This is a genomic window from Alteribacter salitolerans (assembly GCF_016901055.1).
Classification (GTDB): domain Bacteria; phylum Bacillota; class Bacilli; order Bacillales; family Salisediminibacteriaceae; genus Alteribacter; species Alteribacter keqinensis.
In genome coordinates, this window is record NZ_JAFEUX010000004.1 from 341,556 (window position 1) to 445,161 (window position 103,606).

At 45.9% G+C, this 103,606-nt stretch carries 90 protein-coding genes, 2 pseudogenes and 1 other annotated feature (1 of these 93 running past the window's edge); of the genes and pseudogenes, 27 read left to right on the top strand and 65 right to left on the bottom strand.

What is annotated here, in order from left to right; all coding sequences use genetic code 11:
- The 5 genes from JSY36_RS10375 to JSY36_RS10395 form a co-directional block, all read right to left on the bottom strand.
- On the bottom strand, positions 1–341 hold the 5' portion of the coding sequence (locus JSY36_RS10375) for a response regulator (protein WP_205166339.1). The gene continues 283 nt to the left of window position 1, outside the view; the window shows 341 of its 624 coding nt (coding positions 1–341); its start codon is at positions 339–341; the stop codon falls past the left edge of the window.
- Positions 307–1,464, bottom strand: coding sequence for a sensor histidine kinase (locus tag JSY36_RS10380; RefSeq protein WP_205166340.1), 1,158 nt, complete (start codon positions 1,462–1,464; stop codon positions 307–309). Before JSY36_RS10380 ends, JSY36_RS10375 begins: the two co-directional genes overlap by 35 nt.
- Positions 1,457–2,455, bottom strand: a complete 999-nt coding sequence (liaF, locus tag JSY36_RS10385; RefSeq protein WP_205166341.1) for a cell wall-active antibiotics response protein LiaF — start codon at positions 2,453–2,455, stop codon at positions 1,457–1,459. Before liaF ends, JSY36_RS10380 begins: the two co-directional genes overlap by 8 nt.
- A gap of 100 nt (positions 2,456–2,555) precedes the next feature.
- Positions 2,556–3,344 carry an ABC transporter permease gene (locus JSY36_RS10390; RefSeq protein ID WP_205166342.1) on the bottom strand — a complete coding sequence of 263 codons (789 nt, stop codon included), beginning with the start codon at positions 3,342–3,344 and terminating at the stop codon, positions 2,556–2,558.
- On the bottom strand, positions 3,325–4,314 hold the full coding sequence (locus JSY36_RS10395) for an ABC transporter ATP-binding protein (protein WP_205166343.1): 990 nt from the start codon (positions 4,312–4,314) through the stop codon (positions 3,325–3,327). Before JSY36_RS10395 ends, JSY36_RS10390 begins: the two co-directional genes overlap by 20 nt.
- Positions 4,315–4,508: 194 nt before the next feature.
- Here JSY36_RS10395 and JSY36_RS10400 point away from each other — a divergent pair, with 194 nt between their 5' ends.
- A complete protein-coding gene (locus JSY36_RS10400; protein WP_205166436.1) occupies positions 4,509–5,276 on the top strand; it encodes a GNAT family N-acetyltransferase in 768 nt (255 codons plus the stop codon).
- Between the two features lie 295 nt (positions 5,277–5,571).
- Here the strand turns inward: JSY36_RS10400 and JSY36_RS10405 are convergent, their stop codons facing one another.
- Both JSY36_RS10405 and htpX read right to left on the bottom strand, forming a co-directional pair.
- Positions 5,572–6,420: a VOC family protein gene (locus JSY36_RS10405; protein WP_205166344.1), complete on the bottom strand. Its 849-nt coding sequence runs from the start codon at positions 6,418–6,420 to the stop codon at positions 5,572–5,574.
- Positions 6,421–6,644: 224 nt separating this feature from the next.
- Entirely contained in the window at positions 6,645–7,559 is a 915-nt protein-coding gene (gene htpX / locus JSY36_RS10410) for a protease HtpX (RefSeq protein ID WP_205166345.1), read from the bottom strand.
- Positions 7,560–7,673: 114 nt separating this feature from the next.
- On the opposite strand from htpX, the gene JSY36_RS10415 reads away from it, so the two are divergent.
- Together JSY36_RS10415 and JSY36_RS10420 are read left to right on the top strand one after the other, a co-directional pair.
- Entirely contained in the window at positions 7,674–9,050 is a 1,377-nt protein-coding gene (locus JSY36_RS10415; protein ID WP_205166346.1) for a hypothetical protein, read from the top strand.
- Positions 9,051–9,064: 14 nt separating this feature from the next.
- Entirely contained in the window at positions 9,065–9,454 is a 390-nt protein-coding gene (locus JSY36_RS10420; RefSeq protein WP_205166347.1) for a hypothetical protein, read from the top strand.
- A 174-nt stretch (positions 9,455–9,628) separates the two neighbouring features.
- Here JSY36_RS10420 and JSY36_RS10425 read toward each other — a convergent pair whose 3' ends face one another.
- The gene (locus JSY36_RS10425) at positions 9,629–10,543 is read right to left on the bottom strand and encodes a ribonuclease H family protein (RefSeq protein WP_205166348.1); all 915 of its coding nucleotides are present in this window, start codon (positions 10,541–10,543) and stop codon (positions 9,629–9,631) included.
- Between the two features lie 366 nt (positions 10,544–10,909).
- Between JSY36_RS10425 and JSY36_RS10430 the strand changes: the two genes are divergently transcribed.
- Positions 10,910–12,163, top strand: coding sequence for an L-lactate MFS transporter (locus tag JSY36_RS10430; RefSeq protein WP_205166349.1), 1,254 nt, complete (start codon positions 10,910–10,912; stop codon positions 12,161–12,163).
- Between the two features lie 279 nt (positions 12,164–12,442).
- On the opposite strand, the gene JSY36_RS10435 is transcribed toward JSY36_RS10430, so the two are convergent.
- The 4 genes from JSY36_RS10435 to JSY36_RS10450 form a co-directional block, all read right to left on the bottom strand.
- Entirely contained in the window at positions 12,443–13,765 is a 1,323-nt protein-coding gene (locus tag JSY36_RS10435) for a S8 family serine peptidase (RefSeq protein ID WP_205166350.1), read from the bottom strand.
- A gap of 63 nt (positions 13,766–13,828) precedes the next feature.
- Positions 13,829–15,322, bottom strand: coding sequence for a S8 family serine peptidase (locus JSY36_RS10440; RefSeq protein WP_205166351.1), 1,494 nt, complete (start codon positions 15,320–15,322; stop codon positions 13,829–13,831).
- A 245-nt stretch (positions 15,323–15,567) separates the two neighbouring features.
- Positions 15,568–18,762, bottom strand: coding sequence for a M14 family metallopeptidase (locus JSY36_RS10445; protein WP_205166352.1), 3,195 nt, complete (start codon positions 18,760–18,762; stop codon positions 15,568–15,570).
- Between the two features lie 340 nt (positions 18,763–19,102).
- Positions 19,103–20,515, bottom strand: a complete 1,413-nt coding sequence (locus JSY36_RS10450) for an alanine/glycine:cation symporter family protein (protein WP_183163774.1) — start codon at positions 20,513–20,515, stop codon at positions 19,103–19,105.
- 500 nt (positions 20,516–21,015) lie between these two features.
- Between JSY36_RS10450 and JSY36_RS10455 the strand changes: the two genes are divergently transcribed.
- From JSY36_RS10455 to alr, 3 genes are all read left to right on the top strand, one after another.
- The gene (locus tag JSY36_RS10455; RefSeq protein WP_205166353.1) at positions 21,016–22,269 is read left to right on the top strand and encodes a PucR family transcriptional regulator; all 1,254 of its coding nucleotides are present in this window, start codon (positions 21,016–21,018) and stop codon (positions 22,267–22,269) included.
- Between the two features lie 112 nt (positions 22,270–22,381).
- Positions 22,382–23,512 carry an alanine dehydrogenase gene (gene ald, locus JSY36_RS10460; RefSeq protein ID WP_205166354.1) on the top strand — a complete coding sequence of 377 codons (1,131 nt, stop codon included), beginning with the start codon at positions 22,382–22,384 and terminating at the stop codon, positions 23,510–23,512.
- A 105-nt stretch (positions 23,513–23,617) separates the two neighbouring features.
- A complete protein-coding gene (gene alr / locus JSY36_RS10465) occupies positions 23,618–24,802 on the top strand; it encodes an alanine racemase (protein WP_205166355.1) in 1,185 nt (394 codons plus the stop codon).
- Between the two features lie 526 nt (positions 24,803–25,328).
- Here the strand turns inward: alr and JSY36_RS10470 are convergent.
- Together JSY36_RS10470 and JSY36_RS10475 are read right to left on the bottom strand one after the other, a co-directional pair.
- Positions 25,329–26,447 carry a M20 peptidase aminoacylase family protein gene (locus JSY36_RS10470; protein ID WP_205166356.1) on the bottom strand — a complete coding sequence of 373 codons (1,119 nt, stop codon included), beginning with the start codon at positions 26,445–26,447 and terminating at the stop codon, positions 25,329–25,331.
- A gap of 126 nt (positions 26,448–26,573) precedes the next feature.
- The gene (locus JSY36_RS10475; protein ID WP_122897501.1) at positions 26,574–27,875 is read right to left on the bottom strand and encodes a lysine N(6)-hydroxylase/L-ornithine N(5)-oxygenase family protein; all 1,302 of its coding nucleotides are present in this window, start codon (positions 27,873–27,875) and stop codon (positions 26,574–26,576) included.
- A gap of 672 nt (positions 27,876–28,547) precedes the next feature.
- On the opposite strand from JSY36_RS10475, the gene JSY36_RS10480 reads away from it, so the two are divergent.
- Positions 28,548–29,705: a M14 family zinc carboxypeptidase gene (locus JSY36_RS10480; RefSeq protein WP_205166357.1), complete on the top strand. Its 1,158-nt coding sequence runs from the start codon at positions 28,548–28,550 to the stop codon at positions 29,703–29,705.
- Positions 29,706–29,795: 90 nt separating this feature from the next.
- Here the strand turns inward: JSY36_RS10480 and JSY36_RS10485 are convergent, their stop codons facing one another.
- From JSY36_RS10485 to JSY36_RS10505, 5 genes are all read right to left on the bottom strand, one after another.
- The gene (locus JSY36_RS10485; protein WP_205166358.1) at positions 29,796–30,650 is read right to left on the bottom strand and encodes a GDSL-type esterase/lipase family protein; all 855 of its coding nucleotides are present in this window, start codon (positions 30,648–30,650) and stop codon (positions 29,796–29,798) included.
- Positions 30,651–30,773: 123 nt separating this feature from the next.
- Positions 30,774–32,936 carry a type IA DNA topoisomerase gene (locus JSY36_RS10490; protein ID WP_205166359.1) on the bottom strand — a complete coding sequence of 721 codons (2,163 nt, stop codon included), beginning with the start codon at positions 32,934–32,936 and terminating at the stop codon, positions 30,774–30,776.
- A gap of 180 nt (positions 32,937–33,116) precedes the next feature.
- On the bottom strand, positions 33,117–33,944 hold the full coding sequence (locus JSY36_RS10495; protein ID WP_419466038.1) for a cytochrome c oxidase assembly protein: 828 nt from the start codon (positions 33,942–33,944) through the stop codon (positions 33,117–33,119).
- Positions 33,941–34,441 carry a DUF2243 domain-containing protein gene (locus JSY36_RS10500; protein ID WP_205166360.1) on the bottom strand — a complete coding sequence of 167 codons (501 nt, stop codon included), beginning with the start codon at positions 34,439–34,441 and terminating at the stop codon, positions 33,941–33,943. The genes JSY36_RS10495 and JSY36_RS10500 overlap by 4 nt, the downstream gene beginning before the upstream one ends.
- 318 nt (positions 34,442–34,759) lie before the next feature.
- Complete coding sequence (locus JSY36_RS10505; protein WP_205166361.1) at positions 34,760–36,121, bottom strand: MATE family efflux transporter; 1,362 nt, start codon at positions 36,119–36,121, stop codon at positions 34,760–34,762.
- 353 nt (positions 36,122–36,474) lie between these two features.
- Here JSY36_RS10505 and JSY36_RS10510 point away from each other — a divergent pair, with 353 nt between their 5' ends.
- The 3 genes from JSY36_RS10510 (at position 36,475) to JSY36_RS10520 (ending at position 38,374) form a co-directional block, all read left to right on the top strand.
- Positions 36,475–36,846 (top strand): cyclic-phosphate processing receiver domain-containing protein, encoded by a 372-nt coding sequence (locus JSY36_RS10510; RefSeq protein ID WP_205166362.1) that lies wholly within the window; start codon positions 36,475–36,477, stop codon positions 36,844–36,846.
- 369 nt (positions 36,847–37,215) lie between these two features.
- Positions 37,216–37,908 (top strand): Na-translocating system protein MpsC family protein, encoded by a 693-nt coding sequence (locus JSY36_RS20845; RefSeq protein ID WP_205166363.1) that lies wholly within the window; start codon positions 37,216–37,218, stop codon positions 37,906–37,908.
- Positions 37,909–38,209: 301 nt separating this feature from the next.
- Positions 38,210–38,374, top strand: coding sequence for a hypothetical protein (locus JSY36_RS10520; protein WP_205166364.1), 165 nt, complete (start codon positions 38,210–38,212; stop codon positions 38,372–38,374).
- 105 nt (positions 38,375–38,479) lie between these two features.
- Here JSY36_RS10520 and JSY36_RS10525 read toward each other — a convergent pair whose 3' ends face one another.
- The gene (locus tag JSY36_RS10525) at positions 38,480–39,028 is read right to left on the bottom strand and encodes a flavodoxin family protein (protein WP_205166365.1); all 549 of its coding nucleotides are present in this window, start codon (positions 39,026–39,028) and stop codon (positions 38,480–38,482) included.
- Between the two features lie 136 nt (positions 39,029–39,164).
- On the opposite strand from JSY36_RS10525, the gene JSY36_RS10530 reads away from it, so the two are divergent.
- A complete protein-coding gene (locus JSY36_RS10530; protein ID WP_205166438.1) occupies positions 39,165–39,458 on the top strand; it encodes a winged helix-turn-helix transcriptional regulator in 294 nt (97 codons plus the stop codon).
- A gap of 41 nt (positions 39,459–39,499) precedes the next feature.
- Here the strand turns inward: JSY36_RS10530 and JSY36_RS10535 are convergent, their stop codons facing one another.
- Entirely contained in the window at positions 39,500–39,736 is a 237-nt protein-coding gene (locus tag JSY36_RS10535; RefSeq protein ID WP_205166366.1) for a hypothetical protein, read from the bottom strand.
- Entirely contained in the window at positions 39,714–39,821 is a 108-nt protein-coding gene (locus JSY36_RS20475) for a hypothetical protein (protein WP_336511472.1), read from the bottom strand. The genes JSY36_RS10535 and JSY36_RS20475 overlap by 23 nt, the downstream gene beginning before the upstream one ends.
- 226 nt (positions 39,822–40,047) lie before the next feature.
- Here JSY36_RS20475 and JSY36_RS10545 point away from each other — a divergent pair.
- Positions 40,048–40,427: pseudogene (locus tag JSY36_RS10545) on the top strand (transposase); the annotation flags it as partial.
- A gap of 500 nt (positions 40,428–40,927) precedes the next feature.
- On the opposite strand, the gene tyrS reads toward JSY36_RS10545, so the two are convergent.
- From tyrS to JSY36_RS10565, 4 genes are all read right to left on the bottom strand, one after another.
- The gene (tyrS, locus tag JSY36_RS10550) at positions 40,928–42,172 is read right to left on the bottom strand and encodes a tyrosine--tRNA ligase (protein WP_205166367.1); all 1,245 of its coding nucleotides are present in this window, start codon (positions 42,170–42,172) and stop codon (positions 40,928–40,930) included.
- 178 nt (positions 42,173–42,350) lie between these two features.
- Positions 42,351–42,574, bottom strand: a binding site (T-box leader).
- A gap of 52 nt (positions 42,575–42,626) precedes the next feature.
- Positions 42,627–44,090 (bottom strand): flavin monoamine oxidase family protein, encoded by a 1,464-nt coding sequence (locus JSY36_RS10555; protein WP_336511473.1) that lies wholly within the window; start codon positions 44,088–44,090, stop codon positions 42,627–42,629.
- Positions 44,091–44,253: 163 nt separating this feature from the next.
- Positions 44,254–45,177, bottom strand: coding sequence for a hypothetical protein (locus JSY36_RS10560; RefSeq protein WP_205166368.1), 924 nt, complete (start codon positions 45,175–45,177; stop codon positions 44,254–44,256).
- Between the two features lie 36 nt (positions 45,178–45,213).
- Entirely contained in the window at positions 45,214–45,558 is a 345-nt protein-coding gene (locus JSY36_RS10565; protein WP_205166369.1) for a DUF4064 domain-containing protein, read from the bottom strand.
- 579 nt (positions 45,559–46,137) lie between these two features.
- Between JSY36_RS10565 and guaC the strand changes: the two genes are divergently transcribed.
- Positions 46,138–47,121, top strand: a complete 984-nt coding sequence (gene guaC, locus JSY36_RS10570) for a GMP reductase (protein ID WP_205166370.1) — start codon at positions 46,138–46,140, stop codon at positions 47,119–47,121.
- 146 nt (positions 47,122–47,267) lie between these two features.
- Here guaC and JSY36_RS10575 read toward each other — a convergent pair whose 3' ends face one another.
- Positions 47,268–48,014 carry a class I SAM-dependent methyltransferase gene (locus JSY36_RS10575; RefSeq protein WP_205166371.1) on the bottom strand — a complete coding sequence of 249 codons (747 nt, stop codon included), beginning with the start codon at positions 48,012–48,014 and terminating at the stop codon, positions 47,268–47,270.
- A gap of 133 nt (positions 48,015–48,147) precedes the next feature.
- Here JSY36_RS10575 and shc point away from each other — a divergent pair, with 133 nt between their 5' ends.
- Positions 48,148–50,025 (top strand): squalene--hopene cyclase, encoded by a 1,878-nt coding sequence (gene shc, locus JSY36_RS10580; RefSeq protein ID WP_236784712.1) that lies wholly within the window; start codon positions 48,148–48,150, stop codon positions 50,023–50,025.
- Positions 50,026–50,092: 67 nt separating this feature from the next.
- Positions 50,093–50,446 carry a small nuclear ribonucleoprotein gene (locus JSY36_RS10585; RefSeq protein WP_205166373.1) on the top strand — a complete coding sequence of 118 codons (354 nt, stop codon included), beginning with the start codon at positions 50,093–50,095 and terminating at the stop codon, positions 50,444–50,446.
- A gap of 277 nt (positions 50,447–50,723) precedes the next feature.
- Here JSY36_RS10585 and JSY36_RS10590 read toward each other — a convergent pair whose 3' ends face one another.
- Together JSY36_RS10590 and JSY36_RS10595 are read right to left on the bottom strand one after the other, a co-directional pair.
- On the bottom strand, positions 50,724–52,325 hold the full coding sequence (locus tag JSY36_RS10590) for an ABC transporter permease (RefSeq protein WP_205166374.1): 1,602 nt from the start codon (positions 52,323–52,325) through the stop codon (positions 50,724–50,726).
- Positions 52,325–53,212, bottom strand: a complete 888-nt coding sequence (locus JSY36_RS10595) for an ABC transporter ATP-binding protein (protein WP_205166375.1) — start codon at positions 53,210–53,212, stop codon at positions 52,325–52,327. The genes JSY36_RS10590 and JSY36_RS10595 overlap by 1 nt, the downstream gene beginning before the upstream one ends.
- A 270-nt stretch (positions 53,213–53,482) precedes the next feature.
- On the opposite strand from JSY36_RS10595, the gene JSY36_RS10600 reads away from it, so the two are divergent.
- Positions 53,483–54,073: a TetR/AcrR family transcriptional regulator gene (locus JSY36_RS10600; protein ID WP_205166376.1), complete on the top strand. Its 591-nt coding sequence runs from the start codon at positions 53,483–53,485 to the stop codon at positions 54,071–54,073.
- A 49-nt stretch (positions 54,074–54,122) separates the two neighbouring features.
- Here JSY36_RS10600 and thiW read toward each other — a convergent pair whose 3' ends face one another.
- The 11 genes from thiW to gabT all read right to left on the bottom strand — a co-directional run bounded on the left by thiW (position 54,123) and on the right by gabT (position 67,339).
- A complete protein-coding gene (gene thiW / locus JSY36_RS10605; RefSeq protein ID WP_205166377.1) occupies positions 54,123–54,614 on the bottom strand; it encodes an energy coupling factor transporter S component ThiW in 492 nt (163 codons plus the stop codon).
- A gap of 124 nt (positions 54,615–54,738) precedes the next feature.
- Positions 54,739–55,485 (bottom strand): phosphotransferase family protein, encoded by a 747-nt coding sequence (locus JSY36_RS10610; protein WP_205166378.1) that lies wholly within the window; start codon positions 55,483–55,485, stop codon positions 54,739–54,741.
- A 47-nt stretch (positions 55,486–55,532) separates the two neighbouring features.
- On the bottom strand, positions 55,533–56,033 hold the full coding sequence (locus tag JSY36_RS10615) for a GNAT family N-acetyltransferase (protein WP_205166379.1): 501 nt from the start codon (positions 56,031–56,033) through the stop codon (positions 55,533–55,535).
- A gap of 99 nt (positions 56,034–56,132) precedes the next feature.
- Complete coding sequence (locus tag JSY36_RS10620; RefSeq protein ID WP_205166380.1) at positions 56,133–57,473, bottom strand: cell wall-binding repeat-containing protein; 1,341 nt, start codon at positions 57,471–57,473, stop codon at positions 56,133–56,135.
- Between the two features lie 13 nt (positions 57,474–57,486).
- Entirely contained in the window at positions 57,487–58,113 is a 627-nt protein-coding gene (locus tag JSY36_RS10625; RefSeq protein ID WP_205166381.1) for an NAD(P)/FAD-dependent oxidoreductase, read from the bottom strand.
- Positions 58,114–59,312: 1,199 nt separating this feature from the next.
- Positions 59,313–60,347 carry a hypothetical protein gene (locus tag JSY36_RS10630; RefSeq protein WP_205166382.1) on the bottom strand — a complete coding sequence of 345 codons (1,035 nt, stop codon included), beginning with the start codon at positions 60,345–60,347 and terminating at the stop codon, positions 59,313–59,315.
- A gap of 344 nt (positions 60,348–60,691) precedes the next feature.
- Entirely contained in the window at positions 60,692–61,669 is a 978-nt protein-coding gene (locus JSY36_RS10635) for a bile acid:sodium symporter family protein (RefSeq protein WP_205166383.1), read from the bottom strand.
- Positions 61,666–63,060, bottom strand: a complete 1,395-nt coding sequence (locus JSY36_RS10640) for an FAD-binding oxidoreductase (protein WP_205166384.1) — start codon at positions 63,058–63,060, stop codon at positions 61,666–61,668. The genes JSY36_RS10635 and JSY36_RS10640 overlap by 4 nt, the downstream gene beginning before the upstream one ends.
- Positions 63,061–63,211: 151 nt before the next feature.
- Positions 63,212–64,606 carry an APC family permease gene (locus JSY36_RS10645; protein ID WP_205166385.1) on the bottom strand — a complete coding sequence of 465 codons (1,395 nt, stop codon included), beginning with the start codon at positions 64,604–64,606 and terminating at the stop codon, positions 63,212–63,214.
- A gap of 39 nt (positions 64,607–64,645) precedes the next feature.
- Entirely contained in the window at positions 64,646–66,031 is a 1,386-nt protein-coding gene (locus JSY36_RS10650; protein WP_205166386.1) for an NAD-dependent succinate-semialdehyde dehydrogenase, read from the bottom strand.
- A 15-nt stretch (positions 66,032–66,046) separates the two neighbouring features.
- On the bottom strand, positions 66,047–67,339 hold the full coding sequence (gene gabT, locus JSY36_RS10655; protein WP_205166387.1) for a 4-aminobutyrate--2-oxoglutarate transaminase: 1,293 nt from the start codon (positions 67,337–67,339) through the stop codon (positions 66,047–66,049).
- 106 nt (positions 67,340–67,445) lie between these two features.
- On the opposite strand from gabT, the gene gabR reads away from it, so the two are divergent.
- Entirely contained in the window at positions 67,446–68,858 is a 1,413-nt protein-coding gene (gabR, locus tag JSY36_RS10660) for a MocR-like transcriptional regulator GabR (RefSeq protein ID WP_205166388.1), read from the top strand.
- A gap of 58 nt (positions 68,859–68,916) precedes the next feature.
- Here the strand turns inward: gabR and JSY36_RS10665 are convergent, their stop codons facing one another.
- From JSY36_RS10665 to JSY36_RS10685, 5 genes are all read right to left on the bottom strand, one after another.
- Positions 68,917–69,453: a dihydrofolate reductase family protein gene (locus JSY36_RS10665; RefSeq protein WP_205166389.1), complete on the bottom strand. Its 537-nt coding sequence runs from the start codon at positions 69,451–69,453 to the stop codon at positions 68,917–68,919.
- Positions 69,454–69,524: 71 nt separating this feature from the next.
- Positions 69,525–70,112, bottom strand: a complete 588-nt coding sequence (locus tag JSY36_RS10670) for a hypothetical protein (protein ID WP_205166390.1) — start codon at positions 70,110–70,112, stop codon at positions 69,525–69,527.
- Between the two features lie 139 nt (positions 70,113–70,251).
- Entirely contained in the window at positions 70,252–71,232 is a 981-nt protein-coding gene (locus tag JSY36_RS10675; RefSeq protein WP_205166391.1) for a hypothetical protein, read from the bottom strand.
- 110 nt (positions 71,233–71,342) lie between these two features.
- Positions 71,343–72,749, bottom strand: a complete 1,407-nt coding sequence (locus tag JSY36_RS10680; RefSeq protein ID WP_205166392.1) for a Na+/H+ antiporter NhaC family protein — start codon at positions 72,747–72,749, stop codon at positions 71,343–71,345.
- A gap of 259 nt (positions 72,750–73,008) precedes the next feature.
- On the bottom strand, positions 73,009–73,686 hold the full coding sequence (locus JSY36_RS10685) for a DUF6946 family protein (RefSeq protein WP_205166393.1): 678 nt from the start codon (positions 73,684–73,686) through the stop codon (positions 73,009–73,011).
- 221 nt (positions 73,687–73,907) lie between these two features.
- Between JSY36_RS10685 and JSY36_RS10690 the strand changes: the two genes are divergently transcribed.
- From JSY36_RS10690 to glpK, 3 genes are all read left to right on the top strand, one after another.
- Entirely contained in the window at positions 73,908–75,335 is a 1,428-nt protein-coding gene (locus JSY36_RS10690; RefSeq protein WP_205166394.1) for an SLC13 family permease, read from the top strand.
- Between the two features lie 601 nt (positions 75,336–75,936).
- On the top strand, positions 75,937–76,794 hold the full coding sequence (locus JSY36_RS10695) for an MIP/aquaporin family protein (RefSeq protein WP_205166395.1): 858 nt from the start codon (positions 75,937–75,939) through the stop codon (positions 76,792–76,794).
- A gap of 4 nt (positions 76,795–76,798) precedes the next feature.
- Complete coding sequence (gene glpK / locus JSY36_RS10700; RefSeq protein ID WP_205166396.1) at positions 76,799–78,295, top strand: glycerol kinase GlpK; 1,497 nt, start codon at positions 76,799–76,801, stop codon at positions 78,293–78,295.
- Positions 78,296–78,442: 147 nt separating this feature from the next.
- Here the strand turns inward: glpK and JSY36_RS10705 are convergent, their stop codons facing one another.
- Both JSY36_RS10705 and JSY36_RS10710 read right to left on the bottom strand, forming a co-directional pair.
- Entirely contained in the window at positions 78,443–79,918 is a 1,476-nt protein-coding gene (locus JSY36_RS10705; RefSeq protein WP_205166397.1) for a DUF2357 domain-containing protein, read from the bottom strand.
- Complete coding sequence (locus tag JSY36_RS10710) at positions 79,893–82,136, bottom strand: McrB family protein (RefSeq protein WP_205166398.1); 2,244 nt, start codon at positions 82,134–82,136, stop codon at positions 79,893–79,895. Before JSY36_RS10710 ends, JSY36_RS10705 begins: the two co-directional genes overlap by 26 nt.
- Positions 82,137–82,305: 169 nt before the next feature.
- Between JSY36_RS10710 and JSY36_RS10715 the strand changes: the two genes are divergently transcribed.
- Positions 82,306–82,728, top strand: coding sequence for a very short patch repair endonuclease (locus tag JSY36_RS10715; RefSeq protein ID WP_205166399.1), 423 nt, complete (start codon positions 82,306–82,308; stop codon positions 82,726–82,728).
- Between the two features lie 56 nt (positions 82,729–82,784).
- On the opposite strand, the gene JSY36_RS10720 is transcribed toward JSY36_RS10715, so the two are convergent.
- The 3 genes from JSY36_RS10720 to JSY36_RS10730 all read right to left on the bottom strand — a co-directional run bounded on the left by JSY36_RS10720 (position 82,785) and on the right by JSY36_RS10730 (position 85,596).
- Entirely contained in the window at positions 82,785–83,714 is a 930-nt protein-coding gene (locus JSY36_RS10720) for a LysM peptidoglycan-binding domain-containing protein (protein ID WP_205166400.1), read from the bottom strand.
- A 253-nt stretch (positions 83,715–83,967) separates the two neighbouring features.
- The gene (locus tag JSY36_RS10725) at positions 83,968–84,174 is read right to left on the bottom strand and encodes a hypothetical protein (RefSeq protein WP_205166401.1); all 207 of its coding nucleotides are present in this window, start codon (positions 84,172–84,174) and stop codon (positions 83,968–83,970) included.
- Positions 84,175–84,186: 12 nt separating this feature from the next.
- Positions 84,187–85,596: an MDR family MFS transporter gene (locus JSY36_RS10730; protein ID WP_205166402.1), complete on the bottom strand. Its 1,410-nt coding sequence runs from the start codon at positions 85,594–85,596 to the stop codon at positions 84,187–84,189.
- 145 nt (positions 85,597–85,741) lie between these two features.
- Here JSY36_RS10730 and JSY36_RS10735 point away from each other — a divergent pair, with 145 nt between their 5' ends.
- Complete coding sequence (locus JSY36_RS10735) at positions 85,742–86,755, top strand: NERD domain-containing protein (RefSeq protein WP_205166403.1); 1,014 nt, start codon at positions 85,742–85,744, stop codon at positions 86,753–86,755.
- A 424-nt stretch (positions 86,756–87,179) separates the two neighbouring features.
- On the opposite strand, the gene JSY36_RS10740 is transcribed toward JSY36_RS10735, so the two are convergent.
- Entirely contained in the window at positions 87,180–88,214 is a 1,035-nt protein-coding gene (locus JSY36_RS10740) for a zinc-binding dehydrogenase (protein ID WP_205166404.1), read from the bottom strand.
- Between the two features lie 206 nt (positions 88,215–88,420).
- Between JSY36_RS10740 and JSY36_RS10745 the strand changes: the two genes are divergently transcribed.
- Both JSY36_RS10745 and JSY36_RS10750 read left to right on the top strand, forming a co-directional pair.
- On the top strand, positions 88,421–88,657 hold the full coding sequence (locus JSY36_RS10745) for a hypothetical protein (protein WP_205166405.1): 237 nt from the start codon (positions 88,421–88,423) through the stop codon (positions 88,655–88,657).
- A gap of 149 nt (positions 88,658–88,806) precedes the next feature.
- On the top strand, positions 88,807–89,010 hold the full coding sequence (locus JSY36_RS10750; RefSeq protein ID WP_205166406.1) for a hypothetical protein: 204 nt from the start codon (positions 88,807–88,809) through the stop codon (positions 89,008–89,010).
- A 46-nt stretch (positions 89,011–89,056) separates the two neighbouring features.
- Here the strand turns inward: JSY36_RS10750 and JSY36_RS10755 are convergent, their stop codons facing one another.
- A complete protein-coding gene (locus tag JSY36_RS10755) occupies positions 89,057–89,536 on the bottom strand; it encodes a GNAT family N-acetyltransferase (RefSeq protein ID WP_205166440.1) in 480 nt (159 codons plus the stop codon).
- A gap of 157 nt (positions 89,537–89,693) precedes the next feature.
- On the opposite strand from JSY36_RS10755, the gene JSY36_RS10760 reads away from it, so the two are divergent.
- On the top strand, positions 89,694–90,164 hold the full coding sequence (locus JSY36_RS10760) for a DinB family protein (RefSeq protein ID WP_205166407.1): 471 nt from the start codon (positions 89,694–89,696) through the stop codon (positions 90,162–90,164).
- A gap of 43 nt (positions 90,165–90,207) precedes the next feature.
- Here the strand turns inward: JSY36_RS10760 and abc-f are convergent, their stop codons facing one another.
- The 5 genes from abc-f to JSY36_RS10780 all read right to left on the bottom strand — a co-directional run bounded on the left by abc-f (position 90,208) and on the right by JSY36_RS10780 (position 95,476).
- Positions 90,208–92,088, bottom strand: coding sequence for a ribosomal protection-like ABC-F family protein (abc-f, locus tag JSY36_RS10765; protein ID WP_205166408.1), 1,881 nt, complete (start codon positions 92,086–92,088; stop codon positions 90,208–90,210).
- Positions 92,089–92,190: 102 nt separating this feature from the next.
- A complete protein-coding gene (locus JSY36_RS20935) occupies positions 92,191–92,343 on the bottom strand; it encodes an RAxF-45 family protein (protein ID WP_419466039.1) in 153 nt (50 codons plus the stop codon).
- Between the two features lie 381 nt (positions 92,344–92,724).
- Positions 92,725–92,925 carry a cold-shock protein gene (locus tag JSY36_RS10770; protein ID WP_026690263.1) on the bottom strand — a complete coding sequence of 67 codons (201 nt, stop codon included), beginning with the start codon at positions 92,923–92,925 and terminating at the stop codon, positions 92,725–92,727.
- A 338-nt stretch (positions 92,926–93,263) separates the two neighbouring features.
- Complete coding sequence (gene fabF, locus JSY36_RS10775) at positions 93,264–94,505, bottom strand: beta-ketoacyl-ACP synthase II (protein WP_205166409.1); 1,242 nt, start codon at positions 94,503–94,505, stop codon at positions 93,264–93,266.
- Positions 94,506–94,543: 38 nt separating this feature from the next.
- The gene (locus tag JSY36_RS10780) at positions 94,544–95,476 is read right to left on the bottom strand and encodes a beta-ketoacyl-ACP synthase III (protein ID WP_205166410.1); all 933 of its coding nucleotides are present in this window, start codon (positions 95,474–95,476) and stop codon (positions 94,544–94,546) included.
- 225 nt (positions 95,477–95,701) lie between these two features.
- Between JSY36_RS10780 and JSY36_RS10785 the strand changes: the two genes are divergently transcribed.
- Positions 95,702–95,965 (top strand): hypothetical protein, encoded by a 264-nt coding sequence (locus JSY36_RS10785; protein ID WP_205166411.1) that lies wholly within the window; start codon positions 95,702–95,704, stop codon positions 95,963–95,965.
- A 198-nt stretch (positions 95,966–96,163) separates the two neighbouring features.
- Here the strand turns inward: JSY36_RS10785 and JSY36_RS10790 are convergent.
- The 8 genes and pseudogenes from JSY36_RS10790 to JSY36_RS10825 all read right to left on the bottom strand — a co-directional run.
- Positions 96,164–96,424: pseudogene (locus tag JSY36_RS10790) on the bottom strand (hypothetical protein); the annotation flags it as partial.
- 218 nt (positions 96,425–96,642) lie between these two features.
- Positions 96,643–97,911 carry a hemolysin family protein gene (locus JSY36_RS10795; protein ID WP_205166412.1) on the bottom strand — a complete coding sequence of 423 codons (1,269 nt, stop codon included), beginning with the start codon at positions 97,909–97,911 and terminating at the stop codon, positions 96,643–96,645.
- Between the two features lie 140 nt (positions 97,912–98,051).
- Positions 98,052–99,482, bottom strand: a complete 1,431-nt coding sequence (locus JSY36_RS10800; RefSeq protein WP_205166413.1) for a phospholipase D-like domain-containing protein — start codon at positions 99,480–99,482, stop codon at positions 98,052–98,054.
- A 349-nt stretch (positions 99,483–99,831) separates the two neighbouring features.
- The gene (locus tag JSY36_RS10805; RefSeq protein WP_122897554.1) at positions 99,832–100,161 is read right to left on the bottom strand and encodes a hypothetical protein; all 330 of its coding nucleotides are present in this window, start codon (positions 100,159–100,161) and stop codon (positions 99,832–99,834) included.
- Between the two features lie 203 nt (positions 100,162–100,364).
- Positions 100,365–100,919: a DinB family protein gene (locus JSY36_RS10810; RefSeq protein WP_122897555.1), complete on the bottom strand. Its 555-nt coding sequence runs from the start codon at positions 100,917–100,919 to the stop codon at positions 100,365–100,367.
- 119 nt (positions 100,920–101,038) lie between these two features.
- A complete protein-coding gene (locus JSY36_RS10815) occupies positions 101,039–102,007 on the bottom strand; it encodes a BMP family ABC transporter substrate-binding protein (protein ID WP_205166414.1) in 969 nt (322 codons plus the stop codon).
- 136 nt (positions 102,008–102,143) lie between these two features.
- The gene (locus JSY36_RS10820) at positions 102,144–102,311 is read right to left on the bottom strand and encodes a hypothetical protein (RefSeq protein WP_205166415.1); all 168 of its coding nucleotides are present in this window, start codon (positions 102,309–102,311) and stop codon (positions 102,144–102,146) included.
- A gap of 103 nt (positions 102,312–102,414) precedes the next feature.
- Positions 102,415–103,119 (bottom strand): hypothetical protein, encoded by a 705-nt coding sequence (locus tag JSY36_RS10825; RefSeq protein ID WP_205166416.1) that lies wholly within the window; start codon positions 103,117–103,119, stop codon positions 102,415–102,417.
- Positions 103,120–103,606: the final 487 nt, after the last annotated feature.

A 103,606-nucleotide genomic window follows, 5' to 3' on the forward strand; every position in this document is an offset into this window, starting at 1 on the left:
TTGGCTATGTCAATGGCGCTGGACGTTTTCAGGATATAACTGAAGGCTCCGGCTTCCATAACGGGAAAGAGCATTTCGTCATCCAGGTAGCTTGTGAGAACGATGATTTTTGCCTGGTGGTCTTCCAGCTCTTTTGTGGCTTCCACTCCGTTCATTTCGTCCATTAATAAATCCATTAAAATGACATCGGGGTTCAGTTCTTTGGCTATGGAAATGGCTTCCCGTCCGTTTTTGCCTTCCCCGACCACATCGATATCAGGCTCTGTCTGCAGGTATGTACTCAGGCCCATCCGGACCATTTCGTGATCATCTACGATCAGCACGCGGATCTTGCTCATCATGTTCTCCTCCTTTTTGGGTCCTTAACGGGACACGGATTTTAATGGTGGTGCCTTTTCCCGGATAAGAAAGCAAGGAAAAGTGACCGCCCAATTCTTCAATTCGCTCTTCCATTGTCGTAAGTCCGTAGGAGACGTTCGCATCTTCTTTTTTCGTCTCCATGTCAAAGCCGCAACCGTCGTCACTGAGGGTAATCAAAAGTCGTTGGTCTGCCTGTTCTGCCGTAAAGCGGATCCGGGACGCCTTCGCGTGGCGAAGCGTGTTGGAAAGACCCTCCTGAACCACACGAAACAACTGATCTTCTATGCCGGGATCGAGTGCTTCGAGCTGATCGGTTTCCCAGTCGAAGGCAACTGCTTCATTTTTGGCCGAAAGTTCTGTAAATAGTGCGTCCAGCGCTTCCTTCAGCCCTTTTCCTTCGAGGGTAATGGGGCGAAGGTGCATGATCAGGGCCCGAAGCTCCTGCTGGGATGCATGGATCATCGTTTCCACCTGGGTGATCAGAGTTTTTGCCCGGTCCGGATCGGTGTCGAGAATCCGGGGGATTGCGCCGAGGCTCATGGAGACGGCGAAGAGCTGCTGGCTCACGGCGTCGTGCAGGTCCCGGGCGAGCTTGCGCCGTTCCTCAAGGCCGGCTGCCCGTTCTTTTTCGTCGATGAGGGCGGCGTTTTCGTTTAGTACCCGGTGCATGGAGCGGATCTGCTTTTCGTAGCCGTCGGTCATGTCGTTGAGTTCCCCTGCCAGGCGCTTCATTTCATCCTCCCGGTCCATCTGAATCCTGTTATCAAGAGAGCCCCGTTGAACCTGTTTGAGCTGGTAGATCAGATAGGTGATCGCTTTTTTCAGTTCGCTCGTATAGGAAAAAGAAAAAGCGAAGCTAGTAAGCAGGTAGATCGCCGAGACAATGACAAGGAGGGTCAGGGTCACTTCCACATCAGAAGCTACCGTGTATATCCTTGCGGCGAGTATCGTGCCGTCAGCCGGTCCTGTGTAAAAACGGGCGTAAAGCCAGGCAGTGAGCCAGATTGCGAGAAAAGCAATGCCGACTGTCTTTGCCTGAAGCCTGAGCCCGTCCCAGATGACGCCGTGGAGTCTTTTCTCTTTTTGTGCGGCTTGTTTAGTCAACGGCCATTACCTCCACGCTGCCGATGCTGTTGCGTACGGTCAGGATGACGCGCTGTTCGGCTTCATAAAAGTTGTCGCTCGTGTATGTGGCATTGCGTCCCGTTCCGGAGAAGTTATCATCAAACAGAGTCGCTTCCCCGATGCTTACGTCAACGTTTGCCTGAATCGCCATGTCTTTTGGGGCGGTGATTTCCACGGAGCCGATCCACATGCTGATGTCCAGATAGTTATCACCGTCTTTGAGCACAGCAGTAGTCAGATCTACTTCCACACTCCCGATGGACGTACGGATATCTGTATTTTCAAGGGTCCAGGGCCGCTTGCCGATAACCACTTCGCCGACAAACTGACGGATGTTGGCGTAGTCCCCGCCCTGCGGACGGTGGTGTTTTTTCTGGCGGTCCTTGTATTTGCCGCCCGCCTGCTGCCTGGCTTTGTTGATGCTGTCTTCTGCACTCTGGAAGCTGTTTTCGTATTTTTCTTCGTCCACGTGGGGATTGTTTTTTACCTGTTCCCGGGCTCGGGAGATGTTTTCTTCTACGTAGCTCCACGGGTCGGCGTAGTCTGCTTTCTTTTCGGCCGTATCCGGCTCCCAGTCATCTTCATCTTTACTCATGTCCACTTTGACTGTGGTCGGACGTTTGTTTCTGAGAAGCTGAAAGCCGACGAAGATTATGAGGAGCGGCCAAATCCAGCTCCACAGGTCGGCAAAAGTATAGTAAAACCAGTCTGCCTTGTTACCGGTAATAATCAGGCCCGCTGCGATGATGAACAGGCCGAAAACGGCCTTACCGAAATCCCACTTGTCACGTTTCAGCCCCTGGTAGGCTCTGAAAAGCCCGTCCAGGAGGATCTTCAGGCCGATAATGACGATGATAAGCGTCCAGTAGGTGGAGACCATCTCCCCGAAACTCGCATCGATGACACCTGTATTATTTAATAGATATAGCACTCCGACTGCGAGAATGATCATCCCGAATATTTTATTCATGATTGTATTGTCCCCTTTTGGTTGCGACATGTCTCCAGGGGCACGGGGCCCCAGTATATAGCGGCAGGGTAAAACTGCCAGTTTCTTTTATTCTATCGTGTTACCCTTCCCCGCGCCAATGGATTTTTTTCAGAATAAGAGCGTAGGAAAGGACAGTGTAGCCAAGGAGCATAAGCATGTTCATCCCCACAGTCGTTGTGTACCCCACAGCGAGCAAATCTCTCAACCCTGCTGCGGCATAGGTTGTAGGTACGAGGTACGAAAACCACTGCAGGACAACCGGAAGCTCTGAAATTTCTACAAGAACCGGCGTCATAAAGCTGATAATCATCATAAGCCCTTGAACGAGGAGGTTCGTCAGCTGCATGTTCGGTGACCAGAAACCTAGAAACACTCCAAGTCCCACAACACTCAGGACCGTCAGCGCAACGAATGGAATAAGCCAGAAACTGAAGGTAAATGTAATGCCGTACACCCACTGCCCGACGAATGCCATAATTACAAATGACGGAAAGCTTACGATCATTCCTCTTAGGAGGTTGGCAAAGATAAAGTTGATTTTTTCAATCGGCAAAGAGGCATAAAACGTGAAATGTCCCTGGTGTTTTTGAAAAGATATTTCCTGGGCCATGACGTTCATCCCCATAATGACGAGGGCAAACAGCATGTTCCCTGTGATGATCCGTACAATCATAGCCTCAGTCGGATTCACTGTGAAAAAATGGAGAAACATGAGTATGGCAAAAGGAAAGATAGATGCCAGGATAAAAATAAATGCCCACTGCTCCCGGATAATGGAAAATTGAATGCGGAACAGGATCCATACTTCAACGGCAAGCTGTTTTACGATTGAAGTTTCATATCTTGGATCAGCCGTTTGCTGCTGCATATTCGTTCACCTCTTCCTTTTTTGCATCAGGTCCACCCGCCGGAGGCTGCTCATTGTCGATATGAAAGTACACATCTTCCAGGCTTGGCGGCACGATGGAGTATGTCTGTACATCTGGTTCATTGTTTAAAAAACTCACCAGGTCCGGTGCTTGATCCTTTGCAATGAGAATGCGGGAGCGTTGGTCTGACAGGGTTGTGACCGTCCCCCATCCGGCGAGAGCTTCGTGAAGTTCGTTTCGGGCGGTGCGTTTCACTGTAATTTCACATTTAAGACGCTGGTCCACTTCTGCTTTCAGTTCTCCAACGTGATTGATGGCCAGGAGCCTCCCGTGGTTAATCACTGCCACACGGTCAACCACCTGTTCTGCTTCCAAGATGTTGTGAGTTACAAGAATCACCGTTGCCCCTTCCCGGTTCCGCTTTTGAATCATGTCCCAGACAAGGCGGCGCTTTTTCGGATCCAGTTCGTTTGTAGGCTCGTCGAAAATGTAGACACCTGCCTGACCGATGAGTGTTGTACCGATACCCGTGAGGCGTTTCTGGCCACCCGAGATGTTTTTCAGAAGTTTGTTTGCTACTTCAGTAAGTTCGAGTTCTTTTATGAGAGACTCCGTTTCTTCGTTGGCCGCTCTCCGCTTCATCCCTCTTAACCGTCCCGAAAAGTAAATGGCTTCTCTTACTTTCAGACTCGTAAGTGCATGGGGTTCCTGTGAATAGTAGGCCACTTCCCTTGCCACCTGTTTATTTTGTTTTAATACGTTGATGCCTTTGTAGGTAACTTCCCCTTCGGTTGGTTTTACATGAGCAACGATTTGCTTAATAAGCGTCGATTTGCCGGCTCCATTCGGCCCGAGAAGTCCAAGTATTTCACCTTCATTAATCGTAAAAGAAATCTCTTCATTTGCTTTCACCTTCCCTTTTTTATATGTCTTGGATACGTGTTTCACTTCAAATAACGGTGTCTTCATTGCAGTCCGCCTCCCTCTGCTTCTTTGTTCTGACTCTATCTTATCTCGTCAGAAAGGCGCACCAAACAGGCGGCAGACTGTTTCCGTCTCCGCCTCGAGGCTGATTTTTTTGTGGGTTTTTGGGTGGGGGTTTACTTTTCATGATAAAATGTAATTTGTTGCAAATATTGAATTTTTTAGAAAGAAGGAATGGAATGATTTATGAAGCAGATGTAAATGTAAGGAAGAAATTAGTACCAATGTTTAAAAATATTGATAGCACGATTGTTCTCTCGTATCTCCAGGGACATATGGGAACTGCTTGGGTAGACAACCTTGAAAATCCAACTGTTGCTCAGATAACGGTTGGAATTTTTGTTTTTTATGCCGGGAATCCGAATACAAAGGAAGCTAAAGAATTACTTTATAATCTTCCCGATTTTACTCTTGCAATTGTTGATTCTGATGATTGGAAAGAACTTATAGAGACAGTTCATCATGGGGCATTTGAGAAATTTCCCCGATTCAGTTTTCACAAGAACCCCGACCACTTAGACCAGGAACACTTCCAGTACCTGCTGTCTGCATTACCAGAAGGCTACGAAATTAAGAGAGTTGATAAAAACATTGCAAAAGAATCATCTTTCCATGAACTCTCAGAAGACTTTATTAATCAATTTGATTCTATTGATGACTTTATTAACAGAGGAGCAGGGTATGCTGTTTTAAATGATGGGCAAGTTGTTTCTGCGGCAACATCATTTAGTATATATGATGATGGAATTGAAATTGAAGTTGCTAGTCATCCTAATCATAGAAGGAAAGGTTTAGCAACAATCGTAACCTCAGCCCTCATATTAGATTGTTTGAAAAAAGAGAAATACCCCAGTTGGGATGGAGCTAATGCTGAATCTGTGGAACTAGCTAAAAAGCTCGGATACATCTTTAAGGAATCATACGATACTTATTTCATTGAAGTATAAGATAGAGCCTTATTTGTATCTTAAAAGATAGAGAGTGTCAGGTGACCAAGTAAATATGTAGTTAAAGATGGTGACTTCACAGGTCCCGGTAGAGTGGCAATGGCTCCACTCATTGCTTCGAGGTTGACCTCAAAAGTAAAAAAAGGACCTTTTGGGTCAACCTCTTTTGCAAAGCTGATTATACTGTCAATTCGGGTTATGATCGTTGTGTGATTTACCGTGTGGATCTGTCTGTGTTTTTCCGTTTTGCACCATACAAGTAACCCGTTAGAATCATCTCCCGTGGTCACAAATATTATTGTTTTTTCACGATGACAATCGCATTGCCGGACGGATCTTCAACCTGCAGCTTGTTTTCTGCACCGGATACGTTCAATGCCTCTTTTGCCGCATGGTATTCATCCTCTGTAAAAAACACGGTAAATTGTTTCATTCCGACCGCTTCTTTTGGCGGCTTAGGAAGATTTGTTCCCGTCCAAGTATTGAGTCCGATGTGATGATGGTATCCGTCTTTGGATACAAACAGCATGCGCGGATCTTTTGCTACAATATCAAATCCGAGGATGTCCACGTAGAAAGCTTCGGCTTCCTTTATGTCTGCCACCTGCAGATGCATATGGCCAAGTATAGCTTCAGCAGACATTCCCGTCCACCCATCAGCAGGTGCTTCTTTCAGCAGCCCTTCAACGTCCAACGGGTACGTGCCGCCCACGTACCAGCCGTTCTCTTCCTGTTTCCACGTTTTTGGATCTGTGTCTGCATAGATCTCTACCCCGTTCCCGTCCGGATCCGCCAGGTAAATTGCTTCACTGAACTGATGATCTGATGCCCCGTGAAGAGGGTAACCCGATGCGAGCAGATGCTTTAATGTATGAGCAAGCGTCTTCCGGTCCGGAAGCAGAACCGCCAAATGAAAAAGCCCGGTTGTCCGCCCAGGACGGTTTGCAACATTTTCATTCGTATGCACGGTAACAAGGGGTGTTCCTCCATCAGCACCGAACGTAAGCGAATCTCCTTTTATATCCAGCACCTTTAACCCGATCACCCTTTCATAAAACTCACGTACCCGGTCCAGATCCTTCACATTAAGATCTACACTCCCCAATCTATCTTTTAATTTCGGCTCATATTTAATCGTTCCCACCACCACCGCCTCCTTTTCACTTATTATAACACCAATAACTTACTTTTAGTAAGTAATTATAAAAATTTCTTTGTTTACTATTGGACAGAGGGTCAGGCACTGTGTATACCATTTCACAGAGGGCCAGGCACTGTGCTCACAGCTTCACACGGTGCCTGGCACCGAAAACAAAAAAAGCTGCTTCTGGCGTATTCATCCAGGAGCAGCTTCTTTAATAAAGTCATTTATCTTTCTTCCAGACGGGCGATTCGCTCGTCGAGATCCGGGTGGGAGGAGAAGAGTTTGGCAACTCCGCCTTTTCCGTTGATTTTCATTGTCTGCACCGCACTGTCATCTGTACGGTCGTTGACATTCGCACGGTCAACGTAGTTTTTAAGGGAACGAAGGGCATGTGCCATTTTGTCACGTCCAGCCAGATCCGCTCCGCCGCGGTCTGCGTGGAATTCACGGTAGCGCGAGAATGCCATAACGACCAGACTTCCAAGAATCGAGAACAGAATCTGGAAGATGATGATCGCCATGAAGCGCACAATCCCTTGCATTTCGGCACGCACAAGACGAGATACGAGAATCGCTGCAATCCTGGAGAAGAACACAACAAATGTGTTAATGACTCCTTGAAGAAGCGTCATTGTCACCATGTCTCCGTTCGCAACGTGGGCAACCTCGTGGGCGATAACCCCTTCAACCGCATCATCATCCATTGTCTGAAGAAGTCCGGATGAAACAGCTACAAGAGAGCGTTTCTTTGAAGGACCGGTTGCAAATGCGTTTACTTCAGGAGATTGATAGATTCCCACTTCCGGCATGTGCATTAGACCTGCCGCACGGGACAGACGATGTACTTTCTCCACCACAGTACGCTCGTGGGAGGATAACGGACCGTCCGGATCGAGCACTTTTACTTTCATCATCTTCTTAGCTACAAAACGTGACATGGCCAAGGAGATGAAGGATCCTGCGAAACCTACGAGTAAGCTGAATACACCTAGTGACACATAATCAATGCCCAGTCCGGCACCGCCTGTGTCAAATGACCAGCTGATATCGGTAAAGTGAGTTATAACCGACCAGACGATAAAGATCGTTGTCATGACAAGAATATTTGTTACGAGTAAAAATAGTAATCTTTTCCCCATTCATAAGCCTCCAATTTTCTATATCTGCCAATCTATTTTAACATGTTTTTATCCAAAAGGCAGATAAAGTATGCTAGATTTACAATAATGACACAATTCCAAAAAGTGGTGATTATGTTGAAAAAGCTCAGCTCCCTCCAAGAGTATGAATGGATTTATCAAACCTTTAGTAATGCCCATAAACAGTCTTTCGGCGAAATACCCAGGCAGACTGTGAAATGGTTCGTGCCACCCCGGTTCGAAAGCTATATAAAGATCCTTCACCCCTTAGATACCGGGGATACATACAAAAAACTGGCAGAAAAATTCGGCGAAACCTACGACAAAACCATCACACCGGGCACGTTCGAGCCTCATTTGTATGAGAAGGATATCAACCTGCACCCCGAACTTGACCGGAAAACGTACTCCAGATTAGTTGAAACGCTCGCTCCCTTTACAAAAAATCCGTGCTATTTTTATTTCACAGGCTACGACAATCCCGTGCCTGAGTCTTTATATCTCGGTCCGCTCCAAGATGCCGTGCCCCTTTTTGATAAAAACCAAGGAACCGCCCCGATATACTGGTGGCCTGAAGACCGGTCATGGATCGTTCATAATCAGGCATTTCGCTCCTATACGATTTTTGCAGGACCCCCTGCTCTTGCTGAAAAGATTCTAAGTGCCGACAATCTTGAGGCCTTTGAAATTGATGAAAACTTCAACATGTCCGGCGGTGGAGATTTTACATTTAAAAGCCACTTCAGCCATATCCCCCTTGAGCGCATTAAAGATGGGGAGCCATACGAATGGATTGACCGGGAACTTAGAGCTGTACACTTGAAAAATTACGGCAAAACCAGTTCACTCACTGTTGAAAATATCATACCGCCTGTTTACGAAGGGTATCTGAAAATCATGCAGCCGATTCACAAGGATAAAGACATCACCGATGAAACCAGTCTGTATAAAGACTGTGACCCTGATAAGATATCCCTGCATCATGGTGAAAAAATGACGTACAAAGAGGCAGCTGAAAAATACAGCCTCGTCTACAACAAGGAAATCAGCATGGGCACCTTTTTGAGGCAGTTTGAGGATGATAGTCTTCCGCGGTATCTCATCTTTCCGCAGGACGGCAGCCTTGAAAGAGACATTGTCAAAAAACTCATAGACGCACTTCACCCCCACACAAAAACGCCATGCTACTTTTACTATGATCTCTTATCCTTACCGGGTGAAGAAATGATCTTCAGAGGAAATCTCCATGACGTTCTGACCCTTTGCATGGAGGAAAATGCCGGAGCCTCACCGAAGTACTGGTGGCCGGCGGACCGTTCGTGGATCATCTATACTGATTTTGACCTTGAATATTCCTTTCTTGGGGCTTCACAAAAAATCATAAAGGAGATCGCTTCCCTAAAAGACATCGAAACCTTTGAGGTCGGTAAAGACACGGGGATCACCTATGATGCCGACGTTCATCTGAACCCCGGTAAAACCAATTATTGAACGGAGTGCTCGCCGTGACAAAGCTCATTTGGACTTTTATTATCCTTATCTTTATACTCGGGGCATGCTCCGATGCCCAGCAATGCCCTACCCGTGTGGATACCGTTACAGAGAACGGAGAAGAGCTGATTATTGATGAAAAGTCCCTCATGGTAATTTGCGATGCATTTAATAGGGCAACGTGGGATCCCACCATTGAAGCGGAAATGGAAGGAGAACCCCGCGTAACAGCTACACTCTTTTTCCAAACAGATAAGAACATGCCTGAACGCCTGTACAAGTACAGCATTTACTTTAATGACGATGATTCGGCAACAATCCTCGGCGGACGCACTTCCGAAGGATATGGCATTGTCGCTGCAGTAGATGCGGTTGGGATTAAAGAGGTTTTACTGGAAGATTAGAGTGGGAATTAACGAGCTCTGAGCATCATTATAATAGAAGAAACGTCCCCATCCTTCCTTAAGCCAGGATGGGGACGAGAGGTTAATAGAATTTAATTTTTGGCTTATGTGTTTTATTTTCTTTTTATCCGTTTTAATTGAGGGATTAAGAGATTTACATATTTTTTATCAGCTTTACCCCAGCTCCCTCCTTATGTAGTGGTTCGCCGGACCAAATCGATCCACTTCCTGCATCCCCCGTGACTCACTGGTGAACGAAAAATCCTCAAAAACCACGATCGAGAACAGCATCATCCGGGAAACAAGGGTTAAAAAGTCTTCGCTTAGCTGATCCTCCGTCTGAAGAAGGTACATGGCATGCTCATTTACAGAAATCGTCTGAGCAGACGGATTCAACTTACAAAACACCCCTGTCATAGTACTCACTAACGACGGCCCTGCATCAAGTAAACATAATGCCTCGTCAAATACGCCCCATTCGTTAAGGGAAATCCTCTGGAAGATAAACGTCTTATTATTACGAAAATCTACATCCAAAACAGTTTGTTTCCCTGCATTAGTTCTTTGAACAAACACTGTATTTTCCTCAAATACGTCATCATGGGGCCTCGCCTTTATGTTCATGCCAGCCGATACCTCGGCAACAGCTGAAAGAGATTCTGATTCTTTGATTCTCATTTCACCGGTTCGCTTATATGCCCGGCTTAACCGGTGAGACGCAGCAAAATCCAATATGTGAACCAGGTCACTCTGATGACGAAGGGTGATCTCGATCCCTGTTGACCGCAGTTCCTTAAGGTCACAAAGTGCCCGGATAACCCAGGGTGGAACCGGGCGCACCGGAATCCGTCTTCCGTAGAAAAGATCGATTATATGCTGAAAATCCGTAATGACCATCGCCCGCTTGTCGTTAAATTTCTTGATCAGTTCGGTAGCTTTATGAATGGCAAAACACTCAGCCCCCACCGACTGATGCGACCGTGTCTCCGTTATAAATGTGTAATACGTTTTACCAAACCCTTTCGTGCGGATGATCCCGGCCCCCAGCTTCCTCTCCGACGAACTCCCGTCACACACATAAAAAGCCATCGATATGCCCCTCCCGCTCCCTCTCGTTATCTTCATAACTATGCGAATAAAAGGACAACCATACCACAGAGGTTGACTCAAAAGGGTCGTGTTTTACCTTTTGAGTCAAACCTGAGGCAATGAGTGGAACTGCTGCCCTCTTTTAAGAGCCCGGCAGGAGTGGGCTTTCTCCTGCCGGGCGAGCAGTGTGCGGAGCAGTTGTCAATCTGCCGTGCCCTCATGAGCCTTCCACGCTCACTGTTTCACAACCAAGTTAGTTAATTTATTTAATTTTTGCAATCGTTTGATTTTTACTTCTTCAAACGATATTCTAGTATTTATAGTTAAAATTTTCTGACAACCAAATGCATCCAGAGGAGGCAAAAAATGAAGAACAGATGGTTTATTGCGTTATCTGCAATTGCGATTCACCTTTCGATCGGTGCGGCGTATGCCTACAGCGTGTATACGAATCCGATCCATAATGAAGTGGGATGGTCCACATCCGGCATTACGATTGCTTTTACGATTATGATGGCTCTTGCAGGGATTTCAGCCGCGTTTTTTGGCAGTTTTGTCGAGAAACAGGGACCTCGCCGCTCGGCTATTCTGGCAGCCGTCCTTTTCGGTCTTGGACAAGCCGGTTCCGGTTTAGCCATTGCCGTTGATTCTCTTATACTCTTTTTACTTACATACGGTCTTGCCAGCGGGCTCGGGCTCGGGCTTGGCTACATCGCTCCTGTGTCTACACTTGTGAAATGGTTCCCAGACCGTCGGGGACTTGCGACAGGCATGGCTGTGATGGGCTTTGGTGCAGGCGCGTTGATCACCGCTCCAGTGGCTGCTTCCATGATGGAGTCTATTGGAATTACGTCCACCTTCTACATCCTCGGAGCATGTTATTTTGTGATCATCATTCTCGGCGCATCCTACATTGCACCGCCGCCTGAAGGATGGATGCCGGCTAATATGAAAAAAGACATTGCTTCCGGTAAAAAAGTCGTGAAAAAAGACTTGTCTCAACTCACAGCAAAACAAGCTGTCCGTACTCGGCGTTTCTGGATGCTGTGGACGATGATGCTGATTAACACAAGTGCGGGAATCATGATGATCTCTGTAGCGTCCCCGATGGCACAGGAAGTCGTCGGACTTACTGCAGCAGCTGCGGCAACGATGGTAGGAATTATGGGGATTTTTAACGGAGGCGGACGCCTCGCCTGGGCAGCGATCTCTGACTATATCGGTCGTCCTACTGTGTTTATGATTTTCTTCGTTCTTCAGATCATCGCTTTTATCATGATGCCAAACATCACGAATGTACTCGTCTTCCAAGCTCTCATTTTGGTTGTAGTGAGTTGTTACGGAGGCGGATTCTCCAATCTTCCGGCTTTTATCGGCGATTTGTTTGGAACAAAACAACTGGGTGCCATTCACGGTTACCTGCTTACAACGTGGTCTCTCGGCGGTATTCTCGGTCCGTTTATTGTAACGCAAATCTATGATCGTACAGGAAGCTACATTCCGGTATTCTATGTTTTCACAGTCTTAATTGTAATCGCTTTCCTGATCTCCCTTCTTATCCGTATGGACATTAAAAATGTGGAGAAACAGTATGAGAAAGAGAAGGAGGGCGTGGCCTGATATGAAAAGAACCCGCATTAGAGCGGGTTCTCAGATTGTAGAGAAACCTACGTACTGCTTGCCAGCACCACCCCGGAAAGCGAAGGCCATGCAGGCAGCATAACCAATCTCCATCATGATCAGGTAAACGAGAAAAAATCTTTTTCAACAGCCTGAGAACCCGTATCAGAGCGGGTTCTTTTTTATGAAAGAAATTCCATGCAATGAAGCATCCCTCTCACCCATCCGTAACCTAAAAACCTCCGCAGAACAAAATGTTCTGCGGAGATTTTTCAATATTTATTTCAATGCTTCATAAGCATCCACCAGTCCGTGGCCAAAAAATTCATCGTGGCCTTTTTTACCCAGGTCGTCAGCTGTTTGCTGAAGGTGAGTAATGACGCGCGCACGGGAGAAGCTTGGATTCTCGGCTTTCACAAGGGCTGCAGCGGCTGCTACTTTCGGAGCGGCCATGCTTGTACCCATTGCCCATCCATAAGATCCCCGATTAACAGGGATGGTGCTGTAAGCACGTGATTCCGGCTCCAGCAATGATTGATCTCCGTCCTCGTTCGGCCAGTTCGGTCCATAATCGCCACCCGGTGCAGCAAGGTTTACGTTCGATGAACCGTAATTTGAATAGTAGGCAAGAGTGTCACGGTCTGTTGTTGCAGAGACACTAACAACACCAGGGATATCTGTGAACGTATCAAAAAGCGGGCCGTAGATTTTCCCTTCTCCTTTTTCTGTTTCAACAGCCTTACCTAAATCGATTCCGTTATTCCCGTTCGCTCCAACAATGATCATCCCTTTTCGGTGAGCATACTGCACAGCACGCTTGGAAGATAAGTGCAGCAGACGATCCTGTTCCTCATTAATAAAGGAGTACGTTCCCAGACTCAGGTTCGCTACATCCGCCCCATCATCTGCAGCAGTTGTAATAGCGTTTAGAATACCTGTCCAGTTCATGCGTCCCTGATTATTTGTAACCCGGTATGACGCAAGACCAAGTTCAGGTCCCACCCCCATAACGCGGCCATTGGCTGCAATGGAGCCCGCTACGTGGGTACCGTGAGTTCCTGAATCACGATAGGCATCTTCTTCAGTCGTGTCAGGGTGAAACGTTTTACCGTATAACAGGTTATCCTGAAGATCCGGGTGGGTAAAATCAACACCGGTGTCAATAACAGCTACAACAACCGAATGACTTCCTTTTGTAATGTCCCATGCCGCACCATCACCGGTTACACGTTTAATGTCCCATTGATACTGCTCAAATAAATCAGCCTCTGTATCCTCTTCACGTGGCATAACATCTTCATCTGCTTCGAGTGCCAGTTCACTCGTTTCAATTTCAATATTTTCTGCAACGTGGGCCACACCCTTGATACTTTCCATCTGTTCTTTCGTACCGCCTTTTACATACGCAAGCCCGACCTGCGGGGCTTCCTGCAGCACTTCTGCTCCCATTGCTTCCATCTCTGCCACGGCAGCTTCATTAATGTTATTGCCGTTAAATAAAACGAGAAACTCGTTCTCTTCTCCGTCACCCATAGCACTGTTTCCAAAACTCGTTACTGCAAGAGCAACAACGAGGGTCCAAATTAAAAAGTACTTCTTCACTTTGTTTCCTCCCTCTAGGAAGGCCAATGAAGTTGTATAAACTCCATTGGCCCGGTCTGATTATTATTTTGCTAACGCCTGATGCGCATCTACACGACCATGGCCGTAATATTTGCTGTAGCCGTTCGAGTCCACACTGGCCGCTGTTTGCTGAAGACGGTTCTGTACCTGACGAGGTGTCGGTTTTTTACCCGTTTCCTCGTACACCTGTGAAATATAGGCTGCCGCAGCACCAGCTACCTGAGGCGCCGCCATGGATGTTCCGCCTTTCCATCCGTAGCCGTTTTCACCGAAGTATTCTTTTCCTCGTGCAGACTGACCGTCCATATAAGTCGGTACCGTACTCAGAACAAGGAATTTAAAGTTATCTGCTGCATCATACCCCTCCGGACCAAGGTCTCCACCAGGTGCACCAAGATTAATCGCACCATTACCGTAGTTTGAGTAGAACGCCAGACGATCGTCAGTTCCGAATCCGGCGCCCATAGCCGATACCGTAATCACACCAGGGATGGATGCCGGTACAAACCAGGCAGCGCCTCTTACGTCATATTCAGGACCTGCGTTGCCTTCAATCCAGTCAGCAACCTTGGACGGATTGCTCATGTCCTGAGCTGAATTTCCTGCAGAGGAAACAACCGTTACCCCTCTTTTCACTGCGTAATCGATGGCACGCTTATAGGCTACAACATCAGCTGCCTGATTGTTTCCAAGTCTTACTCTCTCACCAGATGCAGGATCGGTATAGAACCACTGACCAACCACGCGTGTTCCACCAAGACTCATGTTGATTACATCAACACCGTCATCGGCAGCTGCGATAATCGCATCCGTAATCCAAATTTGCTGCGCTCCGCCTGTATTAAACACGCGGTAAGACTTCAATCCTACATCCGGTGCCACACCTTTCATACGGCCGTTACCGGCAATTGTTCCGGCTACGTGAGTACCGTGACTCTGGTTATCCCAGCTGTCTTCTGTTCCCGGTACGAATGTACGGGAAGCATCCGGTCCGCCGATAATGTTATCTTTAAGATCAGGGTGATCGAAATCAAATCCTGTATCAATAACCCCTACAACCACATCATGAGTACCGCTATGTACTTCGTGGCTCGCTCCTTCATTTGTCACCTGTTCAATATCCCACTGCCATCCGGACTCCCAGATGCTCTCATCCGGATCAAGGACACCAGGGTTTGTCCCCTCTGCCAGCTCACCGGCTTCCTCAAATTCAGGAAGATCAAGCTGAACCTCAATAGCAGGCGTGATGCTCAGTACCTCACGCTCACTGTTCATCGCTTTGATAAATTGAAGCGGATTGTCTGTAACAGCTTCCAAAACACCAATTTCTCCAACCTCATACGTTAATTCCCCACCAGCAGCATGGACCATTTCTTCATACCCGGCAGGCAGTTTCTCCGATTTAAACGCCACCATAAAACGCTCCAAGTCATCATTTGAAGAAACCTCGTTTGCTGGTGATGCAAAACCTAGAGATGGAACAAGAAGCAACAACACCAACCCTAACATGACAGGCAGTTTAAGCTTACTTTTCACTGGCAAAATCCCCCTTAATCTCATAATAGTTTTAAATTAACACATATTTTTACAAAATAGTTTGAATTTTATAAAAACAGTTATTTAGACATGCGAAGGGGTTTCACAATATACTATCAAAAGAACTACATACAGATTTAACCAAGTGACTCTGGAACCGGAGGTCATGACAACCGGAAAGGGACCATCTTCCCGAAAAAATCCTCATATGAAAGGGCCTGCCAGCGGGCAGGCCCTCCTTCGCTTTATTCCAAAATACGATACTGATTTAAATCCACTTCTGTTTCATCTGCTTTTGCTTTTATCTTCACTTCGGTTACATTGACAGTCTGGTCATCACGATCACGGCCGTTGTATACCTCTTCTTCTGTGCTGACTTGAATCGAAATCATAAAGGCATCCCCAAGTTGTTCCGCAGCCGATACAATATCCAATTCTGACACAGGAATCACGTAGGACCTTTCACCGTCTGTAACCTCTATTTTCGCTTTTTCGTTGTGCTTTTGAAGGTTTTCAATATCCCCGAAAGGAATTTCTACTTCCAGGAGTTCAGCCCCTCCGCGATCAGAAGTGATGGTTACACGGTCTGCACGCGTAATTGACTGAACAGCGCTCATCACTTCACCCTGTGCGACCGTCGAGGTTACCTTGCCATTGTCACGAGTTTCATCTACATGTTCTTTATTAACTGCGACTCCCTGTCCCCGGCCGTTGTTTCCTCTTCGTTCAGCCTCTTCTGTTACCGATGCATAAACAGCATTTGCAAGGAGTCTGTGGCTGTGTTCTGTATGGGCTCTGAAAGCAAGCTCGTTTGCAAACAGGGTAAAAGAGGCTTCTTCTGTATTTGTTGTAAAGGCCATGGTCTGTCCTCTGGCCCCGTCATTTCCAGGCCACCAGCCGGCACGGTAAAAATCATCGTCGCTGCTGAATTCAGCAAGAATTTCAGCACCTTCAGGAACTTCAGATATCCAGGCTCCTGTGGTGATGTAAAGCTTCTCTTCATTTTCATAGCCTGCAGTAATCGGGTGATCGGCTACCTCGGCTTTTACAAGTCCTTCATGATTGGTTCTTGTATAGTCAAAATTAAACCCTGGCAGCATGCCGCTGTTGCGAACGCCGCTTAACGCACTGACGCCAATGCCGACATAGGACTTCCCGGCAACCTGGTCCTGGTTAAAAGAACTGCTGTCACTAACAATGACATCTGCTTCTGACTGATTCACAAGCTCGAAACCGAGTTCCTCCATAGAGTACCTCAGCTGTGCAGACCCTGTTACAGCCACTTTAGGTTTACTCAGCACATCTGACGCCACATTCTGTCCATTGCCAAGAGGTTGTGAGCTGAAATAATACTCTTCCCCGTACTTACGAAGATCCTGCGTTCCGACAAGGTAATCCCCTTTTTCAACACGTCCCCTGGACTCCTTGGCTACTTCAACGGTTTTACCGTCAGACAAAAGGGCATTCACTACTCTGATCGTGTCATTGGTGTTGTTGGCAAGGACCTGTCTTGGTGAATTACCTGTAACCGAGCCAGAAGGGATCTGTACTTCAGTTAATTCAGACGTTTTTCCTTCAAACAGCCCCGTTTCACGTACGTCAAGGGTGTCAAATCCTCTTAAGTCAGGGAAGTTCACCACAATCGGATCGTACATGGCGCTCCAGTCAGACACATCATCCCCTTCGTAAAGAACGGCGTTGGCAAGGCCTCGTTTAGCCTGGTTCATCGGCACCACAAACGTTCCTTCCGGATAGGTGTTTCCATCAATCGTTACCGGCTGGGTGGTTTCTTCCACCTTCACCCCGTTACGAAGTAAATACTCAGCCATGTTATAGGCTTCGAGCACATTTTTTTGTTCTTTTTCATCTGCAGGGATTACGTAATATTCCGGGAAGAAGCTGTCATGTTCCCCGCGCACCCGTCCTATGGACTCCCCTGCCGCATTGACAAAGTACTCGTCCACAGCGGGATTGTCTTCTCCGTTTACCCCGCGCTCAAAGATCTCCAACTGTTTTTTAAATAGCTCGTCTTTATTTTCAGTAACATACAATGCAGACCCAAGCCCTACACCAACCATGGCGCGAAGGGAGTTCTGGCTGAGGGTTGGCACTTCAATCGTATGGCCGAGGGAACCGTGAAGCATGGCATACATTCCCGTGTAGGCCGGACTCATGTCATCCCATCCGCTGTCCCACTCAAGTCTTGCAATAAAGTAAGATGTTAAGTCGGATTCTCCAACTCCGGTTCTTCCCATCGTATGGGCGTGATCGATCATATTGTTGATGAGAAGGTCATATTCAAAGTTCGGATTATGCGGCGGCGTTGTAGGCTCAATTAAAAATCCGTTCACATACCCGTGCATATCCACAAAGGACAACGGTGTCCATTTTGCGATCAGTTCGTTCACCTGCTCGGTTTCCACCTGTGTCTGGTAGGCATTATCCCGGTTCAGGTCAAAGCCGTTCGCATTTCCCCTCGTATTTTCTACACGGCCGTCAGGATTACTCGTAAACATATACAGGAAGATCACATCATCCAGCACCTCGTCCACATCAAGACTTACCGGGTACTCATCGCCGTCCTCGTCAGTGGTCACAAAAGATACTTCATCTTCGAGGGCAAACTTCTTTAGAAGTTCAACTTGTGCGTCTACTCCTTCAACTTCATCTGGGTGAATGTTATTAAACCAGATCGGAACCTGGTAATCTCCCATCGTTCCTTCCTCGAGCTGTTCCAGTAAACTTGCCGGGTCTTCCAGAGCTGCCGGAAGCGTTTCATTCAAGTACTTGTCTACAGCCCCTTCGTCCCTTGCGAGAATCACAAAGTGGATATCACGTCCTTCAACAGACTCGCCTGCCTTCTGGTACTCAAGGTACCGATCATTTAGATCAGCTGCTTCATTAAAGACCTCGTCTATTGCAGGCATGAGCTCTTCATAGAACAAAAACTCATCATAAACATTCAGTGCCACCATTGTGGCAGCAGTCTCGCCACTTGCCGCATCCACCATTGCCAGCTCGTAATCTCCGATAAACTGCTGGTACTGGGTACGGATCGTTCGGTTTGAGAGATTGGTAGTGTTGTAAAGCAAGCCAAATTCCAGTGTGGCCGTAACTTCACCACTGTCACTTACTTCAGGACCTTCAATGACAGTAATAAACGGGTCCCCGTTATAGTTCGACCCGCCAGACCATTTTCTCCATTCCTCCAATGGCTTTCCGCCAAAAAGAAATTCAAGGTTCTCCACGTCGACTTCTTCACTAAGATCCGCCTTCACATTTACGGTCCTCGTTTCCGTTAAAGAAAAAAGCGTCCTGTCTGCTTCAAGCTCAGAAACCTCACCTGCGTCTTCTGCGTATGTACTCTGATGCGTTACCGGGGCTGCGAGCGTCAGTAACAGTACGAAAGCCAGCCATCCAATCGAAAGTCGTTTTAACATGAAATCCTCCTTATATATATTTATTAAATTGCATATCTATAAATATAGCAGAGCATTTCGACTCTCGTAATATATCTGTGGCAAAATAGTCCTTTCTTCTATTGGTCTTTTTTGGAAACTGGTTATTTAGTCTCTGGGTTGCTGGTCCTTTGGACTCAGGAAGTCAGGTGAAAGGATAATGAGAATCACCGTTGCTGGACAACACAAGAAGCCCATTCGTGACAATAAAAGGGCGGCTCATAAGGTATGTGCCTTATGAGCCGCCCTCTACTTGTGTGGTGAGTGTAAGCTGGAGTAAACCCGTCAAATGATAGAAAAGAACGGCTCCTCAGGTCTTGGTTCAGCTTGCTTTTTTAACCGTGTCAGCAGCTTTAAAATGATTCTCAAAATAATCGTTTGTTTCCCTTACTACTACTCGGCTCAGAAGGATAAGAGCGATTAAGTTAGGAATCATCATCAATGCGTTTGCCATATCAGCAAAGGCCCAGATCGTTGTTAAATTCGCCATTGCCCCAATCCCGCAGGCAGCGATATAAACCGTACGGTAACCGGAAATTCCTTTACGGCCCGCAAGGTATTCAAAGCACTTTTCACCATAAACATACCACCCGACAATCGTTGAAAAACCAAAGAAAATAACAGAGAAGGCAACTATGTATTCACCGACAGTACCGAGTACAGACGCAAATGCCGCACTGGTCAGTGCTCCTCCATCAAGTCCTGCCTCATGAGATACACCTGACAGCTGTCCGCCAGTCGGATCCCAGAAACCTGTAATAACAAGAACAAGACCTGTCATAGTACACACAATAATCGTTACAATAAAGGTTCCAGTCATAGCAACCAAAGCCTGCTTTACGGGATGATCGGTTTTGGCGTTCCCTGCAATTAAGGCTGCAGTACCAAGTCCTGCTTCGTTGGAAAAAATTCCCCGGGCAACACCATTACGAATCGCTTCGGCAACAACAACCCCTACAAAACCACCGGTGGCTGCAACCGGGTTAAACGCGTAATAAAAGATCGTCTGAAAGGCCGGGATAATCTGATCAAAGTTGATAGTGAGAATGAGTAAGGAACCGAAAATATAAAACACAGCCATAACCGGCACAAAGAAGCCTGCAACAGCACTGATACGCTGCAATCCGCCAAATATAATCAAAGCTGCGAGCCCGGATAACAGAATGGCGGTGACAATATTACTGACACCAAAAGACGTTTCCATTACACCGGCAATCGTATTCGACTGTACGCTGTTTCCGATCCCGAGAGCAGCAAAGGCCCCGAACACGGCAAACGCAATGGCAAGCCATTTAAACTTCCGGCCAAGCCCGCGCTCAACATAGTACATCGGCCCGCTCGAATATTCGCCGCTTTCATTTTTCACGCGGTACTTCATGGCAAGAAGGGCCTCTGCATATTTTGTGGCCATTCCCAAAAGACCCACAATCCACATCCAGAAAATAGCTCCCGGCCCCCCGAGGGTAATCGCAGTGGCAACCCCGGCAATGTTGCCGTTACCGATTGTGCCTGCAAGGGCTGTCATGAGTGCCTTAAAGTTACTCACGTCCCCTTCGTCTTTTGAACTGCTTTTACCTTCTTTCGTAAATGCCAGTTTAAATGCATATAAAAGCCGTCTGAACTGCAGCCCTCTTAACATCACTGTAAGTAGTAAACCTGTTCCGAATAATAGAATTAAGCTTGGCGTTCCCCATAATACGCCATTAATTCTGTCCAAAATTGCAAGTATGTCCAAAAAATGACCCCCTCATGATGACAGCGCTTTCAGAAGTATAGGGGTATTCTATCATCTGTAACCACCTATGTTTTTGTTAAAATACTAAAATATCATACTACATTTTTGGGTAATTAAACAAATGTCGACAGAATTCGAAAAAACCACATAATTCAGTTTCCTCTCCCTGCCGGTTTTATAGTATTTAATTTACGCTCTTTTCGTTAATATTATTGCTATTTTTCACACAAACATTGCAAATATGGATGAAGCTTACGTGCCTTCGCTTTCCGTGGCCGTGCCCTCAAGCCTCCTCGGCTGTGACCTGCGGGGTCTTGCCCGGCCCCAGTGCCACAGTAGTCTCGGGCACTTCCGCTTCCTCATTACTATTATTATGAAAGCAACAATATTTCCGAAAACAAGCTTTTTAAATATGATTCTGAATCTGCTCCCTTTCTTTCCACCATAAAAAAGAATAAAATAGAAAAAGATGATCTTGTACTAATCAGAGGAGTTTTAAAATGAGCACCAAAAGTACACACCCAAACCCTTTTAAGGGGTCTTTCGGCAGTCTGGAAAACCTTGTAGATAAAATCAGCGATGTTCTCGAATGTCCGGTTACGATAGAAGACCCAGCCCACCGTCTCCTTGCCTACAGTTCCCATGGTGAGGGAACGGATTCTGCCAGAATTGCCACCATTATGAGACGCCGTGTTCCGGAAAGAGTCATCAGCAGTCTCTGGAAAGACGGGACGATGCAGCGTCTTCATCAAAGTGAAAAACCTGTAAGAATTTCTCAAATCCAGGAAGTAGGCCTTGGGGACCGAATCGCTATGACGATACGTTCAAAAACCGAAATTATCGGTTACATATGGCTCCTGGAAGTTGACAACCAACTGGACGATGACGACTTGGAGCTTCTTTCATATGCATCTCAAGCTGCCAAAAACCAGCTTGTTCAGCTTCATGGACGTAAAAAGAAACGTGAAAAGGGGCACCAGGAGTTTTTCTGGCAGCTTTTGACCGGTCACCTGAAGAATCATGATGAGATCTCCGAGTCATTCGAAGGATTCAATATCAAGGTAACTCTTCCCGTTGCTGTATTTGTGTTTCAGTTTCCCGAGGAGATCAACGACAAAACTGAACGTAATATTTCTTATATGATTACAACTACTCAAAAAATCATTGCTCCTCTTTACGCTTTAGATGGAAACGAACTGGTTCTTCTCGGCTCCCCTTCCTCTGTGACGAATGGGATTCTTTCACCGGAAGCTTTTATTGAAGAATTCACGTCCCAAATGGCCCTTCGGTTTCATAGTGGAAACCTGATCGGAGGAAGCGGTAATGGATACACCGACTATACTAAAATAGAGACAAGCTACCAGGAAGCCCTTTCAGTCTTAAAGTTAAAAGAACAATTCTCTGATGAACTCCGAGGTACATGCACCTATAACCACCTCGGTATATACAGGTATATTGATGTTCTCTCTGCTAAAAACAAAGAAGACGGGTACGAGAACCTCTCTCTGAAAAAACTAAAAGAGTACGACCTCCTTCACAACACCCAGCTCAAGGAAACCCTCGATGTGTTTCTTATTAAAGACAGCCACGTGAATGAGGCAGCCAAAGCATTGAACGTTCACAGTAACACCCTCAATTACCGGCTGAAGCGGATCACAGAGGTGGGCGGCATTAACTTAAGAGACCCTAATGAGAAGATGACCCTCTTTCTTGATATGAAACTGGATAAGTTGAAACAGAACGGCCTTTTGTAGATTTACACAAAAGGCCGTTTTATTTTTCTCTATTCTCACCAAAGCCATATTCCATCAATGTGATTTATACTCACCTTATCAACAAGCTACCATATTGAAGGAGGCACTATCTATGATTATTGGAGTACCCAGAGAAATTAAAAACAATGAAAACCGTGTTGCCCTTACACCGGCAGGAGTCATCACGTTACGTAAAGCCGGTCATACAGTATTAATTGAAACGGCAGCCGGAGTTGGAAGCGGTTTCGAAGATGCAGATTACATAGAAGCGGGAGCAGAGATTGTCTCAACAGCGAAAGAAGCTTGGGCTGCTGAGATGGTCATGAAAGTAAAAGAACCCCTTCCCGAAGAATATGGTTTCTTCTATCACGGTCTTATCCTGTTTACCTACTTACACCTTGCAGCAGAACCCTCCCTTGCGAAGGCTCTCACGGAAAAAGGCGTAACATCCATTGCCTATGAAACAGTTGAAGTGAACCGTACTCTGCCGCTTCTCACCCCAATGAGTGAAGTCGCAGGACGTATGTCTACACAAATTGGAGCTCAGTTCCTTCAAAAATCCAACGGTGGAAAAGGAATTCTCCTTGCCGGCGTACCTGGTGTTCAAAGAGGTAACGTTACTGTGATCGGAGGCGGAGTCGTTGGAACAAACGCCGCGAAAATTGCAATGGGCCTTGGAGCCAATGTCACCATCATTGACCTGAATCCCGACCGTCTTCGTGAACTCGATGACATTTTTGGGAACGAAATTCAGACTCTGATGAGTAATCCGTTGAATATCGAGCAGGCTGTAGCTAAGTCTGACCTCGTCATCGGTGCTGTTCTAATTCCAGGAGCCAAAGCACCGAAGCTTGTGACTGAGGAAATGATCAAGCAAATGACACCGGGGTCCGTCATTGTTGACGTGGCCATTGACCAGGGTGGTATTTTCGAGACCGTTGACCGCATCACTACACACGATAACCCAACTTATGAAAAACACGGTGTTGTTCACTACGCTGTTGCAAACATGCCAGGTGCTGTTCCAAGAACATCAACGATCGCCCTGACCAACGTAACCGTTCCTTATGCTGTTCAAATTGCTTCAAAAGGTGTAAATCAAGCATTTGCTGATAATGCCAACCTTAAAAAAGGCTTAAATACAGCTGCAGGACACATCACTTACGAAACAGTTTCCCATGATCTCGGTTACGACTATGTATCACCTGATGAGGCCCTTGCCCAAATTCTTACAACTGTTTAATTTAATCAAACGCCCCTCAAGATTGTCTCCTGAGGGGCGTTCTTTGATCCGGATCTTTACACGGTTTTATAATGAGATATTTTTTACGAAAGGAGAAAGACGCAGATGACGTTCAGCTACCGCCCAACGTGGGCAGAAGTAGATCTCGATGCAATTTGTGAAAATACACAAATATTTAAAGCCCGTCTCCAGCCTCAAACAAAATTGATGGCCGTTGTAAAAGCAGACGGATATGGACGTGGGGCTGTGGAGATCGCTCGTGAAGCTTTGGATTCAGGTGCGGACTGCCTTGGTGTTGCGTTCCTGGACGAAGCTCTCGTCCTTCGGAATGCAGAAATAAACGCACCGATTCTTGTTCTTGGCTACACCACCGGGGAATCTGTGGGAACCGCTATTGAAAACGACATTACACTTACCGTATTTACAGAAGACGTGATCGACAGCATTATAAGGGAAACAAATGTACGTAAAAAGAACGTCTCCGTTCACCTCAAAGTTGATACAGGGATGAGCCGGATCGGTGTTACCTCCCCTTCATCAGCTGTTCATCTTGCCAAAAAAATCACGAACTCCACATACGTATCACTGGAAGGTATCTTTACTCATTTTTCCAGCGGTGATACAAAGGATCCTTCCTTTACAACCAGGCAGTTTGAAGCATTCCAAACAACAGTCCATACAGTGTCTGACAATGGAATCTCCATTCCCGTTAAGCATTGCTGTAACAGCGCAGCAACGATTCAGTACCCTCACATGCATCTGGACATGGTCCGGGTTGGAATAAGCTTATACGGCCTCCTTCCCTCACCAGAGGTTGCTCCGGTTCCGTTAAAAGAAGCCCTGAGCTTGAAAACAAAAATTGCTCACGTAAAGGAAACCGCTCCAGGCAGTTTTATAAGCTATGGCTGTACACATAAAACGAAAACAAAGTCCTCAATCGCCACCCTTCCCATCGGCTATGCGGACGGCTTCTCCCGTCTGTTATCCAACGGAGCGGAGGTTTTTATCCATAACACTCGGGCACCTGTGGCCGGCCGCGTCTGCATGGATCAGACGATGATTGATATTACTCACATTCCTGTTGCATGCATCGGTGATACTGTCACTCTTTTTGGACCGGAATCCGTGTCTGTTAATGAAGTCTCATACCATATGGGAACGATTAATTACGAGGTTGTCTGTCTGATCGGCAAACGCGTCCCCCGGGTCTACCTCAAGTCCGGACGGGCTATTAAACGTACCGGCATTCTCCCCGACAACAGGATCTGTTCCCAACCCTCTCCCGGATGACCACGTTATCCACACAAAAGTCCGTTGCGTCGAAATGACAGAGACACAGGAACGTGGAGTCTCTGCTCCACCAGACAGCGAGGAGCATAAAGAAACTCAACGGGGCTGGGACATAACGAACGTGTTTAGCTGAGAAAGCGAACAATGTGCAAACTTAGCGGATGAAATACACGCAGACTCCCTCCGGATTAGAAGGCACTGGAAAAGTTAAAGATCGAACTTTTTCAGTGCCTTCTGAAAAGCAAAGGTGAGACCCCAGTGACGAGCATTTGCTTCATGAGAATGCGACGAGTTGCTTCGACGCATCCAGCTTCATAAGGGTAGCTGGCAGAGGAAGAAGCAGGTAAGCTGGAGGAGGATAACCCGCTTCCCGCGGAAAGCGAAGTATATTTCAGGAGCGGTTTATCAGCGTCGCTATGATTCATTCGGATTCTCGTTGACTAGAACACTTCTGTCCCAGCCTCCCTCCATCGTTCCCAAAAAAAAGGGCCTGTTCATGGCAGACCCCGTTTTACGTTATACAGTTTTACTTTTCCAATACTTTCTCCACCGCCCGGGTGATTATATCAACAGCCTTGGGTAATGCATTCCTGTCAAACGTCATTCTTGGATGATGAAGCCCCGGGCTTAAATCGCATCCAACCGCCAGCATCGTGGCTTTAAGCTCCGGCTTTTTAATCGTATAGAAATGAAAATCATCCCCGCCGGTCGTCTCTCTAATCGGTCGAAGCGTCTCCTCTCCCGTTGTCTCTTTAATTGCCTCGGCCATCACTTCAGTCGCTTCATCATTTAATACCGCCGCTGCCATTTCCGCTATCGTCTCCGTCGTAATCGACACATGGTTGTATTCAGCAGAAAAAGCAATCGTCCTCTCCAGCCGGGCAACCATCTCTTCCATCAGCTCGTTATTCTGGGCACGGACGTCGACCGTAAAAGAGGCTCTGCCGGGAATAATGTTGGCACTTTCCCCTCCCGCCTGAAATGCCGTGACTTTCATGGAATGAGGAACGAGAGGATCAAAATGCATATTGTTGATCGCCTGAACCAGTTCCGCACCTACCTGAATCGCATTCGTATTAAGATGGGGCCGCGCCCCGTGAGCATCATCCCCTTCAATCACACCACGGATATGGCGGGTCGCTCCATGTGAAATAGCCGGTGCGTAGCTGCCGTTATCAAGCTCCTGAACCGGCCGTAGATGCATCCCGAATAAAAAGTCCGCATCGTCCACAACACCTTTATCCACAAGCTTTAACGCACCGGCTCCTTTTTCCTCTGCCGGCTGAAAAAGAAAGCGGACCGTTCCGTTAAGCTTCTCTTTCTCCATCAGTCTAAGGAATACCCCGAGAACGATCGTCATATGTGCATCATGACCACAGGAATGATTGGCACGAAATTCTCCGTCAACTTCCTGCCAGAGGGCGTCCATATCGGCCCGGACAGCCACCACCGGGCGACCTTCCCCGATCTCAGCCACCAGTCCCGTACAGTCCTCAAATGTGGTTGATTTTACTCCTCTTTTTTCAAAAAAATCCTTTATGTATGCGGTCGTATTCACTTCGTCCCAGCTGACTTCCGGGTTTTCATGAAGGTGGTTGAACACGTCCTTTAAAACAGACTGTTCCTCTTCTCCGATGACACTCATTCCCGACTCCCCCTCAAAAACGTTGTTCCCTCATTATAAACAAAATCCGGCTGCCGTTAAAAGAGGATTCTGTTTATTAAGAACTTTCATAGAAAAAGAGTACCGGGGCTCCGGCACTCTTCTGTATTAAAACTTCTCTGCGTCGAAGTTTTGGAACACATACTTATCGTAAATTGGGTATTTCTCCCTGCCCAGCAGATGATTGATAATAATTTTGTTCCGGTGAACGGCAAGTCCGAGGTTGGTCGATCCGACACCGTGAGAATGGGAAATCCCGCTCTGGACATAAATCTGATTCGGTATACTCACACGAACCCTGTAGTCATGTTCCACTTCGTATCTGCCTTTATCATCCCAGGAGATATAGTCACTCAGGTCTTTAATGAATGCAGGAACGTTTGGACGGTACCCGGTTCCCACAATAACAACATCACTTTCGTGTGTGAAATTCAGATCCTGCTCCCACTGGCGGCAGGAAATTTCATACGTATTACCCTTTTCCTTGATCCCGTTCACTTCCGTCAGGACCTGCAAATCCACATTGATTTCCTCGTTGGACACGGAATTTTCATAAAGCAGGTTGTAGATATCTGTAATCGTATGGGAGCTGATTCCTTTATAAAGGAGATCCTGTGTAGCAAAAATCTCGTCTTTCTTTTCCTGGGGAAAGCGGTAAAAGTAATTCACATAATCCGGTGAAAACTGCTCAACTGTGAGCTTTGATTCTTCCATGGAAAAGAAGCTGCGGGACCTTGTTATCCAGGTAAGCTTATAATCATATTTCATCCGGTCTTTCAAGAGCTCACGAAATGCTTCTGCGGCACTCTGTCCCGAACCGACCACCGTGACGGACTTTGCTTCACGGCACCGGTCCTGCCTGTCCAGGAATTCGGATGTGTGAAAGACATTTTCGGACGGGAAGCCTTTAAATGCTTCCGGAAGGGCCGGATTAGTTCCCGTGCCAAGTACAAGGTTTTTACACTGGTACCGGATTCTGTCTTCCGTTTCGATGTCTTCCACCGTGACGGTATAAAGCTCATCGTGTTCTAAGTATTCAAGCTCAACAACCTTTTTGCCGAAACAGCAATTGTTCAGCTCACTTTCAACCCATTTACAGTAATCGTTGTATTCACGCCTTGGAATATCCAGCCGCTGCAAAAAGTAAAAAGGATACAGGCGGTTTTTCTGGGCCAGGTAATTTAAAAAGCTGTACCGGTTCGTAGGATCGGCCAAGGTAACCAGGTCTGCCATAAACGGCACCTGGAGCCGAGTTCCTACAATTAACATGCCCGGGTGCCAGTCAAAATGGGGCTTCTGGTCAAAGAACAGGGAATTCACTTCAGGTGTATCTTCAAGTAGCGCAGCAAGACTTAAATTGAAAGGTCCGATGCCGATCCCGACCAAATCATAAACAGTATTATTATCCACTCATGTTCCTCCTCTGTATCCTACGCTTTTCTATTCATAAGGTAACCATCATACGCACAATTAAAACCCGGTGCAGATGAGAGTAGAAAACCGCGCGTTTCTCATGTTGTTACGCTCATTTATTCACTATTGCTTCATTCTAATAGTATCAACTCTTCCACCAGGGAGCAACTGAGTTCCTGCGGGCCTTCAAATACCTCAATTTTTGCTCATAACACGCCAAGTCCGATCCCCCAAAAGCAAGGACTATTGCCCCGAATCCTTCTTCCTGCAAGCTTTCACAGTAAAATTGAAACGCATCATTATTATGACTCTTGTGTCCTTTAATCCGGTTTTCTATTTTTATTTCTCATTCCGCTCACCAAATGATACCTGTGACTATTCCCTCTTTTTTAACGAAGATTCAGAACCTGATAGGAGGTTATTCCGTCGTTTTTTGATGAAAACAGGGCTCTATTTCCCTATGCCTTCCGGATTTGTTTTTTTCGACATAAAGACAGCTGAGTAAATAGTCGCACTTTTCTGACTAATTACATTTCTCCCTCCTTCAGCATTACTAAAGAATGATAGGGTTCCTTTTGAACCAGATATATAATTTAGAGTAACAAAAATTACGGGAGGTGAAATAAAAGACCGTTTTTCAACTTTACAAACTAAATGAGGAGGCAGCACATGAAAAAGACATTTCTATCTTTATTAAGTATCATGCTTTTGTTCATTATGTTTTCCCCTGAAAGTTTTGCAAGACAAAACCATCCCCCGACAAACGGTGAAACCAACATTTCGAGCATCATTACATATGATGAGATGATCAAGGAACTGGAAAGCATTGAAAAGCGAAGCAAAGATGAGCTTGAAGTCTTCACACTGGCAGACCTTGGGTATGAATACGACAAAAGTGAACAGGGACGTGACCTGTACGTGGCGAAAGTTGGGAACGGACCAAAAACAGTATGGGTTCAAAGCCGTATTCACGGCGATGAGCCATATGGAACGGAAGCCACACTTCAGCTTTTGAAGCGCTACACAAGCAATCAGTCCGCTCAGTACCAGGATGTAATGGATGAGCTGACACTTTACTTTATTCCGATGTATAACCCTGACGGCAGTGAAATGAACATCCGTCAGACCGTCCTTTATGACCAGGAAGCTGGAGAGCCGCTTCTTAACAGCAATGGCAATGAAATCAGAGTCGACCTGAACAGAGACTGGGCTGAAGGGGCTTTTCAGGCTGTGGAATCAAAAGCATGGTACAGCTACTGGACAGACGTGCAGCCGGATTACGCACTCGATATCCACCACCAGGGGTTAAAAACCGACCCTGAAACAGAAGAAGCCATTACGATGTCACTCGGTATTTCCCTTGCACCAGGCGGACCGACACTTCCTAACCTTGAAGGTGGTCTTTATGAAGACCTGACACGCCAGATGCAGGTTCATGTTTACGACGCACTAAAAGATTACGGCTATATTAACATTGACCGCTATACAGTCGGAAACGTAAACTCCGGCTTCAGTGAAATTGATATTCACGGCGGGGTCGTTTCTGCCATGATGCTCGGTTTAAACTATGAAGGGCAGAACGAGGAAGAATACAGCCACCCGGCTATTTTCTTTGAAACGTCAGGAAACACACGCGAGGGGAATCTGGGACAGCGTGCCCGCGGTCATAACATCCAGCAGAACGTAAGAGGCATTCAGTCTCTCCTCCACGGCCTTGCCACAGGTGAGGTGTATGACGCCGATCCTGAGCGATGGGATGAGATCCCCCGTCCGGACATCGATGGGTACACAACCGACCATTCCGGATTCGTGCCGGTTGGATTTTAAGATCAGGATTTGTTAATCCCGTAAGTTGATTTCCGCTCATTGCCCCGCGGGCGGTTCGGGAGATTTCTCATCGCTATGAGGCATCGGGGTTTACCCGGAACGCGCTTTTCGTGCAGGGAGTGTCTGTGCAATCAACATGTTATTTCTAGCAAATCCATAGTTAAAAAGAGGAGCAGCGCATGGACGCTGTTCCTCTTTTTGTTGCAGCTTATGCTTATCTATGGCTTCTATGCCAATTTGTGCTAATCGCTGATGGCCTGAACGTGTAGGGTGGATATCAGATTCCAGAACATAGTCACCTTCTCCGGTTTGAAATACACCAAAAGCATCAATAAGAATAACGTTATCATTATTGCATTGCTGGGTTATCATTTCCAGGTGGTTGTTGACCTCAGGTAACACATGCAACGCCACATTGTAGAGTGGATCGTCCTCCTGAAAAGGATTGTAGATATTATAAAGAAGGACCGGAGCATCAGACAACATACGAATCTCAATCAGAATTCTTTCCAGGTTATTATATAATTCCCTGTTATCAATCTCTTCGAACAGGTATTCTGAAAACCTGGATGAATCCCAAAAACTACGATAAAAAGCGTCATGTAGAGCCTGGAGTAAATCATTGCTTCCGATATTCACCGTAATGAGGTCTGCCTGCCCGATCGTATCACGAAAAACAGGATCATGTTCAACGGCTTTGAGCAGGTCATCCGTCTTCCACATCGGTACTCCCAGATTATTGACGTCTCCCTTTCCTATCATACCCATGAGAAAAGGAAAGGCTTCTTCAGCAGGGTTCGTGTTATCTTCACCAAGATTAAAACCAAAAGGAATGGAGTCACCCAGCGCTACAAAAGACGTTTTTTTCATTTGGGCCATCACGCCGGTGGTACCTACAATCAAGGCTAAAGAGCATAGTACAAACATCTTGAAAATCTTACCCATATAAAACCTCCTTTTCTGCTCCTGACAGGTTTGTCTCCTTACTCTTACACTATTATTTTTTATTCAAAGTGACACTCCAAAATCGAAAAACAGCAGCCCCCTTACCAGGACTGCTGTTGAAAGCTATTGATTTACAAAATCAAATTCCACTTTTCCGTCTTTCAATACGAGAGAGGCATCAAACGGTTTCTTTCCTTTGAAGCCTTTGATTTTATTTGTTTTTCCCTTTTCACAAAGCTGTTTAATGGCGGTTTTTGAGAGAGTTTTGCCTAAAATCCTCTTGTTGAATGTCTGCTTGCATCCGGCTTTGTACTCAGAGCAGCCGTAGAACGTCTTTCTGTCCATAATCTGCCCTTTTCCACAGGCAGGACACGAGGCAACCGGTTCTGCCGGAGCCCACTTCCCGCCTTTTCCACGGCCCTTTCCGCTCACCTGTGACTTGGCCGCTTCACTCACTTCAAGCTTTGCTACAACCTCACCTGCATCTTCTACAATTTTATGGGTAAAGGCAATGGTGTTGTCGATAAAGGCCGTCTTTTTTCCGGCACCCTGACCGATTTTCTTTAAGTATTTTTCCCACTTCGCTGTCATGGCGGGTTTGGCAAGGAGTGTGCCACTCACAGCTTCACAGAGAATCCGGCCCTTTTCGGTCACAGATACGATGTTTTTATTCACTTTAATGTATTCCTGCTTGATTAATGTTTCAATAATGCTGCTGCGGGTGGCCTCTGTACCGAGCCCCTCCACTTCCTTCAGTGTGGCACGAACTTCCTCATCTTCATCGATCATCTGGCCACATGTTTTCATCATCGTAATGAGCTGGCCCTCGGTGAATGGTTTTGGGGGCTTCGTCTCATCTTCCGTCACATTCACTTTCGCCTCGGCTGTCATGCCTTTTACCACAGGGGGCAGGAGGGTGTCGCCGTCCTTCTTTTTGCTGTCTCCTTTATAGAACAGCTCTTTCCACCCGCGATCCTTCTCGACTCTTCCCCGGGTAAAAAAATCAAGCGTCTTTACATCCGTTGTAATTGTTGTTTCCTCATACACGTAATCATGATGAAACATGGCCAGAGCGCTGTTGACGATCTCCATGTAGACATTCCGCTGGTCCTGCCGGAGCCCTTCCACCGTTCTTGCCTGGGGAATCTTTTTCGTTGGAATGATCGCATAGTGTTCCTGCACTTTCGCATCATCCACATAGCGCTTATTGGGGTTGAGAGATGCAGGCTCAAAATCAGCTCCGGCTACCTTCTGATAGGCAGAAAGGTTGTTCTTCAAATACGAAAACTCGCTGTGTGTGATGTGCTGGGTATCAGTTCTTGGGTAGGTAACAAGTTTTAACGGCTGATCATACAGACTTTGAACGATCTTCAGTACTTTTGACGGGCTGTACTTGTACTTTTTGTTCATCGCCGACTGGAGGGTTGACAGCGAGTGAAGCTTTGGTGGCTTCTGGTGCTTCACCTGTTTCTTCACGTCTTTTACCAGCCCGGTTTCCCGCTCAGAAACCCCCTTGCCGTCAAGCATCCGGCTGACTTCTTCTTTCGTTTTGTAACGGCCTTTCATTTTTCCTTTATACGTGCCTGCTTCTGTGTGAAACGTTCCTTCAATTTCAAAAAACGGTTCAGGCTTGAAGTTTTCAATTTCTTTTTGCCGCTCGTAAATAAGATTTAACGTCGGGGTCTGGACCCGCCCTACGCTGAATACGTCTTCAATTCCTTTTTGCTTCAGGAGGAGAGTATACAGTCGGCTCGTATTGATGCCCACAAGCCAGTCGCCGACCTGACGCGCCTGAGCTTCTTCGTAAAGGGGCAGATAGCGTTCCCCTTCCTTCAGGCTCGCAAAACCTTTTCGTACTTCGTCCACTTCAAGGCTGTTAATCCACAACCGTCTGGTTGGTTTACTCCATGCCCCGCTCATGGAGATGATACTGCGGGCAATGTTTTCCCCTTCGCGGTCGCAGTCTGTGGCAACGATAATTTCGTCTGCTTCCTTGAGAAGGCGCTTCACGACATTAAACTGCTTCATTGTCCGGCGGGTAGGTTTAAACTCAAAACGCTCGGGTACGATGGGAAGGGTGCCAAGTGACCAGCGCTTCCACTCGCCTTTATATTCGCTCGGATTTTTCAGTTCGACTAAATGTCCGATCCCCCACGTGAGCTTTGCCCCGCCCGGAAACTGCTGGCACGCTGGTATGGAAAGAAACCCGTCGCCTTTTTTTACATTGGAAAACGCCTCTGCATAGGCCTTTGCCTGACTTGGTTTTTCGGCTAAAATGACTGGCATTTTCACGCTCCCCCTTTACTCTTTCATATCATTAAAAATACCTTTCTCGTCTCTCGTCTATGATCAAACATAGCGGGAATTTCCCCAAATAGCAATCATTAAATTTCCAATAAAAAAAGGCCAGCTGACTCATTCTTCTTTAAAGGAAAAGAATGAGTCGGCTTGCCTTTACATACCGGTTTAGGTAGTGTCAGCTTTCCAACCGGTCCTATTTTTTTCAAATTGCGGGATTTTCGGCCGTGCGGACCGGTACCAGTGAAGGCACAAAATGAAAATGATGATGATATCCACCGCATCCCCTCCATAATACATGAGCATCCCGCCTGTTTGAGCATCGGCTGCTGCAACTCCGGACGGAGGGTTGGCATAAATGTACTTTGATAAAATACCGTGACTCGCTAAAGCAAGGACAAGAACCACACCCCGGTAAAGATAAGGATAGCCATGGGGCATCGGGTCGATGTAGATCATTGAGATGGTGAAAAGATATCCTGCGAGAAAGACGTGAAAATGAATGAGGATATGGAGCCACGTATGTTCGTGCATAGCAGGGAAAAGATTCGTTGTATAAAGGACCCAAAGACCTCCCATGTTCAATATGGAAGCAAACACGGGGTTGGTAAAAAGATGCAGTGGTTTGCTTTTTAACACCTTGGTTACCTTACGGGCAGCCGGTACGGAAAATGTCCTCAGTAAAAGGGTGACCGGTGCTGCAAGTACCATTAATAGTGGCGCGATCATGCCAAGAAGCAGGTGGCCAAGCATATGTAATGTAAAGTTCCCATGAGCCTGAACCGCTACCGGGCCGATAACAGCTGTTAACGCACACAGTATGCCCAGAGTCCAGAGGGTTGTCCGGTGAACCGGCCACGACCGTTGGTTTTTTCTTGATATCACGACACAAGTGATGTAGAACATAAAGGCCAAAACAAAAGGAAGGGCTAATAAAACCTGGGGAAGCACCCCTATTTCGTGTCCACTGGAATGAATATGCTGCACAATGATCACTGTGCCACCTCTTCTTTACGGTGCTGTCTCGTCTTATACAATAGAAAAACGCCTATGGCTATCATCATCGCTGCACCTGCATTCCACACAATGTCATAAACAATCACATTGTCAACGTAGCGAATCTGGTGAATCCTCATTATTTTATGCTGAACAATTCCGTCATAAAGCTGAAAGGTTCCCGCACCAAGAAATACCCCGCCGAGCCAGCGTTTCATCCACAAAGCCTGCCGTCTGCGCAGATCTGCAAACATAAACAAGCCTCCGATTGTCGCAAACCAGCTGAATGCGTGAAAGAGTCCATCTGAAATCAATCCAATATCCGTTGTTGAACGGTCGTAAAAATGATGCCATCTGAGCAGCTGGTGGAAAACCACTTCATCAAAGAAAGCAATGAGACCAAGACCAAACAGAATGCCGGACAACAGGTTCCGGCCGGAAAAATGAATCTGCTGAGACCGGTTAGATTCGACTCCACGTTTCTTTACCACCTTCATCTTCCTCTCTCCGTGCAGGATAAAAATAAAAAGGTCCTTTCTGAAAAAAGGATCCTTTGTTGTTGAGTTATTTGAGACTGTGTCCTCTCTTTTTAAGTATTACCCATCCTGAGAGCATAAAAACCCGTCATATATGGAATTATTACAGGTTCCCCAGGTCGGTTTCCATTTTTATGTATGCGGATCTGGTTATCTTAACATTCAGCCGTGTTATCTTAACCTAAACCCGGCATATCTTTACACAAATCACGCAAAAATACACACAAACCCACAATAAACAAACGCCGCCCGATAGCCGGGCGGCGCAACATTTCCTCTTTAGTTGTCAGCCGCAAGCTCTGCCCGTCGCTGGACAATCTGCAGTCTTACAAAAAATCCGATTGCAGCACACGTCAGCCCCAGTGTAATGCCAACCCAGAGTCCGAAAGGTCCGAGTGGAGAAAAAGCAGCCAGGCTGTAGCCCGCCGGAATTCCTATCAGCCAATAGGAGGTAAAAGCCGTAATGAACGGCACTTTTACGTCTTTGTACCCTCGAAGAACGCCCTGAAGTCCGGACTGGGCCGCATCAGAAAGCTGAAAGATAATAGCGATAATGATGAACTGTCCCGCCATGAGGACCACATCCCGGTCGGTCGTATACAAGTAGGCGATCTGCTCCCTGAAAAAGTAGAGAAACACGGCCCCGACAGCTAAAATGCCGATGCCGCCCAGCACCCCGAGACGCCCGTACTGTTTTGCGGCCTGAATCCGCCGGCCTCCGACTGAGAAACCAACGACAATCGTGAGTGCCATGGAGATACTTAACGGAATCATAAAAATAAGGGACGTGAAGCTTAACGCAATCTGGTGGGCTGCAATCGTTACGGTTGTAAACATCATCCCCATAAGAAGTGTGACAACCGCAAAAATACTCGATTCAAAAAAGATGGACAATCCGATCGGCACCCCGATGGAAAGCTGCTCTTTCCACGCCTTCCATGAAGGTCTGAACCACTTTACAAAAACCTGGTAACGCCTGAGGACCGGTACTTTAAATGTCATCGCCACACTCACAAAGAAAATGATCCAGTATGTTGCCGCAGTGGCATAGCCTGCACCGATGCCCCCTAGGGCAGGGAGGCCGAAGTTCCCGAAAATAAAACCGTAATTTAACAGCACATTAAACGGTACCGCAATGACCGTGATAATCATCGTAATCCGGGTAAATCCCTGCCCGTCGAAAAAGTTCCGCAGAACGCTAGCAAGAAACAAAGGCACGATGCCAAAAGAAAGACCGATTAAATAATGAAAAGAGATATGGGTCACTTCCGGCGTTAAATTCATAAATGTCATGATATGATCAAGAGCAAAAAACCCCAGGGCAACAACAATGACTGCCAGCACCATCGCCAGGTATACCGACTGGGTGACAGCTTCTGATATCCTGTCTTTACGCCCACTCCCCATAAGCTGGGCCACTATTGTTGTAACGGCAAGAAGAATTCCGTTAATTCCAGTAAATACAGGCATCCACAGGCTTGAACCGATGGCGACACCGGCCAGGTCATCAGTGCCGACTCTTCCTGACATCAATGTATCTACCATGTTCATAGCGTAGAGGCTTACCTGTGTAACCATGATCGGCCATAAAATTCGTAAAAACAGCTGTACTTTATCTTTCTGTGATTCAACGTGTTCCATGTTTTCACCTGATTTTCTCATTATATATCTGTCTATCTTACAATACTTTTATCTGAAATGGGGAGAGAAGCCTTCCTTACACTGTACTTTTAACAGACGAGAACAGTAGATTTTTTCTCAAAAAGGCAATTTGTCGAAAAAAATTAGCAATTTTTTTGGGCAATCGACGATCTTTTTTTAGTGTTGTGACAAACTTCCCGTTTCTTTTCTCAAAAAGTATGGTTTACTGGTAGTAAGACTAAGTTTAGAAGGAAATGGAAATAAAATGGGACAGGATCCTCATCCCCTTTCGTTTATGTTTGTATCATGTTAAGGTTGCATGAACCCTTTATTTAAGAGAGGAGGAATAAAACGTGGAAACGATAAACGTATTTCTCGATGATTACCGAGCAGCACCAGAAGGGTATGTCCTCGTCGAAACCATTGATGAGTGTAAAGCACTGCTTCAAAATTTCAACATTGAGCATCTCTCTCTCGATCACGATTTAGTAAGCAAGCAAAGAAACGGACTTATGCTGGTCCATATGATGGTGAAAGAAAATCTTTTTGCCAAACGGATTACCATTCATTCTGCCAATGCCCCCGCCGGCCGTGCCATGTATCATTCATTAATACAAGCCCAGAAAGATACATCAATGCCTCAATCTGTCAGCCTTTCCCTCCGACCCCTTCCTTTGCGTAATTACTCACGTATAGCCCTTCAATATTACGATGACAACAAATAATTCCTCCTGACTTTGTGCCCGATAATAATTGCATAGTGTATATGAATAACCAGGCACATTATAACTGCCTGGTTAGTTTGTGCTTTCCCAAAAAAGAGCCGCCACCCCTGATTTAAAACAAACTCCTCAGTAGTCTGTACCAGTCACTTGGACTTACTTTGGGCATTGAAACATGTCAGGAAGTGTTTAATCAGGTTAGACATGCCATCGAACCGTTTAGCAGCTCGCATACACTTTTAGCGGGGTTTCCCCTCCCTTTTCCCCCTGAAAAAAAGCAGGGCACCAACACATCCTCCTCCAGATGGTTTACAATCACGCGTTTTAAGGAAAGGTAAACGAAGAAAACAAAATAAAGGAGTCGAAAAATAAGTGGAAAAAACTGCAGATTACGCTGAACTCGCCAGTTTCACCGGAAAACTCCTGCGGGACAATTTCGGAAAAGGTCCCTCATCTGTTTATGTATCGATTGAGCATCCGTTTATTACCATCTATCTTCAGGACTTCCTGGCCCCGATGGAAAAGGTATTGGCCAGGCAGAACAGGGAAATCAAGATTGAAGAAACAAGGGATATGTTAATGGAGGAACTGATTCCAGAATTTAAAGGCCAGATTCGCGGCATGTTAAATGTAGGGATAAGCAACGTATATTATGACTGGGATATGCAAAATCAGTCAGGCTTCATTATTGGAATTATTGATGAAGAATGTGTGGATGATACTCCCCTCCCTTTTCCATACTATAAAGAAAAGGAACGCATTCATGATCATATTATAAAAGTGTGTGAAATTGCACAAAAAGGCCCCGAACATATTGATTCCTATTTTTTAAATGACCGCACACTCGTCATAGAACGTCACGGCATCATGGTTGAGATTGAAAAGGAAATGATCAGCACCGGATTCTCCGATCAGCTCAGACTTGCAAAGAGAAAGCTCGAAAAGCGCCTTCTCGATCCGAAGTTGGTTGAAAGCCTCCTCAATGTCCACGTACAGGATAAATTCGTTGTCTGGGACTTTAAACGTGACACGAGTTATATCACCTTTATCTTAAAACCTAAATGACAAAAAGGTTACAATTCGCTTTCCTGCCTTGAATTGGAACCTTGAACACGTTATACTAAAAATTGATTGGTGATGACCATACAATTTTATTTAAAGTCCCGTGGAAATAAGTAGACAATAGCGCTACATTATAAGCTGGGAAAGTCAGTGGGTGACCTCTGTTCTTTTCCGGCTATTTTTGTGTCTCCACCATCCAAGTCCATTTGCTGCCTCCTACCGGAAAGTAAATCACCCAATGGTGAGATAAGCTTATTGTCGTTTGGTCACTCAGGATCCAAACAAAAATTGAGGTGATTGAATCATGAGTAATCAAAAACAAAACAAAACCGATCAACAATCTGAAAGAGCCAACAATAAGAATACCGTGAATCAACAACCTGCCAAGACTACACCACAGGAACAGAATATGAAGTTCTTTGAGGAAATCGATAAAAGAAGATCCTCCGGGAATTACAGCATTAAGTAATATACAATCAAATCCCCCTGCCTGTGGGAGTAGGAGGGGGATAGATTTTTCTTTATCAAGGTATCTTAGCCGCTGTGAATGATCTTACATCTACTAAGGTGATTTTCACTTCATACAGCCCTGGCTCTTCAATTCTCCGTTCAAACTCGCAGCCTCATTCTTCGCCAGTTGATCTTTTGCAATGTCTCCAGGCTTATTACCGTTACCGATTACATACCCTTCAAATTGGGCTCCGAAAAAGGCGAATATATGTTGAAACTGCAGAATCAGAGGTAGCGCCTTTTGTTTAGGGTCGTCCCCTCCGGAAACAACCACATACATCCGTTTCCCCTTCATTTTTTCTCTGAAATTCATTCGTTCATCCCGTAAGCTTTCACTCCACCTGTCAATGAACCGTTTCATCGTTCCGCTCATGCCGTACCAGTATAACGGAGTAACAAACATAATCGTTTCATGGGTAAGCATCCGGCCCAAAACATCATAATAATCATCACACATCCGCTCAAAACCATCAGAGCCATGCCGCCTGTCAACAATATCCAAAACCCTTTTCTCCCGGAGCACGACCTCCTCCGTTTCCAGACCTTTCGTTATTTCTTTCGCCAATCGTTCGGAATTTCCGCCTGCACGGGTGCTCCCATATATCACAAACATCCTGATCTCCCCTTCTTTACATGCTATAGTTAATAGTATAAACAGTAGCGGTGGAAGTAAGAAGTACGCACTTTTTTGTGCGGTAGGCACCAAAAAGTACCTGTAAAGGAGATGAACGCTGGTGAGTCAATATCTGATGCCTGTTGAGGCGACTTTAAAAGTGATCGGCGGAAAATGGAAAGTCATCATTTTATGCCATTTGGAAACTGGTAAAAAAAGAACGAGCGAGCTGAAAAAGCTGATGCCTCAAGTTACCCAGAAAATGCTTACACAACAGCTGAGGGAACTGGAGTCCGACGGTGTTATTACAAGAACCGTTTATAACCAGGTACCCCCAAAAGTAGAATATGCCCTCAGCGATTACGGGCAGAGCCTCAGGCCGATCCTCGATTCCATGTGTAAATGGGGAAACGGCCATCTCAAGCAGTAAAAAAGTCAGTCCTGATTTTTCCGACCTATTCTCTGAGAGCACTAATTCATAATTAGTAAGAACAAGCCTGCCTGCAGCAGCATACATACAGCACCGGTTATCATAGGGACGAGGACCACAACTCCGCCACGATCCACAACCGGTTCAAAAGGGTTTGCTGCCGGGCTGGCTCTTGAGTGTCTCATGGGAAATTCAGGAACCTCAATTTGGTCAGTTTTCACGTGGTACTTTACAAATTCCTCAGCTTCTTTTCGATCATCCCCGTTTTCTTTCTTCATTTTCTTCTCCCTCCAGTGTGCACTTGAGTGATTGAACAGCCGTATAAATCCGTGATTTAACTGTGCCCTCGGGAATGGACAGCACGTCCGCTATGTCTTTGTGGGCAAGATCATGATAATAGTAAGAACAACAGCCGCCCTTTGTTTTTCCGGAAGGGTAAGTATGGCTTCCCGGATCGTCAAACGGTCAATAAGCATCACCGGAGCCTCCATGTCAGGTACAAGAAACGGTAGAAGCTGATTCCACTCTTTTCGCCTGTTTATTTTATTAATCATCAGGTTGTAGCCAATTTGAAAAAGGTAGGTTTTAATACTCCCTCTACCCGGATAGCTTCGATCAAAAGTATCAAGCGTTAAAATATACTCGTCCGAAGGAATGTATAGATTGCCACTGGCTGAAGACTCCTTATGCCAAAAGGTCTTCAAGATAAAAATAGCATCTGATTTACGGTGTTATAGTGCACCTGCACGTGGCTCCATTGCCTGGAAAGAGCGATTCAAGGAACGGAGCTCCGTTGAACGGGTTATTGGATACCTCAAAGAATTCTTTCAGTTGAACAATGTAAGATATCGAACAGGAAAACGAGCCAAAGTCCATTTTGATTTAGTTGCCATGGTATACAATGGCATGAAATTATCCAGCATGAGACTTGCCCAAAAACAATCTTCAACAAATTTAGCAGCAGCTTAATGACATGCAGGATACCGTTGATTGTAGCGTAAGGTGCGAGACGCCTGCGGGAATAGCATTAGCTGAAGATCCCGCAGGGTGCTCTTCCCGAGGAAGCTGAAGCAATACCCGCGGCAAGCGAGCGTCCTGGAGCGAAAATCAACACCAAAGTTAATAGATCAATTTTTTTAAAACGATATAACAATTATTCTGAGAGTGTAGGCTTTTTAAGAAATTGCATTATGAAATTGGTTCAATGATTGTATTGAAGTAAAAAATGATAGAGAGTGATTAACGGCTTAGAGGACGTTTTAAACGGCTTTGCAAACATGATTCACGGCTTCCTGAGCTCAATTAACGGGTTAGGCCTATTTCTACTAAAAAACGTAGGAAGAGGCTGGGACAGAAGTGTTTTAGTCAACGAGGATCCGAACAAACCATATGCGGTGCAAATAAACCGCTCCTGCATTGTTCGGATTCTCAGCTAATTCTTTCTTTATGTCCCAGCCTCTTCCTGATCCTTACATCTCAATTTTCACAAACTTCCTCTTTCCTACTTGCACCACCATTCCAACCTTCACACTAACCTGAAGTTTCGGATCTTCCACCTTATCACCATCCAGGCTGACACCACGGTTTTGAATCATTCTCCGGGCTTCACTTTTCGAAGTAAGCAGGTTCAATTCAACAAGCAGATCCAGCACACCCACTTCATCCTCCCCTGTCCATTTCACAACAGGGATATCTTCAGGAACGAGACGCTCACTGAATACTGAAATAAAATGCTTTTCCGCTTCAGCTGCTTTCTTTTCATCGTGATACATTTTCACGATTGTTTTCCCAAGCTTCATCTTCGCGTCCCTCGGGTGAAGCTCCCCCGTTTCAATCTGAGTGCGCATCTCATCTATTTCCTCAGGCCCTGTGTCCGTCACCAGTTCAAAGTACTTGATCATTAATTCATCCGGAATCGACATGGCTTTGCCGAACATCTCATTCGGGCTTTCATCAATGCCGATGTAGTTCTTCTTCGATTTTGACATCTTCTCTACCCCATCAAGACCTTCAAGAAGAGGCATGAGCATGGCCACCTGCTTTTCTTTTCCGTACTTTTCCTGAAAGTGACGGCCCATCAATATGTTAAAGTGCTGATCTGTTCCGCCGAGCTCAACGTCACTTTCCAGGACAACCGAATCGTAGCCTTGCATGAGAGGGTAGAAAAACTCATGAAGTGAGATGGGTTTATGATCATCCATCCGTTTTTCAAAATCATCCCGCTCCAGAAGACGCGCCACTGTAATTTTACCGGCCATATTAATCACGTCTTCAAAGTCAAGCTTCGAGAGCCACTTAGAGTTGTAGTGAAGCTCCACCTTTTCCATGTCCACGACTTTGCCGAACTGCTCAAAGTACGTCCTGGCGTTTTCCTTTACCTCTTCATCGGTTAGCTGCTGTCTCGCAACCGACTTTCCTGTCGGGTCACCGATCTTACCTGTGAAGTCGCCGATAATAATCTGGATTGTGTGCCCGTTTTCCTGAAACTGCCTGATTTTGTTCAGGACGACCGTATGCCCGAGATGCACGTCCGGCGCTGAAGGATCAAGACCCAGCTTTATTTTAAGCGGCCGTTTTTCACTGACTGCCTTCGCTACTTTCCGCTCTAGATCTTCAGAAGGAATAAGCTCCTGAACCCCTTTTCGGTAAATAGCCATCTGCCTGTTCACTTCAGTGATTTGTTCCTGCGTCAGTTCTTCTGTCCATTTACCCATGTTCAATTCCTCCATTTTTTTTATAACTCTAATCGTAAAAATTATTGGTTTTTCAATGGTAATTTCCCCTACGGACACTTTCCGCGGAAGTCACCGCCTTTTGCTCCATTTTTTATATTGAAAAGCAACACTCTATACAAAAACCGCTTTTTGAATACAAAAAAGCCACATCCCTGAAAAAAGGGACGTGGCTGTATGGTTTACACGCGGTACCACCCTTGTTAAAGAACACAATGTTCTTCCACTCAATTTGGCTAACGGGCTGATCCGTTCTTTGCTACTGGCGGTTCACAAAGAAAGCTCGAGGAGGTAATTCACATTATCTTTGTGCCGGTTCGCACCAACCACCGGCTCTCTGGGATCAGGGAGATAACTGCTACTTGTTCCTGTCATCGCGTTATTCGTATTCGCTTTTAACTAGTTATACACCCAGTTGCCTCTGCTGTCAACTCTCTCATCCATTATTAATTTCTTTGGCCACCCGGACCCCAGAGTCAACAGCCCCTTCAATCCAGGCATGGAGCTCAGACGTGTGCTCTCCGGCAAAATGAATCCTACCCTCGGGCCGTATGATAATTTCAGGATAACTGGCAGACTGATAAGGAGCGTAAAGAGAAAAACAGCCTGCCGAGAACGGATTTTCGTCCCAGTTGTACGACACACCATGGATAAACGTATCGTATACTTTTTGCCCGTGAATGGCAGCCACAAAGTCCAGTGCCTCTCTGACCCGTTCTTCAGGTGACAGTGAGGTCCAAAGCCTCGCACTGTCCCCCCAGCTGTAGGTGCCTTGAATGATGCCCCCGCCCGGCTCGCCGATGGCACTGCTCGGGTAAAAAATAAACTGATACGGCAGATCCGTCGTCAGACTCCCCCCCTCCATTCCGTCTTCCTCCCAGAATTTCTCCGTAAACTCGAGGCCTACTTTATGAGCCGGCACGTAGGGAAGGGTTTGAATGACCCGCCATTTATCACGGGCAATCGATTCCCGGGGCTCAATGTCGATAAACTGAAAAGCCGAAAAAGGTATCGTTGAAATGAGGAGATCACCTTCATAAACGTACTCCTGCCCGTCAGCACCTCTGGTGACCACTTGAACCCCAGTATCGTCCTGAACAATCCGGATCACCTTCTGCCCGAGAACCACATCACCTTCAATCTGAGCCCACAAAGCTGTGGCGATCTGGTCATTCCCGCCTTTAATCTGGGAAAAGGTTACGTCACTGAACGTTGTCGTAATGATCGCCTTAAACGTATCAATAAAGGACATCTCTGGAAAGCCCACTACACCAAGCAGCACTTTTATCATATGAACAGCGTCTTCCGATAAGGAGCCTCCAAAGGGATTGTCCCTGAGAAACGATTCCATTGAATAAGGCTCAAACTGCTCGTTCAGCCGCTGCTGCTCTTCCTCCGTTGAATTCATATAAAGCGTGTAAAAAGGCTTAAGCGCATTTTCCAGAAGCTCTCCTGCGGTCTGGTCGCGCTCGTCTTTCTCCAGCCCGAAGTTAACCAGCCCGGGATTTTCATCATATTCATACTGCCTCACAAGCCGGTTATTCACGTAAATAAGATCATTGTCCGTACTGCTGATGTAGGGAATAAGGGTAAGATCAAACTTATCCGCAAGCTCCCTGACCAGATAGTGGTGCTCCGGAATTCTCATGGCCCCGGCCTCCCAATAGTTCCCTTCACTGAACGGTTCCCGGACCGTGTATACCCGACCGCCCACCCGGGTATTCCCTTCCAGTACCGTCACATCATGACCTGCATTTCTTAAAAGGTAAGCCGCCGTGAGCCCCGCCATCCCGGCTCCTGCAATGAGTACCCGTTTCGGATTTCCCGATTGCGGCAGTCCGTCTTTTAAAACAGCCAAGTGCTCTTCCGGAGCGGTTATCACATCACGAAACTCCTTCACCCATCTCACCCTTTTTGGTTATACATACGAATGAAGCAGCCTGTGTTATGCCGGTTTAACGTGATTTGGAAACAAACGTTTATCTTCCCTTCATTCCAAATAAGCGAATCTCTGCATTATTATAGCCCGCTCATTGAAGAGCAGCTCCCCCCCCCAAGAAAAACTAATTCTTTTTCACAGTTACAATTTGATTGTCCGGCACATGCAATGATTCATTCTCTGCCGGCACCCGCTTTTCTTTATCAACATCCTTCACTGATTTCACCTTACTCAGCTTGTCAAATGGAGCGAGATCACCTTTGCCTTCATCGTACAGCCGGAACCACGGAAATCCGTGCTCCGTGTACACTTCAGCCGTCACCGGACTGTCAGGAGGGGCATCCCCCGTCATTCTTTCGTATTGTTCACTGTTTACGAAATGAACCCTCACAGCAGTTTTCGTCTTCCTGTCCCACGCATCCACACCATATTGATCCGGGTAAATTTCCTGCTCCATCTTTCCGCCGGCCGCAATACCCATTGCTGCATCCTGACAGACATGCATGTCTGTCAGCAAATAAAACCCGCCGCACTCCTGCTCCACTCTCCCGGGCTTCGGGGCAAATACCGTAAACGACAGGCCACCCCGCGGTTCTTTATCACTCAGTTGCTCTTCCACTGAATACCCCTGCCCCACAGGCATCGCCACAAACTGCCGGATATACCCCTTCCCGGCATTAAATCCGTCCAGCCACGGCTGATCCGGAGCCACCACATAATTTTGCTCATCCGCCTGAAGCTCGGTACACCGTTCTTTACCCGATACGGCATTCGTGTTCCCCGCATCAACAATCAAAGCATGAGGCGTCCCGCTGAAACTGAGCCACATTGCTTCCCGCTGGTATACGGGAATAAACACGCCACCTTCCTCAAGCCACTTCTCCGGCACTGTGTCCTTATAATCCGACACCCTGCAAACAGGAAACGTACCAAGACTCGGCGGCAGCGGATACGTCTTCTCATCATCCGTAATCCGAAGCGTTCTCTCAAAACTGATACGAAGCTCCCCAATCATCAATCCATCCTGATTCACAGTCACAGGCAGCATCACCATTCCTCCTTTTCAGGTTAAAATACATCAGACCTATGCAGCCACAGCCGCCTTTACCTTCTCCTTTCTAAGAACCCCCATGAGCCCCGCTGCTCCAAGAAATAACGCAGGGACGACGCCAAACAAACTGATTGAGACCAATATCGCAACACCGCTGATCATCATAAGCCACCCTCCCAGCTTCGCCTTTAACTTCACAATCACCGCTCCCGCAAACCCAAGGATGCTGAACAAAAACGCACTCGTGCCAAGCCCCCACATCTCCGTACTCCCGCTCACAGCTTCATCAATGCTTCCGATAAACAACGCAAAAAACGCCCCGCCAAACCCAAGCAATCCACCCAGAATCCCCAAAACCATTTCCGTATTCCGACTCACCGACATCATCTCCTTTAAAGGTTATACGTTTATTTTAACGAGCCCAGTGACAGAATCTGTCAGGGAATAGAAGTTCGTATGAGTATTTTTCAGGTTCGGAAAAACTTACTGTTCCAAGTAACAGAAGTTTCTTTGATTGAAATTTTTCAGCCGGATAAAATCTGATTTAAAATTTCTTGAGGGCGAATCACCCCACGTAAAAAAGCCACTCCCTCAGGAAGCAGCTTTTTCACTTATCATCCAATCTTTTCTTGATCTCTGCCAACCATTCCGTCTGATTTTCCCGCTAACGGACAATCTTATCCCGGAAACGCTCCAGGCTCTTCGTAACCGAACATATCGCAATTAATATGACAATCATGACGCCGATATCCATTAAAACAATCCTCTCCCAATGGCATTATTTCCACATAATTTTCCAAAGTTGCCATACCGATCCTTCCTCAACTGCAGCACCACTTGAAGGCCAAAATCCCAACAAAAAACTTTGACAACTGTAAAGAAATCGTGTACATTACCCTATGTACGAACGTTAATTATTAAACATTATATAAATATTCGCTTTTAGGAGTGTTAGCTATGGAAAACGTATTCGATTATGAAGATATTCAACTAATTCCAGCGAAATGTGTCGTAAACAGCCGGTCTGAATGTGATACCTCTGTCACACTCGGCGCTCATACATTCAAGCTGCCGGTTGTACCTGCCAACATGCAGACAATTATTGATGAAAAAATTGCTTTATTTTTAGCAGAGAAAGGCTATTTTTATGTGATGCACCGCTTTGAGCCGGAGAAGCGTCAGGCTTTTATCCGGGACATGCACGAAAAAGGCCTCATCGCCTCCATCAGTGTCGGGGTAAAAGAAGAAGAGTACGGGTTTATTGAAGAGCTCGCTGCTGACAACCTGAAGCCTGAATACATCACAATTGACATTGCCCATGGCCACTCCAATGCGGTCATCAGCATGATCCAGCACATTAAAAACCACCTGCCTGCAACCTTCGTCATCGCAGGTAACGTAGGTACGCCTGAAGCGGTACGGGAGCTTGAGCACGCCGGCGCAGACGCGACAAAAGTCGGCATTGGGCCAGGGAAAGTATGTATAACAAAAATCAAGACCGGCTTCGGAACCGGCGGCTGGCAGCTCGCAGCACTCCGCTGGTGCGCGAAAGCAGCGACGAAACCGATTATCGCAGACGGTGGGATCCGTACACACGGCGACGTGGCGAAGTCCATCCGTTTTGGCGCAACAATGGTTATGATCGGGTCTCTTTTCGCCGGTCACGAAGAATCACCGGGAGAAACAAAAGAAGTAGACGGCAAACTCGTTAAAGAATACTTCGGCTCTGCTTCAGAGTTCCAAAAAGGCGAAAAGAAAAACGTCGAAGGTAAAAAAGTGTACGTGGATCACAAAGGCTCCCTTAAAGACACCCTCGTGGAAATGGAACAGGACCTCCAATCTGCCATCTCCTACGCAGGCGGCAGCAAGATCGATGTCATCCGCACAGTGGACTACGTCGTCGTAAAAAATTCGATCTTTAACGGGGACCGGGTGTACTAAAAAATGCAGGAAAAGACATGGAGGGTTCCATGTCTTTTTTTTGTATGAGAAAATTAAGTAACCGGAAAAGTAAAAGAATGGTGGTTTTAACTCCTTATCAAGAAGGAGTTAAAAAAGGCAATCCACCCTCATTCGCCTCTTCTATTTTATGCTTTCCGACATTTGAAAATGATTGTTGTTGGTACAAAGGATGCCCTCTCCCTGGTATACCAGCTGTTCGTATGACGCTCCGCATCCTTCTCGCTGAGAGAGACCTCCTCAACCATTTGTTCTATTACTAACCCTTGTTTTGAAAGGGTGTTGATATATGTACTTAATTTAAGTTGCTGCATTGTCACAGGTACATTCCACCCGCTATGCTGATAAGGTCCCTCTTCAAAATAAGGCTTCGTCATCTGCAAGGAGTCACCATTATGGGTCATTCGATTATACAGAGGGTGCTCCCAGCTAAATATAAACACACCATTCTTCTTTAAGTAACCGGCCACGTTCTTTACCGTTTGAGCAAGATCAGTCGTCCAGCCGAGAGCATATATGGAGTACACAAGATCAAAGTACCCTTCAGGTAATCCCGGATTTTTTTCCATCGGTGATTCAAAAAGTGTTACAGGAACTGTACAGTCTTTTAAAACCGTCCTCGCTGCCGACACTTGAGAGCAAGATAAATCAATGCCCCACAGTTCCCCGGCATTTTGCCCCTCCATATAAAGAAGAGAGTGACCACTGCCACACCCGATATCCAATACTCTTTTACCTTCCAAATTGCCCAAAAGCCTGACATCCTCTTCGTTCGGAGCAAACGGACCATATTCAGGCAATGGATTCCGTCCAAAGAACCGCTCCGCAACCTTATCCCATCCTTGTTTATTTTTCGATAATACCGCTTCATTCATAAGCAATCCCCTCCCTTAACACTTACTGTTATTCAAGAAAAATACACAGATTTCCTTTAGAAAACATCTAGTCTTTTTTCGCTTCTTTTTCATATAGTAGTCGTAATGACCACATATGAACGGAGGGTTCTTTTTGCACAACCTCGTTACCAGCGCTATCAATCAAATCATCGATGACTTAAGAAGCCGCCAATCAAACGACGGTTCCTGGCGCTTCTGCTTTGAAACCGGCACCCTCACAGACGCCTACACCATCATTCTCCTGAGAAGCCTTGAACAACCAGACAGCGAATGGCTCATCGAACGGCTCACAGCTCGGATCCTAAGCAAACAAGAGGCAAACGGCGCCTGGAAGCTGTTCGCCGACCAAAATGACGGTCACCTCTCCTCCACCGCCGAATCCTTCTTCGCCCTCCTGTACTCAGGACATGTAAAACCAGACGCTCCACATATGAAACGAGCCCGGAAGTTTATCCAAGCCCGTGGCGGTCTCGCCAAAACCGGCCCATTCACCCGCGCCATGCTCGCCATGAACGGACAAATCTCCTGGCCAAAACTATTCAACGTCCCTATCGAAACCATCCTGCTCCCCCGTACGTCACCGATCAGCATTTACGATATCGTCGGCTACAGCAGGGTTCACCTCGTCGCCGTACTCACTTCCGCTAACATGAAATACAGCCGCCAAAACGCCCGAACCCCAAACCTCCGCGATCTCCTGACCGAGCGCAAGACCGAAAACGAATGGGAAAATGACCAGTCACGATCCATCCTCACCATCATCCAAAACGAAGTATCCAAGCTCATCGACACACCGAAACGCCTCAGAAAAACCGCCTTCGAACAAGCCGAACAGCACATGCTCAAGCGCATCGAACCCGACGGCCTTTACTACAGCTATATCACATCCACCTTCTTCATGATCTACGCCTTCCTCGCCCTGGGTTACAAAAAAGACCACCCAGTCATTCAAAACGCCGTTAACGGAATAAAAAACCAAGTGTGCCTTACGACGAGTCACTCACACATCGAGTTTGCCACATCGACCGCCTGGGATTCAGCTTTGATCAGTCACGCCCTTCAACAATCAGGCGTACCCGCTTCGGATCCCCTCATTAAAACCGCAAACGCCTATCTCCTCTCCCGCCAGCACACATTGTATGGAGACTGGTCGTTCAACAACCCTAACACCGTCCCAGGAGGATGGGGATTCTCAGACATCAATACCTTTCTGCCTGATGTGGATGACACAACTGCAGCTCTCAGGGCGATTAAGAGGACTGTGAGGGAGCACCCCATGTACCGCCCTGCCTGGAGCCGGGGTGCTGACTGGATATTATCCATGCAAAACAAAGACGGGGGCTGGGGCGCCTTTGAAAAAGCTACAGATAAGAAACGAATCACCCTCGTTCCGTTCCCGGAAGCCGGACGGGTTTTAATAGACCCATCCACCGCGGACCTCACCGGAAGAGCTCTTGAGTTTTTAGCTAAAGATGCTAACCTCTTATCACCCCACCCGGCGATCGACCGGGCTGTTAACTGGCTGGAACAAAATCAGGAAACAGACGGTTCCTGGTATGGCCGCTGGGGAGTCTGCTACATTTACGGTACATGGGCTGCCCTGACCGGATTAGATGCTGCCGGTTTTTCACAGAACCGCCCCTCTGTGAAAAAAGCGGTTGACTGGCTCTCGTCCATTCAAAACGAAGACGGTGGATGGGGAGAATCTTGCGTGAGTGACACAAGAAAAACCTACATGCCCCTTGGCTCCAGCACCCTCTCGCAAACGGCATGGGCAGTGGATGCACTCACAGCCACACATAAGAAACCAGCGGATGCGGTCCGCAGGGGAGTAAACTATTTAGTCAGTAACCTTAACCGGAACGACTGGACCACCACATATCCCACAGGTGCTGCCCTTCCCGGTGACTTTTACATCTATTATCACAGCTACAATTACATCTGGCCTCTTCTTGCCTTAAGCAACTTCAGAAATAAATTTGACTCTTAATTTCAAAGTGACATGCACACCGGCCCAGCCGCTTTAATAAAATAACGATGGAAGGAGGCGAACCGAAATGAATAATAATAACAGTCAAAACGGGCAGAATGGCCAGATGGACCAGGCTCATCAGCAGGAACTTCACACGATTTGCGAGCAGTATATGAATTACCTGATGCAGATGCAAATGAACGACGGCAGTATGGTTGAAGGTATTATCAACGGCGTCGATGAAGAAGGGGTGCACATGCTCGTGCCGGACGGGGACAACGGAGACGATCAGATGCGCTTTTACGGTGGCGGCTTTGGAGGCGGTTATGGCGGCGGGTACGGCGGTGGCTACGGCTATCCAAGACGATTCCGCCGGTTCAGACCTTACTTTTTCCCGTTTTGGGGAATAAGAAGCTTTTTCTTCCCGTTTTTCTTCTAAATGAAACTGTATATGTAAGCACTAAAAATCCACACCTTCATATACAAAGGTGTGGATTTTTTCTAAACGATGGTTTAAAAACTTTGAATTGTGTGAGAAGATATTCTATCAAAAACCGAATTTATTCTATCAATAATGATTTTAATTCTATCAATAATGATTTTAATTCTATCAATAAAGCAATTTATTCTATCAAAGACCGAATTTATTCTGCAAATAGAAGTGCAGCATGACAGAAGGGAGGTATAATTTTTAACCCTAACATTAAAATACCACCCTACGCAATATCACGCTTTCTGTACCCCAAAAATCCGCCGGCTACGAGCACCACAGCTACTCCCGACAGCACCGCGAGAGTTGCGACATTCAATTCCTCCACCGGCACTTCTGGGACGTGACCGAACGGGGACAACTGACCGAGCCACTCCGGGAGCTGAAGCATCGCCCCGAGATAAACGACAAAGAACGAATACCCCAGGTACATCCAGACGAGTCCGCTCCATTTCGGCAACGCCCCGGCAAAAAGAGCCGCCAAACCGATTACTACGAAGATTGCAGGCACGTAAACCGCCAGCGCCTCAAACAGGACCGAAAACGCAATCGGTTCATCCATTACACCAGCCGCCGTGGACCATAGTCCAACCAGCGCCAGAAACGGCATCACCACGCCGGCAACCGCCGCCAGCACATAATAGCTCCCCATCATCCGGCCACGGGAGACGACCCGGCTAAGCAAATGATCGACCCGGTGCTTCTTCTCCTCCCCCTTCAGCTTAAGCATCATCATCACAGGCGGAATCGTACAAATCATGGAAATCACCGCCATGAGCAACGTCAGATACTGCTCCGTCATGGACACATCACTGTCAGGAGCCAGCATCTCCCTCATCATTTCGTTACTCTCAAAAAACGACTCCAAATCACCTAAAACCGAACCGTACGTGGCACCGAGGACAAACATCCCCACCGCCCACGAGATCAACGCCGTACGCTGAAGACGAAACGCAAGGCCGAACGGACTCAGAAGAAAAGTTGAAGCATGCTTTTTACCCGCCCTTGAAGGCAGATACCCGGCTCCCAAATCCCGCCGCGTGTTCAAATACAAGGCCACTGCCGTAACAACAACCGCCGCAGCGAACGTAAGCACAACCGGCCACCACACATTATTCACATACACCTCGGTCCTAAGAATCCACCCAAGAGGCGAAATCATCGCCAACGCTTCACTGCTCACATCCCCAATCGCACGAACGAGGTACGCCACACCCAGAAACGCAAAGGAAAGTCCGACTGTTCCCCGGCCGTTCTCGGACAACTGGGCAAAAAGAGCGGTCACTGCTGCAAAGAAAAGACCAACAGCTCCTAACGAGATTCCGTACAGAAGCGATCCGGTCAGATCGATCGACCCAATGCCCATCGCCCAGAGCCCCAATCCCGTAACCAAAGCAAGCACCACATTTGCACCGAAAAGAACAAGCATCACAGACGCCAGGTTCGAGAGTCTTCCCGCCGGCAGAGAACGGACCAGTTCAATCCGTCCTTCTTCTTCATCGGTACGGGTATGCCTTGTCACAAGAAGAATACTCATAATCGCCACAGCGATGGCTGTAAAAAGAAGCATCTGATGGGCCATCATCGCTCCCTCATGATAATCGTCGATGCCATAACCAGGTCCAACCATGGCAGTCATAGCCGGGTTCATCATCGTTTCCGCAATCGCCTGCCGCTCTTCGTCTGACTGATAAAGCCCGCTAAATGAAGAAGCGGTCAGAAAAGTCACGAGGGCAATGGAAAGGATCCATACCGGCAGACGGACCCGGTCCCGCCGGAGGATAAAACGCGATAATCTCCCTGTTTGATTGAACAGCTGCTTTTTCATCACCGCTCCGTCCCTTCGTAATGACGCATGAACAGATCCTCCAGTGTCGGCGGCGAACTCTCCAGCTTCACAAGCCCGAAGCCGCTCACGTGCTTCATGACCGCGTCCAATTTTTCTGAATCCACCTGGAATGTAAGAAGACCGTCTTTTTCTACAATGTCGTGCACACCTTTCACATCATTAAAAGAAACTGGCTTTTTCGTTTTAACGGTAAGGGACGTTCTCGTCAAATGACGAAGTTCGTCAAGAGAACCTGATTCGATAATTTGACCTTCCCGGATAATTGCCACCCGGTCACAGAGGCGCTCCACTTCAGATAGAATATGGCTTGAAAGAAGTACACTTTTGCCGGCTGCCTTTGCTTCCATGACGCATTTCTGGAACACCCGCTCCATAAGAGGGTCCAGGCCCGATGTGGGCTCGTCAAGAATATAGAGATCCGAGTCGCTTGAGAACGCAGCTACCAGCGCCACCTTCTGCCTGTTCCCTTTCGAGTAGGTCCGGCACTTTTTACCCGGATCAAGCTTGAAGCGCTCGATCAGTTCCTCGCGCCGGCTTGCATTGGCTTTCACACCGCGCAGGCTGAGAAGGAGGTCGATCACTTCGCCGCCGGTGAGGTTCGGCCAGAGGTTGACGTCGCCGGGGACGTAGGCAATGCGTTTGTGGATCTCGACGGCGTCCTGCCAGACGTCCTTGCCAAAGATCGTTGCTTCCCCGCCGGATGCCTGCAGGATGCCGAGGAGGATGCGGATGGTCGTTGATTTCCCTGCGCCATTCGGGCCGATAAAGCCGTATACTTCTCCTTCGTTAACTTCCATATTTACGCCTTTTAATGCTGTGAACCTGCCAAACTGCTTTGTGACTTTTTTTACTTCAAGTACGCTCATAGGTCGCCTCTCCTTTTTCCGGTGCCCATCATCGTGGGGCACCTATTGTCTCTTTTAACGGTTACAGGCTGGTATTTAACGGTTTCGCAGTCTCATTTAACGGTTTCTCCTGCTGTTTTAACAGTTACGCTGGATTCGAAGAAAAGTTATGAAATATTTTAACTTATACAGTTCATAATATATAAAAGATCTCCCTTTGACAATACTTTATGAACTATTTTATTTGTTTTATTACAAAACTTTGATTACAATAATCTTGAGGTGAAACAAATGGACGGATTTCAACAGCGGCGGGAACAGAAAAAACATGCGATTCTGGAGACAGCGACCACCCTTTTTATGAAGCACGGCATTCAGAAGGTGCCGGTTTCTGAAATTGCGAAAAAAGCAGGCGTGTCCCAGGTGACAATCTATAACTATTTTGATAACAAGCATACGCTCGTTCACGCGTGCTTTCTTTATTATGTGGATCAGGCTTCGCTCGAGTTTGAAAGGATCGTGGAGAGTGACATGCCGTTTCCTGATAAAATTAAGCAGATTATTTTTAATAAGAAAGAAACAAGCCAGATTAACGAGGAGTTTTATCATTACCTGATGAAGGAATATACGTCCGGCGAGACCAATTATATTGAGAAGATTTACGTAGAAAAAGCCGTGCCCTATTTCACACAGCTGTTTGAGGAAGGGAAAAAGCTTGGGTATATCGATCCCAATCTGTCTCAGGAGGCGATCCTCTTTTACATCAAAATGTTCAAGGATACAATGCAACAGGAGGAAGTGTACAAACGGGTATTGCCGCTGACGGAAGACATTACGAATATTTTCTTTTACGGGTTGTTCGGAAAAAGGGAGAACGACTAAAAGAGATGTCCTGTAAGGTGACCAGGACATCTCTTGTACGTTTTAGTAACTACCTCTCTCCAGCAGGCCCCCAATCCGGCCGCCAGCGCTTTAATATGAGGAGTGCAAGAAAAGCTCCAATTGAACTGCTGATCAAAAATCCCGGTACAAATGCAAAGATCGCGACCGGGTCTCCAAAGAAGAGTGTGACGATCGGCACGGCGACTATTGCGCCGATCACTGCTGTGCCGATCACTTCACCGACAGCCGCGGCCCATGTTTTATTGCTCCACCGGTAAAACAACCCCGCCAGAAGTGCTCCGATCATCCCGCCCGGAAAGGCGAGAACCGTGCCAAGACCAAGAAGGTTGCGAAGGAGCCCGATCATAAAAGCGATCAGTACCGCAGGAATCGGCCCAAGGAGAACGGCAGCTAAAACATTCACCATATGCTGGATCGGGTAGGCGCGGGCTATGAGAGCCGGAAACCAGATAAAGGCTGCACCAACAATCCCGATTGCCGTAAACATAGCCATAATGGTTAGTTTCTTCGTGTGTGTCATTCTCTGCCTCCTTTAACAGGTTATACCTTCCTATTCCTCTGTCTGAAGAAATAACACATCCTCTATTCAACGTATAAGTAATTCGTTCGTGGCAAATCCAATTGAACACTAACCCTGAGGGCCTTTATATTGGACAATAATCGTTAACGATTCTGAGAAGACGTTCCGGTTTCTCTGTAGAAACATTCTCTGCTAATCTTGCTCCGGCAATGATTGGCGCCCATTCCAATACTTCGTCCTGCGTCAATCCGCTTCTGCTGCAGTATCTCTTTAAATAAATGTTCGCAAGGTGCGTTGATACCTGTGAATACAACAGATAGGTTCGGTATACATCGGCCCGGATATCACCTGCGCTGGAATCGACCCAGTCTAAGATCGTCACCTTGTTATTGTCCATCATAAGATTAAACAAATGAAAGTCCCCGTGACAAAGTCTCTTATCAAATGCCATTGTTTCCAGCTTCTTTAGTAATGCAGCCTTTTGTCTTTTATCAATGTCAGCCATTTCTATCTGGCGGGATAATTTATCACTCATCGGCTCCAGGGAATCAGGAGTGATGCTGTGAATTTTCCGGTGAACATCAACGGAAATGTTCATAAAATGCTCTGACAGTTCCATGTTTTCAAAGACCATGTCTCCCATTGATCTTCCCTTTACATACTCCATCACGATGACCTGATTGCCATCCATCGTGGCAATATCCAGGATTTTTGGCACTGGGAGTCCGCAAAAGCAGGCGTAGCTTTGTTTAGTGGCTTCATACAAAGATTCACCGGAGGGTAGCTGGCTGTTGAAAACCTTGTAAACTTTATTTTCATGAAGGTATATTTTTGCGGTATTCCCCTTTGCGACCGGCTCACCCAGATTCATATAATCCCCCCTATCATTATTCTGCTTCCACGGTACTTGTTTCCCTGTTAAAGCATGAGAACCATCAGTTCATCATCATAGAAAACGCCATTCACGTTCAATGCCCGTTTTTCCACCCCGTATGTTTCGAAACCCAGAGAGGTGTACAGTTTTTTGGCCGGTTCATTCTTCGAGGTCACAGCCAGATAAATCTGCTCGAGGTGGCTGTTCTCCCGTGCCTGATCAATCGCTTTTGTAACCAACGCTTTTCCGATCCCTTTTTTACGGTGATCCGGTGACACATACATCGCCACGATCGAACTGCGATGACGAATTTTGGGTTTGGTTTCATGAATGAGTGTGACCGTTCCGGCGAGAGTATCGTTGTCCGTCAAGGCTCCGTATGTATAGATGTGATCCTGAGTGAGCCTGTCCACCGTTCTTTTCAGAGGATAGTTAACTTCATCTTCATAACTTGAGCTGAATGCTTCAGGTGTGTCCTGAAGGGCTTCGAGCCTGAGTTTTTTATAAGATTCTGCATCCTTTTCTATTAACCTTCTGATTTCCATAACAATCCCCTCCTGTATATAGTTAGTATATCGGAAAAACAGTCTTCTTTTTAAGGAAAAAATAAAACCCGCTCCACATGTGGAACGGGCCTCATAGTGTTAATGACTGCCGTGGTCGTCCCAGGAAAGGGAGACGATCTCCATCCGCTCGTCAATGATTCCCTGTACCGGAAAACTGACAGAGTCGGTTGAACCGAACAGATAACCGTGATTATACGGCCCTTCTGTCGGGTCGTTTTCAAAGGCGGGCTTTAGTCTGGCCAGATAATCGTATACCGGCTGTGAAAGTTCCCCTTCTTCAAGCCAGATCATCGGTGCATGTTTACCAAGATGAGCAAGCGGACTGCCGGGGATGGCAAGCTCAGGTGTTTCAGTGGAGGCAAAAGTCAGGCCATGACCCGGTTCTTCAATTCCCCATCCAAAGCCGGTTTCTTCATCTTTGAAAGAAGCAAACGCGATGGAAAGCTCTGCCGGAGAGTCTCCTGAAATACGTGTAACATTCCCGTATTCACCAAGCTCACCTTCTACTTCTCCTGACACTTCCTTTTCCGAGCCAATGACATAGATTGAGGCTTCCCCATCCCTTTTTTCAAGGGCTTCTGCTGTTGCATCAGGGATAGAATCCGCGTCAACATACAGTAGAGGCTCGTCCATATGACTGATCCAGTCACCGGCTGTCATGGTCATCAGTTTAGCCTCATCATCAGAGGAGCCAACAATAACGGATTCAGGCAGGTGACCGACGATTTCTGCGTAATGCTCATCGATAAGCATGGCAAATTCAGCATCATCGTCAGCTGTAATCTGCTCTGTGGAATAGCCGTCAAGCTTATCCATTTCCTCAGCAGGAAGATCTCCCATTACCATCACTTCAATTCCCTCGGAGTTCCCTTTGGGCTGAAGCCGCTCAATTTCATTGATTACCTCATCGGACACCGTGCCGTCTGTATAAAGAACAGGACCGTCATTCGGGTGATGCACAAGTGTTAACGCCGCAAGGGACTGCTGCCATGAATCAACCGGGGCTAAAATGACCGTTCCAGGCTGATTCTGCTCATGAGTAGCCGGCCAGATTGTCTGGGATGCCAGAATGGAAAAAGATACGGGATCGTCTTCACTGATTCGCGTCACATTTTTCGTATTTTCCACCATCAATCCCTCTTCAGCGTTTTCGTTCATGGAATCAGGTTCCTGTGATGCTTCAGATTCCACATCTTCTCTTGAGCCGCCGCCATGTCCGGCGTGGTCATCGTCATGATCCATGTCCTCCTCATCCATATCTTCTTCATGATCATTATCTTCCATGTCGTCATGCTCTTCTCCATGATCCATGTCTTCATTGTTCATCGACTCGTCGTGTCCGTCATGGTCGTCGGAACATGCCGCCACCACGACACTTAAGCTGAGTAATGCGGAAATAAATGCTGTTTTCTTTCTCATTATGTGTGCCTCCTTAAATGCCAACATCTTTTTTAATCTGATCCAACCCGTACCTGCTTACAAATTTAGCCATTCTTTCTCGCTTACGACCGTGATGCCGGTAAACATTCAGAACTTTATCAACCAGATCATACAAATCATCAGGCTCGAGACAGTCTTTTAGAAGTATACCTGCCTGTGCATCCTCCCCTACGGCTTTACCCCCGATATAGAGTTCATAACGTTCATCCCGTTTAATCACGCCAATATCGTTGATCAGAGGTTCCCCGCATGCATTCGGGCACCCTGTATAGGCCGGTCGGAGCGTAAAGGGAACTTTCTTCCCTGCAATCCGTCTGTTCAGCTCAACTGCTACAGGCATTCCCTCTTCTTCTGCCCCCTTGCAGAAGTTGCACGTCCGTAAGCTTTTTACATAAGGCCCGACCGGGTAAACAGAAAAACCGGCGTCATTCAGCCTTGCCGTCGCTTCCTCAGCTTTCCCTTCATCAACCTTGATGATCAGCTGCTGGAATGTTGTGAGTTCAATTTCCTGATCCTCGTCTAAATACTGTCCAAGTGCGATCAATTGCTTCGGCTTAAGCTTTGCACCAAAACCGATACCGCCATTAACGGCTAACGAAACCTGTTTTGTTTTCCCCATTCTAACCCTCCTGATTACAAACCCTACCTTCATAGTACCATACCCCTGTATGGTATATATGTGTTAAAAGTATGAATATTGCCGTATCGTTTGAAGTACTTTTCCATACTGCTTTTTTTAGAAAATAAAATGAATATACCCTTACATCAGTTTATCTGTGATAAAGCTCCGCTGACCGCCATCCGCTCACTTTCCGCGACGGTACCGGTGAGCCTCCGCGGGCTTTGCCCTGCGCGGTCTCGCCTGGCCCCCACTGTCGCTGGAGTCTCACTACTGGCGGCCAGCTGCGCATGATACAAAAACGAATGAATTACACATCAGATTTAGTAAAAGAATTTTACTAAATCTGAGGGCTACTCATTAAAGGCTGTTTTCGTATAGATGGTTGCTATTTTGATTATTCTCTTCATTACAAGGAATATGGTTGAAGTCTACGTGCCCTTTGCTTTCCGTGGTGGTGCTCGCAAGCCTCCTCGGGCTTCCCCTGTGGGATCTTTCCTTGCCCCACTGCCACAGAAGTCTCAGGCACTACGGCTTCATCTTTTCTGTATAAAAACAACAATCTTTCCGAAAACAGTGAAATAAAAAGGATTTTCCGGCCTTTGCTCCGGTCATCCCCTTAAAAGATGTATGCACTTTTACACATGTGTTACAATATTCAGTCAAATGGTCGTGTCCCCTACTTATCAGGCCATGAAGCTGGTAAAATAGCATACATATCATTTTTCCCGAAAGAAGCAAGCCACCTTGTATTCTCATACTCTGTTTTTTGAAAACGGACATACTCATTCGACCATAGGGGTATACTGATAAAAACATAGGTAAAAGGAGCGGTTGGGCTATGGATATCACCCCGGTGAACGTAAGAAAAAAAAGAACAGCGGAACTGGAAACCGAAAATATCAAACAGGCTGCAGTGAAGATTAACACGAGTCTTCAAAGCGTTTTTTCAGACTTACAGAGCCTGAAAAAACATTTGGATCTGATAGAAAAAAAGTATACTAAATAACCAGGCTACCCTCTTTCGGAGCAAATGTTTTTTTCAATTTCCTTCTTCCAGCCAAGAAGCAGCCGGCTGTATTGTTTCTCCCTTTCTTCCTTCACTTTACTCAACAGGCATGTCCCACTTGATGGGGCACAGATACGTTTTATTCTTCCCTGCACACAAACGTCTTTCATATAGAGTCATCATTTCCCTTCTAATTTGCAGTCACATTTATTGCGTACAGCTTAAACCCGGTGGATACGAGATCAGCCATTTTTTCTATGCTGTGTTTTCCCGTTTCGGTTTCCGGGTTCAGGACGTTACGGTTACGGCTGTCAATCAGAACCGTGTACACATAAATCCCTTTTTTGATTTCCACGATAAATGAAATCGTACTCTTTCGGTCCGCCTCCCAGGAATAGCTTGACCGCAGTATTTTCACGTAAGACATGAATGAACAGTCATCTCTCGTTAAATCGACTTCCTGCGGGATGTTTACATTTGATCGTGATGAATGCTCCAGAATCAGCCTCTCCCCGTCCAGCCGGTAGATCGCATAGTGACCGAAGAAATCCATTGTTTCAAATGTTAAGCTTCCCCTCGCTTTGTATTCAATTTTGTTGATGAGATTAACATATATCGTGTTGACAAACGCCACTTCCTGCTTTGCTTTTTCCGGCAGGTTGACAGCATCGCTGGCCAGCTGCCGCAGGTCTTCCTCGAGCTTTAAAATCATCTCGTCTTTCTTACCCATGTCTTTCTCCCATTCCCTGATCAAATCCGTTGCCTGCTTGAATTTAAAGTCGTTCCCCTTTATCAGAAAGGGAGAAAAAAGATCATATTCTCTATGAAAATTCGTAAAGGCATAATAATGGAAGGTATCCTTCTTTTTCACATTAGTCATTTCCTGAATCGTTTTCTCACGCAGCACATAATTGGCAATAATCAGGATAATCAGAAGCAGTCCCGATGTCAGTACGCTGAATCCCCAGATCACATCCATCGTAAAAAACCAGGTGATCACCCCTGCAGGAAAACTCCAAAAGATACTCTTAAAACTCCAGAACGTTTTGAAAAGGTCCAGTGCTTTTTTCCATTTTAGACGCTTAAGATCCTGAAGATAATGACAGCCGTCGGGACTTGTTTTCGTTGCTGCTTCCCGAATGGCATTCATATAGGGGTCAATTCTCTCTGCAGCCAGCTCCAGGTTACGAAGTGCAGATTGCTTTTTATTTTTTATCTTTCTCACAACCTAACCCCCTTAACATAAATTTAAAGAATTTTCAATTAATTTTATTATATCAGTTTGTCCACTGGGGCTACTGTTGACAAAGGTGTCTGGAAAGTAATGTATTTGGCCTAAAAAACGCCTCAAAATCCTGTCGAATTTTTGACATCCATCATATAATCGACAGTACCAGATGCACTCATCTGACCATTTGTAGGTATATCACCTTATTTCTCGAATCTGTTCCTATGTTAAGGAATGGCGTTGATTCTTAATGACATCTGCCAGAACACACTCCTTTCCTTATAGAAATGACCATAAATAAAGGCCTGCTCATCATAAATGAGCAGACCTCTAAAAAAATTCTATGCCCCTGTCTTTTTCACCCGGGCTTGCAGATCCGGGTTTTCTTCCCGGTTCACAGGTTTCTTTGACCAGATCGTGGCGAGTATCGGGCCGGAGATGTTATGCCAGACAGCTGCAATCACGTTTGGCAGCGCTGCTAAAGGACCGAAATGGGCCGTGGCAAGGGCTACACCCAGACCGGAGTTTTGCATCCCCACTTCAATGGAAATTGCCCGACGTTTACTTTCATCAAGACGCATAAGAAATGCAGCCAAATAACCAAGGAACAGTCCTGCCAGGTTATGGAGCATAACCGCTGTGAAAATCAGAAGTCCGGATGTAGCGATGCTTTCCACGTTGCCGCTCACGACGGCAGAAACAATGATAATGATGGCTAATACAGAAATGAGCGGAATGACCGACACACTTTTATTTACCGCAACAGGAAAGAGTCTGCGGATAAAAATACCGAGTGCAATAGGTATTATAATCACCTGAACGATGGAAACAAACATGGCCATCGGGTCTACAGGCATCCACTGACCTGCCAGCGCCAGCAGAATGAGCGGGGTCAACACCGGGGCAAGCATAGTGGAAAAGGACGTCATGGCTACAGACAAAGCAAGGTTTCCTTTTGCCAGATACACCATCACATTGGAAGCCGTTCCACCAGGGACGGACCCCAGAAGGACAAGCCCCGCAGCCAGCTCAGGCGGCAGGTTCAGGATAAAGGCAAGAGCCAGCGCCACAAGGGGCATCAGAACGTATTGGGCTGCCACCCCGAAGATGACGGGTACCGGTTTTTTGATAACCAATTTAAAGTCAACCGGCTTAAGGGTAAGCCCCATCCCGAACATTACAACACCGAGCAATATCGTAATATAGGCTCCCAGACCTAAAAACGGCTCGGGAATAAAATACGCAATAACGGCGACGGCAATGACCCAGACGGCAAAGTATTTTCCTGCTACTGTACTGATGGATTCAAGTGTTTTCATATGCTGCCTCTTTTCCCGGAAACGAGTTTATTCGGGTTCATGATTCCTTTTGGATCCAGTGCTGCCTTGAGCGTCTCCATCACGTCCAGTGCTTTGCCGTGTTCCTTCTGGAGGTATTTCATTTTTCCGATGCCTACGCCGTGCTCCCCGGTACACGTGCCTCCGCATTTCAGGGCATACTCTACGATCGCCTCGTTGAACAGATTGGCTTTTTTCACTTCTTCTATGTTTTTTGTGTCAATCATGAGTAACGCGTGGTAGTTTCCATCACCAACGTGACCGACAATGCCTGCTTCCACACCCAGTTCATCGATGGTCTCTCTCCCGTGACGGATGGCCCCCGCCAGCTCTGAGATGGGCACACATACATCCGTAACCATGATTTTTTTACCGGGATTGCCGTGGACGTAGGCGTAAGCTAAGTTATGCCGTGCCTCCCAAAGCTTGTTTCTGGCGGCGTTATCTTTTTCAAAAAATACCTCTTCACAATGATGGTCCGCCACGATTTCTTCTGTGAATGCCACATCGTGATTGAGCCCCGGTTCATTTCCATGAAACTCCAGGAACAGCGTCGCTTTTTCCTTATATTCCGTATCGCTGAACAGGTTGGCCTGCCTGATCGAAGGTTCATCCACAAGCTCCACTCTGGCGATGGATATGCCTGCCTGTAATATGGAGACCACGGCCTCCACAGCATCATTAACGGTTGGAAACGAAGCCCGTGCTGCTACGATGTTTTCAGGGATTCCATACACTTTCAACGTGAGCTCGGTTATACAGCCGAGTGTGCCCTCAGACCCTGTATAAAGACTGTTCAGGTTGTAGCCGGAGGACGATTTTTGAGCCAGATTTCCGGTGTGGATTGTCTCTCCATTTGGCAGCACCACTTCCAGGTCGCGGATCTGGTCCTCCATTACACCGTACTTTACAGACGTTGTTCCGCTCGCATTTGTAGCGGCCATACCTCCAAGAGTGGCATCGGCTCCCGGGTCTACCGAAAAAAACAGGCCGTATTTTTTCAGTTCTTTATTCAGTTGCGACCGGGTCACACCGGGCTGCACTTTAACCAGAAAGTCCTTCTCTCTGATTTCAACAACTTTATTCATCTGGGAAAAATCAATCGTGATCCCCTTGTTATAAGGAATCACGTGCCCCTCGAGGCTGGTCCCGAGACCAAATGGGATCACAGGTGTGTGTGTGCGGTCCGCGATTTTGATAATCGTACTCACTTCCTCCGTATTTTCCGGAAATACGACAATGTCGGGTAAACTCTCCGGATGATAGGATTCATCCTTGCTATGATGTTCCAGCACTGTTTCATTTACTGAAACCTGATCTTCTCTTAACAACCCTTTCAGCTCATGGAGGAGCGGGTTTTCACTTGTCTTCATAAGGACACCACCTCGTCTATGTATTTGCAAACCTAATATTTCGAATTATACATAAGAATCTGATAATTTCAACAGCAACTAATCTTGCGCATTAACAAGAGGCCGGCCCTGCAAAATGAAATCCATCTTGTAGGCCGGCCTCTCCTCCGCATTATGAAATATGTTGATTTTCGCCTTCTGCGTGATCTCGGTACTTGTCTCTGATCATTTGGATAAAGAAATACAGACCGATAAGGAACCACCCGCAGAAAATGGCCCATTCAGGCCCTGTTAAAGCTGCTGGCATTCCCGGTGAATAGATTACGAGAAATCCAATACTTAACACAAGGGCGATCCAGCCGACGATGGTTGTTCTGCCAGCTTTGTAAGGTCTCTCCATCTGAGGTTCACGCTTTCTCAGAATGATAAAGGAAATGGCAACAAACAGATAAGCAATGACGATTGCCGGACCACCACTGTCAACGAACCATACTAGTGCAGGGCGGCCCAAAAGGGGACTTACAGCAGCCAGGGCACCAATAAAAATAATGGCATTGGACGGTGTCTTGTACTTCGGATGCAGATGACCGAACCATGCAGGAAGCATTCCGGAATTAGCCATGGCATACATCACACGGCTTCCCCCGATGATAAAGGCGTTCCAGCTTGTCATAATTCCTGCTACACCGGCAACAACGAGAAGGTTGCCGAAGAACGGGGATCCAAACAGAGCTGTCATCGCATCCGCCGTTGCCAGCTCTGTGTTTGCAAGTGCTGAATTATTTAACGCCAGAGCAACGCCTATAGCAATTAAAATATAAAACGCAATCGCACAGAGAACAGATATGATTAGAAGCTTACCTATATCTCTTCTTGGAACATTTGCTTCTTCCGCGGTTTGTGGAATGACGTCAAAACCGATAAACAAGAATGGGACCATGATAAGGACCGCCATGATCCCCGTAGCACCATTGACAAATAACGGCTGAAAGTTGGCACTGTCTCCTCCGACTGCCGAACCGAAGATTAACATCAGACCAACGAGAATAATACTGAATGTTAAAACGACTTGTACTTTTGCAGCAGGCTTCAGACCGAAGTAGTTGATGGCAATCACAAACAGCGTGCCACCCACCCCTACCAGAACCCAGGAAAGATAGACATCCCAGCCGGCAATTGTCCACAGATACCCTACTTGATAGTTTGGAAAAATGTATTCGATAACAGTTGGAAGGGCAACCGCTTCGAAAGCAACAACAGAAACATACCCAAGCGTAATGGCCCAGGATGCTACAAATGCAGCTTTATCCCCCATCGCCCGGTGGACATAGGCATGTTCCCCGCCGACTTTCGGCATGGCAGAGGCGAGCTCTGCATAAGTGAGTCCCACAAAGGTCACTAGCAGACCACCGATGATAAACGCAATCAGCGTTCCCATAGAACCTGCTGAAGTGAGCCAGCTTTCAGACAGAACAACCCATCCCCAGCCAAGCATGGCACCTATCGAAAGAACAAAGACATCTAATTTTGAGAGTACTTTTGATAATTGTTGCTGTGGTTTCGGCATTTCCATCACTCCTGTTTTAACTGCCTTGGTCCGTAATCGTTACATATGGTTACCAATAGACAGATATTTTGTTTCCAGGTACGGTTCGATTCCTTCTGCTCCACCCTCGCGTCCGAGGCCACTTTCTTTCATTCCTCCAAACGGTACATGAGCGCCAGAAGGGGCTCCATCATTCCAGCCGATAATGCCAAAATCAAGATGGTCGTGTAAGTATGTTCCCACTCTGTAATCGTTCGTAAAGAAATACGCCGCCAGGCCATATGGGGTGTCATTAGCCAGAGCAACTGCTTCATCAAGTTCTTTAAAGCTGATGATCGGAAGAACGGGACCGAATGTCTCTTCCTGCATAATGGTCATATCCCGTTCCGTGTTTTTCAGAACGGTCGGGTAAACGAAATAGGTACCTTTTTCTTCGTTGGCAGAATACGCATTACCAGTTAAAACTTCGGCTCCTTTTTCTACAGCATCATTTATCTGTGATTTGATTTTCTCAAAACCTTTCTTATTTATGATTGGCCCCACATCTGTATCCTCATCTAAACCATTACCCACCTGTAAGCCCGCTGCTGCTTCTGTTATTTTTTCGGAAAAGGCATCGAGTATGTCTTCGTGCACGATCACACGATTTGCACAGATGCACGTCTGCCCTGCATTTCTGAACTTAGAAAGAACCGTTTGTTTAACTGCAAAGTCTATATCTGCGTCTTTGGCTACAATAAGAGGAGCATGTCCGCCTAGCTCCATCGTCACATTTTTTACCGTTTGTGCGCTGTTCTTGATTAACAGCTTTCCAACTGGCGTTGATCCTGTAAACGTGAGTTTACGAACGCTCCTGCTTTCGGTAAAGAGGGAGCCAATTTTTGCCCCGTCCCCGTTCACATACTGAATCACTTCTTCAGGAATACCAGCCTCATGAGCAAGCTCAATTAATTTCATCGTCGTTAACGGCGTTTCTTCGGCAGGCTTAATAATGAATGTGCACCCTGCAGCAAGGGCAGGAGCTGCTTTTCGCGTCATCATTGCAGCCGGAAAATTCCAAGGGGTAATGGCTGCAACCAGCCCAACCGGATTGCGGCTTATAATAACCCGTTTGGATTCAGCAGATGCAGGTACGGTTCTTCCATAAATCCGGATTGCTTCTTCTGAGTACCAGTCAATATAACTTACTGCATAATCCACTTCCCCTAGTGATTCTTTCAGGGGCTTTCCGTTCTCAAGAGTCATTACTTCCGCAATTTCCTGTTTCTTTTCCAGGATTATCGCAGACCAGTTTTTTAACAGCCTTGAACGGGCATGGGCATTGATTGAAGACCAGGTTTCAAAGGCTTTCTCACCGTTTTCGAGCTTCGCTTTTATCTCGTCTTCTGTATGTTCCAAAACCTGACGGATCAGTGCTCCTGTCGCAGGGTTCGTTACGTTAATCATGGTAGACCCCTCCTATTATCCTTCGAATGCCTGTTCCAGAATGGTCAGACCTTTTTCCAGCTCCTCGTCCGTCGTGACAAGTGGCGGTAAAAAGCGGATGACATTTCCTTTTAAGCCTGCCGATAAAAGCAAAAGGCCTGCCTCATTCGCTTTTTTGGTGATCTGGTTTGTTCTCACTTTATCAGGCGCCTTTGATTCACGGTCTTTTACAATCTCAACTGCAACCATGGATCCAAGACGGCGCGTTTCACCCATGAATGAATGCTGCTTTGAAAGTGCATGTAATTTTTCTTCAATTTTCCGGCCAAGGTATTCGGATCTTCCAAGGAGCTGTTCTTCTTCAATCACATCCAGCACAGCCAATGCGGCTGCACACGCCACGGGGTTTCCGGAAAACGTTCCCCCAAGTTCACCTGGATCTGCCGCATCTAAAATTTCACTTTTTCCTACTACACCACTTAGAGGAAGCCCTGCTGCCAGAGACTTGGACACCGTAATGAGGTCAGGTTCAATACCGAAACGCTCGGAAGCAAATAACGTGCCTGTACGGCCAAATCCGGTTTGGATTTCGTCAGCAACAAAAATAATCCCATTCTCTTTACAGAATTGTTCTACAAATTGGACAAACTTCTCGGGTGCTACCACAAATCCTCCTTCACCTTGAACAAGCTCCATCACAACACAGGAAACCGTTTCCGGAGCAACAGTGGCTATAAAGAAATCCTTGAATTCCTCGATAGCTGCTTCCACATATTCGTCATCAGAAAGGCGCTCAGGTTTATGGTACATATAAGGGAAAGGCGCCTGGTAAATTTCAGGTGCGAACGGACCAAAGCCAAACTTATACGGTTTTACCTTGCTTGTCATTCCCATCGTCAAATTGGTTCTGCCATGAAATCCTCGTGTAAAGGTAACAACAGCCTGTCTTCTTGTATATTTTCGTGCCATTTTAACCGCATTTTCCACTGCTTCAGCCCCGGAGTTCAACAGGATCGTTTTCTTATGGAAATCTCCTGGCGTAATTTTACTCAGCTTTTCAGCCAATTGTATATATCCTTCATACATCATTACATTAAAGCCTGGGTGAAGGAATTTTTTCACCTGAGCGTTCACAGCTTCTGTTACTTTCGGGTGACTGTGTCCTACATTCAGCGTGCCGATTGCACCGGCAAAGTCGATCCATTCGTTTTGGTCCAAGTCTGTAACAGTTGCTCCGGAAGCGTGATTGGCAATATTCAAATTACCATTGCTGACACCTCTTGCAACATATTGATCTCTTTTTCGTTGTAAATCTGCTGTATTCACCATGAAAAGACCTCCTCTTTCGCAATATGTAGACTATTATGACAATTTATTGGTATAATAAAAAGAACCAGATTTATATTTTGAATGGTACCAGTTGGAGGGCAACATTATGATTTTTCTTAATGTCAATAAAAGAAAGAATACCAAATATATTTATCAACAGATCTATCAAGCATTAAAAAAGGCGATAACGGCAAATGAGCTGGCAGAAAATCATAAGCTTCCTTCAAAAAGAACGTTAGCCGTTCAGTTACAAGTGAGTGTTAACTCCGTATCCACGGCCTATGAGCAGCTCCTTGCCGAAGGTTACATCTACACAATTGAAAGAAAAGGCTACTATGTAGAAAAATTGAATACCTTCATACACACTCAAAGACCGGAAGAATTTCCTGATAATCTTAGAGAGACCCCCGTGCATAAAGACGGCTGGCTTTCCTTTTCTCACATGACATCAGACGTTTCCATGTTTCCTTTTAAAGAATGGGTCAAGTGCCAGAATAAAGCCATCCGGGAACACAAGCATGAGTTCTCTGAAATTATGAACCTTCAGGGACCCTATCTTGTAAGAGAAACCATTGCAAGGATGATCGCATTAACGCGCGGTGTGGTCTGTGAACCGGAACAAATTGTGATCGGGGGAGGAACACAAGCATTAATACGTCATTTCATGACCCTGCAGGATAAAAATACAAAGGTAGCCATTGAGAATCCCGGCTATTCCAGGATTCATGAATTACTGACAAGCATGAAATTTGATGTAGCTTCGATCTCATTAGACAAAAAAGGTATTGACATAAATGAAATCCATGATGCGAATCCGAATATCCTTTTCATTACCCCATCCCATCAGTTTCCCACTGGTAAAATCATGCCGATTTCAAGGCGGATTGAACTGTTAAACTGGGCTGCCTCAGCCAATGACCGTTATATAGTAGAGGACGATTATGACAGTGAATTTAAATATGGGACAGACAATATCCCTTCCTTACAAAGTCTTGACCGCAACCAGCGGGTGATATATGCCGGAACATTCTCGAAGACGCTTTTACCCAGTCTGAGAATCAGTTATATCGTCCTCCCCCCAAAACTGTTGAAAGCTTACCGGAAGTACTTTGCAAACTGGATTCAGGAGAGTAATACCTTCAGTCTTTATACCCTCCACTACTTTATTAAGGACGGCAATTATGACAGACATATTAAACGCATGACTCATCACTACGAGTTAAAAAGAAAAGACCTGATTAAAAAGCTTAAAGACATTTTCGGCAAAGAGGTTGTCATTGAAGACATACCTGCAGGGCTGCATTTTCTTGCGCACTTTAGAACACATCGGAAGTATGAGGAAATTCACGCAAGGGCAAAAAAGGAAAAACTTGAAGTTTACTCTATTAAGAGATTCACATTAAAACAACTGGAAAATCACAACCATAACAACACCATCAGCCTCGTATTAGGTTTTGCTACAATACCCCCCCAAGACATCCCCGAAGCTGTGGCAAGATTGTCCAGGGTAATCAATTGAATCGCCTCCAAAACAAACAAACTGTCCCGATAAAGTATCCGGAACAGTTTGTTTGATATTATTCCTTTTTCACACGGTAATGCAGCTCCACAAAATCATCAAACCGCCTCGTACCCATAAGCTCCAGGTCCAGCTCGTACTCCCCTTCTTTAAACAACGGAATGCCATTCCCAATGAGCGTCGGTGCCACTGCAATGATCATCTCATCGACCACCTTTTCTTTTATAAGAGGCAAAAGCAGCTCTCCCCCACCGACAATCCAGATGTCCTTTCCCTCCTGCTTTTTAAGCTGTTCTGTAAAAGAAACCGGATCTTCGTTTACAAAGATTACATCGCCTTTTTCCCCGGTGAGGCCGGCCGAGAAAATATAGTTTTCTTTCCCTTTGTAAGGATATCCCCCGCTCATTTCAGTCTTGATCCACTCGTACGTTTTCCGGCCCATGATGACCGTATCAATCGTGTCATAAAACGCTTCATAGCCGTTGTCCCCATCTCCTTCATGCTTAAACAGCCACTCCAGGGATTCGTCTTTTGTTGCAATATATCCATCCAAGCTCATGGCAATAAACATCATGACTTTTCTTTTCGGTGTCATTATCATTCCTCCTAAATCGTGACTCCCTCATCATACAAGCGTATTCCTGACGCCTTTTGCCCCCACCTTAATCACTCATCAAGATTGATCACACGCCAGTCATTTTCATCAAGCATTCTCGCAATACCGGTCCGGAGCCTGAAGTCACGGACATCATTAAGGATGGAGATTTCCTCTCCTCCACTTTTAAACGTATAAAGGGAGCGCTGATGCTGATTGCCTACTGTCTCTCTTGTCACTTCTTCAATGTCTTCAAATGCAAAACTTGTTACAGAAAGTGAGAATGGCTTACTTTCATGAATGCCAAAATCATCGATATATGCATAGTGGGAAATACCGAATACAAAAAGGGGAAACGTGGAGACTGCCGCCAGGATGTGGGGAATAATCAATTTGTTTCTTTTACCCCTACGGTCAGCAACAGACATAGATATAGCAAGAGTAAAGCACAGTACAGCAGAAATCAGCATCCCTCCGCCAAACAACAGATAGGCTTCCCGCGGACGAACCAGAACCCAATAGGTCTGCTCATAAAAAAACAGGTCCTGTAAATACATTACTGCTACCACAGGGATAAACAACACTCCAATTAAAAGTAAAATACCCTTTGTAATTAATACTGGCATTATGTGATCCGTATCCATCCAACGATTTATCATGTAAAAGCCCCCTCGAACAACTATTACTAAGGTATACGAGGGTAGAAACCAAAAAGTTCCATTCGGTTTTGGCAATTGGAGATTTCATGAATTTTTACGTTGAAAAGCCGTTTCATCGGCATCGTTTTTTCTAAGTTTGTTACTCCCCCTCTTTCCTTTCCATATATTCCTCTCTTATTTTGCTCAATGATTTTTCCGTTTCTTTATGAATAGCGAACACGTATGTTTGTATGCTGGACCAGCCGAATAATCCTTTTAACCACTTTTGCATCGATATTGTTTTGCCATCCACTTCCACATTTCCGTCACTTAGCAGTGTTGCTTCGTCTATCCTCCCTTTTGCTACGATAGTATCTCCAGCCTTAACCACTCCCCATTCCAACATGTCATCAATTTTAGGTAAGCTTCTTCTCGTAATATGGCTTTTACTTTTCTTCATTGGTGCGAGACTTCTTTTAGACATCAGATTCACATAGTAATCTGTACTCACGTTTAAGGGCAATACTTTTTCAACATGAAGAAAAACATCATCTTCAAGCAGAAAAGGGATGAGTTTATAACAGCTGATATCTACATTATTACTGTTTAACCAGGCAACGGCAGACAACGTTTGTTCGTCGAAGTCTGAAGCAACAAGGATAATTCTCTGCTTCTCGTTAAACTGATTAACGACATTGTTATTGGCCAAGAATTCGTTAATCTTACGTAAACCTAATTCAGAAGCTGTTAGATCATTATCTGTAAATTCATGACGGTATCTTTCAATATACGGCCCATAAATTGTTGTAACAAGATCTTCAACGGTTTCCACAGTAGCATAGCTTGCTGCGTACCTGATTGCCTGAAATTCAAAAGCCTCTCTTCTGCGAACCATGTCCATACGATCTCTCTTAATCTCAATCAGCACAATATTTCCTTCACTATCGATTGCTGTCAGATCACTGATGCCGTTCTTTTCATTTCTGATCTGCTTGCCAACGATCAACATTGATTCTTCATCATCACAGATCATATCTATATTATTCCGAAGAATTTCTTCAACATCTCTCTCTTTCAAATCGATCTCCTGGAACGTACTTTCATCAACTTTATCCACCTGTGTTCCCTTTAATTTATACATCTCTTTCCCTCCTGACTCCCTTACAAGAACTATTCGTTTAAAAATAGATATATCCTTTTTAAAGACAAAACCCCGCCAAAAATGACGAGGTCTCTACTTAGATTTTTCAGTCACAGCAAAAACGGTACTACCGTATACAAAACCGCTGTAATCGCCGCGGCGATGAGAGCCGGCTTCAATTTAAATTTGGCATAATCAATGACGGTGAGACCGAGAATTTTTGCAATCGTATTCGTGTCATCACTGAGCGGTGAGGCAAATGCACCGAATGATCCGCTTGCAAACACGGCACCGATCACTAACGGGAGGTTCACGTCTGCTGCGAAGGACATGGATACGCCCAGAGGCATTAAAATCCCCCATGCTCCCCAGGCAGACCCGATAAAGTATGAGATTGCTGCCCCGAACAAAAACATAAGCGGCGTCAAAAACATGTGAGGAATCCAGCCGATGTTTGCCGTCACAAACCCTGAAAAACCAAGGTCATCTGTTACAGAAGATAACCCCCACACGACGGACAAAAGCACGATGACCGCCATTAACTCGTTCCCGCCCAATATGAAACTGTCGATCAGATCGGACAGCTTAAACCGCTGAAACAAAAAGAAAGCCATGCTGATGAAAATCGTAATAAGAAGTGCTACGACCATGGCCTGCAGAACATCTGCCTCGATAAATGCCTGAAAGAAGTTCACTCCTTCTCCCCTGCCGTCCCACCACGTTAAAAACAGCGTCAGGCCGATCACCAGAATGATCGGAATAATCAAGTTTAAAGGCTTGTTTGGCAGTTCCAGAGATACAGACGGGTGACAATTGTGCCAGTCCTCCTCCGGCTTCTCTTCCTCTTCAATCTGTGTCGGTCCTCCTGTTTTGGAGTGGTGAAAAAAGCTTAGATAAATCCCGAGCAGGATCATTACGATGGCAAAAAAGTTAAATGGAATGCTTCTGATAAACAAGTCGTACGGATCGAGAGCACTTCCTTCATTCTGCACAGAAATTTGTATCACCGACACCATGTAGCCGACAAAAGCTGTGGCCACCGGGATAAGGACAATCACGGGTGTTGCCGTGGTCTCGATCACAAAACCCAGTTCTTTCGTGGACATCTTCACCTTTTTCAACAGGGCCTTCATAATTGGCGCGATCGTGACAAACCGAAATGTAGGTGCGCTGAACGTTCCGATCGTAGATACATATGTCAAAATCAAAGCCTGTCTCTTATTCGTAATTTTCTCCGACGCCATTTCCACGAACCCTTTTATCCCGCCGCTCGTCTTAACCAGACCCACAAGTCCGGAAAAAGCATACAAAAAAACGATAATCTTAATGTTATTTTCATCAATCAGGGCCTCAACCACGTAGCTAAGCATCGCCTGCATGCCCCCAAGAATCGTCGGCTCCACCAGGTAAGAACCAACTAGAAGACCGACAATCAGTCCCGGCAGCACCTGCCTGGTGTAAATCGCTACAGGAATAACCAATAAGAACGGAACAATCGACAACCAGCCAGCCTCCACATTACACCCCACCCATCCGGAAAAGTCTTCCTTAGGGTGTGATGTTGGAGTGAAAATATGTAATGGAAGTTGAGAGGAGGTTTCTTATAAGAGCGGGAGAAGTTGTCGTAAATTGACTAATTCTCTTTAAATCATTCAAAGTTCTGCATAAATGCCTTCGAAGTCTTCATAAACGGACCGAAGTTCTCCATAAAAGACTCGAAAATCTGCATAAACACACCAAAGTTCTCCATAACAACCCTTCGGCGAGAACCAGAGCTTACTTTACCAGCTCATCCGTCACCCACCCAAAATAAAGATCAACCTCATCGATCGCTGCCGGCCCTGAGATAGAGTCCTTTTCGGATATGACGGGGAAAAGATCCAAAAAGGCTTCGTAATCCTTATACCCTTTGCCTGTCTCACTGAACGAGTGAACAAGCATAAGAGCATGCTTTGCCCCAATCCGCTTAGCTTCGATGACTGCAGAGGCTGTCCGGTTAAGAAGCTGATACCGTTTATCTGCTACATCCATCCCCTCCAGACCTAACGTTTCCAGCAAAAACTTCAGCCGCTCCTTTTTCCCGTCACCCGGATCAGCCCCGTACCACGAGCTGACCACCGGCCCAAAGGGTTCATCCACTTTCCCTTCTACCATGATTGTGATGAGCTCATCTTTTGCTTTAGCTAAAACATAAAGATCGTTTTGCGAACCGGTCGCTCCACCTCGAAGTGGCACTTTGTATTCTGGGAATCCATACAAAAACGTTACTTCTTTAAATAGCGGCTCACCACTTCTCTTAAATGCTTCCTCTATTCTCATTGGAAAGCCCCGAGCCGACTCCCAGCTCTCAGCCAGCTCCATGGCTGATCGTCCTTTTACCCATTGCTTCTTTTTATCTGCAAGGCGGCTGCTCCAGCTTTCCGTCTCCCCGGCAGGAATAAAAAATGTACTCATTATCTCAGCCCCTTTACTTTCTATAGATAAACTTCAACAAATACCTAAGAATCCCTTTTTGTTACAAGAAAAGACATTCAGCCGTTTTGACACTGGAAAATGGAGGTATTAAAAATGTAATTGTTTAAAAATTTGATCATTTTTCACATAAGCGCTTTCAAGATGTTTATCATTGAAAATGTTCAAACATTGTCGATTCATCTAGAAAGGAGAGCCTTAAAATGGGTAGAAGACAAATCATCGGTCTCATCCTTGGACCGCTTTTATTTACAATTCTATTTTTTATACCGGGTATTACAGGGCTTGAAGATGCCCCGAGGGCTGTACTCGCAGTCACAGCCTGGGTAGCAACGTGGTGGGTTACAGAAGCCATGCCGATTCCTGCTACGTCACTTTTGCCAATCTTTCTTCTGCCAATCACGGGCGGTGCGGAAGAAAGCACCGCAACGATGGCGTATGCCGACCCAATCGTGTTTATGTATTTTGGAGGATTCACAATCGCTCTTGCCATTGAAAAATGGAACCTTCATAAACGCATTGCCATGACAATCATCTCCATGGTCGGTACGAACAGCCGGAGGATTATTCTCGGGGTGGCGCTTGCAACGGCACTGCTGTCCATGTGGATTTCCAACGCTGCCACAGCCCTTATGATGCTTCCGATTGCCCTTGCATTAATAACGGATATAAAGGAAAAAGACTTCTTTGATGAAAAATCATTACATAAGTTTGCAAAAGGACTTTTGTTAACGGTTGCCTACGCGGCGTCCATTGGTGGGCTAGCCACGCTCATCGGCTCGGTTCCAAACGCCGTATTTGCCGGCGTGAGTTCACAAATCCTCGGGGAAACAATCACATTCACAGACTGGTTCCTGTTTGGTTTCCCGATTACCGTCATTTTACTGACCGTCCTGTTCTTTTACATCACCCGTGTTCAGTTTAAAGTGAAACAAAGCGGCAACATCTCAGATGACTTTGCAAAAAATCAGCTTAAAGAACTCGGTCCGATGAGTTTTGAGGAAAAAGCAGTTCTGACGATCTTTGTAATGACGGGTACACTCTGGATATCGAGTGGCTTTCTACCGGAGAACATCCGCCTCTCTGATACCACAATTTCCATGATCGGAGCAACTTCCATGTTCCTTCTTCCGAGTAAACAGGCTAAAGGCGGTTTAATGAAGTGGGACGATATGAAAAACCTGCCTTGGGGGCTTTTACTTCTCTTCGGTGGCGGACTCTCCCTCGCCGCGGCATTTGAAGAATCAAACCTAACTGAATGGTTTGGTGATTTACTCGAAGGGCTGCAGGTTCTGCCGTTTATTTTAATCCTGATCGTATTGGCTGCGGTCGTCCTGTTTATGACTGAAATCATGTCCAACACAGCTGTATCAAACATGTTGATTCCAATCAGTATCGGCCTTGCCCTTGGTATCGGTGTTGAACCATATGGAATAATGGCTATTGTGGCACTGTCTTCGTCCTGTGCCTTCATGCTGCCAATTTCCACACCGCCAAACGCCGCAGTCTTCAGCTCCGACTACATCACCATCGACGACATGGTTAAGGTCGGCTTCTGGATGAACATTATCTCCATCATCGTTATCGTAACGTTTGTGTACTTCTGGCAGCCAGTAGTGCTGAGTCCTTAATGGTGCCTGTCACCACCCGGATTTTGTCGAATCCATAGGACTTTTTAATAAAAGAGGATGTCCCAAAAGCTGGTTTTGGTGGCAGCCTCTTTTATTGTATTTCTCTTTATCAAGGAAGTTCATTTTCAGGTCTTTAACTATCAACCTGCTTACAAATCGGACAGTCATTGGAATATTGTGGTTTCCTATTTTCATATCAGGGAAAACCGCTAATAGTGCAGCCAGGTAAAGCAAGATAGGAAAATACTAAAATACTTAAATTCTATCAGATTTCAGACCGAATAAGCATTCGTGACAGCGGAATAACACCTTATGGAGCGCTGGTTACTCCAGGGCAAGCTCCCCACTCACATACTACCAATACTTTCGACTCTATTTTAATGTGACAGGCAGGATTATTGAATTCCCCTTTGACATCGCTTTCATTGCGTGCTTAAATGATAACCACAAGTTAACGACTGCTGAGACACGGAGACCAGTGAATGCAATTTTTATTAAAGGGGGCAATCCTTTAGTAGATTGTTTTTTGCTGGTCTTTTTTGCGTTTTTTGTTTTTCACTTTCTCAGGAGTTCTAATTACTTAAAAGGAGCGGTGTTTGCCATGAGTCCATTTTTAGGTGAAGTGCTGGGAACGATGATTTTAATCATCCTGGGGAGCGGGGTTGTGGCAGGTGTAGTTTTAAAAGGAACGAAAGCAGAAGGTTCAGGCTGGATTGTCATTACTGTGGCATGGGGTCTCGCTGTAGCAGTTGCTATTTATGCTGTAGGAAACATCAGTGATGCCCATATTAACCCGGCCGTCACCATCGGGTTTGCCTTGGTCGGTGACTTCCCTTGGAGCAGTGTACCAGCCTATATAGCCGCTCAAATGATAGGGGCTTTTATCGGAGCTGCTCTCGTTTTCTTTCAGTATTTTCCCCATTTCAAAAAAACAAAGGATCAAGGAGCCAAACTCGGGGTTTTTGCCACAGGACCCGCCATCCCGCACACACCGTCTAATTTCTTCAGTGAAGTGCTGGGAACATTTATGCTGGTGTTTGGATTACTGGCCATTGGAGCAAACGAGTTTACCGAAGGGTTAAATCCGATTATCGTCGGTACGCTCATCATGGTTATCGGTCTGTCCCTGGGGGGAACAACCGGCTATGCAATTAACCCGGCCAGAGATCTGGGCCCGCGTCTTGCCCACTTCTTCCTGCCAATTCCCAATAAGGGACCTTCAGACTGGGCGTATTCCTGGATTCCAATAGCGGGTCCCATTATTGGAGGTGGTTTAGGAGCACTTATTTACAGCGCCCTGTTTAGCGGTCTTGTCTATCCGGCATTATGGATCTTTATCGGACTGTTTATTGCCGTACAAGCATTAACCATCGTCTTGGAAAAACGTAAAAACATCAGCGGCAAATACGAAGAAGAAGTTGTTCACAGAAAAAATACGCAATTAAAAAGAGGAGGATAAAATCATGGAGAAAAAATACATTCTATCACTGGATCAGGGAACGACGAGTTCAAGGGCTGTTTTGTTTAACAAAGAAGGTGAAGTCGTTGCCATCGATCAGCAGGAGTTCAAGCAATATTTCCCCAAGCCGGGCTGGGTTGAACATAACGCAAATGAAATCTGGAGTTCAATCCTTGCCGTTATCGCCGGAGTACTTACGAAAACGGACGTTTCCCCAAAAGAAATCGCAGGAATCGGAATTACCAACCAGCGGGAAACCACCGTCGTCTGGGAAAAAGAAACAGGAAGACCGGTTTACAATGCCCTCGTCTGGCAGTCCAGACAGACAGACGATATTTGCAAAACCCTTAAAGAACAAGGACTAAATGATACGTTCAGAGAGAAAACCGGTCTGTTAATTGATGCTTACTTCTCAGGAACGAAAGTGAAATGGATCCTCGATAACGTAGAGGGCGCAAGAGAAAAAGCAAACAACGGAGAGCTTTTATTTGGAACAATTGATACATGGCTGATATGGAAGCTCTCAGGCGGTAAAGCCCACGTCACGGATTATTCCAATGCTTCCCGTACACTCATGTACAATATCTACGACCTTTCCTGGGATGACGAACTGCTTGAGATTCTTGATGTTCCGAAGTCAATGCTGCCTGAAGTAAGACCTTCCTCAGAAGTGTATGCTCATACGGTGGACTATCATTTCTTCGGAGAATCCGTTCCGATTGCCGGAGCTGCGGGAGATCAGCAGTCAGCGTTGTTCGGACAAGCGTGCTATGAAAAAGGAATGGCCAAAAACACCTACGGTACAGGTTGTTTCATGTTAATGAACACAGGAGAAAAAGCAGTAAAATCCGAGCACGGTCTTTTAACCACATTAGCATGGGGAATCGACGGAAAAGTGGAATATGCTCTTGAAGGAAGCATTTTTGTAGCAGGGTCAGCGATCCAGTGGTTACGCGATGGTCTGAGAATGCTGAAGAAAGCATCAGACAGTGAAGAATACGCGAAAAGGGTTTCCTCAACTGACGGGGTTTACGTGGTTCCTGCCTTTGTCGGACTTGGAACACCATACTGGGATTCAGACGTACGGGGAGCCATCTTCGGCCTCACGAGGGGAACGGAGAAAGAGCACCTCGTCCGCGCAACTCTCGAATCTCTCGCATACCAGACAAAAGATGTTCTTCAAGCAATGGAAGCAGACTCCGGCATCGAGCTGAAATCTCTCCGTGTTGACGGTGGTGCCGTGGCAAACAATTTCCTCATGCAGTTCCAAAGCGATATCCTGGGGTCGGAAGTAGAAAGACCACTGATTCAGGAAACTACCGCTCTCGGATCTGCATACCTTGCAGGACTTGCAGTAGGATTCTGGGAAGATAAAGCCGAGATCGGAAAGCAGTGGAGTGTAGACAGAACGTTCGTCCACTCGATCTCTGAAGAAGAACGAACCAGGCTTTACGACGGATGGAAAAAAGCGGTGGAAGCGACGACGGTGTTCAAGCCCTAGCGGTGCCTGTCACCACTCGGATTTTGTCGAAACCGCAGGGCTTTTCTCCATTTCTTCCATACCTCAGACAAGGAAACAGAAGAAAGCAAGAAAAAAACGCGCATCGGTTTCGATGCGCGTTTCTCGGGTCAAAAAACAGCGTTCGTCTTAGGATAACGCTGCTCTGTTCAACTCTTCCGCCCACTTTTTCAGCCACCTCTGCTCCTCACCAGGAGTCATGGCGACGGCCCCTGTCTTGAATTGCCGGTGGTAGTCTTCTGTAAATAGTTTGGACTCCTCTTGTCCATTCTGCCACGGCGTCATGATATACACTTCCCTCACGGCGGGCTCCCCAGTTTTCTTTGACAAGATGCCATCCCGGTACTTGTGCATTTCACCTAAGGCATGGGTCAGGTTTGAAGGAACACGGTACTTCGGGTCAAAAACGATGAGCTCATCTTTCCCCTCTATTACAATGTCGGGAATCATTCTGTGGGTGTAGGTGAAAAAATCCGGTGAGTTGGCTTGGTAAACGCGCTGGAAGTACAGCTTCCGGTTGTTTTTTAACCATACCAGACTTTCCCTGTTTACGTATAAATTCAGAAAAATACCGTCACTCTTAAATGTAAATAAAGAGGACGTATTCTCCAAAAGTCCCTCCCGGCGCATCACCTTGATCACCTGGAAATAGCACCACATCTCGTATAAATCAAAGGTGTCTTTTAATGATACGGGGCTTTCTAAACCTATTTTGAAATTTCCATAACGGAAAAGCCGCTCAAACCATTGATGTGTCATCCGGTATACTGGGTTCTTTCTGATCACCTGGGTGATGACCCTGCTTCCTTTCAGCTCACTGACCTCTTTCAAAAATCGATGGTGAAGCCAGTAGCGAACCCTTCCAAGATAATACTCTGCTTTTTTAACCACATTTTCATACTTACATTCTGAATACCCTTTAAGAATTCTCTCAAAATCCATCAGAAGTGTTTTTAGGTATTGATTTTCATAAACCTCCGTCGTTTCCCTGCGTTTCAAAGTTCTCAACTGCTCAGGGACAGTGTCAGTCCCTTTTCCCAAGCGCTGCTCTATCCATCGTTCCGTACTTGGAGAAACCACTGTTACCTTTTCTTTTTTTACGAATTCCGTCCTGCTGTTTAAAATCCGGTACGGCCTCGACGTCACTTTTCCCATCAACTGCGTTAAGCTTTTAAAAGACGCCTGAATGTACTGCCACTGCGGCCATGAAAGCTCCCGGTTAAAGCCTGATGAATCAAGGCCCCGTGTTGATCCCGAGTATTGAAAGCAGACTGCCGCTTCTTCCAATACATCTGAGAGCATGTGATCATACTGGGTTTCCGTCATTTTCCGTGCATCGGGATAAAGATAAGTCTTAAACACTTCCCCGTCGATGAAAAGACCGATTTCACCACTTTGAAAAGGAGTGACGAAGCTCCCTTTAATACCTTGTTCTGTTCTCTGATAAGAAAGGGGAATCGATCCAAGTCTGATATCGACAGCTTCCTGTCTATCTAGGTACCACTCATAGGCTGTTGCTTCGGTCAGATAACACTCCTCAGCCGGCTGCCAGCTCTCCCCCGCCAACCGGATCATCACATCAGCGCCAATATTGAGTGGCGCCATAGCGGTCAAGCTCCTTTTGCATTCGGTTGAGCTCATTCAGTGATCGTGCTTCTGCTCCGATTTTTTCCCCGATCATCTGTTTCATTTCTTCAAATAACGGGGCTATTCTTTCATCACCGCGAATCTTAGGCAGCACCTTTTCCCTGATCACAACATCCAATGCTTCCTGGCGGCCCATCTGATACTCGCCTTCAAGTTCTAAATTTCGCATGAGCTTTCGGACCATTTCATTCATTGACCGGTAGCCAAAGTGAAGGTCATACGGTAAAAGAAGCTGATGGACTTCTTTAAGAACGCCAAACTCTTTGGAAAGCTTGTCCCGGGTCGAGCTCGTAACCGTCTCCCAGAACGGGTCAAAGTCCACATCAGATAATGTCATCACGTAAGCCCTGTCCAGCACTTTATCCGAAATTGAATGAGTCGTTTCATCCACATTCACCGTTCCTATTACATATACATTAGGCGGAATCGTAATCGTCTGAGGCACGCTTTCAATATCCTCCCGGTCATGGAGCGGTACTGCCTTTTGAGATTCCACCGCACTCAGGTAATCACTCAGGTAATACTCCACCCGGGCCAGGTTCATTTCATCCAGCAAAATAAAGTGCGGCTTGTCCCGCTCAGTTCTGGCCTTTAACACCATCCGCAAAAACTCCGGAACCACATACCGCTTGTCAAAAGAGCTGTAATACCCAAACAATGCCGTCGAATCCATCCAGTCCGGACGAACAGGAATCACCGACAAATAAGGGTTGTTTTCTTCAAAATCAAGCCCGTAGACCGCATTGGCATACAGCTTCGCCAGCTGGGTTTTCCCCGTACCTGATATCCCGCTCAGCAAAACAAAGTGCTTGTCATCAAGTGCCGTTAAATTCAGGTGGAAATCGCGAATGATCGGCATCTCAAACGTCAGCTTCGATGATTTCACAATCTCGTAGATGGATGTGAAGTCGAAGTTGCTTTCTAAGGTATCTTCTATTTCTTCTTCATCCTCTACCTCTTCATCAACTACTTTTACCTTTTGTGTTCCATCAGGAAGAACGAGCCTTTCACTAACATGGGCAAAGATTAATGCAGCTTTTATTAGTCTTGCTTTAACTTTATCAGTATCCTCTGCAAAATTCTCATGATCATTATCATATACTCCTGGGGAATATTTAGATTCTGAAATTTCAAACCCCATGCCTTTAAGATGATTTAACGAATCTTTCAAGAGTTGTTGATTATCGAGATTACGTTTAGCAAATACCTTTGAAATCCACCATCTGATTTTGCCTTCCCCTAACAACTCACGTACTTTAGCAAAAATATGAGTATGCCCATCAATATGAACGGCTAAACGATGTGTTGGAGCATCCTTTTCTGAAAAAGCCAGATATCTGATAACCCCTTTTACAACCAATTGGTCTTGGTCATAAAGATTAAAGGTCTGCTTTTCCCCCTCATTTTTATATTTTTCAACTTCCCCGTATTCAAGCCGATAAGGCAACCCCAGCAATGTTATTTCTTTTGGACTATTTTCATTCAAAAACAATTGATATATTTTATTTGCCAGATATGACTCTTCACAGTCTTCTGTTAAGTAAGAATAAAGAGGTGCCAGTTCATCTATAATCCTCTTAAGATCTATTAATAATTTACCTTCATCCAAATTCCCTTGAAGATCCCTAAAAATACCAAAGTAAATAAAAGGTTTCCTCAAAGTCTTTGTATAATTCCGTACATTTTCTGGTAGTTCTCTTACCTCTTTTATTCTTTTTTTGTTAGAAACTTCTTTGAAGTAAAGCGAAATTGTATCAGGCAGTTTAGATGTTAATTCTTCAATCTTTTTACTAGCAAGTGCGGCCCACATAGGATAAAACCGCGTTTCTGCATAAGCACTCCAAGTCTGGTCTGCTCCATTAAATTCTAAAGTTATCAAATTGATTTTATCATCGTGAACAACTTTGTTTAATTTTATATAATAACGCTTTCCAATCTCCGTATCTTTCTTTGATTCCGCATAGTCGGGATTTTTTGAATTGTGGTATGTAGTCCTCAGCGTAGCCCCATAGCTCTTAATTTCAAGAAATGCATCTTCTTCTATTTCTACTTTTTCCTTTAAGTTCTTAAACAGCTCTTGCATCTTTGGCTCTGCGTATTCTAATACCTCACGACATCGCTCCGTTGTATTTTCTATCTCAAACAATTGCTGAAATCGATCTAAATTCATCTTCATACCTACTTCCTGTTTTTCCTTATAAAACTACCTTTCGACAAAAAGGACCTTACTCCTTCCTTCTCCGGTTTATATACAGGGGAATAAATAAATCGACTTTAAATTTGATTAATTAGTAGTGTTTACTCGTTTTATTTACCTGGGAAAGCATGAAGTAGGAGGGGTGTGCATGACTGATACGTTGACCAAAGATCAAAGAAGAAAAAACATGAAAGCAATCAAATCCCCGTCCAAGCTTGAGAATGCCGTATCAAAGGAACTGTGGAATAAAGGGATAAGGTTCAGAAAAAACAGCAGAGGTTTATTTGGAAAACCTGATATTTCCATAAGGAAGTATAAGATTGTGATCTTTATTGATTCCTGCTTCTGGCACTGCTGCACTGAACACGGAAATATGCCGAAAACGAATAAAGATTTCTGGGAACAAAAACTAAAAAGAAATGTCGAGAGAGATAAAGAAGTCACTTCTTACTATAAAGCCCGGGGATGGAACATTATGCGTGTTTGGGAGCATGAAATTAAAAACGATTTTGACGATGCAATTAAGAGAATACATCAATTTATTTTAAGTTCTCAGGGTGCCGCTGGTTGATTATTACTACTACCTTTGCCATCCAAAAAAAAGAGACCACTCAGGCCTCTCTTTTTCTACTTTACAAATCGATGATTCCCAATATCAGTGACGACTTCCCGGCTTCTCATAAACTCACTGTTTGAAGTGGTCGGGTTAAAGAAAAACAACGCCTCCGGAACCCCGTTTTCTCCTCCTAGTGCACGTTTGGCTGCTTCAATCGGATTTTGATTCGGTATGGCTGTTGCGAAGCTCCCGTTCCGCACTGGTGTAAATTGATTATCCTGATGAAGCACACTGTGAATAGTATTCGGGAATTGGCTGTCAGCAACACGGTTTTGTACTACGTTCGCTACCGCTACCTGGCCGGCCATTGGCTCACCTCTTGCTTCCAAATGGATGATTTTAGAAAGATCGATAAGCTCTTGTGTAGGAATCTGAATGCTCTGCCCTGCACTCAAGTTATTTGGATTCGTAACAGACGGGTTAAACGCACGAAGCATATCCTGCGTCATCCCATTTTTGTATGCGATCCGATAAAATGTGTCCCCTGACTGAACGGTATACATGATAACCCCGTTTTCTGATGGCGCAGGAGAATCTCCCCCGTTGTCATTGCCACCGTTCCCTCCAGGCACGTTAAGCACCTGACCGACCTGCATGAGATTGGCATTGGTTATAGAAGGATTCAATTCAAGCAGGTGGCTCACCGTCGTGTCAAAAAGACTGGCAATTGCATACAAGGTGTCACCTGACTGAACAGTATATGTACCTGACGATGAAGGCGGTGCTTCACCTGCTTGACTAATGAGCAGCGTCTGCCCCGCATAGATGACAGTGCCATTTAGGTCATTTAGGGTTATCAGCTCGTCCACGCTGATATTATGGTTGGTGGCAATCTGCCATAATGTATCTCCTGATTCAACCGTATACGTACTCGAAGCCATTGCATTTCCCCCAAACAAAAGACTCCCCATGAGTGTTAAAGCCGTAATTCGTTTTTTCATCGTTTCCTCTCCCTTGTTTGTCAAAAAATCTGTTACGACAAACCTTTTGATGGAAACAGTGGTGAATCCTTCCGATTCCTGTCGTTTTAACACGCTCTTAATCTCTCTGTAACATTTGTTTTGATATTTTTATAAGTTTATAAAACTAGTTAACTATATAAGCTAAATACTTTTACGTCAAATACTTGAATATAAAAGTACAAACTCACTTAAATACGCCACCGGAGCTCTCTCCGGCAGCGCTTATCATCCATTAATCCTCGATCAGTCTCGCAACAGGCTTGCCGCAAGTCTTGCATTTCCCTTCAAGCAGAATGCCATATTGGTCATCTTTCATATCATAATCCACGATGGTGGTTTCGGAACATTTCGAACAAAAGACATTACTCAGAAGTTTTTTCCTAATGTCCTGGGGGATTTTCATCCACTTTTTTTGTGCATTCAGGTCTGTAACAGACATGTGATTTCCTCCTTATGACCGAGCAGGCTCCCTTGCGCCTTCCGGTTCCTCTTTTGGTAAGAGGCTTGTGGCAATTAATGTTGCCAGGGCTAAAACAAACAGGATGATAAAGACGGCATGGAGTCCTTCCGCAAGAATCGCCGGTGCAACACTCGTTCCATTATTCGTATGCCCACCGATGAACTGGTTTAAAACCGTTCCCAAGACAGTGATTCCCAATGTCTGTCCGAGTGTTCGTAGAAAGGCATTGGAAGAAGCCGCTGCTCCCCGATTATCCCAGGATACGGATGACTGGACGATAACTGAAAACATCGTCATGGACAAGCCGAATCCCGTTCCTACAAAGAACATGATCACAATTAGCGTCCAGTTTGGAGTGGCACTTGAAATGAACGTAAGCGCAAAGGTGCTAATCGTAATTATACTTACCCCTGATAACACAATCGGTTTCGCCCCCATACTTCCAAGCAATCGGCTGCTTACAAACGCGGCAAGAGGCCAGCCGAGACTCATGGGAATAAGCGTGAGGCCGGAATACGTCGCCGGCAGCTCCAGAACACCCTGTACCCAGAGAGGCAGATAGGCTGTGAGTCCGATCAGGATTGCCCCCATCAGAAGACCGCAAATGTTTGCCACTAGAAGGTGTCTTATTTTAAACAGCTTGAACGGCACCATGGGCTCTTTAACCTTTAACTGAATCACCATAAATACAGCCAGGAATGACATGGCTATAGCAATCAAAATAAACATGAGCGGTTCGTTCCAGGAAATTTCGTTTCCGCCTGACAAAAGGGCGTAAAGCAGGGCCCCCGCTCCGATTATGAACGTCATCGCTCCTCCGTAATCGATGGAACGCTTTCGCTTTTCAATTTTTTCATCAAGGTTTCGCCAGATCAGATACATACTCACAAGACCGAACGGGATGTTGATGTAAAAAATCCAGTGCCACGTGAGAAAGTCGACGAAAAATCCTCCCACAAGAGGGCCGAAAATCCCTGCAATTCCCCAAATCGATCCAATAATCGCCTGGGCTTTAGCACGCTGTTCATAGGAAAACACGTCCCCCACGATCGTAAAGGTCATCGGCATGAGAGCGCCGGCCCCGATTCCCTGAACCGCACGGAACAATATGAGCTGCTCCATCGTCTGGGAGAGTCCGCACAAAGCGGAACCGATCAGAAAGAGCGTCGCTCCTGTTATAAATATCTTCTTCCGGCCAAACAAATCGGCCAATTTCCCAAATATCGGCGTCATGACCGCATAGGTTAATAGATAAATGGCAAACACCCAGCTGATCAGATCGAGTCCCCCAAGGTCACTCGTGATGCTCGGCATCGCCGTACTGATCACCGTCACTTCAATCGCCGCTAGAAACGTGGCAATCAAAAGGGCAATCACGATTTTCTTCTGGTATGTATTCATAGCTGATGGATCCTTTCCACGAGACAATAATCTTAATTCAGTATAGCAGATGAACGAGTTGAAAGGTTTTGCTAATAAAAGTAACTTGGTAAAAAATTCATATTATATGTTAGAATATTCCTATATAAACCTCGGAGGTGATCTCGTGTCTATTATTGATTCTATGCTATACAGAGTAATGAACGGGAAACGAACAATAACGAAGCCCATTTTTATGAAAGAGTTCACTAAAGAGAACAATCAACTAACTACTCTTACCTCTTTAGCAAGTTCACCAGACCATCACTCTGAATGGCTAAATAGAGATATTGCCTTTCTTAAGCAAGGCATTGAAGGAGAAGCAAATGTCTATTATGAACTGAAAAATTCATTTTTGCCTATGGTCTGTCTTCACGACATTCGATTGGAACATGCAGATTACATAGCTCAATTTGATTTTATTGTAATCACACGAAAAGAGATTATCGTCTTAGAAACGAAAAAGCTGACAGGTGATATAACGATTACACCAGACGGTGATTTTATTCGTTTGTTTAAAAATAAGTACGGAAAAGTCTATAAAAAAGAAGGAATCTACAGCCCTGTTTCTCAAAATGAACGACATGTAGCTATTTTAAAAGAGGTTCTGATGAGTAAAAAATTAATAGGGAATATGCCTGTTAAATCAGCAGTTATCATGGCAAACGCAAAAACCATTTTGGATAAATCCAAAGCTCCTAAACATGTCAGCAACCAGATCTATAAGTATGATCAGGTAAAGAACCTTATTAAGAAAGAATTAGATAACCCAAGTAACAACCGTGACACCCTAGAGAAGTATTTGTATGAGATTGGTGAGTTTCTACTCGCACACAATAAACCACTTGAAATGAATGCAGCTTCTAAATATGCAATTCGGGAAGTAGCTGCAACTGAAACTCCAGTTGTAAAGACAAGCCACCTTTCACTTGAAGCAAATCTAAAAGAGTACCGGCTTAAAACCGCCCGTAAAGAAGGAATTAAAGCGTATATGGTGTTTAGCAATTCGGAAATGAAAGCGTTAATTGAGAAACCTCCTGCTACAAAAGATGAGTTACTAGAGGTAAAAGGGTTTGGTCAGAAGAAAGTTGAAAAATACGGCGAGGGTATTTTAGCAGTTATCAGCAATGATTTCATGTGAGATATCTACTTGAATAATTACTTCATTTTTATGGATAATTCTAGAGCAAATAACAACCTCGCATGTAAGAATGCGAGGTTGCTTTGTTCACCCATATACAAACCTACACCCGTCGCAGGCGGTGAAGATAAACACCAGAGACAATGCATAAGTAATGAATGTAGGACTATTGATTTAACTATGTAAATGTAAATAAATGAACATTTGAAAGGGGGGGAAGCCGCCCTTTCCCAGCAGCACCTCTTATTCTTGCTTATTGTAAAATGCCAACCTATTCAAATGAAGTTTCAATTCTTTTTGAGTCCCAAATGCAATCAAATCTTTTTGTTCAACAATGAGATATCCATTACAAATGGCTGAAAAAATTAAACAACCTGCTTCACTACGCGAGTGAAACAGGTTCGTCAGATTGGTGAAACAGCTTTTAAGGAATAAGGACAAGTTTGCCTTTTTTTCCTGCTTTCTTAAAATATTTCTGTGCTTCTTTCGCTTCCTCTAAAGGAAATGTCCTGTCGATGACCGGCTTGATTTTGTGCTCAGAGATCGCACGAAGCATCCGTTTGAATTCTTCACGTGTGCCTAAGACGGATCCGTACATAGTAATATGTTTCAAATAAAGGGTGCGGAAGTCAAGTTCCGTTTTTTGCCCTCCGGAAGAGCCGGACGTACAGAATTTACCGCCTTTTTTCAAAACGCTCAAAGACGTAGAGAACAGGGCATCACCAACGACATCAAGCACAATATCAACAGGACCACCGTTTGCTGATAGGATTTCTTCTTCCAAATTCTTGGATTTGTATGACAAGACGTGTTTAGCTCCGAGTTCCTTCATATGCTCTTCCAGATTCAAATTTCCGACAAGAGCGATGACATCCGCACCGAAGACTTTTGATGCGATCTGCACATTAAGCGACCCCACACCGCCGTTCGCTCCAGTAACAATCACTGTTTCGCCAGGCTTCGGCTGTACTTGTTCAACCATATGCCAGGCGGTTATACCACTGACCGAAAATACGCAGCTTTCTGTGTAGTCGTCAAGGGGCATATCGAAACAAAGCTCAGCCGGCCAAACGACGTATTCGGCATATCCACCATCATATTCAGAACCGATGAAAGACATATCTTCTGCAATGTGTTCCTGTCCTTCTGGTCCACTGGATGTGAACGGAAACAGAACCACGTCTTTGTCAAGCATCGTATCATCGACTTGGGAACCGATCTGTACCACTTTTCCACTAATATCAGAACCTGGTGTACGGGGGAATTGCACACCCTCCGGACGCCATCCTGATTTTCCTCCCTGGCCATAAGCGCCTTCCCTCATCCAAATTTCCGTATTATTGATCGCACAAGATTTCACCTGAACGAGTACTTCATTTTCTCTCGGATCAGGAGTGGGGATGTCCGTCACCTTCAATTGATCCACATCTCCGTACCCTGTCACTTGAACAGCTTTCATGGCATACCCCCCTTTTCAAATTCGCTTTTCTCGTCTAATATGCGGCATTAATCAAAAGCTATTCATGGTTCTTACCAAGTCATCTGCTCACAGCATGCATTCAAGAATAGTAAACGGAGAGAAACACCTCAACCTCCTCACCCTTTTCGGTCGGGTGACACGTTTCGACCATATTGGACTGCAATTGCAGAGAGAATTTTGTTCTGATGACCATTGCCCCTACTCTTCTCTTTGAGATGAGAGGGATGACAGACTCACCGAGCACTAATTCTATTTTTGGTCAAATAAGCAACGGTTATTTAATAAATCAGGCTGTCACAGCTATACAGCAAAGTATTCGTGCAGTTGCAGACAGATCAATCTATGAAGCGGACGAGACCATTTGGGATGACCTGCCGACTCAATACACAGTTACCCCGGATTCAGATAAAACAGGAGAATAGGAAATGACTACAACCCTCGGTTCGTTTTTGGACCGAGGGTTGGGCTTATTTTGTTGTTTCCATAAGTCTCTCATTTTCCCAATGAAAGTTTGAACCGGGCCGATCCACGTGGTAGCATAAAGGAAGCTAAGATTACGACGGAGGCCCTCATGAAATATTCGACGAAGCTGCTTTTAAAATACATTGCCATTTATATCGGGTTATCGGCTCTGGTGTTTCTGCCTCTCAGGCAGGTGTTTACATCAGGTACGGCGCAAATCTTCCTGTTCCTCGTGCAGTTTGCGATTTTATACACCCTTGTTGTGCGGTATTACAGGAACACTAAGCATTTGCATGATGAAAAAAAGAAGTAAACGTAAGGCAGGCATAGAGATCCATTCTCTATGCCTGTTTTTTAGGTCATCGGATGTCGTATTTGTAGAATTTCTTGTCTACCTCTAATACCGGGAAGCGTTCGGGGAGATCTGTCTGTTCAATTTCAGTGAATCCGTTTTTTTCATAGAATCGGTGGGCTGCCAGGAACTGCGGTGTTGTGCCAAGGTAAATGGTGCTGACGTATTTGGACCTGGCCCAGGTTTGTGCCGTTTTCAGTAAAAGGCTCGCCGTATTCATTGGCTTGCCGCGATAGTCTTTATGTACAAACATTTTTCTTAATGCCACATGTCCTTCCCCAATATCTAGGAGACTGATTGTGCCTGCTACTTTTCCGTTGTGAACGGCAACCCAGAAGTTGCCCGCTCCATTCTGGTAAACGTCTTCGATCTTCAACAGATCAGGCTGATCGTCCTTTGTGATTGGAATGCTGTATTCGGTTTGCTGGATGGAGAGAATTAACTCCACCACCTCATCCTGATATTCACTCGAGTATGATTTAATCATTTGTTTGTCTGTGCTCACCTGCTGTCATCTCCTTTGCGGTTCTTTTCATTGTAATTCAACCTTTCAGAATCTGATAGAGTTTTATGGAAAAAGAAGGGTTAAGTCCTCTCTTTCACTAATTAGATATGGTGCAGAAAATTTGAATGGGGTGAACAGGATGAGATCGTTTTTTGATTATAACTGGCAGGTACGGGATGAGTGGTTTGCCTGGTGCAAACAGCTTTCTGAAGAAGATCTTTTAAAGGAGCGTGTCGGCGGTCCCAAAAGCATATTGTATACACTGTTTCATATCATTGATGTGGAGTACAGCTGGGTGCGGGCCGTGATGGGAAAAGAGGATATTGCTGAGTCATTTGAGGAGTACAGTACGCTGGAAAAACTAAAGGATCTTTCAGATACATACCGTAAAGAAATTCAGGTGTTTTTAAATGTCTGTCCGGATGAGTGGACAAAGAATGATTTGGTTCAAGCTTCGTGGCTGAACGCCAGTTTTACGAAGTTTGAAATCGGTCACCACATTATCGCACACGAAATTCATCATATTGGCCAGCTTTCCGTCTGGTCCCGAGAGCTCGGATTGAAACCGGTGTCGGCAAACGGAATCGGCCGGGGGTTACAGAACATATAAAACTAAGCGCTCCTCCCTGCATGGAAGAGCGCTTTTGTTTTGATTAAATGAATGTCTCCAATTGTTCGTAAAGCTCGGTTCGTTTCTTTTCAAGCTTTTCCTTTTGATCATAGAGCTTTTGTAATGCCTCAAGACTTTCCTCTTCTATAAGACGGGTTTCAAGCTGGTGAATAGCCGCCTCACATTCTTCGAGCTGTTTTTCAATGGTATCAGAGGATGAGGATGCTGTTTCCTTCCTTTTATCCGGCACAGCTGTTTTCTTCTTCGTTTTCGCAGGTTCTTCACCCTTCTCTTTTCGTTCAGCCAGCTTCTGTTTTGCCCATTCGTAATCGCCGTTAAAGAAATGAAGCTTCCCTTCATCCAGCCAGTATACGGTCGTAAACAGCTTGTTGATAAAATACCGGTCGTGGGAAACAGCAAGAATCGTACCCTCGTAGTCTTCAAGAACGTCTTCCAATACTTCTCTTGAGTCAATGTCCAGGTGGTTGGTCGGTTCATCAAGCAGGAGAAGGTTCACTTCCTGATACATGAGCTGAGCCAGACGCAGACGCATTCTCTCTCCGCCGCTTAAATCACCAAGCTTTTTAAACACGGAAAATCCGTAGAAGAGAAACCTCGCAAGGATATGCCGTGCTTCTCCTTCTGTTACAGGGATTTCATCCCGGAACCCATCAATAACAGTGAGATTTTGCTCGGCATCGGTAAAGACATGCTGGGATAAATAACCGACTTTCACCTGACTTCCGATCTTCACGTTACCAGATTCAGGCACTAGCTCCCCGGAAATCATTTTCAGCAGTGTCGATTTTCCGGAGCCGTTACCCCCGATGAGAACAGCCCGATCCTGATAACGAAGGTGCATCGAAGCACCATCAAAAAGTCGTTTTTCACCGAAACTCTTTTCGACTTCTTTTAAAATAACGGTGTCCGTTCCGCTTCGGCTTGACGCCTTAAGATCGATCGCCATTTTCTTTTTCTCAAAAACAGGTCGGTCGATTTTTTCCATCCGTTCCATTGCCCGCTCCATATTTCTCGCCCGTCTGTGCATCGCTTCATTTGGAGGGTTGGCGCGGTTGGCCCACTCTTTCAGCCTCTTAATCGCTTCACGCATTTTCTTCAGCTTCTTCTGCTGTTCTTCGTACCACTGAAATTCAGCGAGAAGACGCTTTTCCTTTTCCTTGACAAAAGAAGAGTAATTGGAGTAATAAACCGTCAATTCCCCCTCTTCCACGTCAAAAATCTTTTGCACAGTCTCATCAAGGAAATAACGGTCGTGGGAAATCATCACAACGGTTCCTTCGTAATTGTTGAGAAATCGTCCGAGCCACTCAACGGACTTCAAATCAAGGTGGTTTGTCGGTTCGTCCAGCAGGAGTAAATCCGGTTTTTCCAAGAGCAGAACTCCAAGGCAGACCTTTGTTTTTTCACCGCCGCTGAGAGCCTGGAATGATTGACTCATGAGGGAATCCAAGTGCAGACCGTGAGCGACACTATCAAGCTGAGCTTCCATTTCATAGCCGCCGTTTAAAGCAAAAAGCTCCTGCTTTTCCCCGTATTCTGCAGCAAGGTTGTTCAGCCTGGTTTCGTTTGTTTCTGTACTGATTTCGTTTTCAAGTGCCCTCATTTCGCTTTCAAGCCCTGACAAATGACCAAATGCCGTTCTCAGGACGTCAGCACCGGTCATGAGCTCCGGATAGTCTGGAATTTGAGCCAGGCAGCCGATCTTCGTTCCTTTTTTCCAGTGAATGTCACCTTCCGTTGGCTTTTCCTTACCGCTCATGATCTTCATGAGGGTCGTTTTTCCGCTCCCGTTCCGGCCGACAATACCGATGCGGTCACCTTCTGATATATCAAAGCTGATTCCGTTTAAAACGGGATCGCCTGTAAAACTCATTCGTATATTTTTTCCATTGCATGTAATCATAGCAGCCTCCTTAGATTAAAGAAAAAGGACCATGAGCAAGAAGCCTCATGGTCCCAAGCATAAAAATAGAGAGCAAAGAGCTCTCCCCATTTACGCCTTTATTCAGTGGGATAGAGATGTTCTAACTGTTGCTGGTTTTATTGAGCTGTTAAAAAAAGACACACGTGTCCCGTGTTTCACAGCAATATAAAAAACAGCACGAACAATATATAAAAATGATCGTTCACGCTTTTGGCCTGCAATAGTCTGATTCATCTCTACCCACCTCCGTTCTGCTATGTATTCTTAATTATCATACGAGATCCAGCATAAGTTGTCAAACCAGTCTGATAATTCAGCTGATTTTTTTATTTTTGGGTCGCGAAAAATTATTTAGGTATTTGTAGAAAACTGTGGTATGCTTTACTTAACCATTTTATTACCTGCACCATAGTGTCTTCTGACTGTTTGCTGAATGTTCGGGTCCCTCCTTCTAGGGTCCGGCATATGGCAGGCAGTTTTTTATTTTATCGACCACTAACATGAATATATCGGCCATTCGCCAAAAAACGCTCCCCCCTTCTCCCCTCTAACTGAACCTCCACAAAACTTCAGCCCATAAAAAAAGAACCCTCAATGAGGGTTCTTTTTGGTCAATTATGCTTTGTTTACGTTAACAGCTTGAGGTCCGCGTTGACCTTGCTCTGTTTCGAAAGTAACACTTTGACCTTCTTCAAGAGTTTTGAATCCTTCGCCTTGGATAGCTGAGAAGTGAACGAATACATCGTCTCCACCTTCAACTTCGATGAAACCAAAACCTTTTTCTGCGTTAAACCATTTTACTGTACCTTCTTGCATGTGTGTAGCCTCCTGTGTGGATTTTCTTTGATCCACGATTTATTACTATTGATGTTCATGTAGCTATCAAAGGCGAAGAGTTCAAAACTTTTCTGTCCTATGTAACTGAACAAAAATAATTCTTCTTTAGAATAACAGATGAAATCGGGAAAAGCAAATTATAGCGCAATTTCTTTTGAAATAAACCTTTATGCCTACTTAAAAAAGGCAGAAATAAAGGGATTACCGGAAGAATGAGTGATGTTATTGAAAGAAAAAACACCTTCATCCGCAGAATCATAACATCCTCAATCTAAAAAAGTGCGAATCCAAAAGGTTTCGCACTTTTTCCATACACATTACTTACTGAACTTTTTAAACACAAGGGTAGCGTTGTGGCCGCCGAACCCGAGCGAGTTGCTCAGGACAGCGCTCACGTCCTGCCTGCGGGCTTCGTTAGGTACGTAATCGAGATCGCAGTCCTCATCCGGTGTTTCAAGGTTCATCGTCGGCGGGATGATCCCTTCCTCGATCGCTTTAACCGAGAAGATCGCTTCAATGGCACCAGCAGCACCGAGCAGGTGTCCGGTCATGGACTTCGTTGAGCTGATCGCCAGGTTACGGGCGTGATCGCCGAAAACGCTCTTCACGGCAATCGTCTCGTACTTATCGTTATACTCCGTGCTTGTCCCGTGCGCGTTCATGTAGGTGATGTCCTCAGGCTTAAGACCAGCGTCCTCAATCGCCTGACGCATGGCACGGACGCCCCCTTCTCCCTCTGGTGCCGGAGCAGTCAGGTGATACGCGTCACCAGTGGCGCCGTATCCTACGATTTCAGCGTAAATACGGGCGCCGCGCTTCTCGGCACTTTCAAGAGATTCAAGAATGAGAATTCCCGCACCTTCACCCATCACAAAGCCGTCACGGTTTTTATCAAACGGGCGGCTCGCTGTTTTCGGATTCGGGTTCCGTGACATGGCCTGGGCACTCGTAAAGCCGGCGAATGACATTTCTGTAAGCGGCGCTTCTGCCCCGCCCGTAATCATCACATCAGCGTCTCCACGCTCGATTACTTTAAACGCGTCACCGATGGAGTTTGCACCGGAGGCACACGCCGTTACCGTACAGGAGTTAATGCCTTTTGCCCCAAGCTGAATGGAAACTTGTCCACTGGCCATATCAGGAATGAGCATTGGGACAAAAAACGGGCTTACTCGGCGATGTCCGCGCTTCTCATAAAGACGGAACTGCTTTTCGTACGTTTCCATTCCCCCGATACCCGAGCCGATCCAGACGCCGACACGGTCCGCATTGGATTCATCGATCGTCAAGTCGGCGTCTTTGACCGCCATATGTGCACCAGCTACAGCAAATTGCGTAAAGCGGTCCATTTTACGGGCATCTTTTTTATCCATAAAGCTGCCTGGGTCGAAGTCTTTGGCTTCACCTGCTACCTTTGTTGGAAAATTCGCTTCTTCATACCGGTTAAAAACATCAATTCCCGATTCACCGTTAATGAGCTTTGTCCATGTTTGTGCCAGATCATTTGCTAGAGGGTTAACGGTACCCATACCCGTTACCACGACTCTGTTCTTTTTCATGATAAAAGACTCCTTTCTCTGTGCCTGTTTTATGCTGTTTATTTACCCCATCGGATGGCCACAGAACCCCATACGAGGCCGGCGCCGAATCCGACTAAAACGACGATATCATCGTCTTTTATTTTACCATTATCAATGTCATGCATTAAAGATAGAGGAATAGATGCGGATGAAGTGTTGCCGTAGCGGTCAACCGTCTTACTCATTTTCTCGATTGGAAGGTCAAGACGCTGACGGGAAGCTTCCATGATCCGGATGTTTGCCTGGTGAGGTACGAGGAAATCACAGTCGTCTTTAGTGAGTCCTGCTTTCTCCAGGGCGTTAATCGATGATTCACCCATTTGGCGAACAGCAAACTTAAATACTTCACGGCCGTTCATCATCAGATATTTTTCCTGTTTAATATGCGGCCAGCCACTGCCGTCGGAACCAAGTTCAAAAGAGAGAATCCCTCTATCCCCAGATGCCGGTGCTACAACTGCAGCTCCTGCACCGTCTCCGAAAAGAACGGCTGTGTTCCGGTCCTGCCAGTCGACGATTTTGGAGAGCTTCTCAACGCCTACCACCAGTACTTTTTCATAGGCACCGTTTTCAACGAACTGCTTCGCGGTAGCCAGTCCATACATAAACCCTGCGCAGGCAGCGCCGACATCCATTGCGGCTGCTTTCTTTGCCCCGAGCCGGTCCTGGATCATGGCTGAAACAGACGGAAAACGGTACTCCCCTGTTACGGTTGCTACGATAATCAGTTCAATATCTTCTGCTGCCACATCGGCTTTTTTTAATGCATCAACAGCTGAGAAATACGCCATATCAGACGTGTCCACATTATCTGAAGCGATGCGGCGCTCTTTAATCCCCGTGCGGGTTTGAATCCACTCATCTGACGTGTCTATCTTTTTCTCCAGTTCCTCATTGGTTACAACGTGTTCCGGAACGTAGGAGCCTATACTCCAAATTCCTGCTCTCATCTCTATTCTCCTCCCTCTACGCGGGAAAAAAACATGAGCATGCCAAAGGTGGCGCCATGTTTTTTTGCAACCGGTGGTCTGTCCTTGGTGTTTCCACAATTTATACTTAATATTATGACCTAGTACTAAAAGAAATGCAATGATTTTAGGACAGTCCCCCATACCGTTTAGAAGCTGGATCATAGTATGACAGTGAGAATGTTTTTTCAAAGGAAGGTGATATCCATGGCTCAGGAGGAACGCGAACGACCGGGACGGAACTTTTTTGATGACTTGATGTTTGGGGCCCGGCCTGAAGAAGAGGAACAGCCGGAAAACGAAGAAGTATCTGAGGAAACTGAGATGTCCGAAGCTCAGATGGAGCAGACGATGGCACAGATTGCGGCAATCATGGATACAGCAGAAAAACTAAAGCCCTACGCAAAACATCTGGCGCCGATTTGGGACGCGATCAAAAAGGTTGCCACCACCAAACCAAAGGACGATTGACTCATCCATCCCTTATCCCCCTGGAGAACCGCAATGCGGATCTCCTTACATAAAAAAACTCCGCCGGAAGCGGAGTTTTTCTTATTGGTAGGTGCTTCCGTAAAAGCTTCCCTGACCCGGGCCGTAACTCTGCCCGCCGAACTGATTGCCAAATTGCGGACCAAAGCTCGGGCCGAATTGGTTACCAAACTGCGGGCCGTAACTCGGGCCAAACTGCGGACCAAAGCCCGGACCGAACTGCGGGCCAAACCCCGGCTGGCAATAAGGCGGAACACAGCCTGGAGGGTACGGTGGTCTGTTCCAAGGTCCCAGTGCACCAACCAGCCCACCTAATGCAAGTCCTCCAAGAAACGGAATAAACGGGAAGTAACGCTCGTCATGACCAGGTCCCGGACCCGGTCCCGGCCGAGGTCCCCCTCTGTAGCCGCCCCCACGGTAATACGCAGGATGTATCGTCATAAATGTAAGCCTCCTTAACCATTCGCCAGTACGCCCTCAAACGCGTCTGCTCCCTACCATCATATGAGGACAATACCCAAACGCGCCTGTCCCCCCAGCCTAGTTGTCACCCAGACAACAGCACCGACACGGGTCTGTCCCCGCACAATTTTGTGTGAGTGGGATTAGGGGGAAATAGGAAAACCCGGAACCTGATTGAGGTTCCGGGTTTATTATTATCAACCTGATGCAGATGCATTAGGCAGAAGTTCTGAAGTTACCATAATGGTTCGAACCCGTCGTTCATCGGACTCGTGTACTTTCAAATTCAGGTTTTCGTAGGTCAACTCATCGCCTTTATCAGGAATCCGCTGGAATTCCTCAGACAGCCAGCCTCCCAGTGTGTGATAAATCGTATCCGGCAGCTCCACTCCTGTGAACCGTGCAAAGTCATCCAACGGATAGTCGGCATGAAACAGGTAGGTTGATGCATCCATCTGTTTAAACAGCTTTACATCATCGTCATGTTCATCGTAAATTTCCCCAACGAGCTCCTCAAGTATATCCTCAAGTGTAATGAGCCCGCTCGTACCCCCGTATTCATCGATTACGATGGCCATATGAATTTTTTCCTTTTGCAGCTGGGGCAGCAGAGCATGAATCTTCATCGATTCCACTACAAAGATCGGTTCCCGGACCAGCGCTCTTATATCAACTTCACCCCGAATGTAGGAGGTAAAGAAATCCCTCTCAGATAAAACACCAATGATGTTATCAATGTTCCCTTCATAAATCGGGATTCTGGAAAAACGTTCCCTGAAGAAAGTCTCTTTAATCACTTCGGTATCCTCGGTCACATTTAACGCCGTCATATTCGTTCTCGGCTTAAACACTTCGGCTACAATAATGTCATTAAAATCAAACGAACGGTGAACCAGTTCTCGCTCATTCTCATCAATGACTCCTTCTTCTTCACTGATTTCCACCATCATTTTCAATTCTTCTTCCGTCACCGACGGGTGGATGTCATTCTTTTCAATGAGTGAAGAAACACCTTTCTTCAACTGAAGAAACAACCAGTTGACCGGGTAAATAACCCTGATTAAAAGAAGCAGTACCCCTGAAATCTTTGAACTGAACGCCTCAGCATACTCTTTTGCAAAGGATTTCGGCAGGATCTCCCCAAAAATCAACACCAAAATGGTCACAACAAACGTACTGATAAACACGCCCAGACTCGGACCGAAAATCTGTACTGCCAACTGGGCAGAAATCGTCGCAGCAGCGATGTTTACAAGATTGTTTCCGACCAGGATGGTAGACAGGGCCTGGTCAAAGTGTTCGGTAATATAAAGAGCCTTTCCGGCCCCTTTATTACCCTCGTCCTTCATCGTTTTTAACCGGATCCGGTTGGCACTTGAAAATGCCGTCTCTGCTGATGAGAAAAAAGCAGACAATAACAGCAGTAAAACTAAAAATAAAATTAACAGCAGGGGAACATCTCCCAACGCCATCACTCTCCCTTTCGTTTAATTATATACTTTTTTGCTGAATGTCAATACAATATTTTTATTATTCCGACTACTCCTCTTTCCTCGTGCCGGGCGATTTGTGAATTGGTTCACGAACCGCCTGGCAGCTGTACTAATCAGAATGTCGAGAATCCTGTGCGTTCCTGCAGGATATAGAGCATGTGCTTCAACCGGGAGCGGTCTTTGTATTTTTCCGAGTCGGCAGTAAAGTCTCCATCCTCATTCGACCAAAGCCGGTCAAAGTAAGCGGACACTTCTTTCATCAAAGGCGTGTCCGGCTTTCCAGACACTTTAAGGTCGGTTTCGAGGTTAAAATCATCAATGTTCCGACGTGTAAAATTTGCAGCGCCACCGATGAGTGTGGTTCTTTCAGATGAATCAAACTTGAATAATTTTGTATGATACTGCTCTCCAGCGGGTGTATTATACCAGCGCACTTTTATTTTTCCCGAAGAACGCTCTTCCAGTTCATGGGCCACCACCTGGTTCGGAATGCCGGGTTTGGTTTTACCGAAAGCATGAATGTTCGGATCAAGAATAATCCGTATCTCAGTGCCACGTTCGGACGCATCAACGAGTGCGTGAATGAGCTCCCTGTCCGACAGGTAAAAGGCTGCGACAGTAATCGCGGATTCCGGTCCTGACGATGCGATCTCCTTCAGGAGGTGTTCTTCAATTTTACCCTCCGTAAGAACTTGAACTTCATACTTTCCTGTGGCATCGGACGATTTTGCAGCAAAGGTGTCTAGCATCCGGGCATCAAACCCGGACTCTTCCGCTGTTCTTTTTTCTGTATAAAGAAGGTCGTTAATGACGCTGCCTTTGACCACGAAGGCAAAGTTTGAATTGTAGGCGCCACGACCCTGAAAGTTCAGAGAAGTTACAAAGGCTTCTTTTTCGGTGAATATCAATTTGCGGTGGTTGCCTTTTAAATTCAGAGCCTTCAGATAAGATCGGGCGGTCACATCCGGGAGTTCGGCACTCATTACGTTCGGGATCCAACCCTGGTCCCCCGTGCCGAACCACTGGGCAAACGTCCGCCACATGCCGGAGTATGCAGGTGCAGGATCCCGCAGCTTCGTGTTATCAAAATAGACTGTATGTATGCCGTGCTCCCTGAGCTTTTTAATGTGGGGAGATTCGTGGGAACTGTATGACCGGTTGATTTCATCGGTGATAAAAAGAATGTTAAGATCCTCACGCTCGGTCTTTCTTTCAAGGAGAGCGTTTGTTACTTTTCCGGCCAGGGATGGGTAGTTTTGCGCCGGTTCTTCGTGGTCGTTAAATAAAAACATATCGATGACGATGAATAATTCAGCTTCTTTAATCGATAAAAGCATCCGGTTGACAATCTCCTGATTGATGATGGTTTCTCCGTTTTTTTCGTAGGTGAGATCCTGTAGGAATTCAACTTCGGGAGTGCGGTGAACCGGTCCTTCATAGGAGAATCCTTCAGGGAGAGGCTTTGTATGTCCGTAGATGGAAACGGGCACGACGATGGCTGAAAATATAATGATAATTGCTGCGATGAGGCGTTTGACGTTCATGGTTTGGTCCCCTCCTTTTGCTTATATTATGAGGCAATTGGGAGGGTGTCATTCGGCGGGGAGGACAGAGAGTACGGGATTCGCCATTCTGGGTAGAGCGGATTTATTTCCAAACGGATTAACTCTATTCGAAAACAGGGTTTATTCTGCCGAAAACTGTTATAGGAGGAGTCAACGCTTATTTACCTCTTGATTACAGGGAGATTCTACCGAAAATACGATTAATTCTGGTGAAAACAAATCTAATTCTGCCGAAAACTTTTACAGCTCCCCTGCAGCGAAAAAAAAGATGCAAAGTACAAAAAACCCAGAAGAAGCAACCTCCCCGGTCACTCTCCTGGCATCGAATCTATTCCCCTGCCTGCTCCGCAAGGCTTTTCATAAGCTCTTCAAACGTTTCATCCACACGTTTTTTAAGCTTCGCTTCTTCTTCGTTTTTCGGCTCGCATTGCTGTAGCTCCTCATAGGTAGCAAGGAAGTCCTCCACGCTCTGGGTACCGATCTGGGCCATGGACAAATGGACTAAAAACGTCACATTCGGCTTGTCTTCCTGGTGCAGAAGAGGCTTGAGTGGTTCGAGAAGTTCCTTTGCTTCCTGAAAGTCTTTCCGGTGAACCGCCTTATATCCGTTCACAACCCGGTCCGCCATTGATTTTAATGCTTTATTTGCTTCTGTCATTGAAAATCCTCTCCTTCACGTTTTCGTCCCCTAATCGTAAAGAAAGTCACAGCCGGATGCAAGTAAACCGGCCGTTCGGCAGCACATCCGAAAACTCCTTCCCAAAACCCCCATTTACACAATTGTTCGGGGGACAGACCCCCACCACCGGTCCCCCACCACTGTGCAGTAAAAAAGCGGCCGCACAATGCGGCCGCTTTTTGTCAAATAGATAAATACGGTGTATTAAAGTGGTCCCATTTTTCTCTTTTCCCGTTCAGCATCCTAAACAGGAGGGCAATCTGCCCGCGGTGATAGCTTTCGTGATCGATGAGGTGGTAAAGAACCCATTCAGGCGAGCACAAGGTATCTTTTCCATTCAGGTTTACCTGGAGCGAGGCACGCTTGAACTCCATGTCGCTCATGGTCATGTAGTGTTCCCGGGTCATTTTTCTTACTTCACCGAGTCGGGCAAGAAACCACGACTTCTCCAGGCCCGTTGGTGCTTCGATTTCCTGCTTTTCGATAAAGTGGAATCGCTCTTTCTCCTCTGCGGAAAGCTCGCTTTGCTGAAGCCCGATACGGTTCCACCAAAGTTCAACCTGAGCTAAGTGAAGCAGGTACCCGGCTGGTGTAGGCAGCTCCTGAGAGTGAAAATACAGATCAGAGTCGTCCACCTGGTCAATCATTTCCAACAGTTTCTCCCGCGTTTCGATGAGCCCGTTTAGTAAATACAAAGAATCCCGGGTCGGACCTTGTGATAATGTTTTCTTTTCCATGATTTTCACCTCTGTTTTATAGTTAATAAACGATTCTGAATCAAGCGATCAAGGGTCGATGCAGCCGCTCTTCCCCCGCTATAGAAAAAAGCAGATGCATCCACATCCGCTTTTTTCTCTTACTCTTTATCTTCTACCTCGAAAGGCAGTTTTCCTGTCTCTGTGTAAATTTCAACGTATTCAGTAAGCCAGTCCTTCACGTCACCGGGCACATCTGCGGAAAATTCACCCATGGCGATGACCCCTTCCATGAAATCGTAATACCGGTTTCCGCTTTCCAGGTCGCCGCTGTTAAACTGCGAGGCGACAGTCTCATAGAGGGTGTCCACACGCTGAACGGTGCTTGTGAGAACCGTTGACTCCCCAAGATCGAGCTGATCGGCAATGTAGCCGATCGCATAGGCATCGTCTGCTTTAACCTGTTCGATCACCGCCACATGATAACCGTCCCCCGCCGGGTAGTACACATCAACGTTGTCTGCACGCATCGTTTCATAAATATCCAATGCTCCCTCCACATCGATCCAGCTTTCTACAAAACCTACGTGAACGTCCACATCGGATCGTTCGAATCTGGCACCGTCTTCAAATCCTTCCACCTCCGGCTGCCAGTCAAAGGCGCCAATCACACCAACTGCGTTTGTTTCTGACATCCGGCTGGCGAGCATTCCAGCAAAAAAACCCATGGAATAGCCCTGGAAATGTAGGCTGGTCACATTTTCACCTGCCACTTCCCCGTTGAAACTCACGAAATGAATATCCGGATAATCATCCTTCAGCTCCATAAAAGCATCGGCGTAAATGTTGCCGTGACCGAAGATCAAGTTGACGCCTCCTGCGTCAAACTCTTTTACTGCATTATGTATTGCTTCTTTACTCCGAATGTTCTCTTCGTACAGGACATCCACTTCCATAGACGAATGAATAGCAAGGATTCCCTGATACCCTTTTGAATTCCACCCTTGGTCATCCATTGTATGGGGCAGGAGAAGTCCCGCTTTGTGCAGCCCGCCGTTTTCAGCTGAAATTACACAGCCACTCAGGAAAACGGATAATAAAAGGATAAAAAGCACTGGCAGTCGGTTCATCTGTTTGTTCACTCCTCTGATCACTCAAGCACCACACGCCTTGCATGCTATATGATATAGGTATAAATAACTAATATCTATATATAAAAGTTCGACAGCACGGTTCCCCTTTCCTTTTACCTATATTACAAATTTCTTACATTCTATTAACGTTTCGGTGAAAAGCCCATTCAAAGATTCCCCCGAGAACGAGAGCAATAACAGCGGCAAGTCCCTGTCCAAGCCCTAGAGGCCCGGTTAAAACAAAAAAACAGACCAGTGCCACACCGGCAAAAATTGCGATTCCTAAAAGTAACTGTTTCAACTTATTTCGACTCCTTTGTAACCCTTGTCCTATTTTGGAAAAGAGAGGATGACGTCATCCTCAATATCATCGCAAAACTCCTCCCCTATCGCAAGCCATTATTTTACAGTCCCTCTTTTTCATTGAAGAGACGCTCCATCCACTCAATCTGACGCTTCACCCCCTCTGCCGGGGTAAGACCCTCAACGGTAACCACCGTCACGCCTTCCCCAACCGTTCGTTCTGCTGCAGTGACATTCAAGAGCTTCCCGGCCCCCTTGAGATGCTCGAACGTATCCAGGACAGTGGTGAGACCGGTCTTCCATGTTTCAGATCCCGGGCTCGAAAGAAGAATCGGTCCATCCTCCGCATTCTCCATTTTCTCGAACACATCAGACGCAGCATCTCCTGCGTATAAAAGATCCACCGCTTCTTTTTCCGCAGCAAGGGTCAGGCGGGAAAACTCTGCGTCTTTACCTTCCAAAGCGGTACGGATCAGACTTGAATAGACCATCGTTTCAGGCTGAAAAGGGCCGTAAAGGGCTGGCAGGCGGATGTCGCCGTCCTTATCTGCGGAGGTCACGCGGATCCCGTTCCCTCCCGCCTCACGCTGGTAGGCGTTTACAATGACCGGGTTGTCGTCTCGTTCATCAGCCTCTGATTTGAGGGTAAACAGACTGTTTCGTGCAAACAGGTCTCTCATTATTTCCTGTTCCTCATTAAGGTCTTTGTTGTCCACAGCGGTGACTTCGATGCCGCGGTTCATGGCTTCCTCGCACAGATGGTAGCCGAAAAAATCAAGGGCGTTCACAATGGTCACTCGTTTCATGGGAATGCTCCTTTTTTAAAGTGTTGTTGAAATAACTTTTAGTTAGAGCCACTGCTTCACATCACTTCTTGAAGACACGAGTATTCTGTTATTCACCTCCACAATAGTGACTTTCATTAAAAATAACTGATTTCGCTATTCTTTCATTTTAATAAGAAGCCATAACCTTTCAAGGTAATCTAGCTGAAAAAAGACCTTTGCCTATTTTCGAGCGTCATGTTGGAAATAAATTAGTGTCTAATTTCATAAAAAGTGTTGATTATGCTGAAAAATGTAATGAATCCGAAGTGCCTGAGACTCCCTCGGGAAAAGTTGATGTACCAGGGGTTAAGATCCCTTCTAGTTCTTTTAAAAAAATTATTTATTGAGGTGGTGATCCAATACTCTTCTTACCTTTTCTAATTTTAGAAAAGAAAGGGAGTGAGATTGACGCGTCGCGGTAGGAGATTGGAAATCATCTCCTTATTCCGATATAGGCACATAGGAT

Bases quoted from the DNA above. Each gene is read 5' to 3' on its own strand.
- JSY36_RS20935 (WP_419466039.1), bottom strand. From the start codon at position 92,343: ATGAATCAGACTATTGCAGGCCAAAAGCGTGAACGATCATTTTTATAT.
- JSY36_RS10530 (WP_205166438.1), top strand. From the start codon at position 39,165: ATGCCTGTTGAGGCGACTTTAAAAGTGATCGGCGGAAAATGGAAAGTC.
- JSY36_RS10760 (WP_205166407.1), top strand. From the start codon at position 89,694: ATGAGATCGTTTTTTGATTATAACTGGCAGGTACGGGATGAGTGGTTT.
- alr (WP_205166355.1), top strand. From the start codon at position 23,618: ATGACGTTCAGCTACCGCCCAACGTGGGCAGAAGTAGATCTCGATGCA.
- tyrS (WP_205166367.1), bottom strand. From the start codon at position 42,172: ATGGGTAAATGGACAGAAGAACTGACGCAGGAACAAATCACTGAAGTG.
- gabR (WP_205166388.1), top strand. From the start codon at position 67,446: ATGATTTTTCTTAATGTCAATAAAAGAAAGAATACCAAATATATTTAT.
- JSY36_RS10425 (WP_205166348.1), bottom strand. From the start codon at position 10,543: ATGGCTTTTTATGTGTGTGACGGGAGTTCGTCGGAGAGGAAGCTGGGG.
- JSY36_RS10525 (WP_205166365.1), bottom strand. From the start codon at position 39,028: ATGTTTGTGATATATGGGAGCACCCGTGCAGGCGGAAATTCCGAACGA.
- JSY36_RS10490 (WP_205166359.1), bottom strand. From the start codon at position 32,936: ATGCCAGTCATTTTAGCCGAAAAACCAAGTCAGGCAAAGGCCTATGCA.
- JSY36_RS10415 (WP_205166346.1), top strand. From the start codon at position 7,674: ATGTTGAAAAAGCTCAGCTCCCTCCAAGAGTATGAATGGATTTATCAA.
- JSY36_RS10640 (WP_205166384.1), bottom strand. From the start codon at position 63,060: ATGAAGACAAGTGAAAACCCGCTCCTCCATGAGCTGAAAGGGTTGTTA.
- JSY36_RS10505 (WP_205166361.1), bottom strand. From the start codon at position 36,121: ATGGAACACGTTGAATCACAGAAAGATAAAGTACAGCTGTTTTTACGA.
- JSY36_RS10620 (WP_205166380.1), bottom strand. From the start codon at position 57,473: ATGAGAAAGAAAACAGCATTTATTTCCGCATTACTCAGCTTAAGTGTC.
- JSY36_RS10480 (WP_205166357.1), top strand. From the start codon at position 28,548: ATGAAAAAGACATTTCTATCTTTATTAAGTATCATGCTTTTGTTCATT.
- JSY36_RS10430 (WP_205166349.1), top strand. From the start codon at position 10,910: ATGAAGAACAGATGGTTTATTGCGTTATCTGCAATTGCGATTCACCTT.
- liaF (WP_205166341.1), bottom strand. From the start codon at position 2,455: ATGAATAAAATATTCGGGATGATCATTCTCGCAGTCGGAGTGCTATAT.
- JSY36_RS10625 (WP_205166381.1), bottom strand. From the start codon at position 58,113: ATGGGGAAAACAAAACAGGTTTCGTTAGCCGTTAATGGCGGTATCGGT.
- JSY36_RS10645 (WP_205166385.1), bottom strand. From the start codon at position 64,606: ATGCCGAAACCACAGCAACAATTATCAAAAGTACTCTCAAAATTAGAT.
- JSY36_RS10710 (WP_205166398.1), bottom strand. From the start codon at position 82,136: ATGAAGATGAATTTAGATCGATTTCAGCAATTGTTTGAGATAGAAAAT.
- JSY36_RS10590 (WP_205166374.1), bottom strand. From the start codon at position 52,325: ATGAAAAAGCAGCTGTTCAATCAAACAGGGAGATTATCGCGTTTTATC.
- JSY36_RS10470 (WP_205166356.1), bottom strand. From the start codon at position 26,447: ATGAGTGTCATCGGAGAAGAGGAACAGTCTGTTTTAAAGGACGTGTTC.
- guaC (WP_205166370.1), top strand. From the start codon at position 46,138: ATGGAAAACGTATTCGATTATGAAGATATTCAACTAATTCCAGCGAAA.
- JSY36_RS10810 (WP_122897555.1), bottom strand. From the start codon at position 100,919: ATGGAAAAGAAAACATTATCACAAGGTCCGACCCGGGATTCTTTGTAT.
- JSY36_RS10485 (WP_205166358.1), bottom strand. From the start codon at position 30,650: ATGGGTAAGATTTTCAAGATGTTTGTACTATGCTCTTTAGCCTTGATT.
- JSY36_RS10715 (WP_205166399.1), top strand. From the start codon at position 82,306: ATGACTGATACGTTGACCAAAGATCAAAGAAGAAAAAACATGAAAGCA.
- JSY36_RS10720 (WP_205166400.1), bottom strand. From the start codon at position 83,714: ATGAAAAAACGAATTACGGCTTTAACACTCATGGGGAGTCTTTTGTTT.
- JSY36_RS10670 (WP_205166390.1), bottom strand. From the start codon at position 70,112: ATGATAAATCGTTGGATGGATACGGATCACATAATGCCAGTATTAATT.
- JSY36_RS10390 (WP_205166342.1), bottom strand. From the start codon at position 3,344: ATGCAGCAGCAAACGGCTGATCCAAGATATGAAACTTCAATCGTAAAA.
- JSY36_RS10445 (WP_205166352.1), bottom strand. From the start codon at position 18,762: ATGTTAAAACGACTTTCGATTGGATGGCTGGCTTTCGTACTGTTACTG.
- JSY36_RS10690 (WP_205166394.1), top strand. From the start codon at position 73,908: ATGGGTAGAAGACAAATCATCGGTCTCATCCTTGGACCGCTTTTATTT.
- JSY36_RS10610 (WP_205166378.1), bottom strand. From the start codon at position 55,485: ATGAATCTGGGTGAGCCGGTCGCAAAGGGGAATACCGCAAAAATATAC.
- JSY36_RS10705 (WP_205166397.1), bottom strand. From the start codon at position 79,918: ATGGCGCCACTCAATATTGGCGCTGATGTGATGATCCGGTTGGCGGGG.
- JSY36_RS10520 (WP_205166364.1), top strand. From the start codon at position 38,210: ATGAGTAATCAAAAACAAAACAAAACCGATCAACAATCTGAAAGAGCC.
- JSY36_RS10755 (WP_205166440.1), bottom strand. From the start codon at position 89,536: ATGATTAAATCATACTCGAGTGAATATCAGGATGAGGTGGTGGAGTTA.
- JSY36_RS10665 (WP_205166389.1), bottom strand. From the start codon at position 69,453: ATGACACCGAAAAGAAAAGTCATGATGTTTATTGCCATGAGCTTGGAT.
- abc-f (WP_205166408.1), bottom strand. From the start codon at position 92,088: ATGATTACATGCAATGGAAAAAATATACGAATGAGTTTTACAGGCGAT.
- JSY36_RS10800 (WP_205166413.1), bottom strand. From the start codon at position 99,482: ATGAACGTCAAACGCCTCATCGCAGCAATTATCATTATATTTTCAGCC.
- JSY36_RS10695 (WP_205166395.1), top strand. From the start codon at position 75,937: ATGAGTCCATTTTTAGGTGAAGTGCTGGGAACGATGATTTTAATCATC.
- JSY36_RS10730 (WP_205166402.1), bottom strand. From the start codon at position 85,596: ATGAATACATACCAGAAGAAAATCGTGATTGCCCTTTTGATTGCCACG.
- JSY36_RS10635 (WP_205166383.1), bottom strand. From the start codon at position 61,669: ATGAAAACACTTGAATCCATCAGTACAGTAGCAGGAAAATACTTTGCC.
- htpX (WP_205166345.1), bottom strand. From the start codon at position 7,559: ATGGGGAAAAGATTACTATTTTTACTCGTAACAAATATTCTTGTCATG.
- glpK (WP_205166396.1), top strand. From the start codon at position 76,799: ATGGAGAAAAAATACATTCTATCACTGGATCAGGGAACGACGAGTTCA.
- fabF (WP_205166409.1), bottom strand. From the start codon at position 94,505: ATGAAAAAGAACAGAGTCGTGGTAACGGGTATGGGTACCGTTAACCCT.
- JSY36_RS10815 (WP_205166414.1), bottom strand. From the start codon at position 102,007: ATGAACCGACTGCCAGTGCTTTTTATCCTTTTATTATCCGTTTTCCTG.
- JSY36_RS10825 (WP_205166416.1), bottom strand. From the start codon at position 103,119: ATGAAACGAGTGACCATTGTGAACGCCCTTGATTTTTTCGGCTACCAT.
- JSY36_RS10600 (WP_205166376.1), top strand. From the start codon at position 53,483: ATGGACGGATTTCAACAGCGGCGGGAACAGAAAAAACATGCGATTCTG.
- JSY36_RS10395 (WP_205166343.1), bottom strand. From the start codon at position 4,314: ATGAAGACACCGTTATTTGAAGTGAAACACGTATCCAAGACATATAAA.
- JSY36_RS10745 (WP_205166405.1), top strand. From the start codon at position 88,421: ATGACCATTGCCCCTACTCTTCTCTTTGAGATGAGAGGGATGACAGAC.
- JSY36_RS10685 (WP_205166393.1), bottom strand. From the start codon at position 73,686: ATGAGTACATTTTTTATTCCTGCCGGGGAGACGGAAAGCTGGAGCAGC.
- JSY36_RS10750 (WP_205166406.1), top strand. From the start codon at position 88,807: ATGAAATATTCGACGAAGCTGCTTTTAAAATACATTGCCATTTATATC.
- JSY36_RS10535 (WP_205166366.1), bottom strand. From the start codon at position 39,736: ATGAAGAAAGAAAACGGGGATGATCGAAAAGAAGCTGAGGAATTTGTA.
- JSY36_RS10770 (WP_026690263.1), bottom strand. From the start codon at position 92,925: ATGCAAGAAGGTACAGTAAAATGGTTTAACGCAGAAAAAGGTTTTGGT.
- JSY36_RS10400 (WP_205166436.1), top strand. From the start codon at position 4,509: ATGATTTATGAAGCAGATGTAAATGTAAGGAAGAAATTAGTACCAATG.
- ald (WP_205166354.1), top strand. From the start codon at position 22,382: ATGATTATTGGAGTACCCAGAGAAATTAAAAACAATGAAAACCGTGTT.
- JSY36_RS10615 (WP_205166379.1), bottom strand. From the start codon at position 56,033: ATGGAAATCAGAAGGTTAATAGAAAAGGATGCAGAATCTTATAAAAAA.
- JSY36_RS10500 (WP_205166360.1), bottom strand. From the start codon at position 34,441: ATGAAGGTGGTAAAGAAACGTGGAGTCGAATCTAACCGGTCTCAGCAG.
- JSY36_RS10575 (WP_205166371.1), bottom strand. From the start codon at position 48,014: ATGAATGAAGCGGTATTATCGAAAAATAAACAAGGATGGGATAAGGTT.
- JSY36_RS10560 (WP_205166368.1), bottom strand. From the start codon at position 45,177: ATGCTGCCTGTGACTGTGAATCAGGATGGATTGATGATTGGGGAGCTT.
- gabT (WP_205166387.1), bottom strand. From the start codon at position 67,339: ATGGTGAATACAGCAGATTTACAACGAAAAAGAGATCAATATGTTGCA.
- JSY36_RS10725 (WP_205166401.1), bottom strand. From the start codon at position 84,174: ATGTCTGTTACAGACCTGAATGCACAAAAAAAGTGGATGAAAATCCCC.
- JSY36_RS10585 (WP_205166373.1), top strand. From the start codon at position 50,093: ATGAATAATAATAACAGTCAAAACGGGCAGAATGGCCAGATGGACCAG.
- JSY36_RS10785 (WP_205166411.1), top strand. From the start codon at position 95,702: ATGGCTCAGGAGGAACGCGAACGACCGGGACGGAACTTTTTTGATGAC.
- thiW (WP_205166377.1), bottom strand. From the start codon at position 54,614: ATGACACACACGAAGAAACTAACCATTATGGCTATGTTTACGGCAATC.
- JSY36_RS10740 (WP_205166404.1), bottom strand. From the start codon at position 88,214: ATGAAAGCTGTTCAAGTGACAGGGTACGGAGATGTGGATCAATTGAAG.
- JSY36_RS10805 (WP_122897554.1), bottom strand. From the start codon at position 100,161: ATGACAGAAGCAAATAAAGCATTAAAATCAATGGCGGACCGGGTTGTG.
- JSY36_RS10780 (WP_205166410.1), bottom strand. From the start codon at position 95,476: ATGAGAGCAGGAATTTGGAGTATAGGCTCCTACGTTCCGGAACACGTT.
- JSY36_RS10650 (WP_205166386.1), bottom strand. From the start codon at position 66,031: ATGATTAACGTAACGAACCCTGCGACAGGAGCACTGATCCGTCAGGTT.
- JSY36_RS10595 (WP_205166375.1), bottom strand. From the start codon at position 53,212: ATGAGCGTACTTGAAGTAAAAAAAGTCACAAAGCAGTTTGGCAGGTTC.
- JSY36_RS10455 (WP_205166353.1), top strand. From the start codon at position 21,016: ATGAGCACCAAAAGTACACACCCAAACCCTTTTAAGGGGTCTTTCGGC.
- JSY36_RS10675 (WP_205166391.1), bottom strand. From the start codon at position 71,232: ATGTATAAATTAAAGGGAACACAGGTGGATAAAGTTGATGAAAGTACG.